We start from the raw sequence: 110,113 nt of genomic DNA, 5'->3' as shown, positions 1-110,113 counted from the left end.
CTCCTCACGCTGCGACCTGTTGTCGGACAGCGCGGTCTGAAGCTCGGTGCGCAACTGCTTCACCTGGGCAACCAGCGTCGCCACGGTGTCGCGCGGGGTGTCACCCTCGATGCCCAGCGCCTTCATTTCTTCCGGCGTAAGCCTGCCGCCGCCATCCGCGACAGGCGGTGCCGACGCACCGCCACCGGAAAACAGCCGGATGGCGACAAACAGCACCAGCAGGGCCACGGGGATCAGCAGCCACTTCAGGAGTCCGTTACTGCGCATGGCGGGCCTCCCTGTCGTCGCTGGCTGCTGCTTTGGGCTGCGGGAGATGCACAGCGGGGTCGAAGCGATGGATCGCCGGCAGCAGCGATTGCGCGAGGCCGTGCCCGCGCGTCACCAGGTACAGGACGGTGGTGTCCTCGGGGGTTCCGCGCGGGCCAAGCGCCTCGTGCTGGAAGGTGGCGGTGAGGAAATCCCCTTGCAGCACGCGCGGGTCGAGGCTGATCCAGTCGCTGCTACTGTTGGTCAGGCGCACGGCAGTGACCCACTGGTCTTCCAGGCGCCACGAGGCGAGCGCGACCGCGCGTGCCGGCAAGGTCGGCATCAGCGTGCCGAGGTCGAGGTCGCGGCGCAGGTTGACCCGCATGACGCCTGGCAAGGCTTCCACGGTGCGCAGCGGTGCGTAGAGGTTCTGCGCAGCAAAACGTGTCAGCACGACGGGGATTGGCGTTTCGCGCCGCGCCGTCCGGGTGCCCGCCTGCTCCTGAGCTCGTGCATGGGGCGCATCGGCACCGTCAGGCTGATCGCCATAGCGCGCTGTTGAGTTGTTGCCCTCGACGATTCGCACCGGTTCCAGCTCGGCTTCGCCGTCCTTGGGCGGCTCCGCCGCAATGTCGAGCAGGATCAGCGCGCCGGTGTCGGCGTCCTGCAATTGCAGCCGAGTGGGCTCGATCGGCTCGCTGGCGCGCAGGTACACCGCGCCGCCCGCGCTCTGCACGCGCAAGCGCTCACCGACGCCTGCGGGAACGCCCACGCGGACGTTTCGGTCGATGAACACGATGCGCTCCTGGCCGACCTTCAACGGCACCGCCAGCGGCATGCGCTCCCAACGCAGGATCTCCACCGCCTGGACAGCGGGGGACACGACCACTGCGGCGGCCACGGCCAGCAGCCCCAGCAGCGCGAGTACAGGATGCTTCATGGGCTTCATGGGGAATTACCTCCTTGAGGCGCTTGCGGCGTCAGGCCACCAGGCACCGGGCGCGTCGGCTCCGGTGCGCTGATGCGCTGGGGCGTGCCCTCGTAGCAGTCGATCACCAGGCCGAACGGGTTGCGTGCGGGATCGACGTCCACCCGCGCGACCTTTACGGGGTAGCGCACCAGGGCGCGTTTGACCTGCTCGGCGCCGTAGTACTCGTCGGCGCTGATGTCCAACGTCACCACCCAGTCGCGGTCGGAGATCACACGCACGCGCGCCGTGGGGTTGTCGCCATAGCTGCGACCGGGGATTTCGTAGATGCCGCGCACCCGCTGGCGCAGTTCGCCGGTGCTGCGGCGGTAGTCGTAGTCCGCCTTGAGGAATGCCTGGCAGGACGGGGTGAGGTACGGCGAGAGCGTATGGAGGTTGCGCGGGTAATCTTCTTCGCCATTCGTCGGCCAGCGGTTGAGGGTCTGGAACACGTAGAACGTGAACGCATAGACCGACTCGGGCGGCACTTCCCACCACTTGCGGGTACTGCCGGAGCGTAGGTCAGGCGGGACGTGGATGGTCAGATCGCGCGGTGCGCTCCACCAGCCGCCGCCCATGACCAGGGCGACGATGACCAGCGCACCCGCGCCGAGGCGCAGCGTCTTGATGTGCGCCTGCAGGTGGGTGATCTCGTTCTTGAAACGGCTCATCGCGCGCCCCCGTGCATGCCCCTGCGGATGGTCCAGAAGCCGGAGCGCGAGATCAGCACATGGCCGCCCACCCAACCGGCCATCAGCGGATGGCGCGTGGCAATGCGCCACTGCAACTGCCGGTACAGCCAGGTGTCGGGACGCCCACGCTTGAGACGGCGCAGGATGCCGCCGCCGATGAAAACGCCCAGCGCCACGCCCAGGACAACGAAGGTCGGCGCGATGGCAATGGTGCGTAACACCCAGGACAGCGGCGCGCCAACCACCAGGCCGGCAGCGCCGGACAGGCCGCAGCAAATCCACAACTCATCGGCAGTGAGGCCGCGCACGACCACCGGGTGCCTGTTGAGCCGGTGTGGAAGGAACGTGACTGTCCCATCGGCACGGACATGCTGTTGCTCGGACATAGCCCGTCCTCGCTTACAGGATGCCGGTGGCTTCGGTGAGCAGCCAGATGCCGATCACGAGCAGGACGGCGCCGATGGCGACCGTGAGACCGAACTGCCCCCAAGTCTTGCGACCGGTGTGGATTTCCGCGTAGGTGCCGTAGGCGTGGTAGCACACGCCAATGAACATCGACGCCACCACCAGGAGGGCCACGAGCATGATGATGTCGTAGCCGTAGTTCCTGATTGTTTCCATGATGCCGCTGCCGGCGCCGCGGGTCGGGTTTTCCAGCTGCGGCAGACCTTGCGCAAACGACAGCGCGGGCAGCGCGGCGGCACCCAGGGCGACGGCGGCGCGTTGGACAAAACGAGTAGTGAGGATGCGGTTTGGCATGGTCAATCCCTTCAGGTCAGGAGAGGAGGAAGAACGTCATGACGAGGTACATCGCGACGAAGCGGATGCAGACGCCGAGGAACTGGCGTTGGTTGAGGCGGTTCTCGGCCCACCCCACGTAGGCCGTTCGGATGGCCCAGACGCCCCAGACGAGCAGAACCGCAAACACGATGCCGACCAGAACGGTCGCCATCGCGGACGGCGCGATACCGCTGTTGGCTTGAAATGCCGAGACCTGGGCGCCGTTCATGGTCTGCCCTGCGCAGTCGTCGGCAGCGATGGCGGGGCGGTCCGCTCGGTGCGGTACTCACCAGCCAGTTCGGAGAGGTCGCGTGGCTGGGCGCGCGACGGTGTGAGATGGGCCTGGATGCCGGCGCGCACACGCGCCAGATCAGCCAGCAGTCGTGGGTAATCGAAGTGGTAGCGCTCGCCCGGCTGGATGGGTGCGTGTGCAGCGCCATCCGCGATGGTGCGCTCCAGCGCGTCGAGCTGGCGTAGCGCGGCAACCAGCTCCTGGCGCTGTGCCGGGGATTCGGCCAAGGCAACCGGGAACTGACCCATCAGCAGGGCCGTCACGAGAAAAGTGGGCACGCCGCGATGCGCGGCGCGCAGCCAGATCGGAGCCAACATCGCGCCATTCCTGTGTGATAAGCAATGGCTTGATCGTGGCGATCAAAGGCGTATCAGGCCGCAAACAATAAGAACCTGCGGATGACCGGATTGATGGCCTAGAGGTACTTCTTGAAGCTCCCTGCAGTCAGGCTCACGGCCAGCCCCAGCAAGCCGGCGCTGGGCAGCAGGATCAGCAGCGGATGCACCGAGATCGGCAGCGCCAGGTACGTGACCCAGGGCAGCACGGCCAGCGGCATCAGGCTCGCTTTCGCTCGGTGATAGATAAAGCCGGATTCCCGGCCTGCGCCGAACCGGCGCACATCCCGCCGTACCAAGCCGTCGATCAGGCCGACGAAAGCGGCCGTGAAGATCAGCGGCAGCGTGAGCGCCAGGACCAGCAGGCGCACGAGGAAAGTAAGCGTCGTGAAGGCTGCGGCGATCAGGTAGCTCTCCGTCCAGACATAGACCTGGCTGATGAAGTAGCGGAAGTTGCGCCCTCCGTCCTGGTTTTTCCCCTGGCTGGGCGCGCGGGCGCGCTCGGCGGTCTGGCTCATGCGCTCCAGGAGCCCTGATCGCACGAACACCCATTCATAACCCGTGTCCACCAGCTCGTGCGCCGTTCGCCCCGGCTCCTGCACGACCACGCTGCGCGTGAAATGCTTGGACAGGTGCCCCAGCTCGTACTGCAACATTTGCTGGGAGTGCTGCCAGCCCTGGTCTTTCCAGAACAGGTGCATGCCGATGCACTCCATCAGGATCGAGAACAGCAGCGAGCCGACCAGCACCCCGAGCAGCCGGAGCGGCAAGGTGATGGTGCCGACGATCAAGCCCTGGCGGCGGTTCTGCTCGCGCTGCGCAGTCGAGGCGGCATCGCTCATGGCGCGGCCTCTTCGCTGGCCGTGTCGCCCGTGCCGGTGATGGGTGTGGCGATGGCCGTCTCATCGAGCAGATCGTCCGGCAAGGCCGCGTCCTGCAAGACCGGGGAGCTGGTGAACTCCCACCACTGCGTGGCCTCGCTGTAGCTCTGGCGCATGTGCCCGGCCAGTTGCTGCAAGTCCGCCGGCATCACTTCATCCGGGTCTGGCGCCGGCAACGGCATACGCACCTTCCAAAGCTGACCGCCCTGCAGCAGCGCGAAGCACTGGCCTTTGGGCAGGCCGACGATGTGCGATGGCTCGATCATCGGCACGCTGGACATGCTGATGCGGTCCTGGGTGTTTGACGTAAAGTCTGTCGCTCCACGAATATCGGAGCTGTCGGTCGCGCCGCTGACGATGGTGGTCGTATAGACCTCGACCTTCGGCAATTGCCGGGTCAGCAATTCAGCGGTAGCCGTCTCGCGCACGCGCAGCATGAACAGGTTGTTGAAGTTGCCGATCACCTGACCGGCCTTCGCGCGGTTGCCAATGCGTGCTTCGATGTCCGAGAGCGTCTGTGTGTACGCGGTGACTTGCAGGCCAGCGCCGCCGCCCTTGTTGATCAGCGGGATGAACTCGTCGCCCATCAACTCGTTGAACTCATCGGCATGGACGTTGATCGGCACGCGCGAGCCAGCCGATGCGCCCGGCAGGCCGTCGTCGATCCCGTGCTTGTAGATGTGGCCGGCGACCGAAACCAGGTCGGAGAACATGGAATTGCCGACTGCGGCGGCGACCTCGGCGTCGGACAGCGCATCGAGGCCGACATAGACCACGGCGCGCTTTCGGATGACCTGCATCCAATCGAAGATCGGGCGTGGGTCGGCCAGGTCGGAGTAGTTCGGGGCCAGAAGCTGGGCGATCTTGCCGCTGGTGAGCTTCTCCAGCAGCGGCAGCAGCGATGCGACGATCTTGTCGAAGTAGGTCTTGTCGTAGCGCACTGCCGAGCGCAGGCCGTCGAGCACCGGGTCGTAGTTGCGCGCCTGCGAGAGGTACTGCTCCAGCGCCACCACGCGCTTTTCGCGCCCGATCATGTTGCGCGGGATGTTCTTCTCGTTGAGCTTGGCCTCGATCTGGACGATGACCTCCCAGGCCTTGGGCTCGGTCTTGGCGAAGTAGTGTTGGGCGTACTCGATGAACAGCGCGTCGATGTTGATCACATGGCGCTGGATCAGCATGTAGTCCGGGCGCTGCCCCAGTTCCACCAGGGCGCGGGCGATGATGTTGACGAAGCGCCACGCAAACTCGCGAAATGCCGCGCTGTTGCCTTCCCCGGAGAGCTGCCCTGCAACACGGGTGGCCACCTCGCTGATGCGCCCAAAGCGGCCCACAGCGTTGTAGCGCGCGGAAATGTCGGGCCAGCCCAAGTGGAAGACATAGAACTCGCCCTCGCGCCCCGCGCGCTTGGCCTCGACGTACACTCGCTTCAAAAGATCGGCGTCGCCCTTGGGGTCGATGACGATGACGACCTCGTGCTCGCCGTCGGCGTTCTTGCGCCGGATGTCCTGAGTCACGAACAACTCGGCCAACCGCGTCTTGCCCACGCGCGTGGTGCCCAGCACCAGCGAATGCCCGACGCGCTCACCCAGCGGTAGGCTGACGTCCACCTCATCGGGTTCGATGCCGTGCAGGCGCGGCAGGCCGCCCACAGGCGGCAGCGGGCGCACCGGGTTGAAAGGCACATCCCAGCCCGTGAGCGCAGGTAGCCGGGACAGCGGGAATGGCGCGAACTCCAGCCGTTCCTCCAGCCTGCGCGCTAGCCGGTAGGCCGGCGTCAGCTCGACGTAGCGGCGAAATTCCGGTCTGTATGTCTGCATCAGCCGATGGGTATGTTTCTGCTCCCACAGAAATCCGCGTCCCACGAACAGACGCTGCTGGCTGACCGGCACGTCCTTGCTGGTCATCACATAGCGCGGCAAGCGGCGAATGTTGCGTCGGTAGCGCAGGATGACGCGGGCATCGCGGTAGCGGATGGCACCGTAGATGCAGAACGCCAGCGCACTGCCGACGCCCATGGCGGGGCTCAGCGCGAGCGACCACGGGGCCACCAGGGACAGAAACGCGGCGCCTGCACACGCCGCGACGGTATAGAACTCCACCGCTGGGCGCAGCAGAACCTCGACCGGCTGTTTCCCCGACATGGCTTCATTGCTCGATGCCGGTGGCTGTGATCAGCACCGGGTAATGCCGCAGACCCAGGCGCTCGGCCAGGTCGTCACCGGCCACAGGCGCGAGGGGAACGCCGGGCACCAGGGCGCGCAGCCGTGCCAGGCCCTGCACGGTCTCGACGTTAACCACCAGGCCCACCGCGCCGCGCTCGCGCAGCGATGTTGCCTGGCGACGAAGCCAGGCGTGGGAAGCCTCGTCGTCGCCGACGACTACGAAAGGCCGCAGGCCCGGTGCCTCGATCACCCGCCGCGCGACGGTGCCAGGCGTGAGCTTGGCACTGCGCACCGGCAACATCGCGGCCTCATCCATGGGCGTGGCGGGCACCGTGAGTATCGGGATGGGCGGTCGGGCTGGAGCATCGGCGCGCGGCTGAAGATTCAGAGCCTCGTAGTACGGCAGCGCCGACGTGCCGCCACGGTCTTCGACCACGATCAGCTGATCGCCGGCACGTGAGGCCAGCGGCAGAGCCGCCAGCAGCACGAGCAAGCCCTTCAGTGTGAGATGGGTCAAATGGGATGTTTTCATGGGGTGCTCTCCTGGTGCACGGCGATGGCCGCGGCGGTTGGGTGTGTGCCCTGCACACGGGCAAGGTGGCGCGACACGCTGCGCCGGTAACGAGCCGCAGGTTCTCCGCCCGCAGGACGGTGGTAGCGACCGATCGCCGGCAACCAGTCCTCGCCCGAGGTGTGCTGCTCTTTCAGGATTTCAGCGGCGATGGCGAGGTTGCTGTATGGGTCGAGCAGGTCGCACGGGCTGGCGTAGCGCTGCTGGTGGTAGCCGAGGTTGATCTGGCCCAGGCCCGCGTCGATGCGTGTGTGCGGCGTGGCGCGCATTGCCTGCTGCAAACCAGCGCAGGCGTCGGCACGGGTGGTGAAGCGGCGCGACTGACCGGCGACGTTGAGGGACCACGGCCACGGGACGATGCGCCCGTTGCGGCGGATGCCGCTTTCCTGCAAAGCCACGGCGTAGAGCACCGTCGAGGGGATGCCCGCGCGCTGTGCGGCAAGCTGGTAAGCCGGTGGCGGAAGCTCCTGGGCATGGGCGGCGCAGGCGCACAGGCCCGCCGCGATCACCAGTGCGCGCAAGCACTGCGAAACGGAGGTGGCCGCTATGGCTGGCGCTGCCATTGACCGTTCACCTCGCGCACGACCGCAGGAAGGTCTCCGGGCAAGCTCAGCGACAGCCACCGCCCGCCATCATGGTTGAGCGTGATGCCACCGCTGCGCACGCGCGCCGGATCGACGTTCGCACGCTTGGCCCAGTCGCGGATGCGCGTGTCGTCTTGGCGGCTGCCGACCATGTACAGGTCGAACTCGGTGCCGGAGGATTGCAGGCGCTGCACGAGTTGCCCGCAGGCCGCGCAGCCGTCCTTGACGAACACGGCCGTGCGGCCTGAACCGCGCAAGGGATTGGCGCTTGTGCCGGCGCCGGGTTTTTCGTCAGGCAGGTTCACCCGCTGCATGCCGGGACTCAGGCGCTGCCAGGCCTGGTCGTAGGCACGCTGGTAGGCGAGCAGCTTCTCGATACGGCGCGCCTCGACCTGCACCTGCAGCTCTGCGTAGCGGCGCCGTTCCTCGTCGGTGCGCGCCTCGATGCCCAGGGCGGACAGTGGGTCCAGGTTGGGCGAGTAGATGCCCAACGGCCCGTCCATCAGCTCGCGATAGCGAGCCCACTCCTGCGGTTGCAGGCCCCAGTCGCCTGCCACTCGGTCGTCCAGGGAGCGAGTAACCAGCGGGCGCTCCTGGCTGTGCGCACTGCCGGCGGGAGCCGTGGCCGGCTGCTGCGCCCAGGCGGGCAACTGGGCAGACGCGAGCAGGAGCGCGGAAAGGATGATCGACGGTTTCATGTCGTGCGCTCCGCTCAAGGAATCGCCATGCGACGGGTCTGGTCGCCGGCCTGGAACACCGCAGTGTTGCCCTCGACTGCCTGCAGGCGCCACGGGCCGACGGCATCGCCGGGAAGCAGCACTTGAAGCTGGTCGGGCGTGAAGTTCCCGTTATTCGGTGTGACGGACAGGCTGCGCTGGCCGGCGCGAAGTTCGGCGCCGACGATGCGGAACGGCAGTGGCGGCGGTTCTGGTTTGGCGGTGGGCCTGCTCGGTGAGCGCGGCTGGGCGGGCGCTGCGGCACGCAGGGCGCTTGGGCGTGCCTTGATCTGCTCGACTTCCGCACGAAGCGCCTGAAGGTCTTCGGCAGCGGCATAGCCGCTCAGCGTTGTCTCGACCTGGGCGGCGCGTGCTTCCAGGCGTTCGCGGGTATCTTTGAGGTCTGCCGCTGTTGCGACGACTGGACGCTGCTGGATGGCCTCAATGGTCTCGGCCAGGCCCACCGCCTGCGCTTCGAGACGTTGCAGGCGGGAATCAAGCAGCGTCTGGTCGGCCTGGTCGTTCATGGTCTGGTAGCTCAGGGCAGCGAAAACGCTGAGGCTGATCAGCCAGAGCCACATTAGGCTCTGCAACACCACGGCGGAGATCGGGCGCCGGGGAGCCTGCGCGGTATTCATGGCTGGCCTCCCGAAACCGAAGGCATCAGCGGAAACGTCTGCACCGCCTCGGCAACAGGCGGCTCGTGTGCGTGCTCGGCGGTCGCACTGCCTCCAGGCTGCTCAAAGCAAATCTGCCGTGCCCGTTCATCCGCATGCAGTTCCCAGGCCGGGCCGGCCAGGGTGAGCAGCGCATCGCGCAAGGTCATGGGGCCAAGATGCCGGTGCGCCGCCGGCAGCGGCAGCGCATACAACTCGGTCACGGCGCTGGGCGTCTCGCAAAGCTGGTAGCCACTGCGTTTGAGCACATGCCGCAGCCCATCGCCCACCGTGGCGCGGGCATCCTCGGGCATGGACACGTCGATGGTCTGCAACAGCAAGTCACGCTGCGCCGCCGTGGGTGCCAGCTCGACCAGCGTGTAGCGGCCATAGCGCACGACGGGAATGAACTCGGGTGCCTCGGGTTCGGGAGCGGAGGAGACGCCTTCTATGGCGTCTGGCACCAGCGGCGCGGTGGTGGTCGCGCAGCCGCTGGCCAGCGCTGCGGCCAGGAGACCAGCGCCGACCAGACGCCGGGATACAGGGATTGCGGGCATGGCATCGGCTCTTCTGTTGCGATGCCGATACCTTGGCGGAGCGCCGTTGAGCGGTCAGCTAGGAATGCGGACTGATGGACGACCGCTTTTTCAGAAACATGCGAAGACCGTGCTGATTTGGACAGTACTCGCTACCAGCTGATTACAAAAAAATGCTGCGGTCTCCCGATGGCGTCAGGATTGTTGCTCTCTTCATAGCTCTTGTGACTGCGACCCGCAGTGCCAAAAGGGCTTGGCTTTGACGAGAAGTATCTGCATTCGCAGGCACAATTCGTCCAGCATATCGCCCCTCGTAAATCAGTACCTCGTCAAACTCCTTACCCTTTGCTTTGTGAATGGTCATGAGATGAACTCCACGCCATTCCTTGGCGGCTGCTGTGAAGTGCTCCTGCAGCAAAGCGCCCCGGACAGCTTCGATAGCGCCGACATACTGTCCTTGGGATCTCCAAAGCTCTGACAAAGACGCCCGCAGGTTTGAGCCCTTGTGAAGCAGGCGGAGATACTTGGCATCAGCGGCAACGCGCGACAGTTGGCCAACGGCAGACGTCGCGAGAAGCCCCCGCGCAGTCAACCAGTCTTCTTCAGGATGGCCGGTGAATACGACGTCCTGGCGAAGCGCTGCTAGGCGCGCGCACTCGCTGATCAACGCTTGGCGATTCTTGCCGCGGATCTTTCCGGAGACCAAGTATTGGTCGATGGCGTCGGCCATGTCGAGTTCCGCCTGCGCAGGGCGTTTGGTGCCACTGCGGCCCCGGATGTGGGTATGTAAGGCGGAGAGTAGCCGCGCAGCCAGAAGCTCCGAAGGGCCTCCTTCCATTAGCGTGGCGATGACGTTTGCCGCAAGCGCCGGGGATTCCGCGTCCATCGCCACCTCGTGGCGAAGGTTGGGCATGCCATCGGACTCCGCGGAGAGGTAGTCGGACACTTGAAGCATGAAGGCCTTGGATGGGACGAGCACTGCGATGGACCAGGCCGGCTCCTTGCGAAGTCGCTTGATTGCCTGGATGAGCTGGGCCTTCGCATGGAAATGCGGACCCCTTCCGTAGTACACGCCGTACTCGACCACCGACACATTGGCATAGACGGCGCCCTTGTTTTTCCCGGTGAGCAAGTCTGAACCGTACGTTGCGATGTCGGTTCCGGCACTGCGATGATTCTCCCCTTCAAACTCGACTGGCAAGGGGTCGAACTGGTCCACGAATTCCTTGAGCCGCTGAGGATCGGCGCCGCGGAATTCGTAAATACGCTGGTCGGGGTCGGCCAAGGCAATGATCCTGCAGCCGCGTCCAAGCTCGCGGACCATCGCCCATTCGTCGGCGTTCGTGTCCTGGAACTCGTCCACGACGAGTATCGGGTAGGTCGCTGTGTAGATACCTGCCAGCCGCCGGCTGCGGCGCAGCAGTTCAGCCGTCAACTGGGCGAAGAGGTCGAAGTGGAGCAGCCCCTCTTCATGGAAAAGGCGCAACTTCTCCTGGTGATGCTGCTCCTTGGCAAAGTGAGCCAAGCGCGCGGAGCCCTCGGGAGGTGGTAGGAGCTGGAGCGGCTTTCCGTTGCTGAGCAGATAGCCATGACTTCGCAGAACGCTCCATGCGAAGCCGTGATAGGTGTTGACATCTAGAAGTCTCAGATCATCCGCGGTGATGAGTTCCTTGGCTTTCTCAAGGACCCGTGCCACTGTGGGCCTCGCGAAGCTGAGAAACAGGATGCGCTGGCCTGATAGGAGCTTTGCTGATCGAATCTCGTCCCTGGCTTTGACCAGGGCGACATGCGTCTTTCCGGAGCCTGGACCACCCATGGCGAGCACGTGCCCCGTGCTTTGCAGAAAGTCCCTCTTCTGCGGTGTCCAGTCTTGTTCGACCGTCATAACTCTTCGTCATCGAACGGTGCTGCCGCCGCTGACGGCACGGGTGGCAGCGGCGGAGGTTCGACGGTGATGTGGATCACCCGCAGCGTGTCCCGGACATACTGCGGCATCTCCGCCTCGGTGCAGCACCCGAGCAAGTCGCCGGCATCGCCGCTTCCCTTGGCCCAGCCAAAGAATTGCCGCAATGCGTCGCGAATTTGCTCCACGGTCTGGGCGGCGTTAGGAGTTTTGGCGATCAGATGGTTCGGCCACGCGTTCTCCGCGACGAGGCTGAGCGCATATCGACGAAGGGCTGCCTCCGCGGTGTGGTGCAGCACTACGTTCTCGAAACCTTTCTCGGCAGATTCAAATGAGTGGTGCACGGCGGCCTTGATGGCAGCGGAAGCGGCTGGTTCCTGCTTGTCGAACACAGCAAAGACCGTCTTGCCCAAGTCTCTAAAGAACTTGCCGAGAGGCGCAACCTGCGCATCGGTTTGCGCATCGATGACGGCCACCCCCAGGGCCTCAAGCGTCTTGTATTCTGTGGGGTTCAAGTCGTTAAGCCGGCGCGCCGCTGCAGGTATCGCATCGAACTCCGTTCGACCTTCGACAACAAGTACATATCGGGCAAGCAGCGCTTCACAGAAGCGGGCCCTGAACTCTGCCTTGTATGCCTTGGGCTTGACCGCTGGTGGGTATGTCGCCAGCATCGCAGAAAGCTTGCCCCCGTCACGCCGCAGCACATGCATCTCGGACGGCGCGAATTCTTCGAGCACATAGGGCGAGTGCGACGTGAAAAGCGCCTGTGCCGACGTCTCGCGCACGCTGTTAACGATGCGCTTCTGGGTATGTGGCGGAAGGGCGATCTCGGGCTCCTCCATCGCGAAGATGACGTTCTGCTTCAGGCCCGCGATGATGGATAGCAGCGCCAGCACCAGTGTATTGATCGTGCCGGTGCCCTGATGGTGATATGGCGCGCAATAGGTGCTGCCGTCCGGACGCTTCGCGCCGGTGCCCATGAAAACGGTCAAATCCTTGCGCAGGGCCTCTCTAGTGAGATCCGACACGCGCATGTGAGGTTCCTCTGCCCAGTCAGAAGGAACGAATCGGCGAACAGCGTCCTGGACGTCCTTCAAGAGCGGGGCGATGCCGAGTTCCGGCTTATCGGCCACGGGGAGTTTGCGCAACTCGTTCAGCAGGTCTTCCCACATCGTCACGCGCTTGTCTTGAAGCCTGAGGATGACATCAAGCAACGACCCGCGCTCCAGGCTCAATGCCCGCGCCCCTGTCCTCAGCGTCCGGAGGTACAGGAAGCCGCACTTGCGCTTGTCGGTCGTTTTGAAAGTTGGGTGAGTACCTTCAGCTAGCACTGGGGTCGCGAAGAAAGTATTGCCCGTGAAGTCGTCTTCTTCCTTGTCGTAGCGACCCTCGAAAAACACCCGCAGCGCGGCCGACACGTCTGACGCATCCGTGCCTTCCGGGGGCGGGCCTACGAGTAGCGTCTTTTCCGTGGCGGACCACCACTCGATGTGGTCACGAAAGTGTCGCTGCTGCTCGGCGGACAGGTCACTGACGATAACTTCAATCCGAATGAGAACCGGATCTCCCTCTTCATCCAGGTAGCGCCCGGCGTGGAAGTCGTGCTCGTCGATGACGGGTCTTCGGGAGAGCCGTTCCGGGCCGAGGACGAGATCTATGGCCTCCAGCAGCGTTGACTTCCCGACGTTGTTGTCACCGAGAAATACGCTGTGGCCTGACAGCGTCACGATGCCGGATTCAATCCCACGAAACTTTTCGACCTTGACTTTTGCAATCTGCATTGGCTCCCCCGATTCTGCTCATGTGAGTTTAGCCAGTAACCAATCGTTTCTCCAAAGAGAGTCCACACTGAATCTGAAAGGACGCAGCCACGTCCTGCGGAGACTGCGGGACGTGGCTGCAAGGTGGGAAGAACAGAAAGCCGGCGGCGCTAGGCCGGCGATGGCGTGGAAATTAGGTAGCGACCAACTGCCGAGCCAGTGCGACCTCGACGGAATCACCGTCCTGGTTCAGAACATCCAGCCCCGATTCGGGCACATCGCCCGAGGTGGACTGCGAGACCATGATCTTCTTGGCCATCAGTTCCAGGCAGGTCATCTGCGAGGAACCGGCGTAGCCGAGGTAGATCACGCGCACGGGCTGTTTCTGCCCAATGCGCCAGGAGCGGCGTGCTGCCTGTTGGAGCGAGTACACGTTGTAGCCACTTTGCATGAACACAATCGTCGGGAACTCCAGCAGGTCCAGCCCCGTCTTGACCAGCTCGGGATTGGTGACGAGCACGTCGATGCCCCGGTCCAGTTGCTCGGCGATCCAGTCCTCGCGGCGGCTGGCATCCACGCTTGCGCGCAGTACCGCCACCTTGAATCCTTCCTGCTCCAGCAGCCCCTTCAGGCGTGACGTGGTGTCGCGCGTTCCGGTATAGACCGTGTAGGCCAGAACCTTGCTCCCCTGTTCCTTCTCCGCTTTGCAGATGTCGATCAGCTCGCGCTCCTTGGGGCTGATCTCGAACTCATTGAACTGAGCCGGGACAAACGCCAAGGTGTTGCGCGTGCGCGGATGCACCACGGTCTCCGACCGGAAGCAGCAATCCGGCCAGGCCAGCAGCACGTTGAGCACCACCCCCAGCAAGGTCGTATCGCGTCGCGCCAGAGCCTGTTTCAGCTCTGCGGTCAGCCGACCCGCCAAATCGCGGTAGGCCGCAGCTTGCGCCACGTCCATCTGGACTTCACGAAACTCCTCGTCATACGGCGGCAGGACGTTGCCACCGATGTCCTTGAGCTTGAGAAAGATCGTGAACGGCAGGATGCAGCGCAAGACGCCTTTCGGGCCGAAGCCGGGAGCCTTGACGGTGCGCACCGATACCTTGGTGCCCTTGGCCGTCTTGTGCGCCGTGCCGGCGCTCTCGGAGTAGATGTCCTTGAGGACGCCGTGATCGCGCATGAACGCCATCGCAGCCGAGGTCATGCTGCCGCTCGTGGTCGGGCGGTAGCCGTCTTCGATCATCCGTCCTGGCAGTGCCCGGAACAGCAGGTAGAACAGATCATCGCCGTAGCCGCCCATTAGCGTGCCGGTCAGCAGCAAGGTCTTGCGAGCCTTCGCCGCCAGCACGCCCATGGCCTGGCCCTGGGCACTGCCACCGTTCTTGTACTCGTGCGCCTCGTCGGCGATGAGCAGGTCGAACGTGCCTTGCGGCAGGTAGCGTTTGATGAATTCGGACGGTTGGTAGCCGCCCTCGCCAAAGCCAAACTCCATGTTGGCCATCGCACGTTCCATGCGCGTGGCCTGACGGTCGGAAAACACCAGCTCGCCGTTGCCATCCATGAGGTTGATGAACTCATGGATGTTGTCACCCAGCATCGAGGCCAGGAAGCCGTCACCGAACTTCTGCATCAACTTCTGCGCGGTGACTTCCCCGATGGTCGGGATGCGCTTCAAGGCTTTGAGGACGACCGAGGACTGGTCGCTGCCGGACAGGCTGCGCGGGCGGATCAGCGTCCACAGGGGCGCGGCGCAGTGGCTGCACTTCCTGCGGGACTCCTCGGCTTCGAGCCCGATCGGGTTGACCGGCTCGCCGTCGAGGTCGGTGATGAGCGTGCCGCAGTCCGGGCAGGCCGCCACGTCGCCGTGGCGGGTGCGCCGCTGGGTGAAGACCGGCTTCCAATGGAACCCCATCCGCATCCTGACGCGGCCCAGGATGAAAAACTCCTGGCCCGTGGGCTGCACACCCAACTGCTCGCGCAGCTTGATGAGCTTGACTAGCGTGTCCGGGCCATTGAGCACCCAGACCTTGGCACCAGCCACCGTCTCCTGGATCTCGCGCCGCCACTTGTAGACCAAGTGGGGAGGCGAAAGCACCAGGGTGCGGCGGTAGCCTTCGGCGTTGAGCACGGCGGCCGTGGCGATGCCGACGGTCGTCTTGCCGCAACCCATTTCGCCATTGACGATCGCAGCGCGCTCGCCTTGATCGACCAACAGCTCGGCGGCGGCATGGACAACTTCGGCCTGGGCCTGGAACAACTTGCGCTTGAGGCTGGCGACGACGAGTTGCCGCTGTGCTTGCGCTTGGCCGGTATAGACCGGCGGGTTGGCGCGGTTGAGAGAGTCGAGCAGTTCGTCGCCGAACTCGCCGACAAAATCCTGAAGGCTCAGGGTGAGAGGGTTGGATTCCACTTCGAGCAGTTCGCCCTGTACGGGCTCTGCATCGTTAGCGGTGGTGTCGAGATCAACGGACATGGTGATGCTCCAAAGAAAAATGGGACATGCACCACCCCAGCGGGGCGATGGCATGCCCCGTGGTGGGTAGAGAGACGGCGAACCGTCAGTGGTTGGACAGTGCAGGCGCTCGTGGCCTGCGGTGACAACTCGCGGTCAGTACTCGGACGGCAGCACGATGCGGGTCGCTCTGCGATCTGCTTCGGTGAAGATGCGGATGCTCAGGTCACGGGTGACGACGTAAAACGAATCGAGGCGTTCGCCAGACTCCAACGCAGCGTTGTTCTGCTGCCATTGGTAGTCCGCGACGTCGCCCCAGTCGCCACGCATGTGGCGTTCGAAAAGCGGCATGGGATCGAGCCGGCCTTCGTTCATCAGGCGTTCGACGCCTTCGCTGAACTCCAGTGCACCGATTTCGAACAGCCGTTTGCGGCGGTGCTTGTCATGTTGGTCGGATGTCATGTGGTTTCCTTCGGAGTGAAGGGGCTACAGCACCCTTGCGGGGTGTCGGTGGCCCCGCGTTGGAGAAGATCAGTACTCGCTGGGCAACAGCAACGTGGTGAGGCTGCGATCCCATTCGGTGATGATCCAGAGCTTCAGGCCGGGTGCGACCTGGTAGGAAGAGAACAGACGATCCTCACCGGACTTCAGCGCGGCATCGTTCTGCCGCCTGTCGCTGTCGTCGAGGTCGCCCCAATCGCCGCCGAGGTGGCGACGCAGGTAGGGAATCGGGTTGAATTGGCCTGTTGGACCAGGTCATCGACGCCGCAGGTCATGACCACCTGGCCGGGCGAGAAGCGCAGGCTCGGGGGCTGGCTGATGGAGAGTGCTTGGGCTGCCATGGGAAGGCTCCTGGATATGGAGGGGCCACGGCACCCCATCGGGGCGACTGGACCCCGGTGGGTGGAAAACTCGACGGCGAACCGTCGGCGGTGGAGAAACGATCAGCGAATGGTCAACACCTCGCCCCGCGTGGCGGAACCCGGCGTCATGTCCCAGGCTCGGATGACGGGAACGAACTTGTCGGTGAGGATGCGCGTCTCGGCAATCGAGCCGTCTTCGCGTTCGGTGAATTCCCGCTGGAGCGTCTTGTCCTTGTGGGTGTCACCTTTGACGACGAGTACGCGCCCCGTCTTGGATTGCACGACTCCCGAGATCGCACCCGCAGCCAGGGCCAGGGCGAGATGCCAGTGGGACAAGGCCCGCGCCGGTGGACGCAGCGTCTGCTGCGCGGCCCCCAACTGCGTATCCCGCGACGGCCAGAGGCCTTGCAGTCTGCCAACCTCATCGGCGAACTGCTCCGGCTCCATCGTCACGCGGAAGAAATGCCCCGGCTCCGCCGGACTGGCTGGGACGATGTACGGCAGGAACGGCCATTCGCCCGGCAGCTCCTCGGCTTCGACTTCGCCAAGCCCAACCTGCAGCAGCAGATTGCGCACGGCTTTGACGCCATCGGGTGCCTGCTCACGCTGGCGCACCCGCCGACCGAAGATCACCACCTGCTTGAACTGCGTTTCCACCGCTCGGTAGATCCGCAGGTCGGTGTAGTGGCGCGTCAGCCAGCCGACCAGCTCGGCGTCGAGCACGTAGCCGGGGATGATGAAGACCAGCACGCCGCCGTACTGCAGCAGGGGCAGCGTGCGCTGGTAGAACAGCTTTTCGAGGCGGGCACGGCCCTGACCCTGATAGCCAATGTTGCCGTTGACGTCCTTGGACAGGTCGCCATATGGCGGATTGAGCCAGAGCAGCCCAAAGGACTGCTTGGAGATCATCGTGTCCATCAGATCCGCGTGCAGGCAGTGATCGACCAGGCCGCGGGCATGGCGCGCCCGCTCTGCGTCGAACTCGACGGCGAACGCCCTGGCCTGCTCGCGCCCGAGGGCATGAGCAGCTTCGGCAATCGCCACGCCTTCGCCGGCGCAGGGATCGAGGATGCACATCGGCCCATTGGATTCAGGCGCACTGGGCATCAGTGCATTGAGGGCTCTTTCGAGCGTCGGTTCATCGGTTGGGAAGTACCCGTTCTTCACGAAGTTGCGGGCAAGCCGCGGGAACATGAGAGCCATGGAAGTCTCCTGGTTGGCGGGGATGAATAGAGAAGGCGCGCCTTGGCGTGCCTGCGCAGGTGGGTCAAGCCGTTACCGTTTCCGGCGTCCAAATCCTGGCCGGATAGGGATAGGCGGTGAGCACGTCACTGCGGATCAGCGAGCCGAGCGCCTGGGTCAGCGCCGGCACGTCGATGGCGAGCCGATGGCCCACCAAAGGCCCGAGGGCGAATGGCAGGCGGGTTAGCATCTCGCGGCTTTGCAGCAGTTCCAGCACGGTTTCGCGCCAGTGGTCGAGCAACGGCAGTGGGCAGGTGTCCTGCACCAACGGCCACAAGCGGTCAAGCCGGTGGTCGCTATCGCGGGGCAGCAATGCCAGTGCGCTGGCGTTGGCCTTGTCGGGCTTGACGCAGCGCCGATCGAACAGCCACACGTTGGACAGCGAACCGAACAGCGTTCGCCGGTAGGCGCGGGTCATGCGCTTTTCCAGGCGATCGACGTTGCCGACGAACACCGGGACGCTGCCACCCTGGTCGGTGATGACATGGAACTGCTCCAGCCCCTGCTCGTCGCGCCCGAGGGTCAGGCGAGCCAGGAACTGCTGGACGGCGGTGTCCCGCGCCCAGATCGACAGGAAGATCAGGTTGCCCTGGTCATCGCCGACGCAAGCGTCGGCCATCACTTCCGGGCATTCGTCGATGCGGTACAGCGTGGTGGAAGAAGTGTTTGCGGGCATGGTGGTGTCCTCGGATGAACGGGAACAGCACCGCCCGCAGGGGGCAAGTACTGCCCCTTGGGGTGGAAAAAAAGCGTCCCTGACTCAGGCCGTCAGCGCCGTAGCTGGAGCTGTGGCTTCCTTGGATGTGCGCCGCCGCACGTGGTAGGCGCGAACGCCTGCACGCCATTCGGCGGACTGCTCCGGTGCGAGGTTCAGATAGGACAGCGGGCACGAGTAGTAGTACGGGTGCATGGATTCGTCCAGCGGCTTGTAGCCCCACTGGCCGCCGCTGCGTTCCAGCAGATCGCAGCGGATGGTGCACAGGGACTGGCCCGGTGCGAGATCACGGTGTACGCCTTCGGCCTTGGCCGTCACTTGCACAACAGACCAGAGGACGTTGCCACGCAGCGCGTGGGCGATGACCTTGACGCTGGCGCGCTCGGTCTCTTGCGGTGCGATCAACTCCGCGATCAGTTCAGAGCGCGATTGGGGTGAGAAATACCAGCCCATGAGAGGCCTCCTGAAAAAATTGAGCCAGAAGCCTTCCCGTGGGGAAGACCCCCGGCGGGTGGATGAAGCACACCGCAGATGTGATGCCAGTACTACGCAGGTTGCAGTTCGGCCTGGCGGCTCCACTCCTGCGTCTTGAAGTCCAGCGCGTAGCCCAGTTCGCCCAGGCGGGCGATCTGCGTGCGCAGGGTGCGGCGGTCGATGGTCGAATCCAGTTTCACGGACTCGCCCAGCGGCCAGAGCAAGCTGAACAGCGCGGCGTCGCCATCTTCGGTACTGCCGGGAGCAGTTGCCGCAGCGGGCGTCGGCGCATCCACGCCGAAGGGCGTGGTATCGACCAGCGGGTCCGTGGATGCCTGCACGGGTGCTGGCTTGGCGGGCCTGGAAGTTTTGCTGGGCTTGGCCGGTGTTGCCGGTGTTACTGCAGGCTGTGCGCCCAACTCTTCATCAAGTGGATCGAGGTCCTGGGTGGCGAAGCTGCGTGCCTCGTCACGGCTCAGTTTGTCGATGTCGTAGAGCGTCATTCCGTCCAGGCTGGCGCGGATCTCGAAGCGCATGCCGCCACCGACCGGGTAGGACTTCGGGAAGATGTACCTGATGATGAACTCCCCGTCGTACTTGCCTTCGGGGTATTGCTCCAGCTCCGGGTCCTTGACCTCGAACGTACCGAGGTGCGTGGCGAGGCGTCCGACCGTGAAGGGGCCGTTCTTGCCGCGGATGGTACGCAGCGTGAGTTGGCCGGGGACGATGATGGGCGAAACCGATTTCTCGGGCGCCGATGTGACTGCCATGATGGTTCTCCTTGTGAATAGCAAGAGCGGCAAGGCCCCATGAAGGGCCATGCCGGATCAGAACGAAGCAGCCAATGCCGGCTCCTGCTCCTCGACTTCACCTTCGGGCTCACGCTCGGCGGGCTCGACAGGCTGATCGGAAGCGAGGTCGGCGTCCTCGGCTTCGGGCGCGGGAGCGTCCTGGGCCGGCGGCGAATCGGCTTGCGCGGGGCTCGTCGGATAGACCTTGGTGCCGTCGATCTTGATCAGGCCGATGTGGATCAGTGTCGAATCCAGGCTTGCGGCCGGTTCCCCAGCGCGCTCACCCTTGGTGCGGATGTACGGATCGATCTTCATGTCGTTGAGACGGAAGGCGATCAGCACCTTGCAGTCCCCTTCGATGGCCTGCACGCACCGGCGAACCAGATGCTCGGCTTCAGGGGTGGTAACGATGGTGTCGAAGTACCGATACTCCGGTTCATCGACAGGCCCGGCCAGCGCGGCGACGGTGCAAGAGAGGAACGGGTCGCCATCTTTGGGCGTGACGTCCTTCGGACGGCTGAGGTAGCCGATGCCGCGGGTGATCAGCTCGTGCTGCCTGATCGAAGCCAGTTCGGCCCGGTCAAGCGGCTCGGCCTTGAGCAGTCGCGCCTTGAGGGACGCGGCGGCTTGGCCTTTCTGCTCGCCCTTGTCGCGGATGTACGCATCGCCCCACAGGTCGCCGAGGCGAAAGCGCACCAGTGGGCGCTGCTTGGGATCGTCAACGCCGATGTAGCGCTCGACCAGTTTCTTGGCCTCGGCACCCGAGACCTTGACGTCGAAATAGCGATAGCTGGGATCCTTGGCGGGGCCGACCAGCGCGGCGATGGTGCATGCCAGGAAAGGCTGCACACGGCGGCCGCCCCGAACAGGTACTTCACGGGCACGCTGGATGTAACCGATGCCCGAAGTGTGGAGGTCAAAATACGATTTCTCGTTGGATGTGGTGGTCATGGTGAATCTCCATAGGGATGAAGCGGAGACACACCAGCCCCACGCTGCGGGGAAAGGTGCGTAACCCCGCGATGGGTTGATAAGGCGAAAGCATCCACCACCAGAGACTGGTGGCCGCTCGCGAATGGATGCGGTGCGAGCTGGCTCGGTCACGCAGTGGGAACTACGTCGCAACCTCGAAGACCGGTGGTTGCCTGGCATGTCGCTGACAACGTCAGCAGGCATGGGCTCAGCATGACCAGGCCTCGCGCGCGAGGCAGCCATCAATCGGTATCCGATCGATTCCCTTTGATGAAATCTCCCACGGCAGAAAAAAGGCCCTCCTTCCGAATGGAGGGAGAGCCTGTGGGGGCATGTCGCCTGGTACTTTTCGTGGTGTCACGCCGGTACAGCGCGGCGCCGTCGGGACGTCTTCGCGCCGATCACGCTCACGTCGATCAGGCGCCAGCGCCCGTCGTCTATGAGTCGCTCCAGCACTTCGCCGAGCATGTCGAAATACACCTCGTCGTGCCGATCGACCAACTCGCCGTCGCGGCGCAGCTCCACCGCATAGGTATCGCTGCCGCGTTGGTAGAGGATCGTCACCTGGCCGGCGAACTTCGCGGTCGAAACCGTGAAACTGATCGCCGGGGGCGTTTCGATGATCCTGGACGGCTTCGGATCGACCCAGGTGAAGTCGTGGGCGCCCGCATCGACCAGCATGTGGGTGATGCGGCGGAACCCGTCGGGCGCCGGCATTTCCTCCAACTGCTCGATGAGCTGACCCAGTTCCATGCACTGCGGCTCGGGAATGGGCAACTTGGCCGGCGCGGAGCCGAGGATGTGTGTCTTGACGGTGTAGGGCGTGCCGTCGGACATCATCTCGGTGCGCTCTTCTGGCGTGTCCGCACGCAGACCGTCGAAACGACGACGGGCATAGGGTTGGACATGCACCTTGGTGCCCTCGCTGGGAATGCTGGTCACCAGGTTGGGATCGAGTACCGCGAACTCGCTGGGCTTGAGCTTGACGACGATGGCGTCCTCGCTGGCGGCGACCACCCTGCCGTCGAAGGGCTGGGGATCGATAACGAAGCCCAGTGTCGAGGACTGTGGCTGATCATCGAACACGCGGTACTTGAACGACCGCACGTTGCGCGGCACATGGCCTGCGACCAGCGAAGGCATCAGGGTCTTGATAAGAGAGCGATCCATGTGAATCTCCTTGAGGAAGAACAAGGGATTCCCCGCCCGCAAGGGAGAGGTCCCTTGTGGGTGAATGGGCGCGGTGCGTCCGTAGGAAGAAACAACCAGCACGGTTTCCCGCGCTTGCAGCCTTGAAGGTCTTGGCTGCCTGGGCATGTGTCGGCAACGCCGACGAACATGGGGCAAGGATGGCCCTGGAGTGAGTGGCCTGCGCTCAGGAAACCGCACCGCGCCGCACCCGCTTTCCTGCGCCGCGACAAGAAAAGGCCCCTCGAAAGGGGCTGGGTGGTCAGGCTTGGCACACGAAGTAGTGTTCGCGCTGACGTGGAAAGAACACGTGCTTCCACGTGTCGCCGCCGGTGTTGCCACCGTCGAAGACGACCATTTCGTAGGCATCAATGTCGGTGTCTGCCAGATCGGCGCTGGCGATATGGCGCATGTGCAGCATGCCGCTCAAGCGCTCGAATACCAGGATCTGGCCGATGGCGTCGTCCTGGCCCATGGCGTTGACGCAGGCTCCAAGCTGATGCTCGAAGTCGCGCGCGGGCGAGATGAGGTCGGGGAACATAAAGTGCTCCTATGAAATAGGACCAGCCCGGCTCCCAGAAAGGAGACAGGCTGGCATGGAGGGCAAAGAGGAAGGTGGGCGCGTGGTGTGTTTGCTAGGGCTCGGCCAGCGGCAGGCCCAGCAACACGGGCGCGTCAGCGTCGAGGATGAGGATGCGCACATCGGCCTGGCCAGCCAGTTCCAGGATGTTCGCCAGGTCGTCTGGCATGCCCTTGCTGCGGTGCTCCTGCCGAAGCTGCTCGGCGGTGATGCCCTCGGCGTATTCCAGGTTCTTGTCCGTCCAGGGCGTGGAGATCAGCTTGACGCCAATCGCCGGGCTGTACGGAACCCGAAAGGCGATGAACAGAAAGGCCTCCGGCGTGGCAAGGTCCGCCAGATTGGCGAGGTACAGGCCGGTTTCCTGGCTGATGTGCGCGCTGCTGATCTCCCAGCATCGGCTGTAGTAGCCGGTCTCGAAACTCAGGCGCTGCACGACTTCCCGCGCGGCCTCGACCGAATAGCTGTCACCGACGTGGATCAGGCGACCGTCGAAGTCCTCGCCATGAATGGCATAGACCACGGCACCGATCACGCCTTCGCCGTTAACGCCTTCATCGGCATCGCATTCGGCCAGCACCTCGGCGCTTATAGGTTCAGAGCCGTTCGTGACCACCGCGAAATCGCTGGTGACGATGCAGGACGATGAAATCAATTCCTCGTCGGAAAGGTGTTGCTGGCTCGGGTGGATGTTTCGCCAGACATGCGGGCTTCCGTCCTCGTAGCTGATGGACAGCGTGCGGACGATCTTCAAATTCCAGTAGCCGCGGAGAAAGGGATTGGGATTCTGGGACATGGGAACTCTCCAGATTGAATAATGGAGCCAATTCCCGCCACCGGGAATTGGACCCGGTGGGTTGAAAAGGGAAAATGCGTCAGTCGACGCTGATCGTTGGCTTTGATTCAGCCGCTTTACGCTGGGCAACGGAAAGGAAATCGAGGGACATGGCCGTGTGGGCGCATGTCCCTCGTGGGGAACGAAAAGACGGGGGTGTGCCGGAAACGGGTTCACCAGCCGCTGTAGTTCAGCATCAAGTCGGCAATGACCTTGCGGCGTTCCAAGTCGAGACCGTCGAAGTCCGACAGCCCGTGGAAGTGGCAGCGTTTGAGCATGGCACCGCCCTCGTGCGCGTTGTAGAAGCTGACCATGGCGGACAGAAACATGCGTTGCCCGCTGCTCAGGACACCGAGGGCATCGTTGAGCCGCAGCATGTTGGGACGCAGATCCCACTTGCTCTTGGCCTGGTTCAGGCCGTCACGGGTGCCGTCGCCAAACCATTCGGGGCCAGCGATCTCGGCACCACGCTTCCATGCCTCGAAGAAGGCTTGGGGCGCGGCAGCGAAATGCTGCTCTTCCCGCATGATCTGATCGACGACTTCTCGCGGCAGCAGTTGATTCATGGCGTGATTCCTCCAGTTGGATCAGGGAATGGCGAGCTGGGACCAGCCGCCTCTTTCGAGGGCACGTTGAGCCGCTGCATGGCTGCGGAAGTACTCGTGCGATTCCCGCGAAACGGGACCTTCGGTATCGCGCGTGCCGATGTAGTGGCCGGCGGCGCTTTGCAGGACTTCGAGCGGCAGGAACTTGCCGCAATAGGTCAAGGCCAACTGGCCGAAAGAGGCTTTGTGGGACATGGGTAGGCTCCTTGGAAAAGCGGGGCCTTGTCCCTCACGGGATGGCAGCTCCCGCACGCGGTGGATAAAAAGCATCGACGTCACGGGGACGCGCGTCCGCAGACTTGATGCGATACGGACTGGCGGGTTACGCGGGAAGAACCCGCGGCAGCCTGGAACCCATGGCTGCTGGCATGTGCTGACGAATCAGCGAACATGCGGGCAGCTTCGTCCGGGGGGCGCGCTGCGTCAGTTGGAAAACGGCATTCGGCCCAGCCCGGATTGGTGGGCGCAGAGACAGAAAACCCGCATCGAGTGCGGGCTGTCAGGGGGGTGCTTGGGTGCGTTGGCTCACTCGGGCGTGTCGCCCAGCACATGCTGCTTCCACAGGGCGAATGCCTCGTCCTGTCCCAGTTCGGCCAGGACCACAATGGGTTGCGCCTGCCGCGCACGCAGCGAAGCGAAATACGCCTTACGGTCGGCGATGGCCTTGAGATTGATGCCATCGATGAACAGCAGCTTGCCGCCCTTGATGAACAGCACCTTGTTGCCAAGGTCGCGCTCGAACGCGGCTCGTACTTTCTCCGGTTGTTGCATGCGTCGGTTTCCTGTTGCTGTGGCCGGCCATTGGCTCGGAACGTTGATCGGCGAGATAAAGGCGCCGAAGGCTCGCTGACCTTCGGCTCGGGAGGAAATAACCACCCGTGGGCTGTTGCAGGCCCGGTCGTCGCTAGAACCGTCTGCTCATCAGCAATCACACCCGGCCCATGTCGTGGCTGGGGCCGGCATCGTCTGGCGCACATCCGCGCACAAAGGGAGCCCGTTTTTGCGCCGGTGGGCACCGGCACCGAATACCGCTGACCACAAAGGGTCTCCGGGTGGCTCGCGCTGCCAGGCAAGCCATCGGGGGGCCCTTCGCAGTGGGCGGGAGAAACACAGACCAGCAGAACACGCGGGAGACGGTTCGCGGAAAAGCTACCTTCAAGTCCCGCAGCCGGGGACGGCTGGACGGGACGCGCACACGGACAAGAAGGCGTTGCGCGCTGGGCGACCCGCAGGGGCGTGCGGGACACGGGCCACGCCTTTGAAACAGGGCGCGGCCCACGGGAAACGGAGTCAGTCAGGCGCCTTTGCGGCCGCTGCTACGCGAGCGCGAAGCGCCACGCTTGGGCGTACCGGATTCGACCGGCAGCGTGCCTTTGCAGTCGGGGTAGCGACTGCACGACCAGAATGGGCCGCTCTTGCCGGTGCGCTGGCGCGTCGGTGCGCCGCACTGCGGACATGCTGGCCCATGGGGAAGCTTGATGGACAGGGACATGCTGCCGTACTGCGCGATCAACTGCGAAATCCAGGCGGCCTGCTTGCTGAGGAATACGTCCAGGGTGAGCTGTCCGGCCTCGATCATGTCGAGCGCCTGCTCCCACACCGCCGTTGTGCCGGGGTCTGCAATCGCTGCGGGCACGGCGTCGATCAGCGTGAACGCCGCATCCGATGCGCGAATGGAGCGACCCTTCTTCACGATGTAGCCACGGGCGATTAGCACGCTGATGATGTTGGCCCGCGTCGCCTCGGTGCCGATGCCCGTCGTGTCCTTCAGCTTCTGCTTCAGGCGCGGGTCGGTTACGAAGCGCGCAATGCCCTTCATTGATTTGACCAGTTCGCCCTGGGTATAGGGCTTGGGCGGCATCGTCTTGAGCGCCTTGATCTCGGCCTCGGCCACCTGGCACGCCAGGCCCTCACGCAGTGGGGGCAGCACCTGGCTGCGCGCCGCGTCGACGCAGTCCTCGTCCGCTTGCGGTTCGGCCAGCACCAGACGCCAGCCCTTGATGACCACCTGTTTACCGGCGGCCACCAGCGTCTGTCGGCCGCAGGAAAACTCAGCCACGGTACGGTCGAACTCGTGGTGCGGGAGGAACTGCGCCAGGTAATGCGCCCGGATCAGCCGGTACACCGCCAGTTCCTTCTCGCTCAGAGCAGAGAGGTTCGCGGGTTCGAGCGTCGGAATGATGCCGTGGTGCGCCGTGACCTTGCCGTCGTTCCAGGCGCGCGAACGCTGGGAGCGGTCGAGCTGACTCATGATCGGTCGCAGCGACGGGTCGGTTTTGAGCAGGCTGTCCAGGACGGCGGGCACCTCGGCGAACATGCTTTCGGGCAGGTAGCCAGAGTCCGAGCGCGGGTAGGTCGTGGCCTTGTGCGTCTCGTACAGGGCCTGGGCGATCTGCAATGTCTCCTGCACGTCCAGCCCGAGCTGCCTGGAACAGACCTCCTGAAGCGTCCCCAGGTCGAACAGCAGCGGCGGGCCTTCGCGCACGCGCTCGGTCTCGACCGACACCACCTGGGCGCTGCCCGCAGCACGAATCTGCTGCGCCGCCTGCTGGGCGACCGGCTGTTGCAGACAACGACCGGCGTCGTCGGTGCAGCCATCGGGCGCAACCCACTGCGCGGAGAAAGCCTGACCCTCTGCGGACAAAGACACGTCGATGGCCCAGAACGGCACCGACTTGAAAGCCGCGATTTCGCGGTCGCGATCCACGACCAGCTTCAGGGTCGGGGTCTGGACACGTCCGACCGACAGCACGCCGTCGTAGCCCGCCTGCCGCCCGAGCACCGTGAACAGACGGCTGAGGTTCATGCCGACGAGCCAGTCTGCCCGCGAACGCGCCAGCGCCGAGTAATACATCGGCAGCGTATCGGACGACGGCCGTAGCTTGCCGAGCGCGGTGCGGATCGACGCATCGTTGAGCGCCGACAGCCACAAGCGTTCGATGGGGCCACGGTAGCCGCACAGGTCGATGATCTCTCGGGCGATCAGTTCGCCCTCGCGGTCGGCATCGGTGGCGATGACGAGATGGGTCGCCTTCGCCAGAAGCGCCTTGACGACCTTGAATTGCGTGGCGGCCTTCGGTTTGACCTCGACCCGCCACTGCTGGGGAATGATGGGCAACTGTTCCAGCGACCAGCGCTTGAGCGCCGCGTCATAGACCTCGGGTGCTGCCGCTTCTACGAGATGGCCGATGCACCAGGTGATGGTGATGCCGGAGCCGTTGAGGCAGCCTTCACCGCGCCGCGTCGCGCCGAGAATCCGGCCAATATCCTTGCCCTGGGAGGGCTTCTCGCACAAGAACAGCCGCATGTCCGTCCATCCGATTTCCGTGGTTCATTGAGTTGCTGGAATCGAGGATGCCGGGCACCGCCAGGGGCAGCAGCAAACAAGTCGCAAGCGGTGGCGACCACTTTCACAGGATGGAATGGCTGGGGCGGAGATGGCGTGCAGCCGGGGTGTGCGGGCCGGGAGCCGCGATTTTCGGGAGCGCATGGAAGCCGGTGGACGTTGATGGAGCTATCCCCTGGGGATAGCTCGCGAGAGCATGGAACGGCGAACAGTGGCCGGCCCATGCCGGGTCACTTCCTACGCCGCGGCTCTTTTGGCGCAGCCGGTTCCTGGACTGCCTGGGACTTTGCCTCCGCATCCTGCGGCTTCGGGCTGAGGGTCACGGACTCGATGCGGAACGGCAGGATGCCGACGCTGCGCGCGTTGATCTGCCAGGTCTCGCGTGGCTGATCTTCGTTGTCCGTCCAGGGCTCGCGCTCCATGCGGCCGACGACCAGCACGCGCATGCCTTTCTGGTAGAGGTTTTTCCAGTGCGCGGTGTCACGGTGCCAGATTTCCACTGGCGCCCAAAAGCCGCCGCGATCCTCGAAGTCGCCGCCTTTGGTGGGAACGGGGTTGTCGAAATACACGTTCAGCCGCAGCAAGCGCCGCGGCTCGTCGTTGCCGTTGGGGAACTCCCGGTACTCGGGCGGGGAGCCAATGTTGCCTTCGCCCCAAAAATGCGTGCTCATGTTGCAATCTCCATGGTGATTGAAATACCCGAGCCGCGTCGGCGTCGGGCGCGTACTGGGGTGTCCGGTGTCATCACCGATCACGCATTCCAGGTGGGATGGACTTGAGCCTGCGCAGGTAGGCGTCTTCCGCCTTGGCGGCCTTGCTGGCGCACTCCTGGGCCTGCCTGCCCAAGGTGTGCAACAGGCTGATCTGCATGTTCAGCGTGATGCGCTGAAGCTCAATCGCGTGCAGCTCGGCCAACAGGTTGACCGGCGTGCCGATGTTCGCCATCAATTCCTGCCACAGGGCTACGCCCATGGCTGAGCGGTCGTGCTTGCGCCAGCGCAAAAACGCCGTGCCTGCGCCAGTGGTTTGCTGGGCCAACTCCACGGGCAGCAGGTGGAAGGGATGCCCGACTGCCTGTTGCAGCACCTGCCGCTGCGCCAAGCCAATCAACTCGTCGCGCATGGCGAAGCACTGGCTGGCCCAGCCCTCAAGATCCCCCTTACCCTTAAAAGGCTTTAAAAGGCCTTTTAGAGAGGCAGCGTGTTCCAGCTTCATGAAGGCAGCCTGTTGCAGGCCCTGGAAGTAGCGGGGTTCGCGGTTCGGATCGCTCATGCCTGCTCGCCCTCGACCTCGCCGGCGCCGACCTCGGGCACCGCGCCGGTGGCGGCCTCGTCGTTGGGGGCAGGCGCTGCAGCAGGACTCTCAGCACGCTGTTGCAGGCCACGGCGCACGATGGGCGGCGCGAACTTCGAGCGGCGCGTGCCTTCCAGCACGTCCTGCGGCAGTTCGCCGAATTTCTCCAACGCCGCCCGTGCTGCGGCGTTCTTCGACACGAAGTCGTCGCGCGTACAGCCCGAATAGCGGTATTGCTGGGCCAGCGAGAACAGGCTGCGCAGTGCATGGGCGCCCTCGTTGAGCCAGCGCTCCAAGGTGCTGCGGTCGATGAGCGCCGTGTGGTGGGCGAGGATCAGTTTGCGGGCGATGTCGTCGTAGTCGGCCAGCAGATAGACGGCGGCAAAGCCGAGCTGCGCATTGACGAACAGCGGCAACTTGACGGGCTGCACGTTGAGGTTCTCGCCCAGGCTGAGTGCCGGCGGCACGCTTGCCAGCGCCTGATCCACCTGCTCGCGCAGCGATTGCAGCGTGGTCTTGGTCTGGTCGAGCTTGACCTCGATGCGCAGCATCCACCAATCCGAGTACGGGTCGTCCTGCTCCGAACCGCGCCGCATCTTGTTCATTTGGGCGATGTAGCCGTTCAGGCCGACGATGCCGGGTCGCCCCTCGGCGGCGGCACGGCCATGCCAGATGCGCGAGGCGTGGTGCGTGTGAAGCGTCAGCGACATCGCGCTGCGCAGGGAGCCGAGATTCAGTTGCAGAGGTTCATTGGTTGCCATGGTGTCCGCTCGTTGTGGGAAAAGGAGCGGTCAGCTTCGGCAGGAAGCGGAAGGCAGTCAGTCAACAAACCGAAACCAGCCAGACCCCGGTTCAACGCGTGGTGGCCGCATGCGGCGCGAGCTATCCCCAGGGGATAGCTCCATGGAGCGCCAACGAACGCTGCACGTCGGGATCAGGACGGGCAACGCCGCTGCTGCGGCAGATGTTCGATGTCAGGTCTGCGACTGCACAGCATCCGCCCCAACGGTGGAACTATCCCCAGGGGATAGCTCTATTGGCATCCATGGGTGTCCACTTCACCGCCTTGCCAGCCTGCTCACTTGTTGGCGAGCAGATCTCGAAGCCGCTCGATGTGCTGCCTGGCGACTTCTGGTGGCACCGGCTTACCCTGCGTTTGGGCCGGCGGTGCGGGTGGTGGCCGTTCGTTTGGTTGAGTGGGTGCCGGTGGCGGGTCTTTCTTTGCCCAGGCATTGAACTCACCGTGGATGGCCCGCTGGATGATGCCGAACAGATACCCTGCGGGATTGCGGATGCCGTGGTTGCTACAACGCGCGGCCCATTCGTCCAGCACGTCCTGCCTCAGCGAGGCATCAACCTGCTGCAATGCCACCTTGGCACCCGCCTGCTGTTCCGCCTTCAGTTGCGCAAAGCGCTTGGGCCATTGCAGATCGTCCAGTGCGCGCGCCTGCGCAGTAGTACGTATTTCATTAATACAACTACTACGTACTGTACGGGCCTGCTTCGGATTCCGAAGAGAGACGTCTGGCGCGGGTTTCGGCCCTGCTTCGGAATCCGTAGTGGGGCGTTCGCCATTCCGAAGAAGGCTCGGAGCCCCTTCTTCGGAATCGTGAATGGCGTCTTCCTGTGGATAACTATCGCTGGCCGTAAGGTCCTGGTTGGCGAGGCGTTCGGCCATCACCTGCAACCGTGACGGGAGGGTGCGTCCGGCCAGCAATGGGTCTTCACCGATTTCCTTGAGCGTGTGCAGGCCCACGATCTGCACGGCCTTGGCAGAATGGCCGAGCGCCTGGCTGACGAGTTGCAGGTAGTCCGGGTCGAGCTGCATGGCCTCGAACGGTGTCAGAGGTTCGTCGTGCAGCACGTACAGATTGCCGAGGATGCGGCCAGTCTTGGGGTCACGCCGTCGCCGAACCAGGCTCAGCCAGCGGGTCAGGCGCATCAGTGTCAGCGCCCGTGCCACGGTTTCATGCGAGGCCTGGCCTGCGCAGGGCATGGACGCCAGCCAGGGCCGCAACTGCTCGTAGGTGGGAAATGCGGTCACACCATCGTCGTTGAGCATCAGCCGGAACACTTGCCAGGCGTTTCGTTCCAGCGGCGTCAGGCGGCGGTCGAGGAACAACTTGCGTGGCACCGTCTCGTGCCGGTTGCCACTGAAGAGGAAAGCATCGCCGGAGGTAGGCGTGGGCGACTGTGCCGGTGTAGGCGCAGGTGCGCTGGGGGCGGGCTTGGGCGCAAGGTCTTTCAGCGCAGCATCGAACAGCTCTGCGAGTGCGATGGGGCCTTGGCGTCGGACTCGTGGTGCGGTGTCGTCCACGGCCATGACTCAAGCCAATCCCTGATCGACCCAGCCCTTGATCGAGGCCCAGACCACCGACAGAGGCAGCGACATGCCTTCGGCCAAGTCCATGGCGGCATCGAGAATGGAGGTTTCGTCTTCGAGATCGACCGTCCTGCTGTTGGTCACGGCCTTCCATTGCCGCCACAGCTCCGTGTCCTGCTCCTCGTCCAGCACGGGATGTCGGCCCTTGCGCTTGGGCAGACCGAGGATTTCACGGCGAAGCGCTACTTCCTGATGCGTCAAGCCATAGAACTTGCTGACCATCTCCGTGCTCGCGCCCAGCCTGAGCATGCGATCGACTGTGGCGATTTCCTTCTCCACGTCCTGCGCCTGCTGGAGCAGCCGCCGCAGCACTTCGCGGTTGACCGTCACTGAGCACCAGGAGACGTTGGCGTTGGCCAGCACGCTGATCAGCGCGGGATGCTTGAGGGCGTCCAGCTCTGCCTCGCCAAACCCCATCAGTTTGCAGCGGCGCAGTTGCCCATTGCGCAGGTCATAGAGGGCCTGGGCGATGACAGCCTGGTTGAGTGGGTGTGCTGTGGACATGCTGGCCTCCCTCGCTTAGGTTCCAGAGTCCGCAGCGCCGGCTTCGAGATCGAGCAGGCGGCGGGCCAGTCGCAGCAGGCGGAACAGCTTGACCAGCGCGGTGTCGCTCAATCGTCGGGTTACGTCGCCCTGGCCGTGCAGCAGCGCCGGCAGGTCGATGACGAGTTGCCCGTTGTCCAGACCGACATCGGCGGGCTGCTGACCGGCCAGGCAAGCCAACAGCGTATGGACGGCACGGCCCAGCGGCGCTGGGTTTGTGGTGCGAGCACGGCAGGCGAAGCCGATGCCGTCTGGGCGGTCATCGATGCACTCGCCCAGGTCTGCCTCGACCGCAATCTCGCGGGCAAACTGCGCGACGTGGATGCGCAGGTGCTCGGGTGTGTCCAGGCCGGGGGCGATGTACCAGACATCCGAGATCGGATAGAGCCCGCCGGCCTGCACCGGGATGGACTGCAAGACATTCGCCGAGAAGTCGTGCGGCAGTGGATCGCCCAACTGGTCGGCGACCATGCGCTGGATGGACTCAAGCCGTTCGGTCGTCGGCGCTGGCGAGACGATGTGCTCCCGAAGCACGTCGTCATCTACCGCCGGACTGGCTGCGCCAGAATGACTGGCGTCCGCGTCGCTCTCGCCCGTCGAGGGCGTTGCCGTCGGCCTCGCAGCAGGTGGCGCAGTATCGGCCGGTGGGCGCGCGATGGCTTCTGGCTCTGGCAAGGCAGGCGGCGTCGAGGGCGGCGTCGGCTCGCTGACCAAGGCCCGCTGGCGGCTCTCGGATTCGGTCATGTCCAGAGCGAGCACGTCGTAATCGACGTCCAGCAATTCGGTCATCTGGCCGATCAGTTCGTCCTGTACGCGCTGCGCAGAGAACTCGTCGGCCTGGACATCGAATTGCGACAGCACATCCTGAAAGAACTCGTCGAAGTCCTGAACCAGTGAGCGGCCTTTGGCGTAGTGCTCCCAGGTGCGCTCGCAGGCCTTGCGCATGACCGACAACCGCTCGACCTGGTGACGCCCCAGGCCGGCGTAGAGCACGGTCGGGATTGCGGGCAGCAGGTAGCGTACGGCGTCGGCCATCCGGCTGATGTGCGACTGCTGCACGGGGTATCCGTCCGCGGCCAGGCGGCGGGCCAGCTCGGACTGGCTCAGGGTGGAGCGGATTTCCAGTTCGTAGAACTCGCGCGCTTTCTCGACGCCCAAAGCGCGCTCGATGAAGGTGAGGCCACCGCGCAGTTCGTTTTCCGCAAGATGCCCGGTGAGCGCGACGATCTCGCCACGCTCGGGCCATGGGCGGAACAGGCATGAGACCCGAAAAAAACGTTCGTCCCGGGTCTCCGACCAGAGTTCGCGCAGGATTGCCAGTCGCGTGTTGCCGCCATTGCGGATGATGTAGTGATCGTCGCCGGGCCGCCGGGTGATGGCCGGAGCCGCGTCCAGGCCACGCTCGCGGATGGATGCCTTGATTTCCTCGTACACCGGATTGCGCTTCTTGCGCGGGTCGTGGTCGTAGGGGCGCAACTGGTCGAGCGTCACGACCATGGGCGTGTCGGCGATCGGGTCGCTCAAGGTCGTTGCTGACGGGCCGCTGCGCTCGAACCCGGACGCAAGCAGTTTGCCGGCCATCTGCTGGGAGGTGATCTCAGTCATGGCCGCCCCCCTGCGCTTGGGATCGGGTCTCGCGCTCGGCACGACGGATCTGCGCACGGGCGTTGAGGGCTGCCCGGTGATCGCTGGCCGTCGAACTGGTGTAGATCGCGGCGCAGCCTGCCTTGGTGAACTTGAGGTGACCGCCCGCCGTGCGCTTGACGTGCCAGCCTTCGCCGACGGCGAACTCGATCAGGGCGCGCAGCCGATTGTGGCCTCGGGCCAGTTCATGTGCGTTCGCCATGGGGCCTCCTGATATCAAGAGGCTGTGGCGGACGGCCGGACACTGCGGCCAATCGATCCTGCCACTGCGGGAACAACTCGTCGGCAAGATCGCGCATGGTGGTGAGCGCGGCGGGAGCGACTCTGCCCACTGGCTGGCGGTACTCGACCCGATGCACCGGCAGGCCGCGCGTCGCGGCCCGCGGATAAGCCTCAATGGCCGGCACGTCGGTAGCCAGAACCCGAATGCCGGTGTGGCCCTGGAACAGATCGCGCAGCGCCTGCTGGATCAGCCGTGCGTTGGCGGACACCGGATGGACGCGGTTGATGAGCAGGTGCAACGGCGGCGGCTCGATGCCCAGGTGCCGGTACGGCGCAATGTCCGCCAGCAACTGCATGGTGCCGCGCCGCAGTTCGCGGGCGGCGAGGATTTCCGGGGTCACGGGCGACAGCGCGAGGTCGGAGGCCAGCACCGCCATCTCCAGCAGCACCGAGCGCGCGCCCTGGGTGTCGATCAGCACCAGGTCGTAGAGGGGGTTCAGTATCGGCAGTAGGTGTCGCAGCCGCAGTCGCCCGTCTGGCGCGTGCAGCAGCAAGGTGTTCAGTTCGCCTCGGTGGTCGTTGGAGAGCACCAAGTCCAGGCCCGCGATGATCGTGCGGGACACAAGCTGGCCGAGGTCGCGCTCGTTGAAGGCCAGCAATTCATAGATACCGCCCGGCGCACGATGGGCCAGCTCGTAGTAGGAGGACAAGGTGGGCTGCACATCGAGATCGAGCAGCAGCACGCGCAGCCCGGCGTCCGCAGCGAGACCGCCAAGGTTTGCGGCCGTGGTGGTCTTGCCGACCCCACCTTTGGTTGAAATGATGGATACGACCTGCATGGCGTTCTCCGGGTCAGGATGGAAAGTCCGCGAGAGAACGGGTCAGGCCCGGTTGTTGACGCGCTCGTCGATCCACTGATCGATTTCGATGGAATCCCAGCCCACGGCGCGCACGCCCAGACGCAGCGCCTGCGGGAACTGGCGTTTCTTCATCAGGTTGTAGATGTGGGCGCGCTTGAAACCGGATTTCGCTTCGACTTCTTCCAGGCGCAGGATGCGGCGTTCGTTTGGCTGCAGTACAGGTGTTTGCGACATGGCGGTCACTCCTGAACGCTCAGTGGCGTTTGTTGGCGTGACCTCTATTCAATAGACACGGCTGCGAAAAGACATTGCAAATGCAATCCCCGCGACTGCACATACAAGCTGGCAAATCTCAGAGGGAGGCGCTACGCAGTCGGCGCCTGGCGGTGGCGAACTTGCCGTTCAATGTCCGCTCCGCGATGCCCATGGCGCCGCTGTGATGGGCAACCAGCGCGCTGACCACGGCCTCCTGCGTCTTGAAGCTGGAGTACGGCGTGCCCGATGGCGACTGGCCGAGCATCAGCTCCAACAGGCCGCCAACGATGTTCAGGTAGGTGGCCTCGGCCCGATCACTGATCGGACACTGCGCGCATGCCGGAATCACCGTGGGCTGCTTGAGCAGCGCGTCATGCTTGTCCTGCAAATCGCGGAGCTGACGTTTGGTCTGTTCCAGGGCGGATTTCAAAGCCTGGCGTTCGACCAGCATGGCTTGCCCTGTTTCCAGAGAGATGGAGGGATGGGTGATGCGCTCGCCGCGGGAGAAGAGAAAGCCGGGCCGCTGCTCGGGGTAGTGCTGGCGCATCCAGCACTTCAGATCGACATGGCGTACCGTCAGATCAGGCGATTCGATCAACGCGGTGTCGCGCGTCGTGATGCCGTGCTGCCCGAAGGGCAGTTCCCCGTTGAGGATGCCGTCATAGATGCGGTCGGTGTACAGCCGCAGTTCGCCCAAACGTGGGCAGTCCAGCGACTGCGGCAGATTCATAGGCGACGAGACCGAAGCCAGGATCACCTGCTCGTATCGCAGCAGTCCGGCCCAGCGGATGGACGCTTCGAGCGGGCGGTAGAACACCTTTGATGTTGGTGCATCATTTTTGTTCTCGTGCATGCTCCGTCTCCTTCCAGGAGAAGAACTACAGGGCCGACTGCTTTTGCAGCCGTCCTCATGGTCGGCCTGTTGTCCGCGCAAGACGCGAGTGATGACGCCCGCTTTTGATTACTTCTGATCAGTTCGCGCAACGAGTAGGCGTTGTGTGCTCGATGTGCAAAAATCCATCGAGCACAAGAAAATCGAGCGTCCGTCGCGGCTCGACAGTGACGCTTGCACTATCAGGATCGTGAGAAGTGGCTGCTCTCGCAAAACCGTATCGGTATGGTCTGATGCGCCAGCGGTTTCAAAAAGCGGCGAACGCTCGGAATCTATTGATCGGGGCTTGAGATTGGCAACGAAAATCCGCTGGTGTCATATCCGATCGAGATACTGATATAGCGAGATAGCATTACCGAGAAGTCGCCTATGGTGACTGCCGAGCGCTGATCCGACGCTAAACGCTGCCTGCCAAAACGTGGAAATTGCGAGTTGGCCGCGCAGAAGACGGATGGGCGGCCATGCGAAGCGATCGACGTTCCCTCCTTTGACCTTGACCGGACGGTGCTGCCGCCCGGCCTCAGCTCAACGGGCGACGGGATCTTCGGGCATATCAACCAACATTGCCGTTTTTACCAGGCGCTCTACAGTCTGCCTGGCCAGCACCGGAGACGCCTCCGATTGCTCTGCAAGCTCATCGGTTTCTATGGCATGTGCGGCGACCAGTCGAGCTGCAAGATGCAGGTTGGTCGGATCGACGGCCTCGATGACTGGACACTTGCCCAGGGCATCGTATGGCCGCAGCAGTGCGTGATAGATGTGCCAGGTGTCGATACCGCGCGGCACCAGCTTCAGGACAGCCTGAATCAGCTTGCGCTTGATGGGGTCGAGTTGCCAGTCCGGGACGCGCTGCCCACGGTGACCCAGATGGATCGACAGGAGATTGCCGGCCTGAATCTCGTAAGTGATCCAGCGGCGGGACTTGCCAACCAGCTTGGCGTAATCGGCCACCGACAGGTTGTGGGATGCCTCGAATATCTCCAGCAATTGCAAGCGCTCGCGCTGCACCTCTGACAGCGTGGGTCGCGCGTACTCGGGCAGATGCACCGCCGAAAGTCGATAGACGGAAGCTGGAACCGCTGGTGCATCGGGTGCAGGCGCAACGATCAACTGAGGGGCGTTTGGATTCAGGGCGGGCGGCTGCGCTGCCGCCTGTCCGGCGATTGTGGGCAGGCCCTGCAACGTGATGGTCAAGTGCGTGCTGGCAACTTCGACCTGATTCTGCTCGAACAAGTCCAGCCGGTCGGCCCAGTCCTGCATCATGACGCGGCGTTGCTCGACGTACTCGGCGTGGTTGTAGGTCGCGCTGATCCGATCCGGATCGGCATGCGAAAGTTGGGCGTCTACCCACTTGGGCGGATACCCCAATTCATTGAGCGCAGTCGAGATGGTGGCGCGAACGCCATGCCCAGTGAGTTGGTCTTCATAGCCCATACGCTTGAGCGCGCCATTGAGCGTGTTCTCGCTCAGAGGGTTTTTCAGGCACCAATCACCGGGGATGAGATACACCTGTGCTGGCTTCAGATTTCCCAGCAAATGACGAACGACCTCTTGTGCCTGCAACGACAGTGGCACGATGTATGGCGGGATGTCGGCGAAACGCTGGCGCTTCTTCTTGGTGAGCTGCTTGCGTTGCTTGAGCCTGACAACCGGGATGATCCACAGACCGCGCTCCAGATCAAACTGATCGGGCGTGGCGTAGCGCAATTCACCGGTGCGCACGCCCGTGAGCAGCAGCAGACGTAGACCCAGTTGCGTATTCAGGCGACCGCTGTACTTGCGCAACGTCTGCAGCATTGCCGGCAGCTCGGGCATGCGCAAAAAGGGATTGTTCTCCACCGGGGGCAGCGGCATCGCCACCACGTCCAAATCCTTGGCCGGGTTGTCGCCCATGTTGGGCACCACCACCGAGGCGTAGGTGAATAGCTGGCTGAACCAGGTGCGCAGCTTCTCGGCCACCGACAGCGAGCCACGCTTTTCCACTCTGCCGATGATGTCCAGCAGGTGGGCGCGGGTGACGTCGTAGATGGTCAGGTGGCGCAATACGGGAAACACGTCCTTGGCGAAGACGCGCCCGATCTGCTTGGGCGTACTTTGGCGGCCCTCATTTTCCAGAGAGAGGCTGCGGTGGGCCAGCCATTTGTCGTAGATGGCCTGGAAGGTGTGCTCGCCCGCCAGGACGATGGCGTGGCGCTTGCGCTTGCGCTCCGAATGCGGGTTGATGCCCTTGGCCAGCATGGCCCGGGCCTCGTCGCGCAGATTGCGAGCGTCTTTCAGGGAAAGCGCGGGATAGCCACCGAAGGACATGCGCTCGCGCTTGCCGCCCCAAGTGAAGCGGAAGTGCCAGGCCTTGAAGCCGGTGGCGGAGATGTAGAAGTAGAGACCGTCGAAATCGACAAGCGAATACGCCTTGCCGGTCACCTTGGCCTGTCGAACCTGGAGGTCTGAAAGCATGAGTCCAACTCCTGCGAAGCGAGTTGGATGCCATGTTCCCGACGGAACCCCGGCTCCTCCAGCAACAATACGGTTTTGGGGACCTCCGTATTGCCAGTGTACCGCTCAACGTACCAGTTAGAACCGGCTGGGAGTGGATTTCGCTGGATGTCAGTGGATTGAGATCAGGTAAAAATCTCAATCCTGACAATGACTTACGACGTTCCCTGGCGTTCGGTGGAAGTCCCTGGAAAGTCGAAGTGGAGCGGGCGAAGGGAATCGAACCCTCGTCATGAGCTTGGGAATCTGTATAGGGTGAAATATCAGCCTTTCCCTCATGGTATCCGGTAGGGCTACAATGCCCGCCATTAGAGGGCTTCGGCGCCTTTCGGGTGTATCGTCTCATATCACTCCGGAGCGCCTTAGTTCGGGACAACTGTCACCGGATACTGTCACCAATGCTCACCGATAAACAAGTCCGCTCGCTCAAGCCCGAGCCCGGCCGGGACTACGTTAAGTCCGATGGTCGCGGCGCTCGCGGGGAGGGCGTCCTGCTGCTCAAGGTCCGCGAGAACGGCACGAAAGAGTTCTACTACCAGTGGCACGTCCAGGGGAAGAAGAAACAGCGCAAGCTCGGCACCTGGCCTGCGCTCGGTCTGGCCGAGGCGCGCGAGAAGGTTCGTCAGCAGTCGCCGAGCGCCGAGGGCGACGGATCACTGGCCGACTTGATCGATTCCTACCTGGGCAAGCTGGACACCGAGGGCGCTGCGTCGGCCGGCAATGTTCGGTGGGCGATGGGGAAATATGTCACCGGCCCATGGCCGCAGCTTGCGAAGCGAGCAGCCTCTGAGATCGAGCCGGGCGACATCCGCGACATCCTTGCCAAGATGATCGGTGACGGGGTGACAACCTACTGCAACCGCGTGCGCTCAAGCCTGCACGCGGCCTATCAGCACGGCCTCGGGCAAGAGTTCAACCCGCGCAGCTATGGCAGCACCTCGGTGAGGTTCGGGCTCAAATACAACCCCGTGGCCAGCATTCCCGTTCAGGAGGATTGGGAGCGCGCCGGCCAGCGCGCCCTCTCCACCGAGGAGCTGGCGACTCTCTGGAACCTCCTGCCTGAGCAGCTGAGCCTGGTCACCGCAGAGTTGATCAAGTTCCTGATTGCGTCGGGCGGGCAGCGGCCGGAGCAGCTGCTGGGGTCAGATCGGCGGATGTTCCAGAAGGATCACTACGCCATTCGGAGCCTGAAGGGTGTTGAGGGTGAGCGGCAGATCCACCTGGTGCCGTTCAACGTACTCAGCAAGGCGTGCCTTGCTCGGCTGGAGCCTATCACCGGCGAGGCCCCTTATCCGTTCATGGGGCGATATGAGAATGACTCGATCAACGCGCAGTCGCTTTCCCGCGCGGTGACCAAGCTCTATAAGCGGCATGTGGATAAGTTCGATGGGCCGTTCACGCTGCGAGATCTGCGGCGAACCTGCAAGACGCTGATGGGGGTGGCGGGGATCAGCAAGGACACGCGCGACCGGATCCAAGGGCACGCCTTCAACGACGTATCGTCGAAGCACTACGACCGTTACGACTACTTCAAGGAAAAGCGGGAAGGGCTCAGGGCGTGGGCCACCTGGTTGGTGAAGGTGGCCAAGGTGAAGCCCTAAGGCGGCTAGGCCGCCTTGGGTTTTGCGTATGCCTCGGGGTCATTCATCCACTGACTGATTTCCGAGGCTTTCCAGCCAACGCGGCCGGGGGAAAGGCGGATCTGCTTGGGAAAGCGCCCCGCCTTGATTTCGCGCCACATAGTTGCGTGGGACAGAGTTGTGCATTGCAGTACCTGCTCCTCGCGCAGGTAGCGCTCCAGCTCAATCGCCATTTCGATGGCCCTCGCTGACGTTTCTGTAGTCGCGCCGAACATCGACGTACCTTTCGATATGCCCGCAGGGGTTGCTCCAAGTGTGCACCTGCAGGCGTCTGCTGCCGTCGAAGCTGATACCGGACACCGGCTCTCCCCGTGGTCCGCCGCACACACGGCAGAGCCACGGCACAGTGATGGTCATGGCGTGAAGTCCATTGTGTTCCGTGCAAGCGGGGATGGTTACGGTTCGTTCCTCGCGATCAAGCATCGCTCACCTCCCATTTTTGAGCATCCAGCTCGGCTACGATCTTGATGGCCTTCGCCGTCCTGGTCCGGGCTTTCTCTGCGCAGGCTCGTGCATCACGGATCAGCCCCGAGACCTCCACACTGCCCGCGAGGCTGTCGATCTCTGCCAGCAGGCGCCGCAGTTCGTTGAGTTGGGTGTTCATGCGGCTTCGCTCCTGTAAAGGTCGATCAGGTCGGCGGCGTTAGCTGAGATCAGGTCCTCCGATTCGCAGGGACTGACACTGTTGCCTATGAGCTTGATCTGGTTGGTGGTGCTGACGGGCTTGCGCACCAGTTCGCCGGTGGCTTTGTCCTCGAACCAGCCCCAGTCGGTGATGTAATCCGGGTCAAAACCCTGGGCGATCTTCAGTTCGACCGGCTTGAGCATGCGGAGGGTGAAGTCGACGAGAACGTAGTCACCTAGCAGCACCAGGTCGGCCAACTGCGGGAAGTGCTCGGGCAGGTGCTTGTGCAGGAAGGCTGCGCACTTCCGGGCCTTCTCCATCAGCTCGGGGGGGAGGATTGTTGCCGGGACCTGGACAACAGTGACCAGTGCCATGCGGTCCTTCGTGGGGATGGTGTGCATCGGCTCGGCCAGGTCCTGCCATTGGCCGCCGGTGCTGTAGAACTTCACCAGGTAGGCGCTGGCCAGGCGCTGGTTGGACCCCGCCTGTGTGATTGTGCTGAGCGGTGCGTCTGCTGCTCGACCCGCCCCGTCGTAGAAACCCCCGTTGGCCTGCTCAAAGTGGCAGGCTGCAACAGCTCTATGGTTCGACGGCAAAAGGGTCCCGACGGGCTGGGTAACTGACTGCGGCTTGCCGCTGTAGCTCGGGCCGCCAGCGCCAACAACCATTGCGGTTACCAGTGCGTGCTTGCAGCCTCCCGCCACTACGGTGCCTAGCGGCTTGCCGAGTCCAGGCGCTCGCGGTTGCTGTCCCGGACGCTCTCCGTACCCGGTCTGAATCAGCGTGGCGGCAGAGAGGGCGAAGTGCCCCCCCTTCACCTGGGCGACCTGGGTGCGCAGTGGTTCTGCGGCGCTGAAAGTGCGCTGGTTACTCGCATTGGCAAACTCGGTGAGGTTGGCTGCGGCGAGGTGGGCGTCGTCCATCGGCACAAGGAAGGGCTTGTCCGCCATGACGGTGTGCCGCCAGAAGCCCTTCGCCACGCGCCGACAGGTGTTGTCGACGTGGGGGCGCTCGCGCTCGATCATGCTCTTGCCAAGGTCGCTCCAGTCGATGCACTCGGCTGCAGTGCGCCAGGGAGCCTGGCCAGACTTCGGCTTTTCGTGCCGCTTCGGGGTTGTCCAGATTATGGGGCGTCCGTCTGTGCGTCCGATCATGAACAGACGTTTGCGGATTGTCGGGGCGCCGGCATTCGAGGCGCGGCGCTCACGCCACTCCACGTTGCAGCCCAGGCCGCGCACCAGGGCGCTCTGCGGTACCCATAGGCCGATGGCCGCCATGATTTCCGGCATGTCCGGGTGATCGGCAGGTAGGCCGCTGGTGAGGCATGCCACGAACGCCTTGAAGGTGCGGCCTTCCTCGGCCTTGATTGGCTGGCCGTGCTCGTCGAGCGGACCCCACTTCTGGAACTCTTCGACGTTCTCGAGCAGGAACAGGCGTGGTCTGGTGGCGTGAACCCAGCGCACTACCACCCACGCCAGCGAGCGGACCTGCGGGCTGCGTGGGGCAGCGCCCTTTGCCTTACTGAAGTGGCGGCAGTCGGGGGATGCCCAGAGGATGGCGACGGGCTGCCCGCCGGTTGCAAGCAGTGGATCGACATCGAAAACGTCGGTGGTGAAGGTCCTTGTGTTGGGGTGATTTGCCTTGTAGACGGCAATGGCGACCGGGTTGTGGTTGATAGCAACGTCTGGGTCGCGATATGCCTTGCGGCCTCCGCTACTCGCACCACCCAGTCCGGCGAACAGGTCGACGTAGAGCTCTCGGTTGAACGGGAGGGAGCTTTGCTGGGAGGTGGCAGAGGGGATGCTTCGGAATGCGGTCATGCCTCACCCCCGGCTACCTGGTGCGCAGCGTGCGTATACCCCTCGACAGGCTGCGCGTGCGGCGCAGTGGGGGAGCGAAGCGTTGCAGCATCTTTTGCGCCTCGGCGCACGCTTGTCGTGGGGTATGCGACCTCTGCGCGGGCCTTGGGTTTGGGTAGGAATATGCCTGCTGCTGCGCAGCAGAGGCTTTTTATGGCGCCACCCTCGGGCATCGAGGGGTGGCCCGCGAGACTCAGAGTCAGCAGGGCGCGACGTGCCAGGCCACCGCCGCGCTTTCGCGCGGCCGCAGCTTGGGTGCTCAGGGTGGCGGGTGCCAGGGCGCCGCCCTGGTCTTGTGCCGCTACGCGGCGATCCGGGTGAAGGTGGGTCATGCGCGCAGTTCCTTTTGCAGATCGCTCAATGCGACGGACTGGCGGGCTTTGGTCTGGAGCGACCAGACGGCCTCGGGGCCGAGAGCATTGCGGATCTCGACAGTTAGGGCGGCCAGATAGCGTTCGGTCTCGTGCAGCTTCTTCGTGCAGCGCTCGTGGTCGTGCACGAGCTGGCCGGCAGCCTCCGGGCTCAGCCGGCAGAGGGGGTAATTGCGCCTCATGCTGCACTCTCCTCGGGCTGGGCTGCTGCCGCTTCGAAGACGCTCATCAGGCGCGCGCGGATCCCTTGAACGGCAAACTCCACCTCACTAGCACCCTGGGCAGCATCTGATGCGCCCATGGCCAGCCAGGTTTGCTGAGCGAGATTCAGGTTCTTCGTGGCGCGTTCTAGGGTGATCAGGTCGGAGGCTGTGAGCGGGTTAGAGCGACGCGAATAGAAGGCGATCCGACGATCTGCATCCTGCATCAGGCCCTCGCGGTCCTGGCGGTGGCTCTCTCTCAGCATGCCTATGTCGTTGTGAAGTGCCTCGACGTGCTCGGCCTGGTCGGCGAGGCCATCGGTGTAACCCTTCCCGTATACGACTGCCTCGGCGAGTAGTTTCCCTTTATTGATGCCGCATGCATAAGCGCCGATCAGCAGCAGAATCATCGGCAGAAGGATGCCCAGTACCAGGGCGGTGATCTGGTGGTTGGTCAACATAGTGGTGTGCTCCTAGTGGTGGATGCGCCGGTGGTGGCGGCGCGGCTTTGGTCTCAAGCGGATCCGATACGGCGTGCCAGCTCCTCGTCGGCGAGGTAGGCGCGCTGCTCGATGTAAGCGGCGAGGTGGTGGGCCTCGACGTACTGCAGTGCCTTCGCGCTGTCGTCCAGAGTGGTGATCGGCAGGCCAATGCGACCTTCCTTGATGGCCTTGGCGAAGTTGTCCTTGTTGAGGTTGCGGAAGTAGCGTTCGCGCAGCGCTTCCAGTGGAATCAGCACCTCACTGAAGGTTCGGTACACCAGGTCGACGGTTTCGCGCCTGGGTGCCGGCAGCAGGCGCAGCTCCGGTTGCTGGTCGGGGCGTTGGGTCATGCTGCCGCCTTAGCAGCATCGCGCCGCGCCTCGGCGAAGGCCGAGCCGGTATAGGGTGGCTGGCCATAGATCAGCTCCATCTGGCGTTCGTATCGTGCGTTGCCGGCCAGTTCGCAAAGTGCTGTGTGAGTAGGGGTGTCGATGATGTCGGCATGCAGGGCGAGCACGATGGCGCCTCGTGCACGGTCTGTCTCCGAATCGCAGACGTGCTCGTAATTGGTGGTCCGTGCAGTGGTGAGCAGGGCGCTAACCATGCGGATCAGTTCGGCCCGCACGGTCTGCTTGGTGGTCGGTTTGCGTTTCATGCCTTGCCTCCTTTCGGGTGGTTCCAGGCGATCTCTACGTGGGTTCTAACCAGGTCGCGCCACTCCGCCGGCACGTTCGCCAGGGCGGCTCTGCGCTCCTCCTGCGAGCGCAAGCCGATGATCTGGCGGGCGTAGTGGCGTGGGCGTAGGCCGTGGTCAGCCGACATCGCGGCGGTCCTGCTCGGCCGGTGGCATCGGCAGCGGGATGTCCAGCTTCTGCCGCAACCAGGCCAAACCAGCGGGTCGCACTCGGGTGGAGTAGCTGTACTGCGGGCCAAGCTCCGGGTGGTGCCAGTTACCCTCGTGCTTTTCGAGGTACAGCCGGTCTCGCAGTGGGTGCGTCGGCAGGTTGCGGTCGTCGAGCAGGCCAGCCTCGCGCATGCGCTTGATCAGGGCGGGGCGGGTGATGCCCAGTGCCTTGGCGGCATCCTGTAGGGATTGATTGCGCATAGGGCACCTCTCATGCCGCCCGCGCCGGCTTCGGCGTGGCGATGGTGATGAGGTGTTCCACGGACTCCTGCAGGCGGCGGGCACAGTAAGCGTCGCTCTCGCGGCGAATCGTCCAGCAGCAAGTCCGGGGCTTTCGCACGCCAACGCTGAGAATTGCGCAGATCCCCGACGTGTTGACGGTTCGGTGCACGGAGACGTTGATCGGATTCTCCAGCCCGACATCGAGGGCAAGGAAGCCGCCGCGACGAGCAAGGCCCTTGATCGCTTCCTGCTGCTCGGTGTCCAGCAGCGACTCGCGTTCGGGCATGTGCAGGAGGACGCGCGGGCGTGCAGGTTCAGCTGAGTCCACACGCCCATTGGCGATGGCGTCGATGAAGTCAGCCAGTAGCTGGTCGTTGTGGCTTTCGCCGTTGATGACGCTAATGGAGTGCTTCTCGCCGCCCATGGTGATGGTGACGTTCGTGCGTTCCAGATCGCGCTCGACCTGCATGACCAGCTCGATCTGCTGCTGACCGTAGGCTGAGCGGCAGGTGTGGCGGAATTTGCCGTTCAGCTCCAGTTGAGCTGCCAGCATGCGCAGGGAGTTATCGGAGAGGGTGAATTGATTGTTCATGCCGCGTCCCCCGGAGTGGTGGGGTAGGGCGGCACGGCGCGGAGGGCGCGCTTGCTACGACCGGATACGAACTGGCAGCCAGCAGCAGCGGCCAGCCGGCGCACCTCGAAGATGCGCCCGATCTCTACGTTCGGGAGAACGTGAACGGTTGCGGAAATGGACATGATTGCCTCGCTCTGTGGTGGAGAGTCGAGGCAATCAAACAATATGTTTGGTGTTTAGGTCAACACATTTTGTTTGGTTAGATGAGCGGTCCCGATTTCATCGGTCGGATCGTGGACCACCAGAAGACTCGCCCGAGCACGACAATCCGTTGCTCCAGGATCTTCTCGATCGAGAAATCCTCGGGCGGAAATTCTGATGAGTTGTAGCTGTGCATCCGCAGGCCGTGGCCCGGAAGGCGCTCAAGGATCTTCACGCGCAGCAGTCCATCATGGTCGAGCGCGTAGATCTCGCCGTCGACAATCTGCGTCATTCCTTTATCGATCCCCAGGGTTGCGCCATGAAGGATTAGGGGATGATTGCTGTGGCCCGAGTTTGTCGCGAAGAACGCGTTGTCGGGCAGCACGCCGCACTCTCGGAGCGTGGCGTAGGAGAAGCGCAGCTTTCGACCTGGTACCTCCTGAACGGCAGTCCGGCCATTCCCGGATGCCAGCTCGACTTCCTTGTACAAGGGCAATGCAACCTCGTCGTCATCAAGTGGGGTGTCGCTGTCCCACGGGTGAAGCGGCTCCAGTGTGTAACTGGCTCGCTCCTCTGCAAAAGCAGGGGTTGTGGGCTTTCCGTGCATGTTGCCGTGCCCAGATTCCAACCACTCCCGTGACACTCCAAGGGCTAAAGCCACGGCGGATAATCGCGCTGATGGCACGCCTCTCGACTTCCAATTGGTGATGTTTTGTTCGTTGTCGATGCCGAGGCGGCGAGCGAGTTCGGCCCCCTTCATCTCGGCCTGTTCGAGGGCCAGGGCGAAGCGCTCGGCATTGTTTGATTTCGGGCGTGTAGTCATAAACAAAATGTTAATGCCCTTGTGCAAGCTTGGTAATACACGTATTGTTTGGTTTGTCGTTTGGTTCTGTTTGATCAAGGGTTGATGCCATGACTGAAGAACAAAAGCCGCTGGAGGCCCTTTTAAAGGCCATCGAGGCAGCCGGCTCCCCCACCGAGCTGGCTCGCGCCGCGGGTGTTACACCTCAGAACATTTTCAACTGGAAGCGTCGGGGGATCCCGCCGGAGAAAGTGCCCGTGGTAGTGCGGGCATGCGGTGGCGTGGTTCAGGGGTATGAGTTGCGACCAGACCTGCCTGATCTGTTCCCCGCTCCGAGCAAGGCCGCTTAACGCCCTCGTCACCACCGAGGGTGGGGTAGCGGGCCGGCTGGCGGGAGCACACCAAATACCCACCACCAAGCCGGTCCCGCTCCCCGAACCAAGGCACGGATGCCTTGGGTTGCCAGCCTCTCCACCACAGAGCAGCTGGCTGTACGGCAAGGCGGGTGACGGATCACCTGCCTTGCCATTGGGGCGCGGATGGCCTTTCCACCACAGAGCAGCCATCCGCTACGTGACCACCTGACGATGACCACGCCGCAACTCTATCAAGGGCTGTTGGCACGGTCACGGGCAGACTTTGGGGATTAATGCCATGAGCCGTGTAGCTCTGAGTTGCACCGAACGCGCAAAGCGCGAAATTCTTCCGCTCAACCTCGCTCTCTACCATGCCAGCCGGGACTACCCAGGCGGCGCCAAAGCTATCGCGGCGATCTTCGGTCGCAACGAAACCACTCTGCAGCACAAGCTCAGCCCGACTCACTCCAACAGCCACATGAACCCGCAGGACATCGAGGAGGTCACCACGGCCACCCGCGACCCGCGCATCGTGGATTCGCTGATCGAGGCCTACGGCGACGCAGCCTGGGTAGATCTTCGGGGTGTAGTGGAGGAGATCCAGCGGGAGTCCAAGGAGGATCTGGACTCCGCCGCGGCGATCCTCAAGGCGATCAGCGAGACGCTGCAGCGCCAATCGACACTCACGCAGACCATCGCCGAAGACTTGGCGAACGACGGACGTATCGACCGGCGGGAGCTGGCACAGCAGAAGCTCCTGCTTCGCCGTGTGCAGGGTGCGCTGCTCGCCTTGGAGATGTTGCTGGAGCGTGAGGCGGAGGTGTCCCTTGGCTGATATCGCTGATCGCGCCAATGACCTGGTGCTGGAGTCCATGGATTCACTGCTGGCGGCGCGTCAGCCTGCCTTCGTTGGCCACTCGCTGAGCGAGTGCCTGGACTGCGGCGACGAGATTCCGCCCGCCCGCCAGATTGCGGCACCTGGTTGCACTCTGTGCACCTTCTGCCAGTCGATCACCGAGAAGCGGGGGCTTGCCAATGGCTGAGCAGGGGCTGGGCGAGGTTCTGGCGCAGCTGCAGGACTACGGCCTGGAGCCGTTCAGCAAGCGGCGCCCTGATTGGGTTTTCGGCAAGCTGACCCGCTGCAAGTCCTCCGGGGACAGCATGGGGGAGGAGACGGGCTGGTATGTGCTGCACCCGTACACCACTGAGAAGGGGGTGACGCTGTACTTCGGGGCTTATGGCGATTGGCGCTCGGGCGAATCGCAGAAGCTCAAGATCAAGGGAACGAAGCTCACCAGTGAGGAGCGCGAGCTGATGCGCGCCCGCCAGGAGGATGCCAAGCGCCGCGCTGCCGAGCGTGCCGAGAAGGCCGCCCGGCTGGCTGCTCGGCGTGCATCCGCAATGTGGGAGAAACTGCCCGATAAGGGGCGCAGCCCCTACCTGGACCGCAAGCAGATCGTCGGCATCAATGTCCGCTATGGTCGGGGCGGCCGGCTGCTGGTTCCGATGAAGACGGTGAAGGGGGTTGTCGGCCTGCAGGTGATCCACCCCGAGCGGCAGCCTGACACCGGGCGTGATAAGCAGTATTGGCCCTTCGGCATGCAGAAGGAGGGCGCGTACTGCCTGATCGGCCCCATCCCTGACCCTGGTGCGCCGATCCTGATCGCGGAGGGGTATGCGACTGGCGTCAGCCTGCACATGGCCACATCGCTTACGGTTTGTGTGGCCTTCGACGCGGGCAACTTGCTCCCGGCCGGTAAGGCGATGCGCGACGAGTATCCCGGACGTCCGTTGATCTTCTGCGCCGACGACGATTGGAAGACGACCAAGGCCGACAAGGTGACGCCGTGGAATCCCGGCGTTGAGAAGGCCAACAACGCGGCGGTGATTCTCGGCGGCCTGCACGTTGTCCCTGTGTTTGCTGGTGAGCGCGAGGAGAAGTGGACCGACTGGAACGACCTGCATCTGTCCGAGGGATTGGACGCCGTGCGGCGCCAGGTGATGGCGGTGGTCCGACCGGCCGCCGATGAGGGGTGGCGCACGCTGTTGTATCGCACGCAGAGCGGTGGCCTGTCGGGGCACATGATCAACGTGAGCCTGATCCTCGGCAACGATGAGTGCTGGAAGGGCGTGCTCGGCTTCGACCAATTCAGCAGTAAGACGGTGAAGCTCAAGACACCGCCCTACGGCGGCGAGCCGGGGGAGTGGACAGACCTTGACGACATGCTGACGACCGAATGGCTCGCGCAGTACTACAACTTGTTGGCCAAGTCCGGGACCGTGCTGGAGGGCGTCAGCGTCACGGCCAGCAAGAACACCTTCCATCCGGTGCGCCGGTATCTCAACGGGCTGGAGTGGGATGGTGTGCCGCGTCTGGAGAGCTGGCTGCACCAGGTGCTCGGTGTGCCGTTGTCGCCCTACAGCTCCAAGGTGGCCAAGCGCTGGATGATCGGGGGCGTTGCTCGGGTCATGAAGCCCGGCGCCAAGGTCGACAGCGTGATGATTCTGGAGGGCCTGCAGGGCGTGGGTAAATCCACGGCGCTCTCGGTGTTGGGCGGGGAGTGGTTCATGGACACGCCATTCACCCTCGGCGATAAGGAGGCCTTCCAGATGATCCGGGGTAAGTGGATCGTCGAGTTGGGTGAGCTGGATGCCTTCAACAAGGCTGACTCGACCAAGGCCAAGCAGTTCTTCTCCGCTTCGGTGGATACCTTCCGTGAGAGCTACGGCCGCCGCACGGCGGATGTGCCGCGCCAGTGCGTGTTCGCCGGTACCACCAACCAGGAGGAGTACCTGAAGGACACCACGGGCAACCGCAGATACTGGCCCGTGCTGTGTACCAAGGTGGACCTCGACCTACTACGCGAGATCCGCGACCAGCTGTGGGCTGAGGCGGTGTTCTGCTACAAGGCGGGCGATATCTGGTGGGTGGCGCGAGAGGAGAAGGATCTGTTCGAGGAGGAGCAGGACGCGCGTTACACCGTCGATGCCTGGGAGTACAAGATTCTGCCGTGGCTGGAGGACTACGTAGGCGAGACCGTAACCAGTGACAAGATCCTCGGAGAGGCTTTGAACCTCGACTATGGGCACTGGGGTAAGCCAGAGCAGATGCGCGTGGGACACATCATGCATCGCCTCGGGTGGCGACGGAAACGCCTCAGCTCATCGGGGAAGTCCACTGTGCGACCTTGGGGGTACGAACGCCCACAGTCTTGGCGCCGTGGCGCGCAGCCTGTCCAAAAGGAGGCCGCATTTTGATCAAGGCCGTTGATGAGATGCTGAAGGTATGGGCGGCGGAACTTCACCCGCCGGAGAATACAAACATTGAAGTTGGTGGCGGCGGGAGTATGATCGCTACCCTGATGGCAACTAAAGGCGAGTTGATTCGAACCACTCGAAGTTCAACTTGCCATTGGGATCTTACGGCGGACATCGAGCTTATTGTGAATAAGCACCTGCCGCCGGATATGGAGCACCTGGTGCGCGTTCATTACACCGACTACGACAGCCCCGACTCCATGAAGTGGGAGTCTTGCCGCTGTAGCCGTCCGCAGTACTACCGTAGGCTGAATGTCCTTCATGCTGCCATTGCCGAGCTGCTGCTTGGCCGGCGGGCCGCCTGATCGGCCTGCTGCTCCATCGCCAGGCGCCATCCCGCGCGCCTGGCACTTCCTTCCTTGCGCTGTCCCACCGTCCCACTAAATCCTCTATGTAATGTGTGCGAGCATGAGCGCGCACGCGTTCGCGCTCGCGCGCACGCTTTCTTTTTATTCTTTAATTCGCGCACACATATATAGTAAAAAGGTGGGACAAGTGGGACAGAGCCGGAGGCTCTGTAATGCCGTAGTAAGATATTTCCGTTTCTCGCCGATACATTCCCAGTGCGAACTCCACATATTTCCGCGTGGCATTAAGTTGCGCTTGCTGCCATGAGAGAACGCCTGTAAAAAGTCCGCATGCTAGTTGAAGTGCGTGAGGGAATTGCCACTTCGACACCAACCAGAAACCCGGCCATCGCGCCGGGTTTCGCGTTTCTGGCGCCTGGGTTCCCCGCCCTGGTCATGGCGCCGGTTCTGCCCTCGTACTCGGGGGCGTCTTCTTCGAGGAGCTGTCATGCCATCCGAACAGCAAGCCCTGGCTGAGATGCCGCTGTGGGTTGTGATCCTGCTCGCCATAGCTGGCGGCGTCAGTGGTGAACTCTGGCGCGCCGACAAGGCGGGCCTGAGTGGTCGCGCCATCGTTCGCCGCCTGGTGCTGCGTTCCGGCGCCTCGGTGGTCTGCGGCGTTGCGGTGCTGTTTCTCGCTCTGGCACTCGGTGCTCCGCTGATGCTGGCCTCGGCCATCGGCAGCCTGACCGCTGCTGCCGGCGCCGAGGTCGCGGTTGGGTTGTACGAGCGATGGGCAGCCAAGCGCATTGGTGTCTGTGATGTGCCCGGCGATGACTCGGTCCGCGGCTCCTGAGCGTCGGGGCACCAGCGCCAGTCGTGGTTACGGTCACCGCTGGCGGCTGGCTCGGGCGGATCACCTGCGCCGCCATCCCTGGTGCTCGATGTGCAGCACTGACCATCGGCCCGTCGCGGCGGTGGTAGTCGACCACAAGGAAGCGCCGAAGCTCGGCGAAGCGAAGGCGAGCGGCGACCGTGATCGGATCGCCAATGCCTGGAGGTTGTTCTGGGATCGGGACAACTGGCAGTCGCTGTGCAAGTTCTGCCACGACTCGACCAAGCAGCGGCTTGAGCGCTCGGGTCGGCTGGCAGGCTGCTCGACGGATGGCCGACCGCTCGACCCTCGCCACCACTGGAACCGCTGAACGCGGCCAGGGGAGGGGGGGTGAAAAACTTCTGAGCGCGCCATGACTAGACCGCCACTCGCCCTCTCCTCGCAACGCCGGGAAAAATGAGGGGGGTGGGGGTCTGATTTTGTACAACATTTAGCCAGTTTCTGCCAGTCCGAAAGCCAGTAATGACGCGGGCTGCAGCGATTTCTGGAGGTGCCCATGGCTGGGAATGCCAACTCGGGTCGACCGCCGCTTCCGGCAACGGTGCACATGCTGCGCGGCGACCCCAGCAAGAAGGGGATGGCTGCGCTGATGTCGGCTGCGCAGGCCCCTGTGGTGCCCGTGGAGGCGCCGCCCAAACCGGACTTCCTGTCCGAGGAAGCGTCGCAGGAATGGGACCGCGTAAGCGCTGCGCTGGTCGCGCTGGGCTGGGTGAGCACGCTCGACATGATGGCGCTCGCCTCCTACTGCGAGGCGGTCGCGGACTGGGTTCGGTTCCGCCGCAAGATCGCCGAGCTGAGCAAGGTCGGTGACAGCGGGGACGTGCAGACCTACGAGAGCGGCGCGAAGCAAATCAGCGTGTGGCGACAACTGGCGAACGACGCAGAGCGCCGCGCGAACCAGGCTGGTGCGCTGTTTGGATTCTCTCCGGTCGCCCGGCGCGCCATGAAGGCGCTGGCCGGCCCGCAAGGTGAGCTGTTCGCCAATGAACAACGAGACGCTGCTGAGCGATATTTCAGCTGAGTGCAGGGTCAAGGCCTTCGCTGTCGACGTGCTCGAACGCCGGATCGTCGCCGGCCCCGATGTCCGCAACGCCTGTCGACGCCACCTGCGCGACCTCGAAAGCGGTGCGCTGCGCGGCCTGGTCTGGCGCCAGGACATGGCCGACCGCGCGATCGGGTTCTTTGAAGACGTGCTGTGCCTGAACGGCGGCGATTACGAAGGGCTGCCATTCCGGCTGGCGCCGTGGCAGGCGTTCGTTGTCGGAAGCCTGTTCGGGTGGTACGGGACTGATGGCTATCGCCGATTCCGCACCGCCTACATCGAGACCGGGAAAGGATCTGGCAAGTCGCCGCTGGTAGCTGGCATCGGCCTGTATGGCTTGGTGGCGGATGGCGAGCAGCGCGCAGAGATCTACGCCGCCGCGACCAAGCGGGACCAGGCGCAGATCCTATTCCGCGACGCCGTGTCGATGGTCGACATGTCGCGCTCGCTGTCCAGCCGCCTGGAGCAGTCCGGCCGCAACGAGAAGGTCTGGAACCTCTACTACGCGAGCACGGCCAGTTTCTTCCGGCCTATCAGCTCCGATGAGGGGCAGTCCGGCCCCCGCCCTCACATGGGCATTCTGGACGAGGTACACGAGCACAAGACGCCGTCGGCAGTGAACATGATGCGTGCCGGCACCAAGTCCCGCCGCAACGCGCTGATCCTGATGATCACCAACAGCGGATCGGACAAGAACAGCGTCTGCGGCCAGTACCACGACTTGGCGAAGCGGGTCTGTGCGGGGCAGGAGGACAACGACACCTTGTTCGGTTTCGTCTGCTCGTTGGATGAGGGCGACGACCCGTTCAAGGACGAGACCTGCTGGCCGAAGGTGAACCCTTCACTGGATTTCGTCGTTGAGGGTCAGACGGACGGAATCCCCGGCCGGAAGTACCTGCGCGAACAGGTACAGGAAGCACGCGGCCTGCCGGCGAAAGAGTCGGTCGTGCGGCGCCTGAACTTCTGCGAATGGACGCAGGCGGATTCCCCGTGGATCAGCTGGGACGTCTGGAGCCAGGCAGAGGAGCGCGTGCCAATGCGGGTGCTGCGTGATCGCCCGGCGGTGGCCGGGCTGGACCTCTCCAGTACGACCGACTTGACCTCGTTCGTCATCAAGTTCTACCCGGTGGCCTGGGACCCGCACTGGCGGATCCTGCCGTACTTCTGGATCCCCGACTTCCAGCTGGAAGAAAGGGAGCGCCGCGACCGAGTGCCATACAGCGCCTGGATCCGCGACCGGTACCTGGAGACCACGCCGGGCCGGGCCATCAGCAAGCTGCATGTGCTCCGGCGCCTGCAGACGATCTGTGACTACTTCCAGATTCAGAAGATCGGTTACGACCGTTGGCGGATCGAGGACCTGCTGCAGCTGATGAGCGAACACGGCATCACGCTGCCCGAGCTGGTGCCCTTCGGCCAGGGCTTCAAGGACATGGGGCCGGCTGTCGATGAGTTCGAGCGCCGCCTACTGGGGTTGGCGCCACCGACGGATGACGGCGAGGGCTCAGGGGACGAGCTGGAGCTGGTGGCACTGGAGCCGGTGGAGGTGGAAACACTCCGCCACGACGGCAACCCGGTGCTGACCTGGAACGCCGGCAACGCAGTGGTCGTCAGCGACCCAGCCGGCAACCGCAAGGTCGACAAGGCAAAGGCGATCGGCCGCATCGACGGCGTGGTCGCTGCAGTCATCGCAACGGGCATCAGTGGCCAGGCCACCGAGTCCGGATCTTCCATCTACGACGAGGGTGTAGGGATATGAAGCTGGTCATTCTGGCCTGGCTGGCCGGCCTGCTGGGCTTCGCGCTGCTCGTCACCGGCGTGGCGCTGATCTACCGGCCGGCAGCATTCATCGTTGCTGGCATCTGCCTGGTGGCTTGGGCGCACCTGGCTGATCGGGCATCTGCCGTGCAGCGGGCACAAGGGAAGGGGGGCTGAGCATGTTCTTCTCCAGCCTACTTGGCGGGGGCAAGGGCAACCTGGTGGAAGCTGAAAGCAGCTTCTGGCAGGGGATGCTCGGGCGCCGCTCCAACAGCAGCGGGGTAGTGGTGACGCCGGAAACGGCGCTGGCACTTCCCATCATTCAGAACTGCGTCACCCTGCTGGCAGAGAGCATCGGCCAGTTGCCGCTTGAACTGTACCGCCGCAAGGACAAGGGGCAGCGCGAGCCGGCCACCAACCACCCGCTCTACGACGTGCTGCGCTTCCAGCCAAATGGGTTCCAAACGCCCTACGAGCTGCGGGAGTGCGAGCAGATGTCGGTGGGCCTGCGTGGCAATTCCTACACCCTGGTGGAGCGCCGGGGAGACGGCAACGTGTCGGCGCTTTGGCCCCTGACCTACGAAAAGGTTGTGGTCTACAAGGGGGCCGATCTGCTGCCCTACTACCAGGTGGGCAACTATGCAGAGCGCCTGCCCATGCGCATGGTGCACCACGTTCGCTGGCACAGCCTGAACCACTACACCGGGTTGTCGCCGATCGAGCTGCATGCCGAGGCGGTGGGCTTGGCGCAAGCGGTGCGGCAGTACACCGGCAAGTCTTTCGCCAATGGCGTGTCGGTGTCAGGTGTGATTGAGCGGCCGAAGGAGTCGCCTGCGATCAAGGATCAGGCGAGCATCGATCGCATCACCGACCGTTGGGCTGAGAAGTACAGCGGTATCGACAACGCTCACAAGGTCGCGTTGCTGCAGGAAGGGATGACCTTCCGGCCGCTGTCGATGACCAACGTCGACGCCGAAGTGGTCAACCTCCTGAAGCTGTCAGGAGCCGATGCTGCGCGGATCTACAAGATTCCGCTGCCGCTGGTGAACGACCTGGACAAGGCGAACTACAACACGACCGAGCAGCTGATGATCTGGTTCGTGGTGTTCGGCCTGATGCCATGGGTCAAGCGGCACGAAGAAACGATGATGCGCGACTACCTGCTGCCGGCAGATCGTCGCGAGTACTTCATCGAGTTCAACCTGTCCGGCTTGCTGCGCGGTGACCAGAAGAGCCGGTACGAGGCCTACGCCATCGGCCGCCAGTGGGGGTGGTTGTCGGTCAACGACATCCGCCGCTTGGAAAACATGCCGCCTGTGGACGGAGGCGATGTGTACCTGCAGCCGCTGAACATGGTCGACGCCTCGAAGGGCATGCCTGACCTCAATAACCCCAACGTGCGCGCGCAGCTGGAGCTCCAGCAGCGCGAGATCGAGAGGATCCTGGCGCAATGAGACAGTACCTGCGAGCAGCCAACCTGCTATTCAATCAGCCGCTGCTGGTGACGCCCGACATGCTGGATCTCGGCGTGCGTTGGGCCAACCAGGCGATGAATCTCAACATCATCAATATCGGCCCGGCCGTCTCCGACAAGCTGTGGCACGACGACGATGACGACCGCTACAGCTCCCGGATGGAGCGAATGGAGGAGCAGCGCCGCGCGGCCATCGGCAAGACCGGGGTGGAAGTCATCCCGGTGCACGGCGTGTTGGTGAGCCGTGGCAGCCACCTGAACGCCTGCGAGACGATGACCAGCTACGAGGATCTGCGTGCCCAGCTCAAGCTGGCGGTAGCGGATCCTCTGGTGGAGCGCGTCGTGCTGGACATCGACAGCCCCGGCGGCGCGGCCGTCGGCGCCTTCGAGCTGGCCGCCGACATCCGCGCGATGGGCCAGATCAAGCCGATCACCGGCCTGGTCAACTTCATGGCCTACTCCGGCGGCTACCTGATCGGGAGCGCCTGCAGCGAGTTGGTGGTGAGCCAGACCAGCGGCGTCGGTTCCATCGGTGTCATTGCCAGCCACATGGACCGCTCCGCCATGGAGGAGAAAGCGGGCGTCAAGGTGACCACTGTCTACCGGGGCGCCCACAAGAACGACCTGAGCCCACACGAGCCTCTGACGGACCAGTCCATGCAGGTGCTCGAAGCCATCGTGCAGGAGAGCTACGAGCTGTTCGTCAACGCCGTGGCCGAGTATCGCGGCCTCTCTCCGGCGCAGATCATGGCGACCGAGGCAGGCCTGTATCGCGGCAAGCAAGCGATAACCGCCGGTCTTGCCGACCGTCTGCAGAGTCCGCAGGACGCTGTCGATGAGATCTCGCGCGCCGTGGCCATGAGCCGGGCCGGTCGGTCGGGCGGTATCTCGGTGCGAGCTAAAGCCGCTGCCATCCAATCCAATCTCTGACCGCGTTCGCGGCAGTCAACCAGCCCGCCTTGTGCGGGTTTTTTTATGCCCAGGAGGCAACATGTCCCTTGTTCTTCAAATGCGTAGCGAACGCGCCAAGCTGAACGACCAGCTCCAGGCGCTGGCAAGAATCGAAGCCGAAGGTGGCAGCCTGACCGCCGAGCAGATGGCTGAGTTCGGCAGTCTGGAAAGCCAGATCATCGCCCTGACCGACAAGATCGGCCGCGCCGAGACCGCCGAACGCGCGGCCGCGGCCGCGGCGGCTCCGGTCGATGAAGGTGCGCGCGGCATCACCGGTCCGCCGGAAAGCCGCGTAGAAGGCCCGTACGGAAAGCCCGTGGCCGGGGCCAAAGTCGCACAGATGGTTCGCCTGCTGGCTGCCACCCAGGGCAACCAGAGCGAGGCGGCTAAGCTGGCCAAGGAAGGCGGTTACAGCAGCGACGTGCAGATGGCGCTCAGCACCGTGACCCCCGGCGCTGGCGGTGTCCTGGTGCCGGAAAACATGGCGACCGAGGTGATCGAGTCCCTGCGCCCCCGCTCCATTGTCCGCAAGATGGGCGTGCGTAGCGTGCCGCTCAACAACGGCAACCTGACCATGCCGCGAATCTCGGGCAACACCGTGGTGACCTACATCGGCACCGAGACTGACATCCCGGTCACCGGCATGACCTTCGACGACACCAAGCTGTCGGCGAAGAAGGCCGCAGCGATCGTGCCGGTTTCCAACGACCTGATCCGCATGTCGGGCGTCAACCCGCGTGTCGACCAGATCGTCGCGAACGACCTGACCGTCAGCATGGGGCTTTCCGAGGATCTGCACTTCATCCGCTCCGACGGCTCGGGCGTGCTGCCCAAGGGGCTGCGTTACTGGGCGATCCCGGCGAACGTCCTGCCGGCTCCCGTGGCACCGTCGCTGGAGCAGATCGATCTCTACCTGGGCGGCATGATGCTGCGGGTGGAAACGGCGTACATCGACATGACCGGCTGTGGCTGGCTGATGCACCCGCGCACCCTGCGCTGGCTGCAGGCGCTGCGCGATGGCAACGGCAACAAGGCATACCCGGAGATCGACGCCGGCATGCTCAAGGGCTACCCGGTCGGCCTCAGCACTCAGATTCCGGTCAACCTGGGCGCCGATGGCGACGAGTCGGAGATCTACTTCGTGAACTTCGGCGACGCGATGATCGGCGAGGACATGGACCTGGTCATCAACTTCTCCGCCGAAGCCTCCTACAAGGACGCCCAGGGCAACATGGTCAGCGCCTTCCAGCGTGACCAGACCCTGGTGCGGGTGATCGCCAAGCACGACTTCGGACCGCGTCACGTCGAGCTGGTTGTGGTGGGCACCGCCGTCAAGTGGGGCGCCGGCATGTGATTCGCGCCCCGTCCAGGTGGCGGGGATCCTTCTGACTTTCATCTGCAGGTGATGCGATGAGCAAGAATGTACCGGTGCGCTTCCTCAAGGCGTGGCGCACTTACTTCACGAACGACGTGGCGGGTTTCGACAAGGATCGCGCGGAGGAGCTGGTAGAGGGTGGCGTCGCTGAGTACGCCTCCGAAGCTGCACCTGCCGCACCGGGCGTGCGCAAAAGCAACCGGAAGCCTCAAGCTTTGACGCCTGCGCCGACCCCGCCTGCCGGTTCGCCGGAGTCGACGCAGTCCGCTGCGGAGGCCGGTGAAGGCAGCGACAGCGACGACGAAGAGAAGCCCTAACCGTGGCTCGGCGTGTCGCGTATAGCGGCGATGCGCCGATCACCTTGGAGGACGTGGCTCGCCAGTGTCGGGTCGAGGTCGAGGACCTGGAGCCCGAGCTGATCGAGCACGTCATCATTCCTGGTGTGGTCGCGCAAGCGGAAGGGCGGACTGGGGCGGCGATCCGGCCGGCCGAGTATTCGGAGGAGTGGCCGGAGCAGTATGCCTCCGGCCACGCGCTGGACGTCGGTCAGGCGACCGAGGTTCTGTCAGTGCATCGCATCGCTGCGGATGGCTCCGCTGCTGAGCTGGATGTGCCGCGATACCTGGAGCAGGGGCAGCGAGAAAGCTTTCTGCATTTCCCTGGTGGCCGACCCTCTGGAGTCCTCCGCATTCGGTACAAGGCCGGACTCGATCCGGAGGTATATCCGGGGCCTCGGTTGTGGCTGCTGATGAGTGCCGCCACGGCCTACGAGTTCAGGGAGACGATGGTGGCGGGAACAATCCTCGCCGAGCTGCCGTCGACTTTCCTCGACGCGCTACTGGCCGAAATCGAAGTGCCAGCGAGGTTCTGAAATGGCTAGAGCAGGAGCGTTCAGGCACCGCGCCTCGCTGCAGGAGCAGCAGAAGATCCCTGACGGTGGTGGTGGCTTCACCGAGCAATGGGTGGAGCTGCGCAGGGTTTGGGTAGAGATCACTCTGCCCAGCGGTCGGCTCGCTGACGTGGCTAGTCAGCTGCAGGCTGTGGTCACAGCGGAGATCCGTGTGCGCCCCCGAAGCGATCTGATTGCCGGGAGACGCTTGGTGCATGGTGGCGTCACCTACGTGATCGAGGCCGCGCTACCCGATAACAAGCGCAGCTTGCTTCGCCTGCTGTGCTCCAACGTAACTCCAACCCCGAGGTAACCCCGATGGTAATGCGAGCGACTGGGCGCTTGAGTGGCGCCGTACAGGCCGAGAAAGGCGACGACCTGAGCAAGCTGGAACCTGACGTGCTGGAACGGCTGAAGGCCAGGGGCTTGGCCAAAGACGACGATGCACCCGCCCCGGCGAAGTCTGCAAGGCGGGGCGCCGAAAAGGAGTAACCCATGGCTCGGCGATCGCGCATCAAGGGCGACTTCAAGTTGCGGGGTGTGCTTCGCCGGATCGCCGCCATCGACAAGAGCGACCTGCCCAAGGCGATGGCGGAGGCCGCCGACCTGGTGCTGGCCACGCAGCAAAACCTGATTGCCCGTGACACTGGCGATGGCGCCAACGCGCTGCAGGTGAAGGTCAGCAAGAACGGACTCGACGCCAGGATCGGCATCATCGGCAAGTCCGACAACCGCGAATTCTTCTACCTGAAGTTCATCGAATACGGGACCAAGGGTTACAGCGGGACGCTCTATCGCCGGCAGGACGCTGATGCAATCGGCGGCGGCCACACGGTCAACCGTGATCGCAGCAAGCTCTCCGGCCGCAACCGGCTGGGCCGCCGCGAGACAGAGAACAAGTCGGACGGCACGCACTTCTTCGGTTACTACCCGGACATTCCGGCCCGGCCGGCGCATCCCTGGTTGCGCCCGAGCTGGGAGCTGAACCGCGACGACATCCTGATCATCATCCGTGGCGCCATCAGCAGCACCTTGGCGCGGGCAGCGAAAGGAGCCAGCAGTGGCTGACAACGGATTCCCTCTGCAGCAGGCCGTCTACCAGCGGCTGTCCGCCGAGCTGAGCGTGCCCGTATACGACGCGGTACCGGCCGACACGCCTTACCCCTACGTCACGCTGGATCGCGAGGTGTCGCGCAACACCAGCCCGATCTCGGGCCGCAAGCGAAAACTGCGCCTGCTGTACCTGAGCGTCTGGAGCGACCACCAGGGGCAGGCCGAGGTCAAGCAGATCCTCGGCGAGATCGAGGACGCCCTGGACGAGCGCCCGCTCGCGCTGTCGGTAGGTCGTGCCGTCTCGGTTCGCCTGGTCGACACGGACACCAACCGCGAGCCAGATGGCCGGACCTACATGGGGTCGGCCACGGTGCGCGTCATCACCACTACCTGAGCACCACCAACCCAACGCCAGTGGAGGACACCATGGCAGAAGACAATCTCAACACGGCTGCCGGCTGCCGCGTGGCCCTCGGCAGCAAAACGCCGGCGGACACCGAGGCAGAATATAAGGCGGACACCTACGTCGACATCGGCGAGATCGAGGACATCGGCGAGTTCGGCGACACCTTCAGCAATGTGAACTTCACCTCGCTGGCCGACGGTCGTGTGCGCAAGTACAAGGGCACCGCCGATGCCGGCGATCTGACCCTCACCGTCGGCCTGGACAACGGCGACGCCGGTCAGAACGCGGTCAAGGTGGCGCACAAGGACCGCTCCAAGGGCAACTACAACCTCAAGATCACCCTCAACGACGGCGACCCGTCTGCCAATCCGGTGATTCTGCCGACCACCTACTACTTCGGCGTGAAGGTGATGAACAACACCGTGGCGCCGGGCAGTGCCGACAACGTGGTGCGCCGCAACATGACCTTCGGCATCAACACCGACATCCTGGAAATCGCTCCGACTCCGGTTGCCGGTCCCTGATCGACGGGGCTCTGCCCCGTCTCCTCTGACGAGAAACGACTATGAGTGAAGCCCTGCACGGCACTGTCACGCTGGTGATCGGTGCCCGTACCTACACGCTGCAGCCGACCCTGGAGGCCGCGCTGAAGATCGAATCGCGTTTCGGTGGTCTGCGCCCGGCGATGGAGTCCATGCGCTTGCTGAGCATTGGTGCCTGCGCTGACGTGGTGATCGCTGCCGCCGGACTGAAGCCGGAGGAGCACACCACCCTCGCCACGCAGATTTTCGAGACTGGCGTGGTCAAGGTCTCGGCGCAGCTCACCGACTACATCACCGGCCTGCTGAGCCCGGTGCCGCCGAGTATCGCTGAACGGGGAAAGCCCGAGGCGGCCAGCACAGCGCCGTGAGGAATGGCAGCTACGTGGACTACCTGTTCGGCGTGGCTACCGGCTGGCTGGGCTGGCCGCCTGAAACCGCATGGCGTACCCCCATCCCGCAGATCCTGATGGCGCTGGATGCCCGCCTGGATTGGATGGGGGGCGGCAAGGCTCAGCAGCAGGCCGCGCCGAAACAGAAGGCCAGCGTGGCCGACCGCCTGAAAGCGTTCCTGCGGGGACGACAGGAACCATAGCGCCGCCTTCGGGCGGTTTTTTTTCGCCCGGAGAACACGATGTCCGACCAAGAAGTCCAGGGGATGCTGATCCAGCTGGAGGCTACCACTGCCCAGCTGCGCCGGGAGCTGGCGAGCGCGGACAGCGTAGTCGCCAAGACGACCCAGAGCATCGACCGCAACCTGGCGCAGGTCGATTCTGCGTTTGATCGGACGGCCCAAGGTGCGCAGCAAGCCGGAACGCTGATACGTGGCGCCTTCGCCGCGATCGCAGGCGCCGGCCTGGTGGGCAGCATCATCCACCAGGTGGATGCCTACGGGCAGATTGCCGATCGCCTGAAGATGGTCACCGGCAGTACCGAGCAATACAACGAAGTCCAGCAGCACCTGCTGCGCACTGCGCAGGAGACCTACCGGCCGTTGGCCGAGGCGCAGGAGCTGTACATCCGCACGGCGGACGTGATGCGTTCGCTGGGCTTCGACACCCAGCAAACCCTCGACATCACCGACAGCTTCAGTTTCCTGCTGGTGACCAACGCCGCGTCGGCTGACAAGGCCAGCTCGGCGCTCGGTGCCTACTCGAAAGCTCTGCAGACCGGCAAGGTCGAGGCCGATGGCTGGGTGTCCATTCAGGATGCGATGCCGACCATCGTCAATGCGATCGCCAGCGCGACCGGAAAGAGCGCCGAGGAGATCCGCAAGCTCGGTGTGCAGGGCAAGCTATCCCTGGATGACATCAACACCGGCCTCCTGCGCACGGTCGAGGTAAACCGCAAGGCCGCAGCCGACATGTCGGTGAGCGTGCAGGATGCGCTGGTCAACATCCAGAACGCCCTCGGTGACTTCTTCGGTCGCATGGAGGAGAGCACTGGCGTAGTGGCTGGGTTGGCCAGCGTCATCAGCGTGGTGGGCGACAACATCGGCGCCGTTGCTGCTGTCATGGCGGGGGTGGGTGTCTCGGCGCTGACGGTCTACACGGCCCGCGCTGCGCTTGCGATCAAGACCTCTTTGGCCGATCGCGCCGCGCGCATCGCCCAGGCCGAGGCCGTCATGCAGTCGGCGATCGCTGACCAGCGCAAGGCCGAGACGCTGACTGTATTGGCTGCCAGGGAAGCGGCAGCGGCGCGCGGTACCGCAGTACAGACCGAAATGTCGCTGGCACTCGCCCAGGCGAGGCAGCGCGAGGCAGCGGCTATCGCGACTGTGGCAACTGCTCAGGCTGGCCTGCGCGCTGCCTCTGCCGGTCTGCTGACGGTGCTCGGGGGGCCGATGGGGCTGGCCCTGCTTGCGGGCACGGCGGCGGCATCGTTCCTGCTGCTGCGCGACAACGCCGATCAGGCGGGCGTCAGCCTGGACGACCTGCACAAGCCTGTACAGCAGCTACGGGAGGAGTTCGCCAAGCTCAACCGCGACCAGCGCGAAGCCTCGCTGGTGAAGTGGCAGCAAGAGCAGATCAACGCCACCGACAAGGTCAAGGAAGCCTACGGCACGCTGTCCCAGTCTATCCGCTCGGCGATGGTCACCGCGCCGGCGCGGGACTCCAACGGGCTGTACACCCAGCAGTTGCGCGATTACCAGTCGCTGATCGAGCGGCTGAACCAGGCGCGGGCCTCTGGCCAGGATCTGTCGCCGATCTTGAAGGAAGTGGCCGACCGTATGCAGGTGCCGGCCGGCACCTTGCAACAGTGGATCAGCCAGGCCGGTGCCATCGGCGATGCCGATCACCGCTCGGGCCTGATCGCCGAAACCTTGCGTGTGCTGACCGGCGTCACCCAGGAGAACACGGCTGCCACCAACGCCAACAACGCCGCGAAAACCGGCATGAGCAGCGCCGGTCAGACCTACCTGGAGACGCTGCAGAAGCAACTGGGCGGCCTGCAGGACAACAACGACGCGATCAAGGCGGCGAATCGGTTCATTGCCGACAACACTGACCTGACCGACACCGACCGCCAGGCGATCCTCTCGGCGGCGAGCGCGATCGAGGCGCAGAAGAAGGCCAACCAGGCGGCGACGGCGAGCGGCAAGGCTCGCACGAAGTCGCTGCAGGATGAGGTCAAGGCGCTGGATGCGCTGATCGACAAGGCCCTGCCGGAGAAGAAGCGCCTCGAGGACCTGGCCGAGGGCGTGGAGAAGCTGCGCAAGGCCCAGGCTGCCGGCAAGATCACCAGCGCCGAGATGGAGCTGGGCATCAAGAACCTCAACGAGGCCTATGCCGACGGCTCGATCCAGAAGCGCATTCAGCAGGAGCAGAAGCTGGCTGAGCAACGGCGCAACAGTGCCGAGGCATATCGCAAGGCCATGGAGGTGGTACTGCAGGCGCGCCAGGATGCGATCAACTCTGACGTCGCCGGCATCGGCCTCGGCGACGATGAGCGCGACCAGGCGCAGCGGCTGGACGCCGTGCGGAAGAAGTACGCCGACCTTCGGCGCGAGCTGGAGGCCCAGCAGGAGGACGCCAGCCGGCGCCTCGGCCCGGCGGCCTACGAGCAGCGGCTGGCGGATCTCGCCGACTTCCAGGCGCGCGAGCTGCAAATGGAGGTCGACGGCTACGGCGCGCGGCTGGAAGCACAGCGGGACTACCGCAACGGCGCCCGCCGGGCGTGGCAGAACATCCAGGCGGACGCGGCTGACGTCGCATCGGCCACCGATGACATGCTCACCACCGGCTTCAACACCGCGAGCAACGCCCTAGCCGACTTCGCCACCACGGGCAAATTCAAGTTCCGCGACTTCGCCAGCAGCGTGATCAACGACATGGCGCGGATTGCCAGCCAGCAGGCGGCAACGGGACTGCTCAGCGGTGTGATCGGCGCAGGGATATCCGCCTACAGCGGCTGGGCCGGTGGCTCGGCCTCCGCTGGTGCTTCGGCTTCCGGTTACACCGGCAATGCCTACGCGAACTGGGCAGCGGCCCAGGCCGACGGCGGTGCCTGGGCTAATGGCGTGCAGTTCTTCGCCAACGGCGCGGCCTTCACCAACTCCATTGTCAGCCGGCCGACTGCCTTTGGAATGGCGGGTGGGCGCACTGGAGTCATGGGCGAGGCCGGGCCGGAGGCGATCCTGCCGCTTGCCCGCGGCGCCGATGGCTCGCTTGGCGTTCGCTCGGTGGGCGGAGGTGGTGGTACCGCGCTGCAGGTCAACGCGCCGGTAGCGGTCAACGTGGAAGACCGCAGTTCGGAAGGCATGGAGCTGGACCAGGAGGCGCTGCAGAAGAACATGCAAATGCAGATGCAACTGGCCGCTGAGCGCGCCGTCGCTGATTCGTGGCGCCCTGGTGGCGTCAGCTACCGCAACGCGGCCGGGAGGGGCTGATGGCTATCGAAACGTTCACTTGGGTGTCCGACGATGAGGCGGATGTCGACGGCACTCTGCGCACGCGCACGTCGCAGTTCGGCGACGGGTATGCGCAGGTGTCGGGCGACGGGCTCAACGGCGAGAGCCAGAGCTGGTCGCTGACCTTCGGTGGCCTACCAGATGAAGTGGGGCCGATTCTCGACTTCATCCGTCGGCACAAGGGCTATCGGTCGTTCCTGTGGACTCCGCCCGGCGGCGAGCTGGGTATGTACAAGTGCCAGGCCTGGCGCAAGCAACGTCGGCCAGGCGCGATCGAGGTCCTTTCGCTCACCTTTGACCAGGCCTTCCACCCATGAGCCTCATTCTGCAGCTCCAGAAGCTGGAGCCCGGCTCCGAGATCATGCTGTTCGAACTGGACGGCAGCGAGTTCGGCGCCGACGTGCTGCGTTTCCATGGCCACGCCATTCCGCACACTCCGCAGGAACTGGCAGCAGCCGGCGCCAATGCGGACCAACTGCCGGCCAAGTCGATCTGGTGGCAGGGCCAGGAGTACGCCGCCTGGCCGGTGCAGATCAGCGGGATCGAGGCCAACGGTGATGGCACGGCTGTCCGACCGAAGTTCTCGGCTGGCAACGTCAGCGGGCGCCTGACGGCTCTCTGCCTCGCCTTCGATGACTTGGCCAACTTCCAGCTGACCATCCGCGAGACGCTGGCCGAGTTCCTGGACGCGGAGAACTTCCCGGCCGGCAACCCGGACGCTGACCCCACTCAGGAGTCGATCAGCATCTGGTACTTCGACCAGAAGACTGGCGAGGACAACCAGGTTGTCGAGTGGGAGCTGGCCAGCCCTGGCGATGTCGGCAACGAAGCCGTCGGCCGGCAGATGACCACGCTCTGCCACTGGTGCATGACCGGCGGCTATCGCGGTCCTGACTGCGGCTACACCGGCCCCTATTTCGACATCGACGACAACCCGACTGACGACCCGGCGAAGGACCAGTGTGCCGGCCTATATCGATCCTGTAATGCGCGTTGGGGGCAGGGCAACCAGTTGCCATTCGGCGGCTTCCCGGCCGTGTCTTTGATCGCCCGGAGTTGACCATGCGTAAGCAGATCCTGAGCGCCATCCAGGCGCACGCGATGGATGAGTACCCGCGCGAGGCCTGCGGGCTGCTCGTCGGCGCCGGCAAGGCGCAGCAATACATCCGCTGCCGGAACACGGCCAGCCAGCCGCAGGAAGAGTTCCGGATGCACCCGGAGGATTATGCGGCGGCGGAAGACCTGGACGAGGTGGTGGCCATCGTGCACAGCCACCCGGACGCGACCAGTCGACCGTCGCCGCACGATCTCGCCATGTGCGAGGCTTCGGGCCTGCCTTGGCACATCCTCAGCTGGCCGGAAGGCGACCTGCGGACGATTGCGCCGGCGGGCAACATTCCGCTGCTGGGCCGCCCCTTCGTCCATGGCGCCTGGGATTGCTGGCAGGTCTGCGCCGATTGGTACCAGCGCGAGTGGGGGCTGGAATTCGAGCGCTTCGAGCGCCAGGACGGCTGGTGGGAACTGGCCGACGGGCCGAGCCTCTATGAGCAGTACTTCGAAGCGGCAGGCTTCGAACCGGTCAGCACGCCCCAGCGGGGCGACATGATCGTCTTCGAGGTCGGCCGCACGTTCCACCCGAACCATGCCGGTATCTACTTGGGCGCCGACGCAACTCTGCCCGGCGAGGACAGCAAGGTTTTCGGCGCTGGGCCGTTCCTCCTACATCACCTTTACGGCAAGCCCAGCGAGGTCATCGTCTACGGTGGAAACTGGGCTGAGCGGGCGCGGCTGGTGCTGCGCCATCGCTCCGTCTTACTGACCGAGAGAGACCAAAACCTGTCGGATGAGGGAAATCGCGCCAGGTAGGTTTTCCATTCCTAAGTCCACAAGCTTGGTAGTGAGTTGCTTCAATGCCTCGCTAGGTAGTTCTTTCACAGTTTTCAGAAGGGTGACTTTCTCACCCTCTGGCATTTCCGCCTCCTGAATATGCCTCTCGATCAGCTGAGTTATCGAGTCTTGATGAATCTTGATCGTGACGACTCCGAGCACAGCGCCGAGGCCTCCGTCGTCTGCCAGAAAATCTAAGCCTCGCGCGGTAATGCCAGCTAATGCAGGTGTTGGATATTTAGGACCGATCTCGCGTGTTCTGTTCACACGTATTAGGCCGTGCTCCGCGAGGTAGTAGAGATTCTGTGAGCCTGTTTTTGCGTCAAGCCCCAATTCTTCCGAGGGATCAGAGACATCACTGGGATAGGCTTCGGCAAGCATCGTGAGAATCTTTAACTGGATTTCTCGGTTCAACATGGCGTCCCTCACAGTATTCGGTGGATAGCGACAAACTATGGCACACATCTGTCGTGCTACCCTCCGGCCACCTGAAAGGAGGGAACCATGAAGAGACTGATCGGAGCGTATGCGTTGTTGGCGATAGCGGGCTGTGCAACAACCCCTTTGCCGGCAGAGCGCGCCGACCCGGTGCCGGCGAAGCGCTTGCATGCTTTCCAGCAGCAGACTGCAGATTCAGCCGTGCTAGTGGTGACGCGAGATAAGGGATTCACAGGGTCAGCCTGCAATACGCTGTTGACGGTAGACGGGCAGTTGGCGGCCGAAATTGCCTCGGGTGAGTCCGCACGATTCTACATCCCTGCTGGTGACGTCATTCTCGGCGTGAATAGCACCTCGATGTGCGGCGGTGGTCTGAAGGAGCGCGAGGTGAAGCTGGTCGCTGGGAAACCGAAGCGATATCGAATATCGATCGATACGTCCTTCAGTATGGACCTGTCGCCGACTGCCATGTAGCTAAGTCCGAAGCCGCCGCCAGGCGGCTTTTTTTTGCCAGGAGAAACTATGTCAAATCTTCAAGTGGCAACTGCGATCAAGCTTTCTGGGCCGCTCGCCAGGGAGTTTGGCAGAGATCACTCCCGCTATCTCGACACTGGCTCCGTTCAAGAGGCCTTCAGCGCGCTTCGCAACACGCTGCCAGGTTTCAAGGAAGCGATCACAAGGCTTCAAGGGCTGGGCATGAGGTTCGCGATTTTCCGCAACCGAAAGAACGTGGGGATGGACAGCTTCGATGCAAATGGCACTCGTGAGGTACGAATTGTTCCCGTGATTGCAGGGAGCAAGCGAGCCGGCCTGCTCCAGACGATCATTGGTGCGGTGATGGTTGTTGTCGGGGCATATTCGTCTCAGCCCTGGCTGGTCCAAGCTGGTTCGGCTCTGGCTCTCGGTGGTGTCGTCCAGTTGCTCAGCCCCCAAGCCAAGGGCCTGAGTCAGTCGGCTGCCCCTGAGAACCTGCCCAGCTACGCCTTCGGCAGCGCGAAGAACACCACCGCCAGCGGCAACCCCGTGCCGTACTGCTGCGGGAAGCGCCGCTGGGGCGGGGCGATCATCAGCGCCTCGATCTACGCCGAAGACAAGACCTGACCCGACCATCCAAGAACAGCCGCCGCGAGGCGGTTTTTTTATGCCTGGAGAAACGCATGGGCGCCGACGTTCAGCAGCACCTCACCGGCCGCAAGGGCGGCAGCAGCAAGCCCAAGCAACCCTCGATCGCCCGCGACAGCCTGCAGTCGGTGGCCACCGCGAAGCTACTGCTGGCGGTGGGGGAGGGCGAGTTCGCCGAGGGGCCGAGCGACCAGGACATCTACCTGGACAACACCCCGCTGATGGACGCCAGCGGCAACGTCAACTTCCCCAACGTGAAGTGGGAGTGGCGCAACGGCAGTGTCGATCAAGCCTACATCCCCGGCATCCCCTCGGTGGAGAATGAGACCACGGTGAACGTGGAGATCCGCAGCGACACCCCGTGGGTGCGCTCGGTGACCAACACCCAGCTTTCCGCTGTGCGCCTGCGCTTCGCCTGGCCAGCCCTGCAGAAGCAGGAGACCAGCGGGGACGTGAAGGGCTACCGGATCGAGTATGCGGTCGACGTGAGCACCGACGGCGGCGCCTATCAGCAGGTGCTGCTGGATGCTGTCGACGGCAAGACCACCAGCCGCTACGAACGCAGCCAGCGCATCGACCTGCCGGCGGCGACCAGCGGCTGGCAGGTGCGGGTTCGCCGGATCACCCCGAACCAGAACAGCAGCCTGATCGCCGACACCATGCTGATCGCCGGCCTGACCGAGGTGATCGACGCGAAGCTGCGCTACCCGAACACCGCGCTGCTCTACATCGAGTTCAGCGCCGAGCAGTTCAGCAACATTCCGGCCGTGACCGTCGAGTGCAAGGCCCGCAAGGTCCAGGTGCCGACCACCTACGACCCGGAACTGCGCACCTATACCGGCGTCTGGGATGGCAGCTTCAAGAGCGCATGGACCAACAACCCGGCATGGATCACCTACGACATCAGCACCAACGCCCGCTTCGGCCTGGGCAAGCGGATCAAGCCCTGGATGGTCGACAAGTGGGAGCTCTACAAGATCGCCCAGTACTGCGACCAGCTGGTGCCGGATGGCAAGGGCGGCCAGGAGCCACGCTTCCTGTGCGACCTGAACCTGCAGTCGCGCTCCCAGGCGTGGACCCTGCTGCGTGATATCGCCGCGATCTACCGTGGGATGAGCTACTGGGCGCAGGGGCAATTGGTGTCGCAGGCCGACATGCCGCGCACCGCCGACTTCGACTACGTCTTCACCCGGGCGAACGTGATCGACGGGAAGATGACCTACGGCAGCGCTTCGGCGCGCACCCGGTACAGCCGCGCCCTGGTCAGCTACGACAACCCGGCGAACAACTACGACACGGACGTCACTGGCTACTCCGACGCTCCGCTGCTGCGCCGTTACGGCGATAACCCGGTGGAGGTGAGCGCCATCGGCTGCACCCGCGAAAGCGAGGCGCAGCGCCGCGGGAAGTGGATTGTACTGACCAGCGTGCAGGACCGGACCATCACCTTTGCCACCGGCATGGAAGGCCGCATTCCGCTGCCGGGCTACATCATCCCGGTGGCCGACTCTCTGCTGGCCGGCCGCGAGATCGGCGGCCGGATCTCCACCGCTGCCGGGCGAGTGGTGACGCTCGATCGTGTCACCCAGGCCAAGGCCGGTGATCGTCTGATCATCAACCTGCCGAGTGGGCGCGCCGAGGGCCGCACCGTGCAGTCGGTCAACGGCAAGGCCGTCACCGTCACCACGGCCTACTCGGAGACGCCGGAGCCCGAACTGTGCTGGGCCCTCGACGCCGATGACCTGGCCGTCCAGCTCTACCGGGTGATGAGCACCAAGCGCGATGACAATGGGCAATGGACCATCAACGGCTTGCAGTACGAGCCGAGCAAGTTCGACTACATCGACACCGGCGCGCGCCTGGAAGAGCGTCCGATCAGCGTCATCCCGGTTACCACCGTGCAGCCGCCGGCGAGCGTCACGCTGTCGTCGCGCTGGGCGATCGATCAGGGCCTGGCCGTCAGCACCATGTCGATCAGTTGGCCGGCAGTGGAGGGGGCGGTGGCCTACGACGTCGAGTGGAAGAAGGACAGTGGCAACTGGATTCGCCTGCCACGCCAGGGCACCACCAGCGTCGACGTAACCGGCATCTACGCCGGCGCTTACCTGGCGCGCGTGCGTGCGGTGAGCGCCTTCGAGATCACCTCGATCTGGCGCACCTCAATCCTCACCAACCTGGTTGGCAAGGATGGCCTGCCGCCGGTGCTGGCGTTCCTGCGCACGACTTCAGGGCCGTGGAAAATCCAACTCGATTGGGGGTTCCCGGCCGGGGCAGAAGACACCGCGCTCACCGAGCTGCAGCAATCGACCACGCCAGGTGGCAGCGAGCAGACGGCGACCGCGCTGGGCTTGTTTGCCTACCCGACGGACACGCACACGGTCATGCCCATGCCGGCCGGCGCGCGCCTGGCCTTCCGCGGGCGCTTGATCGACCGCACCGGCAACGTGGGCGCCTGGTCGGAATGGGTGGATGGCATCACCTCGACGAGCGCCACCGAGTACAACGAGCTGATCACGAAGGAATACGTGGAGTCGGCGCTGGGTCAGGAGTTCTTCGACAACATCGAGGAGATCCAGACCAATGTCGACGAGCTGATGGAGCAGTACTTCGACCCCGCTGTCGCTTACTCGAAGGGGCAGATCGTCCGGCAGGATGGTCGCCTGTATCAGGCGCTGCAGAACGTGCCGGCCGGCAACCCGCCTCCGAACCCGGTTTACTGGGGCGACGTCGGCGAAATAGTCGAGACGGCCAATGGGCTGGCCATCCAGGTGCAGGAGAACACTGCCGATATTCAGGAGCTGGACGGCAAGGTCACCGCCAGCGCTAGCCAGATGAGTGTGCTGGTCGCTGCCTATCGCGACGACAGCGGCGAGGGTGACTTGCAGGATGCGCTGCGCGGGGCAGAGTCCACCGCGCAAATCGTCCAAGAAAGCCAGGTGCGCGCCACCGAGAATCAGGCCATGGCTCGGTCGGTTGAACAGGTGTCGGCGGCGACGTCGAAGAACGCCGGGACGATCCAGCAGGTGTCCCAGGTGGTGGCGGACGTAAACGCGGGTGTACAGGCGATGTGGAGCGTCAAGCTCAACGTCTCGCAGGGCGGCCAGCAATACGCCGCGGGCTTCCAGCTCGGGTTCGACGGCGGTACCACCACGACCACGCTGGCCTTCCAGGCTGACCGGTTCCTGTTCTTCAACAGCTCCAGTGGCCAGACGGTGGCGCCGGTCTCGATCGTCGGCGGCCAAATGTTCATCAACAACGCCATGATCCAGGACGCGAGCATCACCAACGCCAAGATTGGGGATGTCATCCAATCCAACGCCCTCGGCAGCAACGGCCAGCCGTTGTGGCAGTTGAACAAAGCGGGTTCCTTCCTGCTGAACAGCGCGGGCGGAGGCGGGCGGATGCAGATGACGGCCGAGGCAATGAAGGTGTTTGACGGCAATGGCGTGCGACGCGTGCAGCTTGGGAATCTCGACGTATGAGTTACGGCCTGCAGGTGTTCGACGGCGGGGGCGGGCTGATCTTCGACAGCAACTCGCTGACGTGCCGCATGGTGTACCGGGTGGCGTTTCAGACATCCACCAATCAGCAGACGATCGTGATCCCTGGATTCGATCCGGCGAAGGGGGTGGTCTGGCTGGACACTACCTGGTCTGGCAGCACCACGACCTTCGCGCAGCGCTTCACGGTGTCGGGAAACACCGTGACGATCCTTGGAAGCTTCTTCAACACCAACCAGACCGACTACTTGAATGCGGTGATGTTCTCATGAGCTATGGCGCACTCTTCATCGGCAACTCTGGCCAGGTGCAGATCGACGACAACTACCCCTGCTACCTGGAAGTGGCTTCAGGTAGCTATGACGGTTCGAGTGGGACGGTGACGGTCAACTATCCGGAGGCGATCAACAGCCCGAACCCGCCGGCGATCTTCATCCGCCCGGATGGCGCCCACATTCTGCGGTACATGCGAAACCTTGGGGGGCCTGGCAACTGGACCGGGTGGACGGCCCTTGTCTACACGGACAGCGGGTTTACCGGAATTGTCCGCTCGGGTCAGTACAAGGTCGCGGCGCTCTATCTGCCTCGCACTGGCGGGTATGGGCTGCAGGTCTTCGATTCAAGCAACCGGCTGCTGTTCGATAGCAACCGTCGAGTACTCACGATCCTTGCGGGTGCTCAGACGTGGTCGAAGGTTGGCTACAACGGCAACTACCAGGGCAACTGGACGACTGATACCTGGGGCAATGGCTACGTGGCGGGCTCCTATGTCATGGCCAGCCACTTCATGGCCAGTTTCGTCGCTCCGCCGAACAGTGCCGAGGTGGGCATCGGCTTCCTGAATGGCACCACCAAATCTCAGATCAACGCCTTCGCGATGCGGGTCGGCCGCGGTCTGGCTGAGATCACGAACTTCAACTGGCCCTTGGTCATGGTGAATTAAGGAGGGGGTATGCCCTGGTATTCCACTGGCACCGTAGCGGTGACCAACAACAGCCCGACCGTGACCGGCTCGGGCACCGCCTTTTCGGCGAACGCTCGCGTAGGGGATGCCTTCAGGGGGCCTGACGGCCTGTGGTACGAGGTCACCAACGTTGCCAGCGCTACGGTCTTCTCAATCAAGCCCAACTATCAGGGGGCGAACAACGCCGCCGGCAGCTATGCCATCGCGCCTATGCAGGGCTATGTGAAGGATTCCGCGGATGCGCTGCGGGGCTTCGTCAATCAATACGGAACCACGCTCGCCGGCATCAAGCCTTGGGCTACTGCAGCTACTCCGGACGCGGCGAAGGCTGCTTTGGAAATGAGCCTCGCCAAAGAAGTGACCAGCGGCAGCGCGCTGGCCGCGTATGACAATGGCATTTACCAGTTCGCAGGGGCGTGCACCGAGCTGCCGGTAGCGGGCGTTGGTTTCCTCTGTACCTACATGAGGCGATACAACGGCACGGTGTCTGAATACGTCGTTGAGGGCATGACCAACGCGAACCCTTCGCGGCGTTTCAGTAATCGGTATGTCAGTGGGATCGGTTGGTTGGGGTGGAAGGAAACGCTTTTCGCTGATGCATTCGTGGGGCCGTGGATCGCCCCGACACTGCTGAATGGCTGGCAGTCGTTTTCTGCCTCCCTCACTGTTCAGTACCGAACGGTGCTGGGGGCGATCGAGTTGCGCGGTTGGCTCAAGTCAGGAACGACCGGCCCGAACAGCGCCGCCTTCGTTCTCCCGGCCGGCGCCTACCAACGCGATCTGATTCTGCCGGCGAACGCCGCTGACGCCTTCGCCAGCCTCCGCATCAGTTCGCCCGGCTACGTCATCCCCTACACGGGCAGCAGTGCCTATTTCTCGTTGGACGGCATAAGGATTCCGCAGTGATCAAGCTCAATGAACTGGACGAAGCGGGGTACTGGGTCGGCGATATCTTCCTGGTGGGCGAGGACGATGGTCCCGGCGTGAGCAACTGGACGGCGGATCTTGCCCCTGACGGATTGTTCAAGGGGCGATACACCGGAGGACGGGCGTTGAGTGGGGAGTGGGCTGGTGGCGAGTGGGTCGAGGAGGGTGCGCCGGCACTCCCTATCGAGGAGTCGCAACGGCATGCCCAGAGCATCCTCCGGGAGAGCGCGGATTACCGCATCGCTCCCCTGCAGGATGCGGTCGACCTGGAGGAGGCGACAGCGGAAGAGGCTGCGCTGCTTACCCAGTGGAAGCGTTATCGAATGGCACTGAACCGCGTCGACAGTCAGCCCGGATGGCCGGAGATCGTCGAATGGCCATCACCCCCAACGCAAGAGCACTGACAGCCCGCTAACCGCGGGCTTTTTTTTGCCTGGAGAATACTATGCCTCGAATTACTGCGGCCGCTGCTGGCGGCCAAAACGTGCTTGCCTGCCTGGACATGATCGCCTGGGCCGAGGGCACCAGCACCAGCCCGGCCACTCTCTGCGACGGTTACGACGTGATCGTGACCGGCTACGGCGGCCTGCCCGAGATCTTCAACGACTTCACGGATCATCCGTTCGCCGGCGGGCGTCCGTCGAAGCGGATCGACAAGGCGAACACTATCAAGTCGAACGCCAGCGGCCGCTATCAGCAGATGCTCAAGGACTGGCCGCACTACAAGGCGCTCCTGCAGCTGCCCGACTTCGGACCGCTGAGCCAGGATCTGCTCGCAATCCGCCACATCAAGGAATGCCGCGCCCTCGATGACGTCAAGGCGGGGCGGATCGTGGCGGCGCTGGAGAAGATCCGCCGGATTTGGGCGAGCCTTCCGGGTGCCAACTACCCCGGCCAACCCATGCGTGGGCTTGATGACTGCGTGCGGATCTACCGGCTCGCCGGTGGGGTGGTGTCCAAGTGACCCGCGCCCGCCTGGTTGCGGCCTTGGTGATGGCGGTGGCGATCTTTGCCGCCGGTTTCGGCTCGGCCTGGGCTTGGATATCCGCTCAGGCTGAAGCGGACCTGGCCGCGCAATCGCTGGCCCATGAAAAGGAGCGAGGCGAGATCAGCCAGGCGGTTGCCGCCGAGCTGCAGCGCCGCGCGAAGGACCGTCAGGAGCTGCAGGCGCAGTACGACGGCATTGACCAACAGCGCTACGGGGAGTTGCGCCATGCTCAAGAAGTCAACGATCAGCTTGCTCGGGATCTCGCTGCTGCTCAGCGCCGGATGTACGCCCCTATCACGGGCAGTGGTTGCGCCGGCAGTGCCGTGCGAGCCGGACCCAGCGGCGCCGGCGTGGATGATGCAGCCGGTTACGCCGAACTTCGACCAGAGGCTGCGGCGGATCTTGCCCGTCTCGCCGCCGACGCCAACGCCTGCGCCGTTGCCCTGACAGGGCTGCAGGAGCGAGAGCGGGCTAGATTGGATCGTTGATCTGCGGCATTGCGCGGGGACTTTTGGCTGTGATAGTTAATTGCCACCACTCATGGAGGATTTGTGATGTCGCTAACTTTTTTCACCAGCAAGCCGCAGCAATTGCTCAATGCATTCAATGAAAAAATTGAGCAAGAAGAGCCGGCGGGAAAGATCACAACATGGGAGCGAAGCGACGATAAGGCCTACTACACCCATAAAGCGAAGGACTGGACGAAGAAGGCTTGGTTCAAGCCTTCAGTGCAGGAAGGGAAGCTTGTCTTTAACATCATCAAGCCACAGAACATGAACGTTACTGCTCTCGTCTACGCCTATTATCACGGACATTTGACCGAGACGTTCCTAAATCACTTTGATAAAAGCTTCACCTCAGCCCAGTCATCGGCATTGCCCACGACTGGTGATTTGGTGAGCAACCCCAAGAAGTAATCTAAGATGGAGCGCCTTTAAAGCGCTCCATTGCTTTCGCTGATCTAGGGACAATCCCTAATCCGGCGCAGACGTCACAGTCCTCTCTATCTGCAAATCGATCGCCGCATTTTGAGCAGCGACTGAAGTGCCCTATCTCAATCCGCAACGCCCATGCTTTTGCCTGGGTTGTATCTCCTTCCTCCTGCGCCACCTGGTGCGCGTCCAGCGCAAGCCTGAACGAATCGGCATCAGCGATAGCGCGCACTGCCTTCCCCGCGACAATCCTGCCTGTCTCAACCAGCAGCGCCTGCTGGCCATCGCTTCGTGTCCACGTCAGCCCGCAGATGTCGCCCATCCATGCCGCCGGTGATCCGCTGAACATCGCGAGTTGGCCGTGTTCGTCATAGGTGACGCGTCCGAGGATCCCGCGCGGCTCGGGCGGCACGCTCATGAAGGTGCCCGACAGGATCTCGCCCAGTAACTCGCCAGTCCCTTCGGCCACGACGTCATAGATTCCGGAGCGCTGGAAGGCTTGGTGCGCCAGATCCTCCAGCACGGTCAGGCGTCCGGCTTCGGCTATCTCGCACATCTCCACAAACTCCCCTTGATCGATCATCCGCAGCTCCAGCGCCTTCCTCGCCAGCCCTTCCAGCTCGGCGCGGTGGTAGTCCGGCGTAAGCTTCCATTGCCGTCGGTCGTCTATGAGGCGGCGCCATTGTGCGAGTGGTGAGTCAGTCATACGGCCAATAATACTGTTTGTATATACAGTGTTTGTTTTGCGTGACCAACGGTAGGGGGTGCCTGCAGAAGGGGCGTAGAATGCGCGCCTTCGATTTGAGGAGGTCACCCGATGAGCGCTTGGAATCTGGCCCTACGTCCTGCCGATGAGCGGCAGGCGATGGAGGATGAGAAGGCGAGGCTGTTCGAGTTCTGGCAGCTGAACCTAGACCGCGCGAAAGGGGAGGCCGGTAAGCTGTTCGCCGAGCGTTCGAAGCGGAAAGGGAAGTGGAGCGATTGGGCGCAGGGCGAGATTTCGGAGATCAGCCCGCCGGAGCTGAAAGATCTGGTGCGGCGGGAACTGGCTCGTCTGGAGCGCACGAGCGCATAGCCTGATGGTGTAGGCGCCTTGCTCACCGAGTTAGACGCCTATCCATTTAGCCTTTTTGCAGTTGTCCTAACGTGAAGCCGGAGATCGACGCAATCGTTCCGCGCCAAAGTAAGCCTTCATTGTTTGGAATTACTCCACCTGGGGAAAAGTGCTTCGCATCTTTTAAGTGAATATACTGAGGTGGGGCCTCGCCAATTGGCTCATCTGCTTCAGGTTCTGCCTTTGGAGGCGGGGTTCCTAGACTGGCATAATAGTTTCTGATGCCGTCTGTGGTTTCATCTGCGTCGAATCCCCTGCAGAAGTTATCTGCAAAGATTCGAAAGTATTCTTCTGCGCTTATGAGCGTGCCTGACAGAATGCCGCTTACCGTGAAAAGAGTAAGGTTCATTCTGGCTTCTGGGAAGCGGTTTACACCGCTCACCAGTTCCTGCAGAAACCAATCAGTTGTCCTGCCGTTCCAGCGGAAACTGGTAAAGACAGGATCAGCGATATCTTGCCGTGCAGTTTCGTACCAATTTGAGGAGGCTTCGGGTTCTTCCATCGATAACTCCTTTTAACCGGATATGGCGGGTGATGACGGAGGAAGGCTTTGACCAGGCTTTGAAGCTTTGAATTTTTCATAAACTTCGAAGTCAAACTTTGTAGCCGAGATTATTGCCTCTTGACGCAGTATTAATGTTACATCAGCTCCGGCTTCTTTATATTGAGTGGTAAAGGTTACCGTGAGGTTATCCTTCTCTCTATATCCACTCATGATAGGCTTAATAGCGATCTCCTGATCAGCGCCTTGAGTCTCGTTTGGTTCGCCCATCGTGGCGATCACACCAACGTAAACCTTCCTATCGTCCATATGAAGCATAACCACATCTAGACTGATGGCGGATTTAAAGAGAAAGTCGTCCAGTGGACTGTCTTTGAAAATGTCGGCCATTGCGGCTAGTTTTATTTTTGTTGGGGTGTCTAGCTTAAGTCTGATTCGATAGAAGAATAGTCTGGTCAAGTATCCCCATATGTGGGGCACTGGATATAGCGAGAAAATCGTAGCCCATATGGCAATGGAGTACGTCGAAGATTTATCCTGCTCGACTAGACCAATGCTTACAAGGTGCTTGGCTGTCCAAGAAAATAAATTGATATTCTCCAGGTCAAAGCAGCCAATTTTGTAGTGGGTAAGGAGTTGATACAGCGATGCGCAGGCGGAGAAGGAAATTATAAAGCTATAGAGTCCTAGCCTTGCACATTGTATGTATAAGTACTGCCCTTCATGGCGATGAAGCTTGAAGAAAAAAGATGGATGGTGGTGACAAACTAAAAAGCCGCTGACAAGCAGCGGCAGTATAAGTATTAGGCCCATTATCGTTTGACGATCTTGGCGGCGCGCTCCAGCGCAGATTTGAACTTCGCCGATTCGAAGATCGACTCGGGCTCAATCACAATGGTGCCTCGACCTACCACAGCTAGATCGTCCGTGCTGGGAAGCTGCGAAAGGAGTTGCGAGAGTTCCCGCTCTTCTTTTGTCTTCGCTTTGAGGAGCTGAAGAAACATAGTGACCTCCTTGGCCCGTGAAGCCTGCTTGGCTATGGGGTGATCATAGCTCTTTAGGCGGCTTCGGCGGGTGAAAGTTTGATGCCAGAATTTACCTAACTGTCACCAAAACTGTCACTGAAAATGGACACCTAACCCTAGATGTCCCATTGATTCTGGAGCGGGCGAAGGGAATCGAACCCTCGTCATGAGCTTGGGAAGCTCAGGTAATGCCATTATACGACGCCCGCTTGGGGGTGCCTTTTTACCAGAAGGGCGGGGCTTAGTGAAGCCTTGGCAGGCGAGCTGTGCGGTCGACGGCGCTTGTGTTGCGGATTCGACGCAATGAAAAGCCGGGGCGGAAGGTCTGGGGCCGGCCCCCGGCTGTGTGCGCTGGTTGCATCAGCCCACCATGGCGGCGATGGGCACGCCCTGGCTGCTGGGCAGGTAGGGGTTGGCCAGGACCGGCTGGCGCTGCGGTTGGAGGAAGGTCAGGAGGGCGTCCTGGGTTTCCTGCCAGGCCTTCTTGTGTTCCACGTCGATGAAGTGGCCGGCGTTGCGGATGGTGCGGAATTCGCAATCGCGGATCAGCTGCTGGAACAGCTTCGCTTCGGCCGGGGTGGTGTAGATGTCCAGCTCGCCGTTGAGGAACAGTAGCGGGATGTCGATGGCGGCGAACTTCTCCATGTAGCTCTCGGCGCTGAGCTTGAGTACCTGGCAGACGTGGAAGTGCATCTGCCGGTACTCGTGCTCGTCGAGCCCGCTGACGTGGCGGAAGTTGTAGCGCTTGAACAATTGCGGCAGGTAGCGGCCGATGGTGTCGTTGACCAGGTTGCCGATGTTTGTGCGGTCGCACGCCGAGAGGTAGTCCAGGCCGCGGTGCAGGTAGTCGAGCATCGAGGCGTTGAGCAGCGGTGAGAAGGAGTTGATCACCGCCTTCTGGATTCGCGCCGGGCGTTCGGCCAGGGCGAGCAGGGTGGCGACTCCGCCCCAGGAGAACGACATCACCACGTCGGCCTGGTAGTGCTCGATCAGGCCGAGCAGCAGCTGTGCCTCGTATTCCTTGGTGATGAGCTCGCGGCAGTCGTTGTGGACCCTGGACCGGCCCGCGTACGGCTGGTCGTAGCAGACCACGTTGAAGTGCGGTTGCAGGTATTTCACTGTTTGCGCGAAGGAGGCGGTGGTTGCCAGCGAGCCGTTGACCAGGATGATGGTCTGCCGCGCTTCCCTGTTGGCGTGAAACTCCGTGTGTACCCGGTGTTGCTGAATCTCGACGACGGCGGTTTCCGGCCTCATGTCGTATTCCTCCAGACGCAGGTCATGGTGCGCATCCACCAGCGGATGCGAAGAAAGTACCCAGGCAGAGGAAAGCGTCTTGACGTGACAGCTTCATGTCACTCGACGAAAGTTAATAATCTCTTGATTTTCAATTGCTTACGACATCAAAAGACGACGGTCCGAAGCCCGTTGGGGCGCGGAGACTGGCTTCTGATCAGGCGGGGGAAGGTGCGGCATGGGGAACGGCTGCCGCGAAAATCATTGTTGGTTGCGCTGCGTGACTCGGCGGTCACGCTTGAGCCAGAGTTAAGCAGGCTGGTACGGCAGCCGCAACAGCCAGCGAGCGCTTGAGTCACATCGTTTGGCCGAATTCCGACGAAATGACATTTGTCTTGGCGATTGTCCGGCGCTTTGGTGAAGCCGGATTACACTCATGTGATAGCTGTAACTTCCCTTTGCCGAAGACGAGCGATTTCGCCGTGCTCCCCCCTGAGGCCGATACCGCGTGCGGAGCGGTTCAATGGCACTTCATCCACGGTTACGCATATCGCTGGTCCTGGCCCCGGCCGCATGGCTGTGTGCGGAAGCCATGGGCGAGGATCGCTATGGCTGTGAGCAACCGATCAGCGTCGCCTACACCCGCAACGTGGTGTTCTTCCATGACGACGTGGGTATCGATCCGGACCTGATCGCCGAATTGGGCAAGCGTACTGGCTGCCGGTTCGAGACGTCCGTCCGGCCGCGTGACGAAGTCTGGCGCCGGCTCGAGAGTGGCGAGTTGCAGATGGGGACCAGTGGCGTCGCTACGCCGCAACGCCGCGCCTACACCTATCTGCTGCCCTACCTCTACATGCGCAACAAGCTCATCGTGCGCAATGACCTGGGTGACATGAACGGCCTGGACGCCTTCCATGACATGCCCGGCGCACGCCTGGGGGTGATTGCCGGCTACCGCCATGGCGCCTATATCGACGGCATGCTGCGCATTCTCAAGGCCGAGGGGCGGGTGGTGGAATACCAAGACGATACGACCCGTTTCAGTGCCTTGCTCAACGGCGACGTGGAGGGGGTGATCGGCCACGAGATGAATCTCGAGGGTGCGGTGAGCGATCGTCGTCAACGCGAACGCTTTCGTGTGGTAGATGTGATGCCCGGCCCGGCGACGCCCCACAACCTGATGCTCTCGCGCAAGCGCTTCACCCCGGCGCAAAGCGCCGAGTGGATGCGCCTGATGGAAGTGTTATGGCTGGACGGAAGCCTGGCCCGGATCATGCGTAACAACGCCCCGCCGCCAGTGGCGGAAGGATTGCTCGACAGCGGCTATCGCTACAGCTCCACGGACAGAGGCTGGTAAAGGATGAAGGCATTCGAACGGGGTATTCCGCTGCAATTGCTGGTGGCCGGGGCCATTATCGCCAGCATGCTGGTGCTGGCGGGGGCATTGCTGATCCAGGGGTACCGTGGCGTGGAGGGCGCGCTGGTGACGGCGGCCGGGGAGTCGGCCAGCCAGTTGGGCGCGACGATCAACGAGCGCATCCGCCGGCTGATCGACCCGGCGGAAAGCGCGCTGTGACTGTTGACCCACGATCCCATCTCGCAGACCGACAACCTGCCGGCGCGCCTCGATCGCCTGCCGATGCTGGTGGAAAACCTGCGTGCCAATCGCACCCTGAGTGCGGTGTACATCGGCTATCCGAACGGTGAGTTCCTGCTGATTCGTGCGCTGCGCGTGCCCGAGGTGCGCCAGACCCTGCAGGCGCCGGACGCGGCCAAATACCTGGTGCAGAGCCAGACGCTCAACGGCCAGGGCGGGCTGCTCGGCGAGTGGCGCTTCTACGACAGCGAACTGCGCCTGTTGCGTGTGCAGGAGCGCCCGGACTATCAGTACGACCCGCGCCAACGCCCCTGGTATGCAGAGGCGCGCGGCACCAGCAAGACGGTGCTGACCCAGCCCTACGTGTTTTTCACCACGCGCGAGATCGGCCTGACCCTGGCACATCGCAGTGTGGATGGTGCCGCGGTGATCGGCATGGACGCCTCGGTCAACGATCTGGGCGGCGAAATGGGTGATCTTCGCCAGACCGCCAACACCGAACTGGCGGTGGTGGACGGCAAGGGCACGGTGATCGCCTATCCGGACCTCGCCAGATTGATGGTGCACGAGGGCAAGGAGCTGCGTCTGGCTACCCTGGCCGAGTTGAAGGTGCCCGCATTGAGCGAGCTCAACGCTGAATCGGTACCCTCCGGCACGCCGCAGGCCTACCGGGTGAATGGCGAGAACTGGTACGGGATCTGGGTGCCGCTATCGAACTTCACCAGCAACGAAGTGAAGGTGCTGATCGCCATTCCCGCCGTGGAGCTACTGGCCGGCGCACGCCAGCTGCTGTTCAACCAGGCGCTGTGGAGCGGCACGCTGCTGCTTGTCCTGTTGCTGATCGGCTGGTACATCGGCCGGCGCATTGCCCGCCCGTTGACTGCACTGGCTGATCAGGTCGGCGCACTGGCGGCCTTCGACTTTGCCCGACCGGTAGGCGTCGAGTCGAAGATCGCCGAGGTTCGCGACCTGAGCAGCGTGATGGGCAGCATGTCGCGCACCATTCACAACTTCCAGGCGATCACCCTGACCCTCAGCCGCGAAACGCGTCTGGAGAGCATGCTCGAAGGCGTGCTCTCGCGCCTGGTGGAAGCCACCGGGGTGATGGGGGGTGCGGTATACCTGCTGGACGACGAGGAATGCCGTCTGCGCCTGGCCTGCTCGGTGAATGGCGAGCAGTACCCGCAATCCATGCTGATCGAAGGTTTCACCGAGGCGGAGCTGGCCGAGCGGGTCGACCTTGCGCTGGCCAATCGCGGGCAGTATCTGGAGGTCTCCCTGCGCAACCGTTCCGACGAGTTGCTCGGCATCCTGGTGTTGCAACTCGCCGAGGAGGGCGAGCTCAGCCGCCAGCCGCGAAAGCCGTTCAAGCGCTTCGTCGAGGAGCTTTCCGGCGCTGCCGCCGTGGCCATCGAGACCCGCCAGCTGATCGAAGCCCAGCAGCGCCTGCTGGATGCCATCATCAAGCTGCTGGCCGACGCCATCGACGCCAAGAGCCCCTACACCGGCGGCCACTGTGAACGGGTGCCACAGCTGGCTGACCTGCTGCTGCAGAAGGTCATCGACTCGCGCGATGGCGAGTACGCCGGCTTCACCATGAGCGATGCCGAGCGCTACGAATTCCAGATCGCCGCCTGGCTGCATGACTGCGGCAAGATCACCAGCCCCGAGTACGTGGTGGACAAGGCGACCAAGCTGGAGACCCTGTACAACCGCCTGCATGAGGTGCGCACGCGCTTCGAGGTGATCTGGCGGGATATCGAACTGGACTACTGGCGTGGTATCGCCGAGGGCAGCGACATTGGCCTGCTCGCCGCCCGGCGCGATGCCCTGCACGAGGCGTTGCGCGAGGACTACGCCTTCGTCGCCCAGGCCAACGTCGGCGGCGAGTTCATGAAGGATGAGGATATAGAGCGCCTCAGGCAGATCGGCGAGCGCCGCTGGTTGCGCTATTTCGACGACCGCCTGGGCATCTCCCACGACGAGGCCGAGCGCCTGCAGGGCCGGCCCGAGCGGCCGCTACCGGCCGAGGAGTTCCTCCTTGCCGACAAACCCGAGCACCGCGTGCCGTGGGGCGAGCGCAAGCCACCGGTGGTGAAGGACGATCCACGCAACGTCTGGGGCTTCGACATGCGCCTGCCGCCCTACGCAAGCAACTATGGCGAGCTGTACAACCTGGGCATCCGCCGCGGCACGCTGAACGACGAGGAGCGCTTCAAGATCAACGAGCACATCGTCCAGACCCTGATGATGCTCACCACGCTGCCTCTGCCGCGCAATCTGCGCCGCGTGCCGACCATCGCCGCCAACCATCACGAGAAGATGGATGGCACCGGCTACCCGCGCAAACTCTGTCGCGAGCAGATGAGCATTCCGGAAAGAGTCATGGCGATCGCCGATATCTTCGAGGCGCTGACCGCCGCCGATCGCCCGTACAAGGCGCCGAAGACGCTGTCCGAGTCGCTGAAGATCCTGGCCTTCATGGCTCGCGACCAGCACATCGACGCCGACCTGTTCCGCCTGTTCATCAGCCAGGGCGTCTACAAGGAATACGGCGAGCGCTTCCTCAACCCCGAGCAGATGGATGCGGTGGATGTGCGGGCGTTGCTGCAGATTCTGGATGGGGTCAAGGCCTAGCTCCACCCCGGAACACCCTGAAACGCAAACCGCCGGCTGATGCCGGCGGTTTGCGTTACATCAGGGGTATCGATCAGCGCTTGGCGAGGTTGGTGGCGTAGCGGTTGATCTGCGGGTTCTTCGCCACGGTGCAACTTGGCCCGGCGAGGAACTGGGAGGTCCGCAGGTACTGCTGTTGCGGGTAGTAGGCAAAGACGTAGCTGCCGTTCTTCAGCGTGTCGATCAGCTGCTGCGCCACCTGCGGACGCACTGCCGGGCAGCCGAGGCTGCGGCCCAGGCGGCCAAGACCGGGGACGACCTTGGGATCGGCGTAGGCGGCGGCGTGCATGACGATGGCGCGCTCTTCGCTGTTGTCGTTGAAGCCCGGCTCCAGGCCCAGCAGGCGCAGGGAACGGCCGTGCTTGCCGCTGTAGGTCTGGCCGGTCTGGTAGAGACCGATGGAGGACTGGTTGCTCTCCGGGCGATTGGAGAAGGAGGTGGCCATGTCATCGCCACTCTTCTTGCCATGGGCGACCCACTCTTCGAAGAGCAGCTTGCGCTGCTTCAGGTCGAAGACCCAGAGGCGCTTGTCGCGGGACGGTTTGGAGTAGTCGATCACCGTCAGCAGTCGGTTCTGGCCGCCCAGCTGGGTGCTGGCGCACTGCAGCGCGCTGAGCGCCAGGCGCAGGGTTTCGGTGTTGGTCGCCGGCGCGAGGCGGTGCAATTCCTCTGCCGTGGGCAGGCGGGCGGCGGACGCGGTCTGCCAGCTGCCGATCGCGAAGAGCGCGGCACTGGCGAGCGAAATCCGGAAGAACCCCCGTAACTTCAAGAAAGTCAGCATGAATACAACATTCCCGTTGAATAGATATGGTTTTTTCTGGGAAACGCCGCATTGTGCGTGATTTTTGACCAGTGGTGTGGCTGTTTTTTAATCAAGTATGGTTCCACCCGTCGGTAATTACGAACTTTTCAGCACAATAAATCGCCACGAAGCTCCGATGTTCCGGGCATGAGGGCGAGTGGAACTCACCGCGGACAGGCGCCTGGACTCTTTGTGTTTCGAGATTCTTCGGCTGCTTGCACGGCCGGCTTGAGGCCGTCTGTCCGCAGGTGAGGACTGGCAGTGTGGCTGGAGTGGATGGTGGCGGGGGGAGGGAAACGATGAAGACCATGTAGGGATAATCCGGAGCAACGCGAAGCCGCTCCGGTTCTACCCGTTACTCGACACTCTGGTTCTTGACCGGTTTCTGTTCCGCCTTGCGGTCGTTGGTGGTGATCACGGTGAAGTCCGGGTTGCTGCGCGTGTCGCGGGTGGACGGCAGATCGGTGATCACCAGGGTGCTGCCCACATCCATGCTGGTCAGCAGGCTGCGCAGGAACTCACGGTCGAGGCTGAACTTGCCCAACTGCTCGGCGGGCGTCAGGCCGCGTTGCGGATCGCTGACCTGCACGCTGGTCCAGCGCAGGTTCGGGTTTTCGCTGTCGATCTCGCTTTGCGAGGGTTTCTCCATGAGGGAGAAGGCGGCGACGCCGGTCTTTTCCTCCGCGTGCTCGAAAGCTACCGGCGCAGTGCCGATCTGCAGGCCGCCACGGTAGACGTAGAGGCGGCGGTCGGCGCGGCTGACCAGTACCGAGACGGGGCCCTTTTCCGCACCGGGGTCGCTCCAGAACGGCACCACCATGCCGCTGTCGTCGTGCGGGCCGGCGGCGCGGCCGCCGCTGACGATGGGGGCGAGCAGGCCGGGGTGGTAGACCTCCACGGGTGAGCTCTTGGCGTCGGAGATGATCACGGTGGTGGAAGTGAAGCCGGTGACTTCGTAGAGCTTCTTGGCGAACGCCATGGGCAGGCGGATGCAGCCGTGGGAGGCCGGGTAGCCGGGCAGGTTGCCGGCGTGCAGGGCGATGCCGTCCCAGGTCAGGCGCTGCATGTAGGGCATCGGCGCGCTGTTGTAGAGGTCGGAATGGTACTCGACCTTCTTCTGCAGGATGGAAAACACACCGGTGGGAGTTTCCTTGCCCTTCTTGCCGGTACTCACGGTGGCCACACCGATGGCGATGCCGTTGCGGTACACGTAGGCGCGCTGCTCGGTGAGGCTGACCACCAGGGTCACCGGGCCCGCCGGGGAGATTTCCGGATACCAGAGGAACTGGCCGGGCTTGAGGGTCTTCAGCGCGGCCTGCAGGTCCGAGAGCGGCGAGGGCTTGCCCGGATTGGCAAAGGCGACGCTGGCGCTCAAGGCGATCAGCAGGGCAACCGACAGTTTCTTCATCACCTTTCCTTGGAACGCGGGCGTGGCAGGCAGCTTAGCCAAGCGGCGTGGGCGCCTGCAAACCGCCGGGCTGAATGGTTTGCGTAGGAGTTTTCGGAATGTTGCGCGGGGCACGAGATGTAGGAGCGGACTTTGTCCGCGATTGATTTCCGCTCGCTCCGAGCAGACCGGTGGGCCATCGCGGACGGAGTCCGCTCCTACGAGATACCTCTGCGCTTGGGCCATCCCTCACCCCAGCCCTCTCCCAAGGGGAGAGGGGACCGTTCGGTGCAGGATGAAACCTCAGTGTCAGCCGGCTCGGGCTGCCCCCTCTCCCTGAGGAGCGGGGCGCGCAGCCAGGGCTGGGGTGAGGGAGATACATTGGTACGGCCCCCCAGGAAAAGACAGCTGCTCCTACGCGTCCAGCTCGGCGATTTCCTGCGCAGTCAGCGCGCGGTATTCGCCGGGCTGCAGCGCCGGGTCGAGCAGGAGGCTGCCCATGCTCTCGCGGTGCAGGCGGGTCACCTTGTTCTGGAAGTGACCGAACATGCGCTTGACTTGGTGGTAGCGGCCTTCGTGCAGGGTCAGGCGCGCGGCACGAGTGCCGAGGATTTCCAGCTGGGCGGGCAGGGTGGTGAGGTCTTCGAAGGCAAAGTACAGGCCCTGCTCGAAGGTCTCGATGTAGCACGTCTCGATCGGGTCTTCGGTCTCGACGTAGTAGACCTTGGGCAGTTTGCGCCCGGGCAGGGTCATGCGCCGTGACCACTGGCCATCATTGGTGATCAGCAGCAGACCGGTGGTGTTGTAGTCCAGGCGGCCGCCGATGTGCAGCTCGTGTTTGTCCGGCTCGTCCAGCAGGTCGAGCACGGTGCGGTGCTCGGCGTCGCGGGTGGCGCTGACGCAGCCGGCGGGCTTGTGCAGCATGAAGTAGCGCGCCGGCTTGCCGGCCTGCAGCAGCTCGGCGTCCAGCTCCACGCGGGAGAACTCGCGCACTTCGTGGCGTCCATCGCGCACCACTTCGCCGTCCACGCGCAGGCGCCCTTCGGCGAGCAACTGGCGGGCCTGCTGGCGGTTCAGGTGGGGCAGGTTGGCGATGAAACGGTCCAGACGCATCAGGCGAGCTCGTCGTCCTTCAGCCCGGCGGCGCAGCGCGGGCACAGGCAGGCGCGGTCGATCAGCTCAGGCGGAATGCGCTCCAGCGCGTTGCGCTCGATGCTTGTGCTGAAGCACCAGCAGGGTTGGCCTTCCAGTGCCGGATCGGACTGGGTGCAACGATTGGACTGGCCGCAGAGCGGGCAAAGGCTGGGATCGGGAATGACGTCGTTCATGACCGGTCAGGCGGGAATTGGCGGTGATGCGGGCGTTCAGGGTGCAGCGCCGACCCGCATCGCGCAAGCGGATTCGGATCGGCGCGGCCGTTGGCTCAGGGCATGTCGACGCGCTGGATCCATGGTTCCAGGCGCTGGCCGAAGGCGACTTCGGCGACGAAGGGCTGGGCTCGACCATCTGCGGCCCGGTGAGGCTGCGCGGTGATCTGGTCCAGGCGTTCGCGCCACTGCCGCGGCACATTGAGGTTGTCGGTACCGACGGCGCTGGCCGTGCCGCCAAGTGTCCAGATGTGCTGGTAGTAGTTGGAGACGGGGCGCACCTGGCCGTGGACGATGAGATAGCGCTGGCGGTCGGGGTAGCGCGCCCGCAGCGTCGGCAGGTCCAGGCCGACGTCCTTGAGCAGCAGGCGCGTGTCGGTTTTCTCCTCGCTGTCCAGTTCGCGCCGAATGAAGTCGCGTTCGTCCGCCAGGCGTGCATTCTGTGGCGCGGCATCGGCGGCCAGGCGAGCCTCGTCGAGGCGTTTGCGGGTCAGTTGCACTTCGCGCTCGTACAACGGGCCGTTGAGCTCCAGTACCAGTAGCGCCTCGCGCGATTGCTGGCGGCCGAAGCGCCGGGCACTGTCGTCGTCCACCTGCTCGGGTATGGCGAAGCCGAGTTCGGCCATCTTCTGGCCATCGATGGCCGGCTGCCAGCCGCGATTATGCTGCCGCGCGGCTTCGTCCCGGCTGGGCGTACGCCAGCGCAGGCGCAGGCTCAGGCCGCTGTTTTCCTTGTACCAGTCGCTGTTGCGCAGCAGTTCGCGCTGGCTGAGCGACAGCACGCTGTCCGGCTCGCCGGAGCGGTTCCAGGCAACGCCGCCCAGGGCGACAGCGTTCACCAGCAGGATCAGGCCGACGCCGCTGGCCAGCGCATGAGTACGGGTCCAGTTCATGGGCGGGCTCCCAGCAGGCCGTGGGCGCGGCGCAGGCGCCGCAGCACCAGCAGGATCAGCACCGCGCACAGACCCAGCACGAGGAAGAACAGGTACTTGGGCATGACCTCCCACCACCAGTCGAAGAACTTGGTATAGAGGAAGATCACGAAGAAGGTCAGCCCGGTGTTCACCACTTCCGGCCATTCACGGCGCGCGCCCAGCCAGATCACCAGCGCCGACACAGCGAAGCCCAGGACCTGGTAGGCGCCCTCCACCGCGCGTGGGTGGAAGGGCAGGTAGCTGCTGCTGCCCCAGTTGGCCAGCACCAGCATCGGCAGGAACACCCCGAGCAGGCCGAATACCCGGTAGATCGTGGCGAATCCGTCGAAGCGATGCTGGGAGATGAACGACGGCACGAGGAAGATCAGCAGCGCCGCGGGGAAGAAGTTTTCCGGACGTTCGCCGACGTCCAGCCAGTACACGCCGCTCCAGGTACCGACTCGCGCGGCGACATAGCCCATCACGCAGATCAGCGCGGCGGCCAGCAGCAGCCGGGTGTTGCAGGTGTAGGCCAGCAGCAGGGCATACGCGGCCCAGGGCAGCAGGGCCTTGTCGGACGGCGTGATATTGAAGATCTGCCCGACCATCACGACGTTCAGCACGAAGCAGGCGAAGGCCAGCATGGCGCCGAGCCTGGCGAAGTAGCCGGAGGCGTCGCGGCGTTGCAGCGCGAGGGTCAGCAGCAGGCTGATCAGCGAGGCGCCGATGAGGATAGCGACCTGCACGCCTTCGCTGAACAGCCCCCAGAACTGGTAGAAGAGAAAGAACAGGCTGGCGGCCAGGGCCAGTGCGCCGAGGAAGGAGGCGATGCGCATGCCCAGGGACAGTCGGTGGTCCTGGCTGTCGCGGTCGATGTCGAAACGCGCGCGGTAATCGGCGAGCAGGCGTTGCTGGTGTTCGTGCAGGTGCTGCTGCTGGGCGTTGTCGAGAACCAGGGCGCCTTCGTCGTGCAGGCGCTGGAGTTCGCGGTCAAAGGCGAGGATGTCGTTGACGCGGTGCTGTGCCTGCTGGTGGCTGAGGTCGGACATGACCGGTCCTTGCGGCGGATGATGCTGGGACTCTAGCTGGTGGTGCGGCGGGGTTCCATGCTCCGACGCCGGTAACGCAAAGAGCGTGGCGTTCGCGACCTGCTATCCGTCCACATGCCGATGATGCAGCAGCATTGCAGGATGGGTGGAGCGCAGCGATACCCATGCTGGTGGTGCGTGGATTTGATGGGTATCGCTGCGCTCCACGCCATCCTACGAAAGCCCTCTGTGATCAGCTGCGGCTGGCCAGCTGCACACGTCAACCACTGAGCAGTTTCGTGTGAGCGGGTCATCGCGGACGGAGTTCGCTCCTGCGCCGGGATCGGTTTTCGCAGCATTGTAGGATGGGTGGAGCGCAGCGATACCCATGCTGGTGGTGCGTGGATTTGATGGGTATCGCTGCGCTCCACGCCATCCTACGAAAGCTTTCTGTGATCAACTGCGGCTGGCCAGCTGCCCCGTCAACCACTGACCATTTTTGTGTGAGCGGGTCATCGCGGACGGAGTCCGCTCCCGCGCAGTGATCGGTATTTCGCAGCATTGCAGGATGGGTGGAGCGCAGCGATACCCATGCTGGTGGTGCGTGGATTTGATGGGTATCGCTGCGCTCCACGCCATCCTACGAAAGCTTTCTGTGATCAGCTGCGGCTGGCCAGCCGCACACGTCAACCACTGAGCAGTTTCGTGTGAGCGGGTCATCGCGGACGGAGTCCGCTCCTGCGCCGGGATCGGTTTTCGCAGCGTTGTAGGATGGGTGGAGCGCAGCGATATCCATGCTGGCGGTGCGTGGATTTGATGGGTATCGCTGCGCTCCACCCATCCTACGAAAGCTTTCTGTGATCAGCTGCGGCTGGCCAGCGGCACACGTCAACCACTGAGCAGTTTCGTGTGAGCGGGTCATCGCGGACGGAGTCCGCTCCTGCGCCGGGATCGGTTTTCGCAGCATTGTAGGATGGGTGGAGCGCAGCGATACCCATGCTGGCGGTGCGTGGATTTGATGGGTATCGCTGCGCTCCACGCCATCCTACGAAAGCCCTCTGTGATCAGTTGCGGCTGACCAGCCACGCGCGCCAGCCGCCGAAGCGGCTGATGTCCTCGGCGCCGTCCAGGCCCCAGGCGTCGCAGATGAAGCCGGTCTCCCAGCTGCCATCCTCCAGTTGCACCTTGCCCAGCCCCAATGGCGCGGGAATGCCAGTGAGGAAGGAGCCCAGTTCGGCGCTGGGCAGCTCCCAGACTTCCACTTCGATGGCCGCGCCGCCCTCGGCCACGCGCAGCATGCCCGGGCGCAGCGGCGGGCCGCCGGCCAGGGCGTAGAGTTTGTAGGCGGGTGCGCTTTGGGTTGCGCGCAGCAGGCGCGCGCCGCGCTGGCGCAGTTGCCAGTTCAGCGCCAGGCCGTCCAGGTGGGCGCCACAGACCACCAGGCGCGCTCGGTCGTTGCGCGCGGCGTTGGCGGAGGACGCCGGCGCCAAGGCGTTGCCGCCGGTGAGCGGCAGGTTGTGCCGGCGCTGCAGCGCATCCGCCACGCCGAGCAGGTACTGATCAGTGAAGGCGCGGCCGAACAGGGTCACGCCCCAGGGCAGGCCGTTGTCCATGATCGCGCTGGGCACGGCGACGGCGGCGTAGTCCAGCAGGTTCATGAAGTTGGTGTAGTAGCCCAGGTCGGAATTGCGCTTCACCGGTTCGGCGTGCAGCTCGTCCAGCGTCACCGGGCGGCCGATGGTGGGGGTGAACACGCAGTCGAGGTCGGCGAGGATCGCGTCGCACTGCGCCTTGAGTTCCTGCAGGCGGTATTGCGCGCGGAACGCTTGCACGGCGGTTGCGCCGGGAGCCTTGGCCAGCACATCGCGAATCACCGGCAGCACGGCGAGCGGATCGCGCTCGATCAGTTCGCCGGCCACGCTGTAGCGCTCGGCCACCCAGGGGCCTTCGTAGAGCAGGCGCGCGGCTTCGAGGAAGGGTGCGAAGTCGATTTCCTGCGCCTCGCCACCGAGGGCCTTGAGCTGGTCGAGGGCATCGGTGAACAGCACCGGGCCTTCATGGCAGCCGAAGAATTCCAGTTGATCGGCACGGGGAACACCGAAGCGGAAAGGTTTGGGCGCACCGAAGGCGCTGGCGTTGTTCCACGTCGGGTTGGCGCGGCTGTAGCCGTCCTGTGGATCGAGCTTTGCAGTGAGAGCGAGCAGCTCGCTGGCCTCGGCGGCACTGGCGGTGAAGTAGGTGATGCAGTCCAGCGTGCGGCAGGCCGGCACCAGGCCGTGGTTGGACAGCAGCCCCTTGCTCGGTTTCAGCCCGACCAAACCGTTGAGCGCTGCCGGCACGCGACCGGAGCCGGCGGTGTCGGTGCCCAGGGCGAAGCTCGCCACGCCCAGCGCCACGGCCAGCGAGGAGCCGGCGCTGGAACCGCCCGACGGGTACTCGGGAAGCACACTGTTGCGGCATTCGCCATAGGGCGAGCGGGTGCCGTTGAGGCCGGTGGCGAACTGGTCGAGGTTGGTCTTGCCCAGCGGGATGGCGCCCAGATCGATCAGTTGCTGCACCAGCGTCGCGGAGGTTTCCGGCGTGTAGGCGAAGGCCGGGCAGGCGGCGGTGGTGGGGATGCCGGCGAGGTCGATATTGTCCTTGATGGCGAAGGGGATGCCGTAGAGCGGCAGGCTCTCCGGTGACTGGTCGTCCAGTGCGGCAAGGTAGGGCTCCAGTTCTTCCAGGCTGAGCAGGTGGATGAACAGGTGGTAATCCGGGTTCAGCGCGGCGGCCTTGTTGCGCAGCTGGGCGATGAGCTGGCGCGGCGTGGTGCGGCCTTCGCGGTAGGCGCTGCGCAGGGTGGTGAGGCGGAGATCGAAGGTAGTGGGCATGGTCGTGTTTCCTTGGGCCGATCAGTTCTCTGGCTGGGCTGCCCTCACCCCGGCCCTCTCCCGGAGGGAGAGGGGGAAGAGCAGCCCGGCGCGGTGTTGGTTGCGAACCATGGCTGGCCGGGTGGCGCGGACTGTGGTTCAGGTTGAATCCAGCGCTGAGGCCCACTCCGTACGGTCCCCTCTCCCGCTTGCGGGAGAGGGTTAGGGTGAGGGGCTCTGCGCAACGGCGGTTATGTCGGTTCAGGCTTCTTCCATCACTACCACCCGCTGCCCGGCGCGCACCGGCGAACCGGGCTGCACGCGGACCTCGCGCACTACGCCGTCGCGTGGGGCGGTGAGGGGGATTTCCATCTTCATGGATTCGAGGATCACCAGGATGTCGCCGGCCTTCACGCTGGCGCCGGCTTCCACCTGTACCTGCCAGAGGTTGCCGGCGATGTGGCTTTCGACGGCATGTTGGCCAGCGCCGAGCGGGGCGTCCTCGCCGGTGTCGATGGCGGCTTCCTCGCTGTCGAAGTGCGCCTGGCCGGAGGCGATCCAGCGCTGGCGCTCGGCGTCGAAGGCGGCGCGCTGGTGGCGGCGGAAGGCAGCGATGCTGTCGGCTTCCTCGGTGAGGAATTGCTGATAGTCGGCCAGGCGCAGTTCGCTTTCCTCGATGCGCAGCGGATAGCGGCCCAGCGGGAAGTCGCGGCGGATGCGCAGCAGTTCGTCCGCCGAGACCGGGTAGAAACGGATCTGATCGAAGAAGCGCAGCAGCCAGGGCTTGCCGTCGAATGCGGCGACTTCGCGGTAGCGGTTCCACATCTGCAGGGTGCGGCCGACGAACTGGTAGCCGCCGGGGCCTTCCATGCCGTAGACGCACATGTAGGCGCCGCCGATGCCCACGGAGTTTTCCGCGGTCCAGGTGCGCGCCGGGTTGTACTTGGTGGTCACCAGGCGGTGGCGCGGGTCCAGCGGTGTAGCCACCGGCGCGCCGAGGTAGACGTCACCCAGGCCCATCACCAGGTAGCTGGCTTCGAACACGGTGCGGTACACCGCCTCCAGGTCCGGCAGTTCGTTGATGCGGCGGATGAACTCCAGGTTGCTCGGGCACCAGGGCGCGTCCTTGCGCACGGTGGTCATGTATTTCTCGATGGCCAGTTGGCAGGCCGGGTCGTCCCAGGACAGCGGCAGGTGGACGATGCGCGACGGCACCTTGAGGTCCTGCGCGGCGCACACGGCGTCCCAGAGTCCGGCGACGGTTGCCAGCAAGGTTTCCAGCGACAGGGTTTCCGGCTGGTAGTGCACCTGCAGCGAACGGATGCCGGGAGTGAGGTCGATCACGCCGTCGAGGTTCTTGGCCTCCAGCGCCTGCATCAGGGCGTGGCCGCGGAAGCGCAGGACGAGGTCCAGCTCGGGCTGGCCGATTTCCAGCAGCAGGTGGGTGTCGCCGGAGAGGCGTGCTACCAGGCGGGTGTCGTCCTGGCCGAGGTCGAGGACGATGGGGGAGGTGAGCACGGTGCTCGGGCTGCCCTCACCCCCCGCCCTCTCCTGGAGGGAGAGGGAGCCGTCTGTGCCATCGGAGAACTCTGTGCCCGCCGGCAATGCCGAACGGCCCCCTCTCCCCACGGGAGAGGGCTGGGGTGAGGGGAAATCGGCTGCGCCGATGCTGGGCGTTGCCTGTGTAGGAGCGAGCTTGCTCGCGAACCCGCCCAACTCCAGAACTTCCGGCATAAAGCGTTCGCGAGCAAGCTCGCTCCTACAGAACTGCGCCAATCTGCGGGCGGTGGCGATATCCACCGGCACGAAGCGAATCTTGTCCCCCGCCTTGAGCTGGCCGAGCTGCCAGAGGTCGGCCTCGATCACCGTCACCGGGCAGACGAAGCCGCCCAGGCTCGGGCCGTCCGGGCCGAGGATCACCGGCATGTCGCCGGTGAAGTCCACCGCGCCGATGGCGTAGGGGTTGTCGTGGATGTTGGACGGGTGCAGGCCGGCCTCGCCGCCGCTCTCGCGCACCCATTCCGGCTTCGGCCCGATCAGGCGTACGCCGGTGCGGCTGGAGTTGAAGTGCACTTCCCAGTCGGTGGTGAAGAAGGTCTCGATGTAGGCCGGGGTGAAGTATTCCGGTGCGCCGTGGGGGCCGTAGATCACGCGGATGCTGCGTACGGCGGGGAGGTCGGTGCGCAGCTCCACTGGCAGGCTCTCACCGTGACTTCCGTCTTCCAGCTCGGCGATGTGCAGCACGTCGCCGGCGCGCAGGGCGCGACCGCCGTGGCCGCCGAACTGGCCGAGGGTGAAGGTGCTCTTGCTGCCCAGGTAGTCCGGCACGTTCACGCCGCCACGCAGGCACAGGTAGCTGCGCGCGCCAGCGCCGCCGACAGTGCCGAGGCTGAGCGTGGACCCGGCGGCTACGAACAGCGACGTGTCCATCGGCTGCTCGACGCCATCCAGGTGGATCGGCAGCGGGGCGCCGGTGACGCTTACCACCGCGTCGGTGTTGAAGCGCAGGGTCGGGCCGCTCATGGTGATTTCCAGCGCGGCGGCGCCTTCGGGGTTACCCAGCAGGGTATTGCCCAGGCGCAGCGCGCGATCATCCATCGGCCCCGATGGCGGTACGCCCACGGCCCAGTAGCCGAGGCGGCCGGGGTAATCCTGCACGCTGGTCTGGGTGCCGGCGCTGAGCACTTCGAGTGTCTGGGCGCGGTACTGCAGGCCTTCCAGGCAGCGCGTCCAGGGCGAGCCGCTGGCGAAGGGCGCGTCTTTGATGATCTGCCGCAGGTAGTCGCGGTTGCATTCCACGCCGTACAGCAGGCTGTCGGCCAGCGCGCGGTCGAGGCCGGCGCTGGCCTGCTCGCGGGTCGGCGCCCAGGCGATGAGCTTGGCGATCATCGGGTCGAACCAGGGCGGAATCTCGCAGCCGGCCTCGACCCAGGTGTCGATGCGCAGCGCCTTGCCGTCGGCCGGTGGGAACTGCACGGCAGTGAGCAGACCGGGACAGGGTTGGAAGTCGCGGCCCGGATCCTCCGCGTAAAGACGCGCCTGGATCGCGTGGCCGCTGGGTTTCAGCCCGGCGATGAGGTCGGCCAGCGGCGGCAGGTCGCCGGCGGCCAACTCGATCATCCAGCGCACCAGGTCAACCCCCCAGACCTGTTCGGTGACGCCGTGCTCGACTTGCAGGCGGGTGTTCACTTCGAGGAAGTAGAAGCGCTGCGCCTCGCTGTCGTAGACGAACTCCACGGTGCCGGCGCTGCGGTAGCTGACGGCCTTGGCCAGTTGGACCGCCGCCGCGCAGAGAGCGTCGGCCATGCCAGAGGGCAGGTTGGGTGCAGGGGTTTCCTCCAGCACCTTCTGGTTGCGCCGCTGCACCGAGCAGTCGCGCACGCCGAGGGCGATCACCTCGCCCTGGCCATCGCCGAATACCTGCACTTCGAGGTGGCGGGCGCGCTGGATGTACTTCTCGATGAACACGCCCGAGTCGCTGAAGTTGTTCTGCCCCAGGCGCTTCACCGCGTCGAAGGCGTCGCGCAGTTCGTCCGCCGAGCGACACACGCGCATGCCGATGCCGCCACCGCCGGCGGTGCTTTTCAGCATCACCGGGTAGCCGACTTCTTCACCGGCGAGCAACGCGGCTTCGAGGTCGGGCAGCAGGTCGGTGCCTTCGAGCATCGGTACGCCTTGTTCGCGGGCCAGCGCACGGGCGGTGTGCTTGAGGCCGAACACACGCAGTTGCTCCGGCGTCGGGCCGACGAAGGCGATGCCGGCGGCTTCGCAGGCTTCGGCGAAGGCGGCGTTTTCCGAGAGGAAGCCGTAGCCGGGATGGATCGCCTGGGCGCCGCTGTCGCGGGCCGCGGCGAGGATTTTCTCCACGACCAGATAAGTGCTGGAGGCCGGGCCTTCGCCGAGGCTGATGGCCTGGGCGGCCTGCTGCAGGTGCAGGCTGGCGGCATCGGCTTCGGAGTACACGGCGACGCCGCCCACGTTCAGGTCATTGAGCGTGCGCAGGATGCGGCAGGCGATGGCGCCGCGGTTGGCGATCAGGAGCTTGTCGAACATGAGGGCGTCCCCATGGGGTGGCGGGCCGTCCCGCCATGATTCGGTGTGCACTACGGTCGTCCGGAGTGCCGAAGCGCTTTTCGTCGGATCGAGGGGGGCGCCTAGCCCTTGCTCGCGAACCCGCTTAGCGCCGGTGTGTCAGGGGAGCTTGTTCGCGAGCAATAACGATGGCGTCCCCCTCGCTCCTACAGGTTTCGTCCGCGCGCAGCGCGGGGCTGCATTGGCCACTCCGGCTCTGGCTCAGGACGTACAGCCAGCGCCGTAGCGCCTGCAGCCCGACGCCTGCCGCCTGCAGCCGCTTCAGTCCCATACCAGCAACTCCGCCGGCGTCGGGTTCCAGCCGTTGCAGGGGTTGTTGAGCTGCGGGCAATTGGAGATCAGGACGATCACGTCCATGTGCGCGAGCAGCTCGACGTACTTGCCGGCAGCGGAGATGCCGTCCTCGAAGGTCAGGCCGCCCTCGGCGGTGACCGGCACGTTCATGAAGAAGTTGATGTTGTGGCTGATGTCGGCCTTGCCCAGGCGGCCGTCGTGCAGGCTGGCGCGCAGGAAGTTGTCGCGGCAGCTGTGCATGTAGCGCTTGTCCAGGGCGTAGCGCACGGTGTTGCTCTCCTGGGCGCAGGCGCCGCCGAGGGTGTCGTGGCGGCCGCAGGTGTCGGCGACGATGCTCAGCATCGGGTTGCCGAGGTTGGAATACAGCACGCTGCCGGCGCTGAGGTAGACCTGCCCCTGCTTGCGCAGGGTGCGCTGTACGTCGTAGCGCTCGCGCGGGTTGGCGGCGCTGAAGAACAGCGTGTCCACCGCCTGGTTGCCTTCCAGGTCGAGGATGCGCAGGGTCTGCCCGGCCTTGAGTTCGGTGAGGCTGGGTTCGCCGGCCGGGATCAGGGTGCGCGAGACGCAGGCTTCGGGGTGTTTGTCGCTGGGAACGATGGGCATGCTCGCGCTCCTTACAGGTACTGGCGTTCGGTGTTGTGGAAGCCGCGGCCGTTCTCCGCGCGGGACGTGCGGCAAAGCACGCTGATGCCGTCGGCGGCGACCTGCTGCCAGGTCAGGCCGATGGGCTTGGGCGCGTACTGCGGGTTCGGGTCCATGGGGTGTTGCAGGGCGGTGAGCACGACGAGGGTGTCCATCGGCGCGTAGAGCTCGACGTAGTCGCCGGCTTTCGAGTTGCCCGGCGCGAAGCGGAAGCAGCCATCGGCATCGACGTCCACGCGGCTGAACAGGTTCAGGCACATCAGCAGGTCCTGCAGGCGCATGTCCCACTTGCCCATTTCCACCAGCAGGTTGTCCACGCCGTTGCGGTAGAAGCCGTTGCGCAATTCCTGGTAGCGGCCCTCGCCGTACTTCTCCTGCACTTCGGCGGCGTTCAGCACGCCGCCGAAGCTGTCGTGCCAGCCGCAGCTGTCGGCGCTGATGGCGGCCAGCACGCGGCCCATGTCCGAGTACAGGCAGTGGCCGGCGGTGAGCTTGGCGGTGTGCTGGCATTTGAGGCTGTCCGGCAGGTTCAGCCGCTCGCTTTTCTCGACGGCGTTGAACAGCAGCAGGCTGACGTTGCCGCCGCCTTCGATGTCGGTCAGGCGCAGCAGCTGGCCGCGCTTGAGGACGAAGGAGGTGTGGCCGCCGCCGGGGACGGTTTCTTCGTAGAGGGTGGTGCGCAATTCGTTCATGGCGGGCTCCTTAGTAGGCCGGCGTGATCAGCGGGGCGGCGGCCGTTTCCAGGCGCGCGGCAAGCGGTTCGGGCAGGGCGGCGCGGGCGGCCTTGCGGTCGGCGTTGAGCGGAATGTCGTAGGTGATGCGCGCGCCGTAGGCGCTGGGTGCCTGCGGGTCATGGCGGACCTTGTCGAAGACCAGCAGGCGGGTGCCCAGGCTGAAGCCCTCGGCGAGGTCGTGGGTGACCATGAACACGGTGAGCCGGGTTTCCTGCCACAGCTCCAGCAGCAGGGCGTGCATGTCCTTGCGGATGCCGGGGTCGAGCGCGCCGAAGGGTTCGTCGAGCAGCAACACGCGCGGCTTCATCACCAGTGCCTGGGCGATGGCCAGGCGTTGCTGCATGCCGCCGGACAGGGCGCTCGGATACTGCTTCAGCGCGTGACCGAGGCCGACGCGTTCGAGCAGGGCAGCAGCCTGCTCGCGGGCCTCGCGCTTGGCGTTGCCCAGCAGCCGGCCGAACAGCGGCGAGCGCGGCAGTTCCAGGCCGAGGGCGACGTTGTCGAGCACGGACAGGTGCGGGAACACCGAGTAGCGCTGGAACACCACGCCACGGCTCGGGTCCGGCTCACCCGGCAGCGGCTGGCCTTCGAGCAGCAGCTCGCCACGGCTGGGGCGCTCCTGGCCGAGCAGCAGGCGTAGGAAGGTGGACTTGCCGCAGCCGGAGGCGCCGACCAGGGTGCAGAACTCGCCTTCCTTTACGTCGAGATTTAGGCGTTCGAGCACCACGTTGCCGTCGTACTGCTGCCAGACATTGCGGACCGAAATGAAGCTCATGCCTTGCCTCCTTCGTACCAGGGGAAGGCACGCCGGGTGAGCAGGCGCAGGCCGTAGTCCATCAGCCAGGCCAGGGCGGTGATCCACACCACGTAGGGCAGGATCACGTCCATGGCCAGATAGCGGCGCACGAGGAAGATGCGGTAGCCCAGGCCGTCGGTGGAGGCGATGGCTTCGGCGGCGATGAGGAACAGCCAGGCCGAGCCGAGCATCAGGCGCAGGGAAATGAGCAGGCGCGGCATCAATTGCGGCAGCACCACGCGCAGGATCAGCGTCCAGGTGCTGGCGCCCAGGGTCTGCGCCTTGATCAGCAGTTCGCGGGGGATTTCGCGGGCGCGCTGTTCGATGTCGCGGGCGATGCAGGGGGCGACGCCGATGACGATCAGCACCACCTTGGACAGCTCGCCGAGGCCGAAGACGATGAACAGCACCGGCAGGATCGCCAGCGGCGGGATCATCGACAGCACGGTGAGCAGCGGCGACAGCGGCGCGCCGAACAGCGGCACGCTGCCGGCGGCGATGCCCAGCACCAGGCCGAGCAGGGCGGCGATGGAGAGGCCCATGCCGAGGCGCTGCAGGCTGGCGCCGGTGTCCTGCCAGAACAGCACTTCGCCGGTGCGCTTGTCTTCGCTGAAAGCCAGGCGGTTCACCGCGTCGGCCATCTGCGCGGCGCTGGGCAGCAGCTTGTCGTTGGGGTTCTCCGCCAGGCGCGAGGTGGAGCCCGCGAAGTAGGCGAACAGCAGCAGGGCGAAGGGCAGCAGCACCAGGAACAGGCGGCCGCTGCGGTCGGGGGTTCGGTTGATCAGGCGCATGCTTCGTACCTGTTTATTGCGGGCCTTAAGGGCCGGTAACTTCGTCGCGTGACTTTGTACCGATGCTTCCCCCTCACCCCTGCCCTCTCCCTCAGGGAGAGGGGGCTGCCCGTGCCGACTGAGGCCAGGGTTTCAACCTGCACCGAACGGTTCCCTCTCCCTCTGGGAGAGGGTTAGGGTGAGGGGCTCTTGCAGGCTCCGGCGTCAGAGCATCCCTTCCGCCGCCATCTGCACGTAGCTCGGATCGAAGCGCAGCTTGAGGTTCTTCGCGTCGCCGGTGGACAGCCCGCCCGCGAAGCTCATGCCCACCGCGTCGGCGCTTTTCGCGCCTTCGCCGAGCAGGCCGTGGGCGAAGGAGAAGGCCGCCACTTTGTCCATGGTCGCCGGCAGTTTCGGGCTGGTGGCGAAGGCCAGCGCCTCCTGCGGCGTGGCGAACAATTTGGTGGTGGCGAGCTGGCCCTGGTAGCCGGCGAGGTCGGTGCCCGAGGCCTTGGCCATGTGCTCCAGTGCGGCGCGGGTTTCGGCGCTGTCGCCCTGCATCAGCGCCACGGTCTCGAACCAGGCGCCGGTCAGCGCCTTGCCCAGTGCCGGGTTGTCCTTTAGGACCGCGCTGTTGACCACCATCATGTCCATGATCTCGCCGGGGATCTGGCTGGAGTTGAACACCTCGGTGGTGCCCGGCTTGGCGCGGGCCTCGGCGAGCATCGGGTTCCAGGTGGTCACGGCCTGCACGTCGTCGGTGTTGAAGGCGGCGGCGATGTCGGCGTCGGAGGTGTTCACCGTCTTCACGTCCTTCTCGGTGAGGCGGGCGTTTTCCAGCGCGCGGGCGAGCAGGTAGTGGGAGACGGAAAGCTCCACCAGGTTGACGTTCATGCCCTTGAGGTCGGCCAGGGTCTTGCCGTCGCCCTTGAGGACAATGCCGTCGTTGCCGTTGGAGAAGTCGCTGACGATCAGCGCGGTGGAGTCGACGCCGCCGGCGGCGGGAATGGTCAGGGCGTCCATGTTGGTCATGGTGCAGCCGTCGAACTGGCCGGCGGTGTACTGGTTGATCGACTCGATGTAGTCGTTGAGCTGGGTGACCTTGATCTCGATGCCGTACTTCTTCGCCCACTTGTCGACGATGCCGTGGCTGGCCGCGTATTCCCAGGGCATCCAGCCGGCGTAGATGGTCCAGCAGAGGTTGAAGCTGTTTTTCGCCGCGGCGGAGGCCGAGACGCTGAAGGCGGCGAGGCCGGCGGCGAACAGGGCGGTCAGAAGGGGCTTGCGCATGGAGCTTCTCCAGTCGATTGTCGGGCAGGCAGGAGTCGGGCGGCACGTGTCGCTCTCGTCTCCCGGGCTTTTGTCCCGCCGTGTAACCTCGCTGGAGGTCGATGACTCTCGGACCAGTCACTCGCCGTGCGAGCCGGAACCCTAGTCATCCATTGTCAGATTGTGGTGCCGCTGTCCGCTTGGTTCGGATCGTTCCTGCACAGCCGAGACAAAGCGAGCGGCGTGCCAAGTTGGCGAAAGTGCCGGTGCAGAAGGGCTGCGGCAGAATGCGGGGGGCTTTTCGCTGCACGCGAGTGCGTTTGCCCGCCCTCAAATGAAGCGCGGCGCCGCATCCTGGTGCGCGGGCCAGTCGAAAGGCAGGAGCGGGCGCGGCTTGCCGGGCGGCAGACTGCAGCAACCTTCACCTCGAGGAATCTATCGCCATGTCCGAGTTGCTGAGTTTCGCCAAGGGCGCGCTGACCATGTTCTGGGTCGCCGCCGTGCTCAACCTGATCTACCCCTTCGGCGAGCTGCACCGGCCGCTGCTGTGGCTCTCGGTGATCCTGCTGGTGGTGCATGTCGGCGAGGTGCTGTTGCTCGCGCGCCGGCGTTCGGTCACCGAGAAGGTGCAGGTGCTGCTGTTTGGCGTGTTGCATCTGCAAAGCCGCAAGGTTCGCCGTCTGGAAACTGTAAACGGCTGATTTACCCAAGCTTTACCTTTCGGCGCGGCACCGTGTTCTGAGCGAAATGTCTGATCTTGCGAGACCGGAAGAATGTACGCCCCGCATCCCGGCGGGGCGGCCGGCTCGCTTGATGGAGGCGCCATGCGTCGTTTCTTCGCTGCTGTATTGATGATCCTTCCGTTGACCGGTTGCGTGGTCTACGAGCATGACCACGATCGTGGAGGCTGGCGCGATCGCCCGCACTACTATCGCCCCGCGCCGCCACCGCCGGCCTACTACGGTGGCCCCTACCAGGGCTGGCACCGGTGAGTTGCCGGTTCGATCGGAGCGTGGGGCCGATGGCTATCACCGCGCTCCACTCCCTCCTGCGGAAGCACTCATGACGCGGCATTGAATGCCGCGTCTTCCTCCAGCAACAACTCGACGAATTGGCTGGCCGCCGGCGACAGGCTGCGGCCGGCGTGCCGCACCAGCGCATAGGCGGAGCCGCGCCCGGCCACTTCGCCATTGGGCCAGGGCAGCACGGCGAGGCTGCCGGCTCGCACATCGGCGGCCACCACATCCCAGGTTGCCAGGCAGAGCACGTCGCTGCCCTTCACCAGCTCCTTGAGCATCAGCACGTCATCGCATTGCACGCTCAAGGGTTGTGCGCGGCCGAGGATGCGCGAAAGGCCCTCGTGGGCGTCACGCGGCAGCCGCGGCCCGGCCAGCGGATAGCTCAGCACGCTGTCGAGCGAAGGCTGGCCGGCCATCAGCGGGTGCTCGGGCCGGCAGAACAGCACGCCGCGATGCACCCGTAGCGGCAGGATATCGAGGCGGCTGTCGCCCTCGAGTTCGCGGTAATCGGCGACGAACAGTTCGAGTTCGTCGTCCAGCAGGCGCTGCTGCAATTCGCCCCAGTTTTCGATGGAGAGCAGGATCGATACCTTCGGGTGCGCGCTGCTGTAGCGCGCCAATACCTGTGGCAACAGTCGCGCGCCGGGGAAGGGACCGGCGCCCAGGCGCAGCTCGCCGGTTTCCAGGTCCGCCAGTTGCAGCACCGCATTGCGCAGCGCGCGGTCGCCTGCCAGCAGGCGGCGGGCGTGTTCCAGCACCAGCCGGCCGTGGGCGGTGAGGGTGACGCCGCGCGGGTTGCGGTCCACCAACTGGCAGCTCAACTGGCCTTCCAGCGCCTGGATACTGCGTGACAGGGCGGGTTGGCTAAGATTCACCGCATCGGCGGCACGGGCGAAGTGGCCGTGCTCGGCGAGGGCGACGAAGTGGCGTAGCTGGCGAAGATCGCTCATGCGCTTCCTGCATTGATTGTGAAATTGGAATGCATTGGAATTATTAGCGCGACGGCCGGCATAGTGCGAGCACAACTACAAATACCGGAGTCTTCCGATGTCTCGTCTTTCTGCTGCCGTCCTGCTGGCCGGTCTCTGCCCTGGCCTGCTGGTCGCCGCCGAGCAGCCCAAACCGCCGACCACCTTCACCGAAGCCGCCCAGGCGCAGGTGCGCCAGTCGTTGCCGATCAATGACCGTGCGGACTTCGACCGGGTGGAGAAGGGCCTGATCAAGCGCCCCGACAACCTGGTGATCAAGAACGACGACGGCAGCGTCGCCTGGCAGCTGGGCGCCTATGACTTCCTCAAGGCCACCCAGGACATTCCCAGCGTCAACCCCAGCCTGCTGCGCCAGGCCCAGCTGAACCTCAGCTACGGGCTGTTCAAGGTCACCGACGGCATCTACCAGGTGCGCGGCTACGACCTGGCCAACACCACCTTCATCGAAGGCAAGACCGGCTGGATCGTCATCGATACCCTGACCACCCCGGCGACCTCCAAGGCCGCCTACGCCCTGGTCAGCCAGGAGCTGGGGCAGAAACCGATCCGCGCGATCATCTACAGCCATGCCCATGTCGACCACTTCGGCGGCGTGAAGGGCCTGGTCAGCCAGGAACAGGTGGACAAGGGCGAGGTGCAGATCATCGCGCCCAAGGGCTTCATGGAGGCGGCGATCAAGGAAAACGTCATGGCCGGCAACGCCATGATCCGCCGCGCCACCTACCAGTACGGCACCGTGCTGCCCAAGGGCCCGCAGGGTCAGGTGGACATGGCCATCGGCAAGGGCGTGGCGCACGGCCCGCTGAGCATCATCGCGCCGACGAAACTGATCGATGGCGAGTTGCAGGACCTGGAAATCGACGGCGTGCCCTTCACCTTCCAGAACACCCCGGGCACCGAATCGCCGGCGGAAATGAACGTCTGGCTGCCGCAGCAGAAGGCGCTGCTGATGGCCGAGAACGTCACCGCCACCCTGCACAACCTCTATACCCTGCGCGGTGCCGAGACACGCGACCCGCTGGGCTGGAGCAAGTACATCAACGAGGCGCTGCACCGCTTCGGCGACAAGGCCGAGGTGATGTTCGCCGTGCACAACTGGCCGCGCTGGGGGCACGAGGACATCGTCCGCACGCTGGAGAAGCAGCGTGACATGTACGGCTACCTGAACGACCAGACGCTGCACCTGGCCAACAACGGGGTGACCATCAACCAGATCCACGAGCGCCTGAAGGTGCCGCCGGAGCTGGCCAACGAATGGTTCAACCGCGGCTACCACGGCAGCGTCAGCCACAACGTGCGTGCGGTGGTGAACAAGTACCTGGGCTACTACGACAGCAACCCGGCGACCCTCAACCCGCTGGCGCCGGAGGATTCGGCGAAGAAGTACGTCGAGTTCATGGGCGGTGCCGATCACCTGCTGCAGATGGCCAGGGCCTCGTTCGACAAGGGCGAGTACCGCTGGGTGGTGGAGGTGGTGAACAAGCTGGTCTTCGCCGACCCGAGCAACCAGGCCGCGCGCAACCTGCAGGCCGACGCCCTGGAGCAGCTCGGCTACCAGGCGGAGAACGCCGGCTGGCGCAACAGCTACCTGGTCGCCGCGCAGGAGCTGCGCAACGGCGTACCGCGTAACCTGCCATCACTGCGTGTGAGCAATCCCGATGCGCTGGCGGCCATGGATACCGGCCTGCTGTTCGACTACCTCGGCGTGCGGATGAATGCGCAGAAGGCCGAGGGCGAGGACTTCAGCATCAACCTGGTGCTGCCGGACAGGAACGAGCAATACCTGCTGGAGCTGAAGAACTCGCACCTGAACAACATCAAGGGCGTGCAGAGCGAAAACGCCGGGCAGACCGTGACCATCGACCGCGCCGACCTCAACCGGCTGATGCTCAAGGAGGTCTCGCCGGTGCGCCTGGTGTTCGAGGGCAAGCTCAAGAGCTCGGGCAACCCGCTGCTGCTGGCCAAGCTGTTCGGCCTGCTGGAGGACTTCGACTTCTGGTTCGACGTTGTGACCCCGCCTGAAAAGAGCTGAACGCGCTCCTCTCTCCGCCGAGGCTGGGATATCTCCAGGCCGCGTCATCCGGTGATGGCACAATGCAGTGATTGCATTGTGCCATTGTTTTTTTCGCGCCCAGTCTGCACCATGCGACCCCTGCGCCTGCAGCTGGTTGCCGGCGTTCGCAGTCGGGTAGTCGCGATCGTGTTCAGCCGTTGTTCGAGGATGTTGCGCCGTTGCTGGCCAGGGTCGTTGGCCCTGGTGCTGGCCGCATCGTTCGTGCTGGCGGGGGCACAGCAGGTCGAGTGGGACTTCAAGCTGATCAGCGCGCAGTCCGCGCGCCTCTACGGCCCGCTGGGCGATGGCCAGGTGCGTATCGATGCCTGGCAGAAAATGCTCGCGGAGCAATCCACCGCTGCAGAACGTGACCAGCTGCAGGCGGTCAATCGCTTCTTCAACGACCAGCTGCGCTTCACCGATGACCTCAGCCTCTGGCACGAAGTGGATTACTGGGCCACGCCGGTGGAGGCCTTGTTCAAAGGGGCCGGCGATTGCGAGGACTTCGCCATCGCCAAGTACATCAGCCTGCGACATCTCGGCGTGCCGGCGCAGAAGCTGCGCATTACCTACGTCAAGGCATTGCGTTTGAACCAGGCGCATATGGTGCTGACTTACTACCCGAGGCCTGATGCCGTGCCGCTGGTGCTGGACAACCTGATCGGCAGCATCCTCCCGGCCAGCCAGCGCAGCGACCTGCAGCCGGTGTACGCGTTCAACGGCGAGGGCCTGTGGCTCGCCGGCAGCGGCGCGGGTGGCGGCAAGCAGGTGGGCGACAGCAAGCGGTTGTCGCGCTGGCAGGACCTGTTGAAGAAGATGAAGGCCGAGGGCTTCCCTTCGAATGAATAGCTTTTGCATGAGTCGCCCCTGAACGAATCACCATAGAACGCCTAGCTGCACCGACACGAATAGCTCCCGCGGGAGGAGCCTGGAGACACGATGTCCCTGTTCAAACAGTTGTTGATCGCCATCTGCCTGTTCCTGGTGGTCGCCTTCAGCGGTAGCTTCATGGTTGGCCTGGAAAGCTCGCGCGAGCAGTACGGCAACCAGCTGCGCTCACACGCCCAGGATGCGGCCACTGCGCTGGGCCTGTCGCTGACACCGAATATCGACGACCCGGCAATGGTCGAGCTGATGGTCAGCTCGATCTTCGACAGCGGCTACTTCGAGAGCATCCGGGTGATCGACCTGGCCACCGGCAAGGTGATGGTGGAGCGCACCGGGGTACCCGACGCGGTGGCGGCCAAGGTGCCGCAGTGGTTCATTGCGCTGATCGACCTGCATTCGGCCGGCGGTGACGCCATCGTCAGCCGCGGCTGGACCCAGGCCGCACGGGTCGAGGTGCTCAGCCACCCGATGTTCGCCATCGCCAAGCTCTGGCAGAGCGCCCTCGGCAGCCTGCTCTGGCTGCTGCTGTGCGGCATCGCCAGTGCCGTGCTCGGCGCCATCCTGCTGCGCCGCCAGCTCAAGCCGCTGGACTACATGGTGGAACAATCCCACGCCATCGCCCGCCGCGAGTTCCTCAGCCTGCCGGAACTGCCGCGCACCCCCGAGCTGCGCCGTGTGGTACAGGCGATGAACCAGATGGTGGAGAAGCTCAAGGCGCTGTTCCAGGAGCAGGCCCAGCGTAGCGAACGCCTGCGCGACGAGGCCTATCAGGACAGCCTGACCGGGCTGGGCAACCGGCGCTTCTTCGACATGCAGCTGAACAACCGGCTGAGCGCCGAGGACCAGGTCAGTAGCGGTGTGCTGCTGGTGCTGCGGGTCAACGACCTCGCCGGATTGAACCAGCGTCTGGGCGGCCAGCGTGTCGACCAGTTGCTCAAGGCCGTGGCCGACCAGTTGCGCCTGGCCGGACAAGGGCTGGGCGCGGGCCTGACCCTGGCACGCAGCCGTGGCGGCGAGTTCGTCATGCTGGCGCCGGGGCTGATGCCCGAGGACGCGCCGGCCCTGGCGATGCGCCTGGAAGGCATGCTTGGTGCGCTGGCCAGCACCGGCGCCAGTGATGTGAGCCCGGTTGCCTGCCTGGGGCTGGTGCCCTTCGTTTCCGGCGAATCGGCGCAGGCACTGTTGCAGCGTGCGGACGAGGCGCTGGTGCAGGCCGAACGGCAGAACGACAGTTGCTGGGCCTTCCTCCAGGGCGGCGCCAAGCCGGTCGCCGAGGAGCGCCACAGTTGGCACCAGTTGCTGGACGAGGCGCTGGTGCACAAGCGCTTCCAGTTGCACTTCCAGGCGGTGGTGGCCTGTGCCGACCCGCAGGTGGTGCTGCATTACAAGGTGCTCTCGCGCCTGCCGGACGGGCAGGGCGGCAGCATCGCCGCCGGGCGCTTCCTGCCCTGGCTGGACCGCTTCGGCTGGACCGCGCGGCTGGACCTGCTGATGCTCGAAAGCGTGCTGGCCGACATGGCCAAACATAACCGTCCGCTGGCGCTGAACCTGTCGGCCGCATTGCTGCGTGACGAGTGGGCGACCACCCGCGTGTTCGACCTGCTGAAGCAGCATCCGCAATTCGCCGGGCGCCTGACCCTGGAGCTGGAAGAAGACCAGCTTCCGGCGCAGCCGGTGCTCGAGGCGCTGACCCGTCGCCTTGGCGAGCTGGGCTATCGCCTGAGCCTGCAGCACTTCGGCGGGCGCTTCAGCATGATCGGCAACCTGGCTCGTCTGGGCCTGGCTTATCTCAAGGTGGACGGCAGCCACATCCGCCATATCGATCAGGAGAACGACAAGCGCCTGTTCATCGAGGCCATGCAGCGCGCCGCGCACAGCATCGACCTGCCGCTGATCGCCGAGCGCGTGGAGACGGCCGGGGAATTCCGGGTGTTGAAAGAGATGGGGATTCAGGGCGTGCAGGGGCAGCTGTTTGGTGGGCCGGCGCCCTGGTGATCGACGCCGGGGCGGGGCGCTTTTCGTAGGAGCGGACTTTGTCCGCGATGTTGTTGCCCGAGCTTCGTTGTTCCTTCGCCGCTTCGGCGTACGCGCGAGATTCTTGTTTCGCCCCCTCGGGCGAGTCACTTCTTCCAGACGCCGAAGAAGTAACCAAGAAGGCTTGCCCCTCCATCCGGTTTTTCGCTTAGGCGAAAAATACCCTCGTTGAACCGAAGTTTCAGAGGCACACCACGACGGGCCATCCCTGGCCCATCGTGGCTCTCACGACATCCATGTCGCTCAACCCCTGAAACTCCGCTTCAACGAGGCCTCCTGAAAGGGGCCGTCCGGAGTGCGCGGGCGTTTCTCTGGAAGTCTTCAGAGCCAAAGCCAAAGCCAAAGCCAAAGCTGATGCGGAGCTGCTTTCTGTAGGAGCCGTCGCGGAAAAGAAAACGGGGCTCAGATCAGCCCCGTTTCCTCGTCGTCGTTGATCAGCCGGGTCAGCCCGCCGAGGGCTTCCCGTGCCTGGGTCCGGTTGAGCAGTTTTGAGCGCGCCGCCGGCGGCAGGTCGGTAATGCGGATCACGCCCTTGGTGATCAGCACCGAGATCAGGTCCTCCAGTACCCGGATCATGTCCAGGTCGCTCTGCTTGAGCTGCAGCAGGCTGCTCTCGGCCGCCCAGGCCTGGATATCCGGATGGTCCGCCGGCAGCGTGCCGGTGGCGCCTTCGAATTCGGCGTCCTCGACGCGCGCCACTTTTCCCTCGGCGTTGCGCTGGATGTACAGCATCGACCCGTCCCCATGTATGAAGTGAAGGAGCGAAGGCGGGGCCATCCCGAAGGATGGCCCCGCCTTCGCCATGTCAGAGCCTGACCGTTTGCCTGCCGTGCGGCAACTGCGGGTCAGTGATGCTCAGTCTTGACCACCGGATCGGAACCCGCCACCAGCTTGTTGACGATCTCGGTGGAGGTCGAGCCGTAGGCGGAGAGGTCGACCCCGCTCAGCTTGATGGTGACGTCCGCGGCCCCGCCGTTGTTGATCTGCCCGGTGGTGCTCACCTGCAGGGTCGAGGTCGTGGTGTCCACCTTCAGGTAGCTGAGGATGTCGTTGTGCGCGGTCTCCGGCAGCAGGTCGCTGATATCGATACGGTCGCCTTCACCGGCCTTGAAGTCGGTGATGGTGTCGTTGCCGATATCCCCGGCGCGCCAGATGAAGGTGTCGGCACCCGCACCGCCGGTGAGGATGTCGTTGCCCTTGCCGCCGGTGAGCTGGTCGTCGCCGGTGCCGCCGATGAGGATGTCGTTGCCATTCTCGCCGAACAGGAAGTCGTTGCCGCCCTGTCCGTAGAGGATGTCGTTGCCATCGCCACCGTAGAGGCTGTCGCTGCCGCCACGGGTATCGCCATCGACGTTGAACAGCGTGTGGTTGTTCTTGATGTAGTCGTACATCTCGTCGCTGGTCGCCGCGTGGCCGTTCTTCAGCTCGAGGAACGCCGACAGCGCGCTGACGCCGGAGCCTGCCGGCATGTCGGCCGGTTTCGCCGGGTTGCCGTTGACGCCCCACGGCAGGTTGTCGGTGTTGATGGTGTCCCCGAAGATGATGTCGTCGCCGGCACCACCGTGGATGGTGTCGTTGCCTGACGGCGCCAGCTCGGTGCTGGTGGAGCCGCCATGCAGCGCGGCGCTGAGGTCGCTGGCCTGCTTGACGATATCCACCTGCCCGGTGGGGGCCTGGGTGGTGGTGATCTGCTTGAGGTTGTCGAGGGTGACGGTGGCGGTGCCGGCAGTGGTGTTGTCGGTCAGCACGTAGTCGATGCGATAGGTGCCTTCGCCGACCGCCTTGTCGGTGCTGTAGGTGGTGTTGCTCGACGACGAGGTCAGCGTGTGCGTTTCGACCGTCGACCAGGCGCCGTTGACGAGCTGCTTCAGCGTCCAGGTGAAGGTGTCGCCGCCGCGCATGCTTTCGCTGAAGTCGAAGCTGAAGGTCGAGGTGCTGTTCTTGCCGACGGTCAGGTCCGAGGTGATGGCGGTGGTGGAGCCGCTGGCACTGGTGTCGGTCATGGACAGCTTGTTGCCGGAGATGCCGACCGAGCCGGTGGAGCTCTTGGTCAGCGTCCAGCCCGGCAGGGCGCTGTTGTTGTCGAAGGTGAACAGCGTGGAGTTGGTGGTGTAGGACACCGTGCCGACGCCGGTGACGTTGGTGTTGTCGAAGTACTTGAGCGTGCTCTCGTTGACATTGGTGCCGATGCCGATGGCGCGGACTTCGCTGAGCGCCGAGAGGCTGGCGAAGGCCTGCGTGGTGTTCTGCATCAGCGTGCCGCTGCCGCTGGACTCGGTCGGGTCACCGTCGGTGAGGAACAGGGTGACGTTCTCGTAGCCGTTCTTCTGGGTATTGAACCAGCTGACCGCCTGGCCGAACGCTTCCTGGTAGTCGGTGCCGCCGGTGGCCTGCAGCCCCTGGGACTGGGATTGGCCGATGGCGTTGAGCAACTGATTGATGTTGGCATCGGACAGGTCGCTGATGCTGACCTTCAGGCTCGCGCTGCTCTGGAATCCGATCAGCGAGATGTTGATGACCCCGTCGTGGCCCTTGAGCTCGTTGGCCAGGTTGATCAGCGCGTCCTTGACCAGCTTCATCCGCGAGTCGGCGTAGGCCGCGCCGGACTGGCCGGCGAGGTTGTAGGCCATGCTGCCGGAGGTGTCGACCACCAGGGCGATGTTGTAGTTGGTACCGCCCTGGGTGAGCGTCTTGATGCCGCCGACGTCGCCGAGAATCACGTCGTCGCCCGAGCCACCGGTCAGGGTGTTGTCGCCGTTGGGCGTGGTGCTCGGAATCTGCACCTGGCCGACGTGGATGTCGAAGCCATAGGTGCCCGAAGTATCGACGCCACCGTTGGCCACGCCACCGCTGTCCTGCACCGCGAACTCGAAGTGCGCGTTGCTGCCCGAGCTGTCCGGTACGTAGGTCAGCTTGCCGGCGGCAATGTCACTGGCGCTGACTGCCTTGCCGGCGCTGATGGCCTGGCCGTTGAGCAGCAGGCTGCCGGTGGTCGGCAGGGCCTTGATGAGGATGTTCTGCAGGTTGTGGTTCTGCCCGTTGGCGGAATCCGCGGTATCGCTGAAGGCGAAGTCCTTGAGGGCGAAGGTGTAGGTCTTGCCGGCGTAGACGCTGGCGGAACCGTCCGCCGACAGCGGCGCATCGTTCACCGGGGTGACGTTGAAGGTCAGGGCGCTGGACGAGCTGGAGAAGCCGTCGTGGCTGTCCTGTACCGAGAACTTCAGGGTCGCGTAGGCGCTGCCCGCGGCGTTGGCCACCGGGGTGTAGACCAGGCTGGCGAGCAGGCTGACGGCGATCACCTGGCCGGCGGTCACCGACTGGCCGTTGAGGGTCAGGCTGCCGGCGGTGGGCAGGTTGTCGATGCGGATTGCCTTGAGCGCATCGCCGGCATCCTTGTCGCTGAAGCCGAAGTCGCTGGC

General features: G+C 64.1%; 117 protein-coding genes, 1 tRNA gene, 2 pseudogenes and 1 riboswitch (2 of these 121 only partly in view). Of the genes and pseudogenes, 44 read left to right on the top strand and 76 right to left on the bottom strand.

Features of this window, described 5'->3' with window-relative positions; all coding sequences use genetic code 11:
• From L6D89_RS18365 to L6D89_RS18160, 42 genes and pseudogenes are all read right to left on the bottom strand, one after another.
• On the bottom strand, positions 1-267 hold the 5' portion of the coding sequence (locus L6D89_RS18365) for a TIGR03752 family integrating conjugative element protein (RefSeq protein WP_012205986.1). The gene continues 1,143 nt to the left of window position 1, outside the view; 267 of the gene's 1,410 nt are visible here — the first part of the coding sequence; the start codon lies at positions 265-267; the stop codon falls past the left edge of the window.
• On the bottom strand, positions 257-1,186 hold the full coding sequence (locus tag L6D89_RS18360) for a TIGR03749 family integrating conjugative element protein (protein ID WP_026383919.1): 930 nt from the start codon (positions 1,184-1,186) through the stop codon (positions 257-259). The genes L6D89_RS18365 and L6D89_RS18360 overlap by 11 nt, the downstream gene beginning before the upstream one ends.
• A gap of 5 nt (positions 1,187-1,191) precedes the next feature.
• Positions 1,192-1,884: a PFL_4703 family integrating conjugative element protein gene (locus tag L6D89_RS18355; RefSeq protein ID WP_012205984.1), complete on the bottom strand. Its 693-nt coding sequence runs from the start codon at positions 1,882-1,884 to the stop codon at positions 1,192-1,194.
• On the bottom strand, positions 1,881-2,291 hold the full coding sequence (locus tag L6D89_RS18350; protein ID WP_023124764.1) for a TIGR03750 family conjugal transfer protein: 411 nt from the start codon (positions 2,289-2,291) through the stop codon (positions 1,881-1,883). The genes L6D89_RS18355 and L6D89_RS18350 overlap by 4 nt, the downstream gene beginning before the upstream one ends.
• A 13-nt stretch (positions 2,292-2,304) precedes the next feature.
• Positions 2,305-2,664, bottom strand: a complete 360-nt coding sequence (locus L6D89_RS18345; RefSeq protein ID WP_012205982.1) for a TIGR03745 family integrating conjugative element membrane protein — start codon at positions 2,662-2,664, stop codon at positions 2,305-2,307.
• A gap of 16 nt (positions 2,665-2,680) precedes the next feature.
• On the bottom strand, positions 2,681-2,914 hold the full coding sequence (locus tag L6D89_RS18340) for a TIGR03758 family integrating conjugative element protein (protein ID WP_012205981.1): 234 nt from the start codon (positions 2,912-2,914) through the stop codon (positions 2,681-2,683).
• Positions 2,911-3,294, bottom strand: coding sequence for an integrative conjugative element protein, RAQPRD family (locus L6D89_RS18335; RefSeq protein ID WP_012251136.1), 384 nt, complete (start codon positions 3,292-3,294; stop codon positions 2,911-2,913). The genes L6D89_RS18340 and L6D89_RS18335 overlap by 4 nt, the downstream gene beginning before the upstream one ends.
• 98 nt (positions 3,295-3,392) lie before the next feature.
• The gene (locus L6D89_RS18330) at positions 3,393-4,154 is read right to left on the bottom strand and encodes a TIGR03747 family integrating conjugative element membrane protein (protein WP_012205979.1); all 762 of its coding nucleotides are present in this window, start codon (positions 4,152-4,154) and stop codon (positions 3,393-3,395) included.
• Positions 4,151-6,334 (bottom strand): type IV conjugative transfer system coupling protein TraD, encoded by a 2,184-nt coding sequence (gene traD / locus L6D89_RS18325; RefSeq protein WP_014596099.1) that lies wholly within the window; start codon positions 6,332-6,334, stop codon positions 4,151-4,153. The genes L6D89_RS18330 and traD overlap by 4 nt, the downstream gene beginning before the upstream one ends.
• A gap of 4 nt (positions 6,335-6,338) precedes the next feature.
• On the bottom strand, positions 6,339-6,887 hold the full coding sequence (locus L6D89_RS18320; RefSeq protein ID WP_023124763.1) for an integrating conjugative element protein: 549 nt from the start codon (positions 6,885-6,887) through the stop codon (positions 6,339-6,341).
• Entirely contained in the window at positions 6,884-7,489 is a 606-nt protein-coding gene (locus L6D89_RS18315) for a transglycosylase SLT domain-containing protein (protein ID WP_012205976.1), read from the bottom strand. Before L6D89_RS18315 ends, L6D89_RS18320 begins: the two co-directional genes overlap by 4 nt.
• A complete protein-coding gene (locus tag L6D89_RS18310; protein ID WP_012205975.1) occupies positions 7,471-8,208 on the bottom strand; it encodes a TIGR03759 family integrating conjugative element protein in 738 nt (245 codons plus the stop codon). The genes L6D89_RS18315 and L6D89_RS18310 overlap by 19 nt, the downstream gene beginning before the upstream one ends.
• Before the next feature lie 14 nt (positions 8,209-8,222).
• The gene (locus tag L6D89_RS18305; protein ID WP_012205974.1) at positions 8,223-8,864 is read right to left on the bottom strand and encodes a hypothetical protein; all 642 of its coding nucleotides are present in this window, start codon (positions 8,862-8,864) and stop codon (positions 8,223-8,225) included.
• On the bottom strand, positions 8,861-9,439 hold the full coding sequence (gene pilL2 / locus L6D89_RS18300; protein ID WP_012205973.1) for a PFGI-1 class ICE element type IV pilus protein PilL2: 579 nt from the start codon (positions 9,437-9,439) through the stop codon (positions 8,861-8,863). Before pilL2 ends, L6D89_RS18305 begins: the two co-directional genes overlap by 4 nt.
• Before the next feature lie 142 nt (positions 9,440-9,581).
• On the bottom strand, positions 9,582-11,303 hold the full coding sequence (locus L6D89_RS18295) for a UvrD-helicase domain-containing protein (protein WP_071543045.1): 1,722 nt from the start codon (positions 11,301-11,303) through the stop codon (positions 9,582-9,584).
• Positions 11,300-13,102, bottom strand: a complete 1,803-nt coding sequence (locus tag L6D89_RS18290) for an ATP-dependent nuclease (RefSeq protein WP_012205971.1) — start codon at positions 13,100-13,102, stop codon at positions 11,300-11,302. The genes L6D89_RS18295 and L6D89_RS18290 overlap by 4 nt, the downstream gene beginning before the upstream one ends.
• A gap of 172 nt (positions 13,103-13,274) precedes the next feature.
• Positions 13,275-15,554, bottom strand: a complete 2,280-nt coding sequence (locus L6D89_RS18285; RefSeq protein WP_023124762.1) for a helicase-related protein — start codon at positions 15,552-15,554, stop codon at positions 13,275-13,277.
• Positions 15,555-15,689: 135 nt separating this feature from the next.
• Positions 15,690-15,995 carry a hypothetical protein gene (locus tag L6D89_RS18280; RefSeq protein ID WP_022579847.1) on the bottom strand — a complete coding sequence of 102 codons (306 nt, stop codon included), beginning with the start codon at positions 15,993-15,995 and terminating at the stop codon, positions 15,690-15,692.
• A 69-nt stretch (positions 15,996-16,064) separates the two neighbouring features.
• A pseudogene (locus L6D89_RS18275) lies at positions 16,065-16,309 on the bottom strand (plasmid related protein).
• Positions 16,310-16,477: 168 nt separating this feature from the next.
• On the bottom strand, positions 16,478-17,599 hold the full coding sequence (locus tag L6D89_RS18270) for a DUF6094 domain-containing protein (RefSeq protein ID WP_022579845.1): 1,122 nt from the start codon (positions 17,597-17,599) through the stop codon (positions 16,478-16,480).
• Between the two features lie 64 nt (positions 17,600-17,663).
• Entirely contained in the window at positions 17,664-18,314 is a 651-nt protein-coding gene (locus tag L6D89_RS18265) for a hypothetical protein (protein WP_022579844.1), read from the bottom strand.
• 84 nt (positions 18,315-18,398) lie between these two features.
• A complete protein-coding gene (locus L6D89_RS18260; RefSeq protein ID WP_022579843.1) occupies positions 18,399-18,806 on the bottom strand; it encodes a hypothetical protein in 408 nt (135 codons plus the stop codon).
• 92 nt (positions 18,807-18,898) lie between these two features.
• Positions 18,899-19,597 carry a DUF3275 family protein gene (locus tag L6D89_RS18255; protein ID WP_022579842.1) on the bottom strand — a complete coding sequence of 233 codons (699 nt, stop codon included), beginning with the start codon at positions 19,595-19,597 and terminating at the stop codon, positions 18,899-18,901.
• Positions 19,598-19,654: 57 nt separating this feature from the next.
• Positions 19,655-20,569: a DUF3577 domain-containing protein gene (locus L6D89_RS18250; RefSeq protein ID WP_236200740.1), complete on the bottom strand. Its 915-nt coding sequence runs from the start codon at positions 20,567-20,569 to the stop codon at positions 19,655-19,657.
• Positions 20,570-20,947: 378 nt separating this feature from the next.
• Positions 20,948-21,760 carry a hypothetical protein gene (locus L6D89_RS18245; RefSeq protein WP_023124760.1) on the bottom strand — a complete coding sequence of 271 codons (813 nt, stop codon included), beginning with the start codon at positions 21,758-21,760 and terminating at the stop codon, positions 20,948-20,950.
• Positions 21,761-22,040: 280 nt separating this feature from the next.
• Positions 22,041-22,319 carry a hypothetical protein gene (locus tag L6D89_RS18240; protein ID WP_023124759.1) on the bottom strand — a complete coding sequence of 93 codons (279 nt, stop codon included), beginning with the start codon at positions 22,317-22,319 and terminating at the stop codon, positions 22,041-22,043.
• Between the two features lie 94 nt (positions 22,320-22,413).
• Positions 22,414-23,151, bottom strand: coding sequence for a DUF5983 family protein (locus L6D89_RS18235; protein WP_023124758.1), 738 nt, complete (start codon positions 23,149-23,151; stop codon positions 22,414-22,416).
• Between the two features lie 212 nt (positions 23,152-23,363).
• A complete protein-coding gene (locus tag L6D89_RS18230) occupies positions 23,364-23,756 on the bottom strand; it encodes a hypothetical protein (RefSeq protein ID WP_023124757.1) in 393 nt (130 codons plus the stop codon).
• Positions 23,757-23,777: 21 nt separating this feature from the next.
• Complete coding sequence (locus L6D89_RS18225) at positions 23,778-23,990, bottom strand: hypothetical protein (protein ID WP_003158617.1); 213 nt, start codon at positions 23,988-23,990, stop codon at positions 23,778-23,780.
• A 330-nt stretch (positions 23,991-24,320) separates the two neighbouring features.
• The gene (locus L6D89_RS18220) at positions 24,321-24,566 is read right to left on the bottom strand and encodes a hypothetical protein (protein WP_022579835.1); all 246 of its coding nucleotides are present in this window, start codon (positions 24,564-24,566) and stop codon (positions 24,321-24,323) included.
• 523 nt (positions 24,567-25,089) lie between these two features.
• Complete coding sequence (locus tag L6D89_RS18215) at positions 25,090-27,102, bottom strand: DNA topoisomerase III (protein ID WP_023124756.1); 2,013 nt, start codon at positions 27,100-27,102, stop codon at positions 25,090-25,092.
• A 269-nt stretch (positions 27,103-27,371) separates the two neighbouring features.
• On the bottom strand, positions 27,372-27,812 hold the full coding sequence (locus tag L6D89_RS18210; RefSeq protein ID WP_023124755.1) for a single-stranded DNA-binding protein: 441 nt from the start codon (positions 27,810-27,812) through the stop codon (positions 27,372-27,374).
• Between the two features lie 73 nt (positions 27,813-27,885).
• Positions 27,886-28,413, bottom strand: a complete 528-nt coding sequence (locus tag L6D89_RS18205) for a DUF3158 family protein (RefSeq protein WP_023124754.1) — start codon at positions 28,411-28,413, stop codon at positions 27,886-27,888.
• Positions 28,410-29,195 (bottom strand): PFL_4669 family integrating conjugative element protein, encoded by a 786-nt coding sequence (locus tag L6D89_RS18200; protein WP_023124753.1) that lies wholly within the window; start codon positions 29,193-29,195, stop codon positions 28,410-28,412. The genes L6D89_RS18205 and L6D89_RS18200 overlap by 4 nt, the downstream gene beginning before the upstream one ends.
• A 317-nt stretch (positions 29,196-29,512) precedes the next feature.
• On the bottom strand, positions 29,513-30,757 hold the full coding sequence (locus L6D89_RS18195) for an STY4528 family pathogenicity island replication protein (RefSeq protein ID WP_023124752.1): 1,245 nt from the start codon (positions 30,755-30,757) through the stop codon (positions 29,513-29,515).
• Positions 30,758-30,760: 3 nt separating this feature from the next.
• On the bottom strand, positions 30,761-31,321 hold the full coding sequence (locus tag L6D89_RS18190; RefSeq protein ID WP_022579830.1) for a DUF2857 domain-containing protein: 561 nt from the start codon (positions 31,319-31,321) through the stop codon (positions 30,761-30,763).
• 15 nt (positions 31,322-31,336) lie between these two features.
• The gene (locus tag L6D89_RS18185; protein WP_033940618.1) at positions 31,337-32,965 is read right to left on the bottom strand and encodes a ParB family protein; all 1,629 of its coding nucleotides are present in this window, start codon (positions 32,963-32,965) and stop codon (positions 31,337-31,339) included.
• The gene (locus tag L6D89_RS18180) at positions 32,958-33,206 is read right to left on the bottom strand and encodes a hypothetical protein (RefSeq protein WP_022579828.1); all 249 of its coding nucleotides are present in this window, start codon (positions 33,204-33,206) and stop codon (positions 32,958-32,960) included. Before L6D89_RS18180 ends, L6D89_RS18185 begins: the two co-directional genes overlap by 8 nt.
• A complete protein-coding gene (locus tag L6D89_RS18175) occupies positions 33,190-34,065 on the bottom strand; it encodes a ParA family protein (RefSeq protein ID WP_022579827.1) in 876 nt (291 codons plus the stop codon). Before L6D89_RS18175 ends, L6D89_RS18180 begins: the two co-directional genes overlap by 17 nt.
• A 42-nt stretch (positions 34,066-34,107) precedes the next feature.
• On the bottom strand, positions 34,108-34,320 hold the full coding sequence (locus tag L6D89_RS18170; RefSeq protein ID WP_014603611.1) for an AlpA family transcriptional regulator: 213 nt from the start codon (positions 34,318-34,320) through the stop codon (positions 34,108-34,110).
• 118 nt (positions 34,321-34,438) lie between these two features.
• Entirely contained in the window at positions 34,439-35,194 is a 756-nt protein-coding gene (locus L6D89_RS18165; RefSeq protein ID WP_023124750.1) for a hypothetical protein, read from the bottom strand.
• A gap of 564 nt (positions 35,195-35,758) precedes the next feature.
• The gene (locus L6D89_RS18160) at positions 35,759-37,687 is read right to left on the bottom strand and encodes a tyrosine-type recombinase/integrase (RefSeq protein ID WP_014596114.1); all 1,929 of its coding nucleotides are present in this window, start codon (positions 37,685-37,687) and stop codon (positions 35,759-35,761) included.
• Between the two features lie 437 nt (positions 37,688-38,124).
• Here L6D89_RS18160 and L6D89_RS18155 point away from each other — a divergent pair, with 437 nt between their 5' ends.
• Entirely contained in the window at positions 38,125-39,327 is a 1,203-nt protein-coding gene (locus tag L6D89_RS18155) for a tyrosine-type recombinase/integrase (RefSeq protein WP_236200739.1), read from the top strand.
• A gap of 5 nt (positions 39,328-39,332) precedes the next feature.
• On the opposite strand, the gene L6D89_RS18150 is transcribed toward L6D89_RS18155, so the two are convergent.
• The 11 genes from L6D89_RS18150 to L6D89_RS18100 form a co-directional block, all read right to left on the bottom strand.
• Complete coding sequence (locus L6D89_RS18150) at positions 39,333-39,581, bottom strand: helix-turn-helix transcriptional regulator (RefSeq protein ID WP_236200738.1); 249 nt, start codon at positions 39,579-39,581, stop codon at positions 39,333-39,335.
• 200 nt (positions 39,582-39,781) lie between these two features.
• Complete coding sequence (locus L6D89_RS18145; RefSeq protein WP_236200737.1) at positions 39,782-39,970, bottom strand: hypothetical protein; 189 nt, start codon at positions 39,968-39,970, stop codon at positions 39,782-39,784.
• Positions 39,967-41,811 (bottom strand): DNA cytosine methyltransferase, encoded by a 1,845-nt coding sequence (locus tag L6D89_RS18140; RefSeq protein ID WP_236200736.1) that lies wholly within the window; start codon positions 41,809-41,811, stop codon positions 39,967-39,969. Before L6D89_RS18140 ends, L6D89_RS18145 begins: the two co-directional genes overlap by 4 nt.
• A gap of 367 nt (positions 41,812-42,178) precedes the next feature.
• The gene (locus L6D89_RS18135) at positions 42,179-42,403 is read right to left on the bottom strand and encodes a hypothetical protein (protein ID WP_236200735.1); all 225 of its coding nucleotides are present in this window, start codon (positions 42,401-42,403) and stop codon (positions 42,179-42,181) included.
• Positions 42,400-42,882 carry a hypothetical protein gene (locus tag L6D89_RS18130; protein WP_236200734.1) on the bottom strand — a complete coding sequence of 161 codons (483 nt, stop codon included), beginning with the start codon at positions 42,880-42,882 and terminating at the stop codon, positions 42,400-42,402. The genes L6D89_RS18135 and L6D89_RS18130 overlap by 4 nt, the downstream gene beginning before the upstream one ends.
• Before the next feature lie 53 nt (positions 42,883-42,935).
• Positions 42,936-43,253 carry a pyocin activator PrtN family protein gene (locus tag L6D89_RS18125; RefSeq protein WP_236200733.1) on the bottom strand — a complete coding sequence of 106 codons (318 nt, stop codon included), beginning with the start codon at positions 43,251-43,253 and terminating at the stop codon, positions 42,936-42,938.
• The gene (locus L6D89_RS18120) at positions 43,250-43,558 is read right to left on the bottom strand and encodes a hypothetical protein (RefSeq protein WP_236200732.1); all 309 of its coding nucleotides are present in this window, start codon (positions 43,556-43,558) and stop codon (positions 43,250-43,252) included. The genes L6D89_RS18125 and L6D89_RS18120 overlap by 4 nt, the downstream gene beginning before the upstream one ends.
• Entirely contained in the window at positions 43,555-43,725 is a 171-nt protein-coding gene (locus tag L6D89_RS18115; protein WP_167523267.1) for a hypothetical protein, read from the bottom strand. Before L6D89_RS18115 ends, L6D89_RS18120 begins: the two co-directional genes overlap by 4 nt.
• Positions 43,715-44,008: a phage antirepressor KilAC domain-containing protein gene (locus tag L6D89_RS18110; RefSeq protein ID WP_236200731.1), complete on the bottom strand. Its 294-nt coding sequence runs from the start codon at positions 44,006-44,008 to the stop codon at positions 43,715-43,717. Before L6D89_RS18110 ends, L6D89_RS18115 begins: the two co-directional genes overlap by 11 nt.
• A 10-nt stretch (positions 44,009-44,018) precedes the next feature.
• Positions 44,019-44,621 carry a hypothetical protein gene (locus L6D89_RS18105; protein WP_236200730.1) on the bottom strand — a complete coding sequence of 201 codons (603 nt, stop codon included), beginning with the start codon at positions 44,619-44,621 and terminating at the stop codon, positions 44,019-44,021.
• Between the two features lie 241 nt (positions 44,622-44,862).
• Positions 44,863-45,705, bottom strand: a complete 843-nt coding sequence (locus tag L6D89_RS18100) for a LexA family transcriptional regulator (protein WP_236200729.1) — start codon at positions 45,703-45,705, stop codon at positions 44,863-44,865.
• Positions 45,706-45,716: 11 nt separating this feature from the next.
• Between L6D89_RS18100 and L6D89_RS18095 the strand changes: the two genes are divergently transcribed.
• The 25 genes from L6D89_RS18095 to L6D89_RS17975 all read left to right on the top strand — a co-directional run bounded on the left by L6D89_RS18095 (position 45,717) and on the right by L6D89_RS17975 (position 65,725).
• Positions 45,717-45,956 (top strand): YdaS family helix-turn-helix protein, encoded by a 240-nt coding sequence (locus L6D89_RS18095; protein WP_236200728.1) that lies wholly within the window; start codon positions 45,717-45,719, stop codon positions 45,954-45,956.
• Between the two features lie 304 nt (positions 45,957-46,260).
• Complete coding sequence (locus L6D89_RS18090) at positions 46,261-46,797, top strand: phage regulatory CII family protein (RefSeq protein ID WP_236200727.1); 537 nt, start codon at positions 46,261-46,263, stop codon at positions 46,795-46,797.
• Positions 46,790-47,005 (top strand): TraR/DksA C4-type zinc finger protein, encoded by a 216-nt coding sequence (locus tag L6D89_RS18085; protein ID WP_236200726.1) that lies wholly within the window; start codon positions 46,790-46,792, stop codon positions 47,003-47,005. Before L6D89_RS18090 ends, L6D89_RS18085 begins: the two co-directional genes overlap by 8 nt.
• Positions 46,998-49,220 carry a VapE domain-containing protein gene (locus L6D89_RS18080; protein WP_236200725.1) on the top strand — a complete coding sequence of 741 codons (2,223 nt, stop codon included), beginning with the start codon at positions 46,998-47,000 and terminating at the stop codon, positions 49,218-49,220. The genes L6D89_RS18085 and L6D89_RS18080 overlap by 8 nt, the downstream gene beginning before the upstream one ends.
• A complete protein-coding gene (locus tag L6D89_RS18075) occupies positions 49,217-49,585 on the top strand; it encodes a PA0613 family protein (RefSeq protein ID WP_236200724.1) in 369 nt (122 codons plus the stop codon). The genes L6D89_RS18080 and L6D89_RS18075 overlap by 4 nt, the downstream gene beginning before the upstream one ends.
• Positions 49,586-50,075: 490 nt before the next feature.
• Positions 50,076-50,423 carry a phage holin family protein gene (locus tag L6D89_RS18070; RefSeq protein ID WP_151189570.1) on the top strand — a complete coding sequence of 116 codons (348 nt, stop codon included), beginning with the start codon at positions 50,076-50,078 and terminating at the stop codon, positions 50,421-50,423.
• 88 nt (positions 50,424-50,511) lie between these two features.
• Positions 50,512-50,772: an HNH endonuclease gene (locus L6D89_RS18065; protein WP_236200723.1), complete on the top strand. Its 261-nt coding sequence runs from the start codon at positions 50,512-50,514 to the stop codon at positions 50,770-50,772.
• Positions 50,773-50,958: 186 nt separating this feature from the next.
• A complete protein-coding gene (locus L6D89_RS18060) occupies positions 50,959-51,483 on the top strand; it encodes a P27 family phage terminase small subunit (protein ID WP_236200722.1) in 525 nt (174 codons plus the stop codon).
• Positions 51,446-53,263 carry a terminase large subunit gene (locus tag L6D89_RS18055; RefSeq protein WP_236200721.1) on the top strand — a complete coding sequence of 606 codons (1,818 nt, stop codon included), beginning with the start codon at positions 51,446-51,448 and terminating at the stop codon, positions 53,261-53,263. Before L6D89_RS18060 ends, L6D89_RS18055 begins: the two co-directional genes overlap by 38 nt.
• Positions 53,260-53,439, top strand: a complete 180-nt coding sequence (locus tag L6D89_RS18050; RefSeq protein WP_236200720.1) for a hypothetical protein — start codon at positions 53,260-53,262, stop codon at positions 53,437-53,439. The genes L6D89_RS18055 and L6D89_RS18050 overlap by 4 nt, the downstream gene beginning before the upstream one ends.
• A gap of 2 nt (positions 53,440-53,441) precedes the next feature.
• The gene (locus L6D89_RS18045) at positions 53,442-54,716 is read left to right on the top strand and encodes a phage portal protein (RefSeq protein WP_236200719.1); all 1,275 of its coding nucleotides are present in this window, start codon (positions 53,442-53,444) and stop codon (positions 54,714-54,716) included.
• Positions 54,713-55,666 carry a S49 family peptidase gene (locus L6D89_RS18040; RefSeq protein WP_236200718.1) on the top strand — a complete coding sequence of 318 codons (954 nt, stop codon included), beginning with the start codon at positions 54,713-54,715 and terminating at the stop codon, positions 55,664-55,666. The genes L6D89_RS18045 and L6D89_RS18040 overlap by 4 nt, the downstream gene beginning before the upstream one ends.
• 61 nt (positions 55,667-55,727) lie before the next feature.
• The gene (locus L6D89_RS18035; protein WP_236200717.1) at positions 55,728-57,041 is read left to right on the top strand and encodes a phage major capsid protein; all 1,314 of its coding nucleotides are present in this window, start codon (positions 55,728-55,730) and stop codon (positions 57,039-57,041) included.
• 56 nt (positions 57,042-57,097) lie between these two features.
• The gene (locus L6D89_RS18030; protein WP_236200716.1) at positions 57,098-57,379 is read left to right on the top strand and encodes a hypothetical protein; all 282 of its coding nucleotides are present in this window, start codon (positions 57,098-57,100) and stop codon (positions 57,377-57,379) included.
• 2 nt (positions 57,380-57,381) lie between these two features.
• Entirely contained in the window at positions 57,382-57,933 is a 552-nt protein-coding gene (locus L6D89_RS18025) for a hypothetical protein (protein WP_236200715.1), read from the top strand.
• A 1-nt stretch (position 57,934) separates the two neighbouring features.
• Positions 57,935-58,264 carry a phage head closure protein gene (locus L6D89_RS18020; protein ID WP_236200714.1) on the top strand — a complete coding sequence of 110 codons (330 nt, stop codon included), beginning with the start codon at positions 57,935-57,937 and terminating at the stop codon, positions 58,262-58,264.
• Between the two features lie 182 nt (positions 58,265-58,446).
• Complete coding sequence (locus L6D89_RS18015) at positions 58,447-59,019, top strand: HK97 gp10 family phage protein (RefSeq protein WP_236200713.1); 573 nt, start codon at positions 58,447-58,449, stop codon at positions 59,017-59,019.
• Complete coding sequence (locus L6D89_RS18010; protein WP_236200712.1) at positions 59,012-59,398, top strand: DUF3168 domain-containing protein; 387 nt, start codon at positions 59,012-59,014, stop codon at positions 59,396-59,398. Before L6D89_RS18015 ends, L6D89_RS18010 begins: the two co-directional genes overlap by 8 nt.
• 32 nt (positions 59,399-59,430) lie before the next feature.
• A complete protein-coding gene (locus L6D89_RS18005) occupies positions 59,431-59,934 on the top strand; it encodes a phage tail protein (RefSeq protein ID WP_236200711.1) in 504 nt (167 codons plus the stop codon).
• 41 nt (positions 59,935-59,975) lie between these two features.
• Positions 59,976-60,320, top strand: a complete 345-nt coding sequence (locus tag L6D89_RS18000; RefSeq protein ID WP_236200710.1) for a hypothetical protein — start codon at positions 59,976-59,978, stop codon at positions 60,318-60,320.
• The gene (locus tag L6D89_RS17995; protein WP_121369627.1) at positions 60,317-60,544 is read left to right on the top strand and encodes a hypothetical protein; all 228 of its coding nucleotides are present in this window, start codon (positions 60,317-60,319) and stop codon (positions 60,542-60,544) included. The genes L6D89_RS18000 and L6D89_RS17995 overlap by 4 nt, the downstream gene beginning before the upstream one ends.
• A gap of 39 nt (positions 60,545-60,583) precedes the next feature.
• Positions 60,584-63,838: a phage tail tape measure protein gene (locus L6D89_RS17990; RefSeq protein ID WP_236200709.1), complete on the top strand. Its 3,255-nt coding sequence runs from the start codon at positions 60,584-60,586 to the stop codon at positions 63,836-63,838.
• A complete protein-coding gene (locus tag L6D89_RS17985) occupies positions 63,838-64,176 on the top strand; it encodes a phage tail protein (protein ID WP_236200708.1) in 339 nt (112 codons plus the stop codon). Before L6D89_RS17990 ends, L6D89_RS17985 begins: the two co-directional genes overlap by 1 nt.
• Positions 64,173-64,919 carry a phage minor tail protein L gene (locus L6D89_RS17980; RefSeq protein ID WP_236200707.1) on the top strand — a complete coding sequence of 249 codons (747 nt, stop codon included), beginning with the start codon at positions 64,173-64,175 and terminating at the stop codon, positions 64,917-64,919. Before L6D89_RS17985 ends, L6D89_RS17980 begins: the two co-directional genes overlap by 4 nt.
• 2 nt (positions 64,920-64,921) lie before the next feature.
• On the top strand, positions 64,922-65,725 hold the full coding sequence (locus L6D89_RS17975; RefSeq protein ID WP_236200706.1) for a C40 family peptidase: 804 nt from the start codon (positions 64,922-64,924) through the stop codon (positions 65,723-65,725).
• On the opposite strand, the gene L6D89_RS17970 is transcribed toward L6D89_RS17975, so the two are convergent.
• Positions 65,672-66,163, bottom strand: a complete 492-nt coding sequence (locus L6D89_RS17970) for a hypothetical protein (protein ID WP_236200705.1) — start codon at positions 66,161-66,163, stop codon at positions 65,672-65,674. The genes L6D89_RS17975 and L6D89_RS17970 overlap by 54 nt on opposite strands.
• An 87-nt stretch (positions 66,164-66,250) precedes the next feature.
• Here L6D89_RS17970 and L6D89_RS17965 point away from each other — a divergent pair, with 87 nt between their 5' ends.
• The 10 genes from L6D89_RS17965 to L6D89_RS17920 all read left to right on the top strand — a co-directional run bounded on the left by L6D89_RS17965 (position 66,251) and on the right by L6D89_RS17920 (position 74,602).
• Positions 66,251-66,658, top strand: a complete 408-nt coding sequence (locus tag L6D89_RS17965) for a hypothetical protein (RefSeq protein ID WP_236200704.1) — start codon at positions 66,251-66,253, stop codon at positions 66,656-66,658.
• A gap of 48 nt (positions 66,659-66,706) precedes the next feature.
• A complete protein-coding gene (locus tag L6D89_RS17960) occupies positions 66,707-67,285 on the top strand; it encodes a tail assembly protein (RefSeq protein ID WP_236200703.1) in 579 nt (192 codons plus the stop codon).
• A gap of 56 nt (positions 67,286-67,341) precedes the next feature.
• A complete protein-coding gene (locus L6D89_RS17955) occupies positions 67,342-70,788 on the top strand; it encodes a TipJ family phage tail tip protein (protein WP_236200702.1) in 3,447 nt (1,148 codons plus the stop codon).
• Positions 70,785-71,078, top strand: coding sequence for a hypothetical protein (locus tag L6D89_RS17950; protein ID WP_236200701.1), 294 nt, complete (start codon positions 70,785-70,787; stop codon positions 71,076-71,078). The genes L6D89_RS17955 and L6D89_RS17950 overlap by 4 nt, the downstream gene beginning before the upstream one ends.
• Positions 71,075-71,749: a hypothetical protein gene (locus tag L6D89_RS17945; RefSeq protein ID WP_236200700.1), complete on the top strand. Its 675-nt coding sequence runs from the start codon at positions 71,075-71,077 to the stop codon at positions 71,747-71,749. Before L6D89_RS17950 ends, L6D89_RS17945 begins: the two co-directional genes overlap by 4 nt.
• Before the next feature lie 9 nt (positions 71,750-71,758).
• A complete protein-coding gene (locus tag L6D89_RS17940; RefSeq protein ID WP_236200699.1) occupies positions 71,759-72,676 on the top strand; it encodes a hypothetical protein in 918 nt (305 codons plus the stop codon).
• Entirely contained in the window at positions 72,673-73,101 is a 429-nt protein-coding gene (locus L6D89_RS17935) for a tail fiber assembly protein (protein ID WP_236200698.1), read from the top strand. Before L6D89_RS17940 ends, L6D89_RS17935 begins: the two co-directional genes overlap by 4 nt.
• Before the next feature lie 41 nt (positions 73,102-73,142).
• The gene (locus L6D89_RS17930; RefSeq protein ID WP_236200697.1) at positions 73,143-73,661 is read left to right on the top strand and encodes a glycoside hydrolase family 24 protein; all 519 of its coding nucleotides are present in this window, start codon (positions 73,143-73,145) and stop codon (positions 73,659-73,661) included.
• Positions 73,658-74,173: a lysis system i-spanin subunit Rz gene (locus tag L6D89_RS17925; RefSeq protein ID WP_236200696.1), complete on the top strand. Its 516-nt coding sequence runs from the start codon at positions 73,658-73,660 to the stop codon at positions 74,171-74,173. The genes L6D89_RS17930 and L6D89_RS17925 overlap by 4 nt, the downstream gene beginning before the upstream one ends.
• Before the next feature lie 66 nt (positions 74,174-74,239).
• A complete protein-coding gene (locus L6D89_RS17920; protein WP_236200695.1) occupies positions 74,240-74,602 on the top strand; it encodes a hypothetical protein in 363 nt (120 codons plus the stop codon).
• Between the two features lies 1 nt (position 74,603).
• On the opposite strand, the gene L6D89_RS17915 is transcribed toward L6D89_RS17920, so the two are convergent.
• On the bottom strand, positions 74,604-75,323 hold the full coding sequence (locus L6D89_RS17915) for a hypothetical protein (protein WP_236200694.1): 720 nt from the start codon (positions 75,321-75,323) through the stop codon (positions 74,604-74,606).
• 111 nt (positions 75,324-75,434) lie between these two features.
• Between L6D89_RS17915 and L6D89_RS17910 the strand changes: the two genes are divergently transcribed.
• Positions 75,435-75,692: a hypothetical protein gene (locus tag L6D89_RS17910; protein WP_236200693.1), complete on the top strand. Its 258-nt coding sequence runs from the start codon at positions 75,435-75,437 to the stop codon at positions 75,690-75,692.
• Positions 75,693-75,738: 46 nt separating this feature from the next.
• Here L6D89_RS17910 and L6D89_RS17905 read toward each other — a convergent pair whose 3' ends face one another.
• From L6D89_RS17905 to L6D89_RS17885, 5 genes are all read right to left on the bottom strand, one after another.
• Positions 75,739-76,233: a hypothetical protein gene (locus L6D89_RS17905; protein ID WP_236200692.1), complete on the bottom strand. Its 495-nt coding sequence runs from the start codon at positions 76,231-76,233 to the stop codon at positions 75,739-75,741.
• Between the two features lie 12 nt (positions 76,234-76,245).
• On the bottom strand, positions 76,246-76,623 hold the full coding sequence (locus L6D89_RS17900) for a hypothetical protein (protein WP_236200691.1): 378 nt from the start codon (positions 76,621-76,623) through the stop codon (positions 76,246-76,248).
• A gap of 422 nt (positions 76,624-77,045) precedes the next feature.
• Entirely contained in the window at positions 77,046-77,237 is a 192-nt protein-coding gene (locus L6D89_RS17895; RefSeq protein WP_236200690.1) for a hypothetical protein, read from the bottom strand.
• Positions 77,238-77,393: 156 nt separating this feature from the next.
• A tRNA-Gly gene (locus L6D89_RS17890) sits at positions 77,394-77,467 on the bottom strand.
• A gap of 151 nt (positions 77,468-77,618) precedes the next feature.
• On the bottom strand, positions 77,619-78,512 hold the full coding sequence (locus L6D89_RS17885) for an alpha/beta fold hydrolase (protein WP_236200689.1): 894 nt from the start codon (positions 78,510-78,512) through the stop codon (positions 77,619-77,621).
• A gap of 502 nt (positions 78,513-79,014) precedes the next feature.
• On the opposite strand from L6D89_RS17885, the gene L6D89_RS17880 reads away from it, so the two are divergent.
• Together L6D89_RS17880 and L6D89_RS17875 are read left to right on the top strand one after the other, a co-directional pair.
• Entirely contained in the window at positions 79,015-79,848 is an 834-nt protein-coding gene (locus L6D89_RS17880; RefSeq protein WP_236200688.1) for a substrate-binding periplasmic protein, read from the top strand.
• A 3-nt stretch (positions 79,849-79,851) separates the two neighbouring features.
• Positions 79,852-82,725 (top strand): annotated as a pseudogene (locus L6D89_RS17875) (HD domain-containing phosphohydrolase).
• A gap of 73 nt (positions 82,726-82,798) precedes the next feature.
• Here the strand turns inward: L6D89_RS17875 and L6D89_RS17870 are convergent.
• The 13 genes from L6D89_RS17870 to L6D89_RS17810 all read right to left on the bottom strand — a co-directional run bounded on the left by L6D89_RS17870 (position 82,799) and on the right by L6D89_RS17810 (position 99,732).
• Positions 82,799-83,545, bottom strand: a complete 747-nt coding sequence (locus L6D89_RS17870; RefSeq protein WP_236200687.1) for a murein L,D-transpeptidase catalytic domain family protein — start codon at positions 83,543-83,545, stop codon at positions 82,799-82,801.
• 376 nt (positions 83,546-83,921) lie between these two features.
• On the bottom strand, positions 83,922-84,974 hold the full coding sequence (locus tag L6D89_RS17865; RefSeq protein ID WP_236200686.1) for a L,D-transpeptidase: 1,053 nt from the start codon (positions 84,972-84,974) through the stop codon (positions 83,922-83,924).
• Positions 84,975-85,367: 393 nt separating this feature from the next.
• Positions 85,368-86,066 carry a pseudouridine synthase gene (locus L6D89_RS17860; RefSeq protein ID WP_236200685.1) on the bottom strand — a complete coding sequence of 233 codons (699 nt, stop codon included), beginning with the start codon at positions 86,064-86,066 and terminating at the stop codon, positions 85,368-85,370.
• On the bottom strand, positions 86,066-86,281 hold the full coding sequence (locus L6D89_RS17855) for a cysteine-rich CWC family protein (RefSeq protein ID WP_236200684.1): 216 nt from the start codon (positions 86,279-86,281) through the stop codon (positions 86,066-86,068). Before L6D89_RS17855 ends, L6D89_RS17860 begins: the two co-directional genes overlap by 1 nt.
• A gap of 95 nt (positions 86,282-86,376) precedes the next feature.
• A complete protein-coding gene (locus L6D89_RS17850; RefSeq protein WP_236200683.1) occupies positions 86,377-87,213 on the bottom strand; it encodes a DUF4824 family protein in 837 nt (278 codons plus the stop codon).
• Positions 87,210-88,283 carry a DUF2157 domain-containing protein gene (locus tag L6D89_RS17845; RefSeq protein WP_236200682.1) on the bottom strand — a complete coding sequence of 358 codons (1,074 nt, stop codon included), beginning with the start codon at positions 88,281-88,283 and terminating at the stop codon, positions 87,210-87,212. Before L6D89_RS17845 ends, L6D89_RS17850 begins: the two co-directional genes overlap by 4 nt.
• A 1,043-nt stretch (positions 88,284-89,326) precedes the next feature.
• A complete protein-coding gene (atzF, locus tag L6D89_RS17840; protein ID WP_236200681.1) occupies positions 89,327-91,135 on the bottom strand; it encodes an allophanate hydrolase in 1,809 nt (602 codons plus the stop codon).
• Positions 91,136-91,375: 240 nt separating this feature from the next.
• Positions 91,376-95,167 carry a 5-oxoprolinase/urea amidolyase family protein gene (locus L6D89_RS17835; RefSeq protein WP_236200680.1) on the bottom strand — a complete coding sequence of 1,264 codons (3,792 nt, stop codon included), beginning with the start codon at positions 95,165-95,167 and terminating at the stop codon, positions 91,376-91,378.
• A 300-nt stretch (positions 95,168-95,467) separates the two neighbouring features.
• Positions 95,468-96,103 (bottom strand): urea amidolyase associated protein UAAP2, encoded by a 636-nt coding sequence (locus L6D89_RS17830; protein ID WP_236200679.1) that lies wholly within the window; start codon positions 96,101-96,103, stop codon positions 95,468-95,470.
• A gap of 11 nt (positions 96,104-96,114) precedes the next feature.
• Positions 96,115-96,834, bottom strand: a complete 720-nt coding sequence (locus tag L6D89_RS17825; protein ID WP_236200678.1) for an urea amidolyase associated protein UAAP1 — start codon at positions 96,832-96,834, stop codon at positions 96,115-96,117.
• Positions 96,835-96,844: 10 nt separating this feature from the next.
• Positions 96,845-97,651 (bottom strand): ABC transporter ATP-binding protein, encoded by an 807-nt coding sequence (locus L6D89_RS17820; protein WP_236200677.1) that lies wholly within the window; start codon positions 97,649-97,651, stop codon positions 96,845-96,847.
• Positions 97,648-98,463, bottom strand: coding sequence for an ABC transporter permease (locus L6D89_RS17815; protein ID WP_236200676.1), 816 nt, complete (start codon positions 98,461-98,463; stop codon positions 97,648-97,650). Before L6D89_RS17815 ends, L6D89_RS17820 begins: the two co-directional genes overlap by 4 nt.
• Before the next feature lie 204 nt (positions 98,464-98,667).
• A complete protein-coding gene (locus L6D89_RS17810) occupies positions 98,668-99,732 on the bottom strand; it encodes a putative urea ABC transporter substrate-binding protein (RefSeq protein ID WP_236200675.1) in 1,065 nt (354 codons plus the stop codon).
• Between the two features lie 57 nt (positions 99,733-99,789).
• Positions 99,790-99,888, bottom strand: a riboswitch (guanidine-I (ykkC/yxkD leader).
• A 266-nt stretch (positions 99,889-100,154) separates the two neighbouring features.
• Between L6D89_RS17810 and L6D89_RS17805 the strand changes: the two genes are divergently transcribed.
• Positions 100,155-100,412 (top strand): DUF1145 domain-containing protein, encoded by a 258-nt coding sequence (locus L6D89_RS17805; RefSeq protein ID WP_236200674.1) that lies wholly within the window; start codon positions 100,155-100,157, stop codon positions 100,410-100,412.
• A 123-nt stretch (positions 100,413-100,535) separates the two neighbouring features.
• A complete protein-coding gene (locus L6D89_RS17800) occupies positions 100,536-100,703 on the top strand; it encodes a hypothetical protein (protein ID WP_156356647.1) in 168 nt (55 codons plus the stop codon).
• 68 nt (positions 100,704-100,771) lie between these two features.
• Here the strand turns inward: L6D89_RS17800 and L6D89_RS17795 are convergent, their stop codons facing one another.
• Positions 100,772-101,680, bottom strand: coding sequence for a LysR family transcriptional regulator (locus L6D89_RS17795; RefSeq protein ID WP_236200673.1), 909 nt, complete (start codon positions 101,678-101,680; stop codon positions 100,772-100,774).
• A 97-nt stretch (positions 101,681-101,777) separates the two neighbouring features.
• Between L6D89_RS17795 and L6D89_RS17790 the strand changes: the two genes are divergently transcribed.
• The 3 genes from L6D89_RS17790 (at position 101,778) to lapD (ending at position 106,655) form a co-directional block, all read left to right on the top strand.
• On the top strand, positions 101,778-103,751 hold the full coding sequence (locus tag L6D89_RS17790; RefSeq protein ID WP_236200672.1) for an alkyl/aryl-sulfatase: 1,974 nt from the start codon (positions 101,778-101,780) through the stop codon (positions 103,749-103,751).
• 189 nt (positions 103,752-103,940) lie between these two features.
• A complete protein-coding gene (lapG, locus tag L6D89_RS17785; protein ID WP_236200843.1) occupies positions 103,941-104,621 on the top strand; it encodes a cysteine protease LapG in 681 nt (226 codons plus the stop codon).
• Positions 104,622-104,711: 90 nt separating this feature from the next.
• Positions 104,712-106,655 carry a cyclic di-GMP receptor LapD gene (gene lapD, locus L6D89_RS17780; protein WP_236200671.1) on the top strand — a complete coding sequence of 648 codons (1,944 nt, stop codon included), beginning with the start codon at positions 104,712-104,714 and terminating at the stop codon, positions 106,653-106,655.
• A 441-nt stretch (positions 106,656-107,096) separates the two neighbouring features.
• Here lapD and L6D89_RS17775 read toward each other — a convergent pair whose 3' ends face one another.
• Positions 107,097-107,426, bottom strand: a complete 330-nt coding sequence (locus L6D89_RS17775; RefSeq protein WP_024767779.1) for a hypothetical protein — start codon at positions 107,424-107,426, stop codon at positions 107,097-107,099.
• A gap of 113 nt (positions 107,427-107,539) precedes the next feature.
• A protein-coding gene (locus tag L6D89_RS17770; protein WP_236200670.1) for a retention module-containing protein crosses the window boundary here: on the bottom strand, positions 107,540-110,113 show its 3' portion. 12,267 nt of this gene lie beyond the right edge of the window; the window shows 2,574 of its 14,841 coding nt (coding positions 12,268-14,841); its start codon lies off the right edge, out of view; the stop codon is at positions 107,540-107,542.

The sequence above is a fragment of the Pseudomonas pseudonitroreducens genome, assembly GCF_021603645.1.
GTDB lineage: Bacteria > Pseudomonadota > Gammaproteobacteria > Pseudomonadales > Pseudomonadaceae > Pseudomonas > Pseudomonas pseudonitroreducens.
This window is presented reverse-complemented; position numbering and strand designations above follow the sequence as displayed.

Excerpts from the sequence above, each read along its gene's own strand:
- L6D89_RS18360 (WP_026383919.1), bottom strand. The coding sequence starts at position 1,186 with ATGAAGCATCCTGTACTCGCGCTGCTGGGGCTGCTGGCCGTGGCCGCC.
- L6D89_RS18355 (WP_012205984.1), bottom strand. The coding sequence starts at position 1,884 with ATGAGCCGTTTCAAGAACGAGATCACCCACCTGCAGGCGCACATCAAG.
- L6D89_RS18350 (WP_023124764.1), bottom strand. The coding sequence starts at position 2,291 with ATGTCCGAGCAACAGCATGTCCGTGCCGATGGGACAGTCACGTTCCTT.
- L6D89_RS18345 (WP_012205982.1), bottom strand. The coding sequence starts at position 2,664 with ATGCCAAACCGCATCCTCACTACTCGTTTTGTCCAACGCGCCGCCGTC.
- L6D89_RS18340 (WP_012205981.1), bottom strand. The coding sequence starts at position 2,914 with ATGAACGGCGCCCAGGTCTCGGCATTTCAAGCCAACAGCGGTATCGCG.
- L6D89_RS18335 (WP_012251136.1), bottom strand. The coding sequence starts at position 3,294 with ATGTTGGCTCCGATCTGGCTGCGCGCCGCGCATCGCGGCGTGCCCACT.
- L6D89_RS18330 (WP_012205979.1), bottom strand. The coding sequence starts at position 4,154 with ATGAGCGATGCCGCCTCGACTGCGCAGCGCGAGCAGAACCGCCGCCAG.
- traD (WP_014596099.1), bottom strand. The coding sequence starts at position 6,334 with ATGTCGGGGAAACAGCCGGTCGAGGTTCTGCTGCGCCCAGCGGTGGAG.
- L6D89_RS18320 (WP_023124763.1), bottom strand. The coding sequence starts at position 6,887 with ATGAAAACATCCCATTTGACCCATCTCACACTGAAGGGCTTGCTCGTG.
- L6D89_RS18315 (WP_012205976.1), bottom strand. The coding sequence starts at position 7,489 with ATGGCAGCGCCAGCCATAGCGGCCACCTCCGTTTCGCAGTGCTTGCGC.
- L6D89_RS18310 (WP_012205975.1), bottom strand. The coding sequence starts at position 8,208 with ATGAAACCGTCGATCATCCTTTCCGCGCTCCTGCTCGCGTCTGCCCAG.
- L6D89_RS18305 (WP_012205974.1), bottom strand. The coding sequence starts at position 8,864 with ATGAATACCGCGCAGGCTCCCCGGCGCCCGATCTCCGCCGTGGTGTTG.
- pilL2 (WP_012205973.1), bottom strand. The coding sequence starts at position 9,439 with ATGCCCGCAATCCCTGTATCCCGGCGTCTGGTCGGCGCTGGTCTCCTG.
- L6D89_RS18295 (WP_071543045.1), bottom strand. The coding sequence starts at position 11,303 with ATGACGGTCGAACAAGACTGGACACCGCAGAAGAGGGACTTTCTGCAA.
- L6D89_RS18290 (WP_012205971.1), bottom strand. The coding sequence starts at position 13,102 with ATGCAGATTGCAAAAGTCAAGGTCGAAAAGTTTCGTGGGATTGAATCC.
- L6D89_RS18285 (WP_023124762.1), bottom strand. The coding sequence starts at position 15,554 with ATGTCCGTTGATCTCGACACCACCGCTAACGATGCAGAGCCCGTACAG.
- L6D89_RS18280 (WP_022579847.1), bottom strand. The coding sequence starts at position 15,995 with ATGACATCCGACCAACATGACAAGCACCGCCGCAAACGGCTGTTCGAA.
- L6D89_RS18270 (WP_022579845.1), bottom strand. The coding sequence starts at position 17,599 with ATGGCTCTCATGTTCCCGCGGCTTGCCCGCAACTTCGTGAAGAACGGG.
- L6D89_RS18265 (WP_022579844.1), bottom strand. The coding sequence starts at position 18,314 with ATGCCCGCAAACACTTCTTCCACCACGCTGTACCGCATCGACGAATGC.
- L6D89_RS18260 (WP_022579843.1), bottom strand. The coding sequence starts at position 18,806 with ATGGGCTGGTATTTCTCACCCCAATCGCGCTCTGAACTGATCGCGGAG.
- L6D89_RS18255 (WP_022579842.1), bottom strand. The coding sequence starts at position 19,597 with ATGGCAGTCACATCGGCGCCCGAGAAATCGGTTTCGCCCATCATCGTC.
- L6D89_RS18250 (WP_236200740.1), bottom strand. The coding sequence starts at position 20,569 with ATGACCACCACATCCAACGAGAAATCGTATTTTGACCTCCACACTTCG.
- L6D89_RS18245 (WP_023124760.1), bottom strand. The coding sequence starts at position 21,760 with ATGGATCGCTCTCTTATCAAGACCCTGATGCCTTCGCTGGTCGCAGGC.
- L6D89_RS18240 (WP_023124759.1), bottom strand. The coding sequence starts at position 22,319 with ATGTTCCCCGACCTCATCTCGCCCGCGCGCGACTTCGAGCATCAGCTT.
- L6D89_RS18235 (WP_023124758.1), bottom strand. The coding sequence starts at position 23,151 with ATGTCCCAGAATCCCAATCCCTTTCTCCGCGGCTACTGGAATTTGAAG.
- L6D89_RS18230 (WP_023124757.1), bottom strand. The coding sequence starts at position 23,756 with ATGAATCAACTGCTGCCGCGAGAAGTCGTCGATCAGATCATGCGGGAA.
- L6D89_RS18225 (WP_003158617.1), bottom strand. The coding sequence starts at position 23,990 with ATGTCCCACAAAGCCTCTTTCGGCCAGTTGGCCTTGACCTATTGCGGC.
- L6D89_RS18220 (WP_022579835.1), bottom strand. The coding sequence starts at position 24,566 with ATGCAACAACCGGAGAAAGTACGAGCCGCGTTCGAGCGCGACCTTGGC.
- L6D89_RS18215 (WP_023124756.1), bottom strand. The coding sequence starts at position 27,102 with ATGCGGCTGTTCTTGTGCGAGAAGCCCTCCCAGGGCAAGGATATTGGC.
- L6D89_RS18210 (WP_023124755.1), bottom strand. The coding sequence starts at position 27,812 with ATGAGCACGCATTTTTGGGGCGAAGGCAACATTGGCTCCCCGCCCGAG.
- L6D89_RS18205 (WP_023124754.1), bottom strand. The coding sequence starts at position 28,413 with ATGAGCGATCCGAACCGCGAACCCCGCTACTTCCAGGGCCTGCAACAG.
- L6D89_RS18200 (WP_023124753.1), bottom strand. The coding sequence starts at position 29,195 with ATGGCAACCAATGAACCTCTGCAACTGAATCTCGGCTCCCTGCGCAGC.
- L6D89_RS18195 (WP_023124752.1), bottom strand. The coding sequence starts at position 30,757 with ATGGCCGTGGACGACACCGCACCACGAGTCCGACGCCAAGGCCCCATC.
- L6D89_RS18190 (WP_022579830.1), bottom strand. The coding sequence starts at position 31,321 with ATGTCCACAGCACACCCACTCAACCAGGCTGTCATCGCCCAGGCCCTC.
- L6D89_RS18185 (WP_033940618.1), bottom strand. The coding sequence starts at position 32,965 with ATGACTGAGATCACCTCCCAGCAGATGGCCGGCAAACTGCTTGCGTCC.
- L6D89_RS18180 (WP_022579828.1), bottom strand. The coding sequence starts at position 33,206 with ATGGCGAACGCACATGAACTGGCCCGAGGCCACAATCGGCTGCGCGCC.
- L6D89_RS18175 (WP_022579827.1), bottom strand. The coding sequence starts at position 34,065 with ATGCAGGTCGTATCCATCATTTCAACCAAAGGTGGGGTCGGCAAGACC.
- L6D89_RS18170 (WP_014603611.1), bottom strand. The coding sequence starts at position 34,320 with ATGTCGCAAACACCTGTACTGCAGCCAAACGAACGCCGCATCCTGCGC.
- L6D89_RS18165 (WP_023124750.1), bottom strand. The coding sequence starts at position 35,194 with ATGCACGAGAACAAAAATGATGCACCAACATCAAAGGTGTTCTACCGC.
- L6D89_RS18160 (WP_014596114.1), bottom strand. The coding sequence starts at position 37,687 with ATGCTTTCAGACCTCCAGGTTCGACAGGCCAAGGTGACCGGCAAGGCG.
- L6D89_RS18155 (WP_236200739.1), top strand. The coding sequence starts at position 38,125 with ATGCTCACCGATAAACAAGTCCGCTCGCTCAAGCCCGAGCCCGGCCGG.
- L6D89_RS18150 (WP_236200738.1), bottom strand. The coding sequence starts at position 39,581 with ATGTTCGGCGCGACTACAGAAACGTCAGCGAGGGCCATCGAAATGGCG.
- L6D89_RS18145 (WP_236200737.1), bottom strand. The coding sequence starts at position 39,970 with ATGAACACCCAACTCAACGAACTGCGGCGCCTGCTGGCAGAGATCGAC.
- L6D89_RS18140 (WP_236200736.1), bottom strand. The coding sequence starts at position 41,811 with ATGACCGCATTCCGAAGCATCCCCTCTGCCACCTCCCAGCAAAGCTCC.
- L6D89_RS18135 (WP_236200735.1), bottom strand. The coding sequence starts at position 42,403 with ATGAGGCGCAATTACCCCCTCTGCCGGCTGAGCCCGGAGGCTGCCGGC.
- L6D89_RS18130 (WP_236200734.1), bottom strand. The coding sequence starts at position 42,882 with ATGTTGACCAACCACCAGATCACCGCCCTGGTACTGGGCATCCTTCTG.
- L6D89_RS18125 (WP_236200733.1), bottom strand. The coding sequence starts at position 43,253 with ATGACCCAACGCCCCGACCAGCAACCGGAGCTGCGCCTGCTGCCGGCA.
- L6D89_RS18120 (WP_236200732.1), bottom strand. The coding sequence starts at position 43,558 with ATGAAACGCAAACCGACCACCAAGCAGACCGTGCGGGCCGAACTGATC.
- L6D89_RS18115 (WP_167523267.1), bottom strand. The coding sequence starts at position 43,725 with ATGTCGGCTGACCACGGCCTACGCCCACGCCACTACGCCCGCCAGATC.
- L6D89_RS18110 (WP_236200731.1), bottom strand. The coding sequence starts at position 44,008 with ATGCGCAATCAATCCCTACAGGATGCCGCCAAGGCACTGGGCATCACC.
- L6D89_RS18105 (WP_236200730.1), bottom strand. The coding sequence starts at position 44,621 with ATGAACAATCAATTCACCCTCTCCGATAACTCCCTGCGCATGCTGGCA.
- L6D89_RS18095 (WP_236200728.1), top strand. The coding sequence starts at position 45,717 with ATGACTGAAGAACAAAAGCCGCTGGAGGCCCTTTTAAAGGCCATCGAG.
- L6D89_RS18090 (WP_236200727.1), top strand. The coding sequence starts at position 46,261 with ATGAGCCGTGTAGCTCTGAGTTGCACCGAACGCGCAAAGCGCGAAATT.
- L6D89_RS18080 (WP_236200725.1), top strand. The coding sequence starts at position 46,998 with ATGGCTGAGCAGGGGCTGGGCGAGGTTCTGGCGCAGCTGCAGGACTAC.
- L6D89_RS18070 (WP_151189570.1), top strand. The coding sequence starts at position 50,076 with ATGCCATCCGAACAGCAAGCCCTGGCTGAGATGCCGCTGTGGGTTGTG.
- L6D89_RS18065 (WP_236200723.1), top strand. The coding sequence starts at position 50,512 with ATGTGCAGCACTGACCATCGGCCCGTCGCGGCGGTGGTAGTCGACCAC.
- L6D89_RS18060 (WP_236200722.1), top strand. The coding sequence starts at position 50,959 with ATGGCTGGGAATGCCAACTCGGGTCGACCGCCGCTTCCGGCAACGGTG.
- L6D89_RS18055 (WP_236200721.1), top strand. The coding sequence starts at position 51,446 with ATGAACAACGAGACGCTGCTGAGCGATATTTCAGCTGAGTGCAGGGTC.
- L6D89_RS18050 (WP_236200720.1), top strand. The coding sequence starts at position 53,260 with ATGAAGCTGGTCATTCTGGCCTGGCTGGCCGGCCTGCTGGGCTTCGCG.
- L6D89_RS18045 (WP_236200719.1), top strand. The coding sequence starts at position 53,442 with ATGTTCTTCTCCAGCCTACTTGGCGGGGGCAAGGGCAACCTGGTGGAA.
- L6D89_RS18040 (WP_236200718.1), top strand. The coding sequence starts at position 54,713 with ATGAGACAGTACCTGCGAGCAGCCAACCTGCTATTCAATCAGCCGCTG.
- L6D89_RS18035 (WP_236200717.1), top strand. The coding sequence starts at position 55,728 with ATGTCCCTTGTTCTTCAAATGCGTAGCGAACGCGCCAAGCTGAACGAC.
- L6D89_RS18030 (WP_236200716.1), top strand. The coding sequence starts at position 57,098 with ATGAGCAAGAATGTACCGGTGCGCTTCCTCAAGGCGTGGCGCACTTAC.
- L6D89_RS18020 (WP_236200714.1), top strand. The coding sequence starts at position 57,935 with ATGGCTAGAGCAGGAGCGTTCAGGCACCGCGCCTCGCTGCAGGAGCAG.
- L6D89_RS18015 (WP_236200713.1), top strand. The coding sequence starts at position 58,447 with ATGGCTCGGCGATCGCGCATCAAGGGCGACTTCAAGTTGCGGGGTGTG.
- L6D89_RS18005 (WP_236200711.1), top strand. The coding sequence starts at position 59,431 with ATGGCAGAAGACAATCTCAACACGGCTGCCGGCTGCCGCGTGGCCCTC.
- L6D89_RS18000 (WP_236200710.1), top strand. The coding sequence starts at position 59,976 with ATGAGTGAAGCCCTGCACGGCACTGTCACGCTGGTGATCGGTGCCCGT.
- L6D89_RS17990 (WP_236200709.1), top strand. The coding sequence starts at position 60,584 with ATGTCCGACCAAGAAGTCCAGGGGATGCTGATCCAGCTGGAGGCTACC.
- L6D89_RS17985 (WP_236200708.1), top strand. The coding sequence starts at position 63,838 with ATGGCTATCGAAACGTTCACTTGGGTGTCCGACGATGAGGCGGATGTC.
- L6D89_RS17980 (WP_236200707.1), top strand. The coding sequence starts at position 64,173 with ATGAGCCTCATTCTGCAGCTCCAGAAGCTGGAGCCCGGCTCCGAGATC.
- L6D89_RS17975 (WP_236200706.1), top strand. The coding sequence starts at position 64,922 with ATGCGTAAGCAGATCCTGAGCGCCATCCAGGCGCACGCGATGGATGAG.
- L6D89_RS17970 (WP_236200705.1), bottom strand. The coding sequence starts at position 66,163 with ATGTTGAACCGAGAAATCCAGTTAAAGATTCTCACGATGCTTGCCGAA.
- L6D89_RS17965 (WP_236200704.1), top strand. The coding sequence starts at position 66,251 with ATGAAGAGACTGATCGGAGCGTATGCGTTGTTGGCGATAGCGGGCTGT.
- L6D89_RS17960 (WP_236200703.1), top strand. The coding sequence starts at position 66,707 with ATGTCAAATCTTCAAGTGGCAACTGCGATCAAGCTTTCTGGGCCGCTC.
- L6D89_RS17955 (WP_236200702.1), top strand. The coding sequence starts at position 67,342 with ATGGGCGCCGACGTTCAGCAGCACCTCACCGGCCGCAAGGGCGGCAGC.
- L6D89_RS17950 (WP_236200701.1), top strand. The coding sequence starts at position 70,785 with ATGAGTTACGGCCTGCAGGTGTTCGACGGCGGGGGCGGGCTGATCTTC.
- L6D89_RS17945 (WP_236200700.1), top strand. The coding sequence starts at position 71,075 with ATGAGCTATGGCGCACTCTTCATCGGCAACTCTGGCCAGGTGCAGATC.
- L6D89_RS17940 (WP_236200699.1), top strand. The coding sequence starts at position 71,759 with ATGCCCTGGTATTCCACTGGCACCGTAGCGGTGACCAACAACAGCCCG.
- L6D89_RS17930 (WP_236200697.1), top strand. The coding sequence starts at position 73,143 with ATGCCTCGAATTACTGCGGCCGCTGCTGGCGGCCAAAACGTGCTTGCC.
- L6D89_RS17920 (WP_236200695.1), top strand. The coding sequence starts at position 74,240 with ATGTCGCTAACTTTTTTCACCAGCAAGCCGCAGCAATTGCTCAATGCA.
- L6D89_RS17915 (WP_236200694.1), bottom strand. The coding sequence starts at position 75,323 with ATGACTGACTCACCACTCGCACAATGGCGCCGCCTCATAGACGACCGA.
- L6D89_RS17910 (WP_236200693.1), top strand. The coding sequence starts at position 75,435 with ATGAGCGCTTGGAATCTGGCCCTACGTCCTGCCGATGAGCGGCAGGCG.
- L6D89_RS17905 (WP_236200692.1), bottom strand. The coding sequence starts at position 76,233 with ATGGAAGAACCCGAAGCCTCCTCAAATTGGTACGAAACTGCACGGCAA.
- L6D89_RS17900 (WP_236200691.1), bottom strand. The coding sequence starts at position 76,623 with ATGGCCGACATTTTCAAAGACAGTCCACTGGACGACTTTCTCTTTAAA.
- L6D89_RS17895 (WP_236200690.1), bottom strand. The coding sequence starts at position 77,237 with ATGTTTCTTCAGCTCCTCAAAGCGAAGACAAAAGAAGAGCGGGAACTC.
- L6D89_RS17885 (WP_236200689.1), bottom strand. The coding sequence starts at position 78,512 with ATGAGGCCGGAAACCGCCGTCGTCGAGATTCAGCAACACCGGGTACAC.
- L6D89_RS17880 (WP_236200688.1), top strand. The coding sequence starts at position 79,015 with ATGGCACTTCATCCACGGTTACGCATATCGCTGGTCCTGGCCCCGGCC.
- L6D89_RS17870 (WP_236200687.1), bottom strand. The coding sequence starts at position 83,545 with ATGCTGACTTTCTTGAAGTTACGGGGGTTCTTCCGGATTTCGCTCGCC.
- L6D89_RS17865 (WP_236200686.1), bottom strand. The coding sequence starts at position 84,974 with ATGAAGAAACTGTCGGTTGCCCTGCTGATCGCCTTGAGCGCCAGCGTC.
- L6D89_RS17860 (WP_236200685.1), bottom strand. The coding sequence starts at position 86,066 with ATGCGTCTGGACCGTTTCATCGCCAACCTGCCCCACCTGAACCGCCAG.
- L6D89_RS17855 (WP_236200684.1), bottom strand. The coding sequence starts at position 86,281 with ATGAACGACGTCATTCCCGATCCCAGCCTTTGCCCGCTCTGCGGCCAG.
- L6D89_RS17850 (WP_236200683.1), bottom strand. The coding sequence starts at position 87,213 with ATGAACTGGACCCGTACTCATGCGCTGGCCAGCGGCGTCGGCCTGATC.
- L6D89_RS17845 (WP_236200682.1), bottom strand. The coding sequence starts at position 88,283 with ATGTCCGACCTCAGCCACCAGCAGGCACAGCACCGCGTCAACGACATC.
- atzF (WP_236200681.1), bottom strand. The coding sequence starts at position 91,135 with ATGCCCACTACCTTCGATCTCCGCCTCACCACCCTGCGCAGCGCCTAC.
- L6D89_RS17835 (WP_236200680.1), bottom strand. The coding sequence starts at position 95,167 with ATGTTCGACAAGCTCCTGATCGCCAACCGCGGCGCCATCGCCTGCCGC.
- L6D89_RS17830 (WP_236200679.1), bottom strand. The coding sequence starts at position 96,103 with ATGCCCATCGTTCCCAGCGACAAACACCCCGAAGCCTGCGTCTCGCGC.
- L6D89_RS17825 (WP_236200678.1), bottom strand. The coding sequence starts at position 96,834 with ATGAACGAATTGCGCACCACCCTCTACGAAGAAACCGTCCCCGGCGGC.
- L6D89_RS17820 (WP_236200677.1), bottom strand. The coding sequence starts at position 97,651 with ATGAGCTTCATTTCGGTCCGCAATGTCTGGCAGCAGTACGACGGCAAC.
- L6D89_RS17815 (WP_236200676.1), bottom strand. The coding sequence starts at position 98,463 with ATGCGCCTGATCAACCGAACCCCCGACCGCAGCGGCCGCCTGTTCCTG.
- L6D89_RS17810 (WP_236200675.1), bottom strand. The coding sequence starts at position 99,732 with ATGCGCAAGCCCCTTCTGACCGCCCTGTTCGCCGCCGGCCTCGCCGCC.
- L6D89_RS17805 (WP_236200674.1), top strand. The coding sequence starts at position 100,155 with ATGTCCGAGTTGCTGAGTTTCGCCAAGGGCGCGCTGACCATGTTCTGG.
- L6D89_RS17800 (WP_156356647.1), top strand. The coding sequence starts at position 100,536 with ATGCGTCGTTTCTTCGCTGCTGTATTGATGATCCTTCCGTTGACCGGT.
- L6D89_RS17795 (WP_236200673.1), bottom strand. The coding sequence starts at position 101,680 with ATGAGCGATCTTCGCCAGCTACGCCACTTCGTCGCCCTCGCCGAGCAC.
- L6D89_RS17790 (WP_236200672.1), top strand. The coding sequence starts at position 101,778 with ATGTCTCGTCTTTCTGCTGCCGTCCTGCTGGCCGGTCTCTGCCCTGGC.
- lapG (WP_236200843.1), top strand. The coding sequence starts at position 103,941 with ATGTTGCGCCGTTGCTGGCCAGGGTCGTTGGCCCTGGTGCTGGCCGCA.
- lapD (WP_236200671.1), top strand. The coding sequence starts at position 104,712 with ATGTCCCTGTTCAAACAGTTGTTGATCGCCATCTGCCTGTTCCTGGTG.
- L6D89_RS17775 (WP_024767779.1), bottom strand. The coding sequence starts at position 107,426 with ATGCTGTACATCCAGCGCAACGCCGAGGGAAAAGTGGCGCGCGTCGAG.